Genomic DNA, 115,343 nt, shown 5'->3' on the forward strand with positions numbered 1-115,343 from the left:
ATGAGTGGAAGGTCGCGATGAAGTTCATCGTTGACGCCGAGGATGGCGAGATCGTCGTAAGACCGGGCGAGGTTTTCAGCCTCAACTAAACCGTTGTCCAACTTTATGCATCAAAGGCCTTGGGGATGAAACTCACCAAGGCCATTTTCTAATATGAGATCGAACTTTCGCCCAATCAACAAATTTTTCATAATCGCCGCCATTACCGCATTCGCTGCGTTTGGCATCGCGGCACAAAACGCACCGACTGCTGATCAGGCCGAAAAGGCACAGGCAGTGATCGCCCAAGCGGTAAAGAATCTGGGCGGCGACCGCTATCTGAATGTCCGTTCGCAGATCGGCCGTGGGAAATTCAGCGTCATCAAGGAAAACACTCTAATTTCGTTTCAGACGTTTGTGGATGTGATAGCGTTTCCGGACAAGGAAAGAACCGAATTTAAGGGCGGCGGTAAACGGACCGTTCAGACCAATGTCGGCAACACCGGATGGGTCTTTGACGGAGAGCAAGAATTGATCAAGATCCAGACCGAAGACCAGATCGCGAATTTCAAACGCGGCGTTCGCGTAAGCCTCGACAATCTGCTTCGCGGACACTGGAAAGGCGACGGCGAGATCACATATATTGGCAAACGTGCGGCGACCCTCGGCAAACGCAACGATGTCATTAAATTGACCTACAAGGACGGCCTTATGGTCGAGTTTGAGTTTGCCGATGACGGACTGCCCGTAAAGGCGATCTATAAAAGCGGCGGCGAAGACGACACCGATGAGATCAAGGAAGAAGACCGCTACGCGCAGTTCGTTGAGATCGACGGCATCAAAACGCCATTCATAATTGACCGCTTTACCAATGGCCAGCAGTCGTCGCGGATCAATTACCTGACCGTCGAATTTAATAAGAGCATTTCCGATTCGATCTTTGCAAAACCGTCAAACGCCAAAGACGCTAAAAAGGACATTAGGCTGTAAGGGTCGCGAAATCACCCGGTCAACGCTTCGATCGCTGTAGCAAAAAAGGCCTCGTATCTCTACGAAGCCTTTTTATTTATCGGCGAGTTGATCGCCCGATCACGTTGCGATCTACACGAATGCAAAATCGAACTGCCCTTGATGGACCGATTTGTCAGAAGTCACATCGACGTGACCTAGATGAGCTTCGATCTCCTCGAGCACTTCCCTTTCGGAACTGCGCAGCGATTTTGCGACTTCCGGATGCACACGCAGGGTGGTATGACGAACGTCTTCGACGTTTTTCGCCAAGCGACGGGCTTCGGCTAGTATCTCGTAGCAGACAGTCGTCGGCGACTTGACCCAACCCGAACCTTCGCAATAGTCACAGGGTGCACACATTGTGCGTTCGAGCGACTGCTTGACGCGTTTGCGGGTCATAATGATCAGCCCGAAATCGTTAAATGACAGCACCTTGGTCGGGGAGCGATCGGTCGAGAGTGCCTCTTGCAAAGCCTGCGAAACTTTATGCCGATTTCGACGATCATCCATATCGATCAGGTCAAGCACGATAATTCCGCCGAGGTCGCGAAGGCGTATTTGCCGTGCGATCTCATCGACCGCTTCCATATTGGTGCGGGTGATCGTGTCCTCGAGGCGAGCATTGCCCTTACCGACGAATTTGCCGGTATTGACATCGATCGCTACAAGGGCTTCAGTCTGGTTGATCACGAGATAACCACCACTCTTGAGCCAAACACGCGGCTTGAGAGCCTTTTCGATCTCTTCCTGTACGCCGTAATATTCCAGGATCGGCTCGTCACGCGTGTATAGCTTGACCTTGTTGACCGAACGCGGTTGGATCAGATTAATAAATTCGACGGTGCGGAGATATTCCTCTTCGCTATCGACGCGAATCGCCGTAAAATCATCCGAAAACTGATCGCGAAGAATACGCTGAACCAGGTCAAGGTCCTGATGGACAATGGCCGGTGAGCGCTTTTTCTCGGAATTCTTTTTGGATTCTGCCCACATCCTGGCCAGATACCGAGCGTCATTTCGCAGATCTTCTTCGGATATTCCGATGCCCGCCGTACGAACAATGAATCCACCGGACGGGATCTCGGCGTCCTGGCGAATGCGTTGGATCAGCGTGCGAAGCCGAGAGCGTTCGCTCGAAGATTCGATCTTGCGTGAAACGCCGAGATGCTCGATCGTCGGCATATAGACCAGATAGCGGCCCGGCAGAGCGATATGCGAAGTGATGCGAGCACCCTTTTTCGCGATCGGCTCTTTGGCGATCTGGACGAGTATCTCTTGGCCCTCCCGAAGAAGATCAGCGATCAGCGGCTGCGGTCGACCGCCCCGATCATTGCGATCATTGCGGTCATTACGCCCACGCCCTCCGCGATCATTTCGTTCGGTTCGTTCGCCACTCGGACGATCACCGGACGGACGATCACCAGTCGGACGTTCGCTACTCGGACGATCGGTCGGCGGACGATCATTGGACGGACGATCACCCGACGGACGGTCGGTCGGCGGTCGATCACTTGCGGGTCGGTCGGACGACTGCCGTTCCCGGCCCCGCCCTCCGCGTTTATTACGAGAGTCGCGGCCTCCACGGTCGTCAGCCGGACGTTCCCGATCGTCGGCGTTTACCGCTTGCGGCTCGGTGGCATCGCCGGAGGCGATCTCAACAATGGCCTCGACCGGCTCGACTGCTTCGGAAGCCTCGAAAGTCTCATCGACGTTTCCATCGACATCGTCGTTGGTGTCAGGTATCAACTCACCGTTTTCGTCCGTTTTTGGCTTTCCACTCCGACGGCGCCCACGTCCGCCGCGGCGGACGGCCATTTCGGCGGTATCGCCGGATTCCTTAACACTGGCTTCGGCGTCCTCAAGTTCATCTCCGTCCGTTTTCTTTTTCGCCTTCGGCTTGGAGAATTTACCCTTTGCGGCCGCACCACGCTTTGCCGGAGCCTTGCGTTTTGCGGCTGGCTTTTCATCTTTGGACTCAACCACGGCCTCGTCAGCCGCGTCTTCGATGATCGCCTCTACCGTGGGCTGCACTTCGACCTCAACCTTCGCCTTCGCCCTGGACTTGGTCTTGCTGCGTCCCTTAGCCGGTACGACGGGGGTTTCGTCGTCTTCGTCGGCGATCCGCTCGAACGTACTGGTCTCTGCCGTTACTGAGTCGATCAATGAACCGACCTCTGTGACATCGACGCTTTCCATATCAAACTCAATGGTTCGCACCTTGTGCTGGATCGCCTCCTGCATATAGGCATCCTTGAAGAGTTCGCCGGTACTCTCTTCGTCATCACTGATACGCTCAAAGCCGGCATTGTCATACTCGACTTCGAAAATGGGTTCGGCAGGCCGCATTTCCTCTTGTCGCGGTTGATCGTCACGATTGTCCCGGCCGTTGCGGCCTCGTCCACGGCCACGCCCACGTCCGCGGCCCTTTTCTTGTTCCCGATCCGATTCCGGTTCGCTCTCGTTTCGAGCATCATCTGATAGTTCAACCAAAATATCAGCACCGGTCTCCGCAAGCGGTTCCGCGATCTCCTGAACCGATTCCATCTGCTTTTCGCGTTCAATGCGGCTACGGTCGATCTGCTCGTTGGCCTCGCGCTTAGCTTCCTCCGGCGAAGCTTTCTTATTCTTTTCCATTACGACGCGTTCGATCTCCTCGTCTTCGTCGAAAAAGTCGGAAACATACAAGAACGCATCGCGTTCGAGCCCAATGTCGACAAACGCCGACTGCATACCGGGCAGGACCCGCATAACGCGGCCCTTATATACGTTACCGACGACACCCGAGTTTTCCTCGCCGCGTTCGATATAAAATTCTGTTACCTTTCCGTTATCCAGAATTGCGATCTTCTTTTCGCGTCCGTTGACGCTAACGATCATTTCTTTTGACATACAAACAAATACTTTCCTTAATTTGGATTACTATTTTGCCCGCAGTTACGTAGGTTAGAGCTTTGTCAGAGTATTGGATCGGATATAGACGCCGAGCTTACAGCTCGATCGGCAGAGCATAGACGCGTACTTTGGACTGATAGCTTGAGTATGGGAGTTGGTCCCAAATGGACAAGTATTGAATTAAGTTCACGCAGGAATCTCTGTTTAGAAAGGCATCCGCGGCCTTCCTCTATCGGGGAGCACCTATTTCACGTTAAATGAGATCGTGCTCGGACCCGCTAAAATCTTGAACTCGTTAATTACGAGTCGTCTTATAAAATCCTTCTGACGTTTGCTTGTCACCGCCGTAGCCTAAAAGACCAATACGGGCAAACCGAAATTATTATAAACGAATCCCAAAAGATAGTAAATGCAATTCGATGATTACTTTTTGAAGTTTGTTAGTCAAGATCATACCTGATCCCTCCATCTCAACACTTCTTCCCGAAGCAGAGGGTTTTGTTGGAAACTGCCCGTTTGACCGTGTGCCGCAGTTGCCCTCTGAATGTGCCAGTAACTTAGTCCAAGCTTGCCGACAGCACGCAAATAATGGCTGCGAGCTCGAAACTTGCCGCCAAATAGACCACTGATCAGCCAACCCGAACTCTTGAATGCGGAAGTGACGGTTTCGCCGAGTTCAGTTGAGATCAAACCGCGGGCAATATCAATAGCAAGCATTTCCTTTAGTATCTTGTTTTGGCGGTGCATAACCCACAGAGCGAAGCCGGCGATGATCAGAAAGAACGGTATCTCCAGGATCAGATAGCCGACTAAAAAGCCCTGAAATCCACCGATAACAGCCATTCCATTCCAGATAGCGTGGAGCGTGACCGCTCCAATATACCCGACTAGCGGCATTAATATCCGAACAAATTTGTTATGTGACTCGCGAGCGATGCCGCAACCGATTCCGGTCATTGCAGTGAATGACACGTGCGCGAACGGCGACAAGATACCTCGCATAAAAAAGATCACGGCCAAAGCCCCAAAGCCGCCACCGCCCAACGCCCTGCCGTAGTAGAGAACATTTTCAACCGTGGCAAAGCCGAGGGCGATCACACCGGCAAACACGATCCCGTCAAGTATATCGTCAAAATATTTACGGAAAAAGATCAGCAATATGACGAGGCCTATTCCCTTTGACCCTTCTTCGAAGACCGGCGCCGATATGACCGCACCGACGACCTGACCTGCCTCCGGCGAGACCGCGGCACCGACCGCGACGCCGAAAAAGGTGTTTACGACAAAGGAGACAATTACGGCGACCAGTGCCCCCCACGCGAATGCCAGAGCAAGTAGCCAGATCGGTTCGGGATCGTAGCGGTCGAGCCACACCAGCGGGATGATATAGATGATCGCGGGGACAAAGGCTACGACTGACGCTATGACGGCTGGTACCACCCCGACGCTTAGAAACATAATGGCCGCGACGATCAGCATCATAAACGCGATCGCGAAGATCGTGACGCCGATACCGATGTATTTGCCGGTCTTTTTCTCGTTCGGATCAACGACCACGCGGCCCAGGCCAAGATTAGTGATGGAATTTTGTAAATTGACCGGACCGGTCGCGGCTAGTTGGCTAAACTGCTGCACCTGCAGATCACGATAGTTTTCAGCCGACGGTGCTATGTCGGCTACTCCGTCACATTCGATACGCACTACACCGGTCACGCCGTTCTTACCAAATTGAATTCGATCGCCGGATGTGAGTTTGGACGATCCGACCGGTATGCCGTTCAGGATCGTACCGTTGGTGCTCCGGTTGTCAGTGAGAAAAAAGCCGTCGACCTTGGATTCTATAAAAGCGTGTTGTTTCGACGCGATCCGCTCGCTGAGAGGATCGAATCGTACACTGCAGGTTTCACCGCGGCCAATGGTTAAAAAGCCGTTTTCCAGATCAAATACCTGTCCGGCCAAGGACCCGCTCTCAATCGCTAGGTGGAGTTTCATAGCATCATATTAAGTACAAAAAGCCCAAAGTCAAGCTAATTGCCTGACTTTGGGCTCTTAAAGATCCAAAGCGATTATTACGGCTGTACAGAGGACGGCGATGGGATATCTCCCGTCTGGCCGAAAAGTCGGGCGTAGAAACCGCCGTTTGTACTATTTAGACGATACCAAACACTCGTGCTAGGTCTGAAGACAGCAATGTCCGCTTTGGAATCACCGTCGTAGTCTGCGGGAATCGGAACATCTTCGGCGATGCCGAAGTTAAAGGCCGAAAATGTCTGAGTGGAGGGATCAAGCATATACCACGTTCCGTTCGAGGGGCGGTAAACCGTAAAGTCCGACACGCCGTTGCCGTCGAAGTCACCACTGACGGGCTTGTCGCCGTTGGTTCCGAAGGCTCGATACAGCGGGATCGATGACGAACTCTGGCTTACATACCAAACGCCGTTCGACGGCCGCCATACGGCTATATCGATCTTGCCGTCGCCTTCGAAATCGCCTACGACCGGCTTATCACCACTTACGCCCCACTGCATTGCCTTGAATCCAAGTGTGCTCTGCTGGATATACCAAATTCCGGTTGATGGCCGCCACACGGCCAAGTCCGTTTTGCCGTCGGCGTCATAGTCGCCAGCGACGGGAATATCCGTACTCAAGCCAAACTTCATCGCCAAGAAATTGCCCGGATCACTGCTGCGGCGAATCCACCAGGTGCCCGTCGAAGGACGAAATATCGCAATGTCCGTCTTGCCGTCGCCGTCATAATCGCCCGGTTCCAAAACATCAGTCCCGAAACCAAATCCAACGGCCGAGGCCGTGCTGTCAGAACTATTCTCAATACTCCAGAGGGTGCCGGAGGGCGAAAATACCGATAGGTCGGTCTTGCCGTCGCCGTCGAAATCAGAAACACGATTCTTTACCGGTGACGTGACTGCACTTGCGTCAAGCACGAGCAGGCCGTTGGCCAGATCTCCCGCCAGGATCTTATCGGAACCAAGGAACGGATAGACTGCCCAGTTACCGTCATAGCTCGTCGGCAGCAGATTCTGTCGCGAGTCCGAACCGCAGACCATATCCCAGGGCTCAGCATCCAAGAGAGCTTGTTTCTCCTCTGCCGGAGGTGCGAAGACCGCCGGGTATGTGTCGTACTGGCCGACACGGATCGGTGTGCTCGGATTTGAAAGGTCAAAAACCTGAATTCCCGCTTGATACCACGAAATATAAAGTCGATTGCCCATCACGACCGGGTTATGCGGCGTGACCGCGTTGATCGACAATGCGTTCATCCCTACCGAATTGACGAGCAATGGCGTTGCCGGGTTTTCGATATTATATGTTCTGAGATCACCGTTCCCGTTACTCGTCTCACGACAACTGTAAAGGTACTTCCCGTCCTCACTCGTCCAACTGCTATGCATACTGTTGCCCGCAGTTACCCCGGATTGATCGTCAATGAATCCAAGCAGTTGCGGCGGCGTATTTGCTACGTTGGCGATGTTGTAGATCTCGGTTCGGCCTCGTTGGCTCGAACTTCCCCATCCGGACGTAAACATTCGGTCGCCGCGAATGTGCATCGCGTGTACCCAGATCGGTTCCGTGGGATTGAGGTCCCGAATAAAAACCGGATTTGCCGGATTTGTGATGTCGATGAATTTTAAGATCTTGCTGGAAAAGCCATTGAAGTTCTCGATCAGGATCTCAGACCCCATCTGATTTATCACCATCATTTCGTGGATCGAGTTATGTCCGTTACCGGTAGCAGAATTGACGATCCCCAACAACTGCGGCGAGTATGGGTTGGTCAGATCCACGATATGCACACCGCCGCCGTTGCCACTACCAAAATAGCCTCGTGTACCGATGACGATCGCTTCTAAAAACTGTTGGTTAGATCCGGGATTATACCAACTCGCCAGTTTCGGAGCGTCGGGGTTGGAAATGTCGTATATAAAAGCTCCGCGGCAATTGTAGCTACCCTGCACGGCAATATTGCCATCGGCATAAATATCCGCAAATTTCAGATTAGACGAACTACCGCAAGTTGGCGTGATCTGCGATCGAAGCCGAACTTTCTGCGCCGAAACCGACGTGCTAAACGCTGCCGTCATTACGATGGCGCATAGCGAAAACGCAAGTCCGCTCATAATTGCTGTATATCTATCTCTCATTAACATCTCCCGATCTCAGTATGCCTTTACGAAAATTATCTATAACTTTTACTCCGAAATGTCTGTGATTGCAAACCAGATCGCCGGCCTCACATCCGCTGTTACGAATATGAGGCCGGCATAAACCGTTCAAAAGTTTTGACTACGAAGCAAAGCGTTCGGCTTCGCGCATCACCAATTCAAAGGTGCCCGGTCCGGCTTTGCTAAACCGCCGATTTCGATTGAGCGAAACCGCGATCGAGATCGTCGGATTATTGCCCTTAAAACGCATTCCACCGGCAACGAGGAGATTATACAACTCGTTAACGTGAAGCGGTTGGCCGGATTCGCGGAGCAACAGAGTACAGGCCTGTGTGATGGTCAGGTCGCTAAAACGCTGACTCAGCGGGGCCGAATTATGAACGATCGACGGGATCCCGCGATGCTGATTGATATACGATACTGATCCGCCAAAGCGGCGGCCATTGATTTCGGTCGGGTCCACACGTCCAATGTAACTATCACGCGGTTCCGGCCTTATCTCGTATTCATCGTCCATTTTGATGGTCCGCGGAGCGTGAAGCCCTCGATTGCCGGAGCGCATCGTGACCAAAAGGCTGTCTATCGCAGATTCGGTCTGCGAGGCACTATTTTCGAGTGCAGTGATCTCCTGACGCAGAAGATCGACCTCGACCTCGGCCTCGCGCAGGCGAGCCATCAGACGATTTTGGGCGTTTCGGGTTTGCCGCAGACTTTGCTCAAGTGTAGAAATTAGATTTTCGTCCAGCATATTACGCAGATCGGGCTAAAACTCGGTAGTGTATGGTTGTCGGGAGTTTGTGCTCCCAAGGTCTCTGATCCCTAGCTATTTCGGTCGATCACAAAATTCGGAATTCCTTCCAAAGCAACACGATACTCGGTTTCCGTAAAAACATCAAGGTTTTTTCTTGCGGCGTCGGCAAACTCCTTTGCACGCTCGCGAATCTGGCCGATTATTCCCCGTACGTCGAGCAATTCGCGAATGTCATCGCGTGATATCTCGTTATATGCTCCCGTCAGCATCACATCCTCCAATTTTGGCCGTAGTGACGGTTCGCTCTGCAGTAAATAGATCAGCGGCAACGTAACTTTACCTTCTAAAAGGTCGGTCCCTGCCGCCTTTCCGAGATTCTCAGCCTCCGATGTGAGGTCAAGAATATCGTCGGCGAGTTGAAACGCGATTCCCAGATTCATACCGTAATCGCGGAGTGCGTGCTGTTGCTCTAGGGTAGAACCGGCCAGTATGGCTCCGATCTCGGCACAAGCCGAAAACAGGAATGCGGTTTTTCGCTTTAGTATGTCGAAATAGTCAGATTCACTTATATCGAGGCGACCGATCATTGTCAGTTGGATTAGTTCGCCCTCGGTCATCTTGCGGGTCAATCGCGTCAGAATGTCGAGGATCTCGAGCGATCTTTCCTGCAGTGAGGTCTCAAACGCCGACATATACAGCCAATCGCCCATAAGGACGGCGGTTTGATTCCCGAATCTGGCGTTTACCGACGCACGATTGCGGCGAAGGTCGGCGTTATCAATTATGTCGTCGTGAACGAGTGTCGCCGTGTGGAGCATCTCCATAACGGTCGCCAGACTTATGACATTTTTACCCGCAGTCGCACCCCCGCACGCACCACTTGCGAGTATCAGCAAAGCGGGACGTACACGTTTGCCGCCCGACGCCCGAAGATAATCACCCAGATAATTGACCACCTGAATATTGGACTGGACCTGCCGCTCGTACTCAGCCTCGACGAGGCTCATTTCATTAGCGATCAGCCCAAAGATCTTGGAAGCCTTGGCTTGGGTAAGCAATTCTTTTTTTGCTGACGCGAATGTTTGCATCTATCAAATCCGGGTAGTTTTAACGGAAACGTTCATTTGGCCGACTTCTTATTCCTCGTCCAAATCTTCCGATCTAATCACCACTAACGTACTTCGACTGTATCAGATTTCGGTCGACAGTTCCCCAGTACCGCGAGTCGGACGAATTGTCCCTGTTGTCACCCATTACAAAATAACTTTCTGGTTCGACCGTAATGGGCGGAAATGTCTGGTCATTCTGATTAAATCTCGTATCTACATACGATTCGTCAAATGGCGTGTCGTTGATGAAAACTCTCCCGTCGCGGATACCTATCCGTTCGGAAGGCAATCCGACAACACGTTTGATATAGAATTTGCTCGGATCTTTGGGGTACTTGAACAAAATGATATCGCCCCGTTCGAGCTTTGAAATATTCGAAGAAAACCGCAATCTGTCTCCGTCTTTTATCGTCGGCGTCATCGAGACGCCCTCAAAAATAACGGGTCTCACGCAACTAACCAGCAAGAAGCCAAAAAACACTACGATCAAATAAGCCCTTGGCCCCATAGTCGGTATAAACTAATTGCTGCGGAAATTATCAAACGTCATATCGATGCCAAAGTCGTTTCCTTTCAGAGCGGCAATCGTTTCCTGCAGGGTATCGCGATCCTTGCCCGACACGCGTACGGTCTCGCCCTGGATCGACGCCTGGACCTTGAGTTTAGCGTCCTTAATATACTTAACGACCTCTTTGGCCTTTTCGATAGGGATTCCCTGCTGTACCTTCACCAATTGGCGAACAGTCCCGCCCGCCGCCGCTTCGATAGTTTGATAATCGAGGGCCTTGAGCGAGATCCCACGTTTGAGCAACTTACTCTGGAGGATGTCATTCATATTACGCAGACGCGTCTCGTCTTCGGCGGTCATGATGAGATCTTTGTCCTTTAGCTCGACAGCAGCCTTGCTACCCTTAAAATCAAATCGCTGCGAGATCTCTTTCCCGGTTTGATTTAACGCATTTGTGAGCTCGGCGTAGTCGGTCTTAGAAACGATATCAAATGAATTTTCTTTTGCCATAAACTAATCTTACACGCGAGTAACGATAATCCGCACCGCGCACCTCCGATCTATCGATCGCCCAAAACAACCTTCCTCAAGTGCATCTATTGCAAAACAAATGCGAGGATGCGGGCGGTGATAACTATCTTGTCCCAAACATTGTTAAAGTGGGACAACAAGTGGGACAACTTAACTTATGCAAATAAATAGATTATACGTTTTGTCCCACTGTCCCACGTTTTTTACAAACGCGTGCTGAGTAACACATTTGTTTTATCACGGCGAACTTATGTATAAATTATAACACGGCTTACCGTTCGTCGCGAATCGATCCATTGCCAAATTTATCCGTTTTTAAGCCGAATAGATCGATAAAATTCGCCGTAGTTCGTTCTCCAAGTTCCAAAACGCCAACTCCATACATTTCGGCCAGAAACTTTGCGGTGTGAACCACATAACTCGGTTCATTACGTTTTCCGCGGAAAGGGATCGGCGTAAGAAACGGACAATCGGTCTCGATCAGCAAGCGGTCAAGCGGTACAACGCGAGCCGAATCGCGGAGATTCTCGGCCTTCTTAAACGTCACGTTACCGGCAAACGAGATCATAAATCCGACCTTCATCAGATCCTCGGCCATCCGCGGCGTTCCGCCAAAACAGTGCATAATGCCGCGAAAACCGTCCCAAGAGCATTCCTCGGTCAGGATCTCGACTGTCTGATCATCAGCATCGCGGCTGTGAATGATTATCGGCAAAGCCAGTTCCCGTGCGGTACGAATCTGCCGTCGAAATACGTCGATCTGGACTTCACGCGGGCTGTGGTCGTAGTAATAGTCAAGTCCGATCTCGCCCCACGCAATTACCTTATCGCTCTTGGTAAGTTCGACAAGATGTTCTTCCGCCTTGTCGTCATAAAGTTTTGCATCGTGCGGGTGCACGCCGACCGCAGCGTACACATTATCGTATTTCTCAGCCACCGCAACAGCCCTTCGAAAATCATCGGAATGCGGATCACCCGTTCCGATATTCAGCATCGCCGCAACGCCCGCATCTCTGGCCCTTTGGACGACCTCATCACGGTCCGCGTCAAACGAGTCGCCGTCGATGTGACAGTGAGAATCGACAAATGTCATTTAAGCCGTGCTCCGACCTCAACGTCCTCCAGAAATGCCGCGAGTGCGGGTTTTGGGCCCGAATTATCTTCGAGGCTTGCCGCACAGATCATTCCCTGCGACTCCAGGCCGCGCATCATTCGGGGTTTTAGGTTAGCGACGACGACGACTTTACGACCGATCAGTGCTTCAGGTTCGTAGTATTCCGCGAGGCCCGCAAGTATCTGTCGAGGCTTTTCTTCGCCAAGGTCGATCTCAAAACGCAGGAGTTTGTCGGCCTTCGGGATCCGCTCGCAGACCTTTACTTCCCCGACTCGAAGATCGACCTTAAGAAAGTCGTCGATGGTGATGAAACGGTCATTTGTCATTTGTTCTTCGTCCTTTTTCACCGGGACATTGGATGGATCGGAAACTAATGACGAAGGACTACTGACTATTGACTCATTGATTTCGTTCATAACTTTATTTTTATCAATTCTCGGAAATACGCCGACGGTTTCGCCGATCTTGGTTCCGGCGGCAAGTTCGCCCCATTTGAGGTTGGCCGGATCGAGCGTGGCGATATCGTCGCTGAGACCGATCTGGCTATAAATATTCTTTGACGCCTCGGGCATCACCGGATAAAGCTCGACGCATAGCCAGCGAAGCGTTTCGCACGCCCCGTATAGCACGGCGTTAAGCGTTTCCGCTTGGTTGTCGTCCTTGATCAGGTTCCAGGGCTTTGAGTCCGAGATGAGCTTATCGACGCGGGCAATGACCGTCCAAATCGTCTCAAGCCCTAGACTGAACTCGAATTTGTCGAAACGCCGCATAAAATCGTCCCGAGCGTGTTCGACTGCCGCCGCGAGTTCGTATCCGTCAGCATCCACGCCGACGCCTTCAGCGTGCGTGCGGTTTTCATCGGCGATCGTACCGCTCGGGATCAGGCCTTCGCGATACTTGGTGATCATCGAAAATGTTCGGCTCGCGAGATTCCCGAGTCCGCTTGCGAGATCAGCATTTGCTCGTTCGATCAGGTTTTCATAGCCGAACTTGCCGTCCTGCCCGAAGACCATCTCGCGGAGCAAAAAGTAACGCAACGCGTCTACTTGAAAATGCTTGTGCAGAACATCTACTTCGATCACGTTGCCGATCGTCTTGCCCATTTTGCGGCCATCGGCATCGAGCCACATACCGTGGGCAAAAACGCTTGCCGGTAGCGAAAGTCCGGCCGCCTTAAGAAATGAAAACCAGTAAACCGTGTGGAAACGAAGAATGTCCTTTCCAACAAGGTGCGTTCCCGGCCATAACCTTTCGAAACCTGTTCTTTCTTCATTACCGTACCCGAGTGCGGTGATGTAATTCGATAGTGCGTCCAACCAAACATACATTACGTGTGCGTCGTCATCCGGAACGGGAACGCCCCACGAAACCGCTGTTTTCTGTCGGCTGATGGATAGGTCCTGAAGGCCGCTTCGTATAAACGATATCACCTCGTTCCGTCGCCCTTCGGGGCGAACACGGTTGACGTCATGCTCAATCGTTTCGATCAGCCATTCATCGTAATCCGAAAGTCGAAAAAAGTAGCTTTCCTCAGCCACTTTATCGAGCGGACGCTCGTGGATGAGGCAATTCGGGACGTCCGAGCCGTCGGGCGTCACATATTGTTCCTCGGTCTTAAATTCAGCACACGGAGCACAGAACCAGCCTTCGTAAAAGCCCTTATAGATCGTGTCATTGCCTTTAGGCGTCTTATTTTTAGCGATCTCACGCCACAGATGCTGCGCCCCTTGGTAATGAAACGCCTCGGTCGTACGCATAAATACGTCGTAACCGCCATTGTCCGTATCGAGTCGAAACTCGCGAAACATCCGCTGCAGTTCGCCGGCGATGAGGTCCACCTGTTCCTTCGGCGTTCGGCCATTTTTCTCGGCTGCCCGCTGAATATTGATCCCGTGCTCGTCGGTTCCGGTTAGAAAATACGTATCAAAACCGCGCTGTTTTTTATATCGGCGGATCGCATCGGCCACGATCGTCGTATACAGATGGCCGAGGTGCGGTAGGCTGTTCGCATAGTAAATGGGCGTTGTTATATAGAAACTTTGTGTCATCTTAAAACATAAAAGTGTAGCGTGTAAGACGAAATATATCCACACGCTACACTCTGCAATCCAGGTACGCAGTTACTTAGTGAACCGCTTCTTATCCGCCGCCGAAAACTCGTCGGTGTCGTTATATCTCGGCATTGTCGGCGAATTTGCGAGTTTCAATCCGATCGCGAGGGCAAATTCCGATTCCTGGACCATAGCGGATACGTCCCACCAATCGTGGAATTCGTCGGTCACCTGATGATAATGCGTCGAATTGTATCCGTTAAAGAAGCTTGCCGCTTCGGCTCTAAGCGGTTTTAGAAATTTATCGCCGTGCTGCAGTGAGACCGCGGGCACGCCGACCTTGGCGAAAGGAAAATGATCCGAGCGGAAGAAAAATCCCTGTTCGGGCTGCATATCGGCCTCGACCGTCAATTTACGCTCTGCCGCAGCCTCATTAATTACCGAGATCATTGACGAACGCTCGGCGCCGAGCGGCATAAAGTCAGAGACCTTGCCGAAGAAATTTACGCCGTCGATATTGACGTTGGCGGCAGTTTTATCAATCGGTACCAGCGGATGCTTTGAATAATATTCGGCCCCAAGCAAGCCTTGCTCCTCGGCCGTCGGAAAAAAGAACATAATTGACCGTTTCGGCCGTTCTTTCTTAGGCAGTTTCGCGATGACATCTGCAATGCCGAGTATAGCCGCGACTCCGGATGCGTTGTCGTAGGCTCCGTTATAGATCTTGTCGCCGCTGGCATTTGGCTCGCCGATACCGAGGTGATCCCAGTGTCCGGAATAGATAACAAATTCGCTCTTTAGTTTTGAATCTGTTCCGTCGACGATGCCGGCGACATTGGGCGAATCAAAGGTCTTCATCTGACTGTTCAACTCCAGTTTGGCCGTGACACCCGTTTTAACCGGTTTGAAGTCACGCGTGCGGGCCGCCGCACTCAACTTCGTCAGATCGAATCCTGCCGAGCCAAGTATCCGAGATGCCGCATCCTCTGTCGCCCAGCCCTTAAACTGCAAATACGGCGACTTGTCACCGGCCTTACGAGCGATCTCGTATCGCCAATTGCCGTTCGACGTGCGAACAACATTCCAACCATAACCGGCCGAACCCGTCGTGTGCACCAGTATTACGCCCGCCGCACCCCTGCGTGCGGCTTCCTCAAATTTGTATGTCCAACGGCCGAAATACGTCAGGGCCTTTCCACCAAAAAGGTCCGGCTCTCCGGCCGATGCCGGCGGGTCATTGACCAGTATCATCAATATTTTGCCCTTGTAATCGGCCTCGCCGCCCTTATAGTCGTTCCACTTGTACAACGGAGCATCTATGCCATAACCGACAAAGACTATCTCAGATTCGACCAATATTCTTTCGGCTTGGGCTCCGGTGGTAGCAACAAAATCATCGCCAAATTTGTAGTCGGTCACGCCATTTTTACCCGCAACGGCCAATTTTGTATTTGGATCAGCTTTTAGGCCTGCGAGAGTGACATTCTGAAAGTAGCTGCCCTTATTCGCCGGTTTCACGCCGCCGGCCTTGAGCTGATCCGCGATATATTGCGCCGCCCGCTTGCCGCCGTCTGTTCCGGGCCCGCGGCCTTCGAAATCGTCGGCCGAGAGACGCTTTACTCGCTGAATCATCCTTTTCGCGTCAAACGAAGCCGTGCGATCCTGTGCCAATGCGGCCGTTGCTACAAACGAAATGATCAGTAAACCTGATAAAACTTTTTTCATATTGCTATCCCTTGATCAATGACATTGCCTCGGCACGCGTCCGCGGATCCTTTCTAAATCCGCCGAGGACTGCGGACGTAATGGTGATCGCACCCGGCTTTTTCACACCGCGGAGCGTCATACACGTATGTTCAGCCTCGATCACGACCATCACGCCGATCGGGTCGAGTGCATCGTACAGTGTCTGAGCGATCTGCTGTGTGAGACGCTCTTGGACCTGCAACCGCCGGGCAAATATTTCGGCGATCCGCGCGAGCTTCGAAAGCCCTACGATCCGGCCGCCCTTCGGAATGTAAGCGATGTGGCATTTGCCTACGAAGGGGGCAAGGTGATGCTCACAGACCGACGCTATGGTTATGTCCTTAACGATGACCATTTCGTCGTGCGAATCGCCCGGCAGAGCCTGAATATGTGATTTGGCGTCCTGCCACATACCATCGGTCAACTCCGCGTAGAAATCAGCGACGCGGGCCGGCGTTTTCTGCAGGCCTTCCCGATCCGGGTCTTCGCCCATTCCTTCTAACATCAGCCGAACTCCGTCAGCGATCTTTTTTAAGTCGACCTTGCCGGTCGTTTCATTAGACATAATTTAACTTCCTAGGCAACTGCCTTTTCCGAAATGCCGTATTCGGCAAACTGCGAAACTGCTGCTTCGCGAACAGAGTGAAATGTCGTTTTATGCTCAGTTGCTGCCGCTTTGACCTGATCGTATTCCGGCATTATATTGACGACACGGCCCTTGTGTCTAGCAATCTTGATATCGATATCGCCATAAACAGTAGCGACCGTTATCGTCTTGCGCTCGAGGCACTCGCGTTCGACGCTGCGGACGCGGATACCGATGGTGGTCGTTTCATTGTAAAGAAGTTCGGTGAGTGAACGCCGATGCTCGCGATCGCAAAGGATCGACACCATCGTGGCAGGACGGTTCTTTTTCATCTGGATCGGCGTAAACCAACAGTCCAGTGCCCCGATCTCGAAAACTCGCTCCATCACATATCCGAGGATCTGGGGCGAAATATCGTCGATATTCGTTTCGATCACCAATAATTCATCGGTCGCGCCCGACTCTCCCGTCGACGCAACTTCAGAGTCGCCGACCATTATCCGCAAGGCGTTCGGAAACCCTTCGTATTGCCGCGTCCCCGCTCCATAAGCGGTGACCGCAACCGACATTTCCGGCACCCGACCGTAGGTGTCACAGACCGTCGAGATGATCGCGGCTCCGGTTGGCGTCATAAGTTCGCCTTCGATCTCGGTCGAGTAGATCGGCACTCCGGTCAGAAGTTCGGCAACTGCCGGCGGCGGGATCGGAAATTTTCCGTGGGCCATCTGTGCAAATCCGCTGCCAACGTGGACCTTCGAGCACGTAAATCGCTCGATCCCCAACATTTCAAACCCAATGCACGAGCCCACTACATCCACGATCGCGTCCATCGCCCCGACCTCGTGAAAGTGAACCTTTCCGACTTCGATGCCGTGGATCTTTGCTTCGGCCTCTGCAAGCCGTGTAAAGATCGCCCTCGAACGCGATTTGACCGAATCTGAAAGATCGGTACGGTCTATAATATCGACGATATTGTGCAAGTGACGATGAACGTGTTCGTGCGGCACCCTTACATCAACGTGCGTCGATGTTATCCCCGAACGGTCGACGGTCGAAACCTCTATATCAAATTCCGAGATCTGTAATTTACGAAGTTCCGTCTTCAGACCCTCAGCGTGCACGCCTGCGGCTATTAATGCCCCAAGGATCATATTTCCGCTTGCGCCGGCAAAACAATCAAAATATAGTGTTCGCATAAAGATACGAGTTTAGCCGTTTCGGACTAAAACAAAAAGTTAAATGAGCTGGTTATGCTACAAAACTAATTATTGCGGCCGTCCGCCAAGGAGTTGTGATTACGATGAAAATGACGCTTAGAACTTTCGCTATATTTTCAATTATCCTTACGCTATCTACGGTAGGGCTGGCCGATATTCGTATTAGGTTTGCACGCGGCCGAACATCGGCGACCGTTACGGGTTCGGTCCGAGCAGGCGGGCGCGTATGCTATGTGGCCGGCGCCCGGCGCGGACAAACCGTAAACGGCGTGTTGAGTTCACGCTCCGGAAAGGTCATTTTTTTCGAGTCCGGTGAGACGAGCTATTCATTTGTAGTTGAGCGAAACGGCGACCAATCGCTGTGCGTCGACAACCTCGGGCGTGCCACCACCTACACGATGACGGTTTCGATCCAATAGCGTCGCTTATGCGGCCTTTTGCCTTCATTCCGTTCAAATGGATATAATTACCGTTTTATCTAGTTGGGGTAATTTGAACGTAATGACAATAACCGAAATAGTTGAACTGCTCAAAGCCACGGTTCGAGACGCGGCGAAAGCCGAATTTGGCATCGATCTGGATCAGATCGTCGTGGAGTTGCCGCCAAAAACGGAATTTGGCGATTTTGCATTCCCTGCGGCGTTTGAGCTAGCAAAACAGATCAAGCAATCGACCGGCGAAAAGCAGAATCCGCGAAACATCGCTGAGTCGCTGCGTACAAAGCTCGATTCCGTCGATATTGTCTGTAATGTCCAGGTCGCCGGGGCCGGCTATCTCAATGTCTTCATCGATCGTAGCAAGTTTATCGCCGACAATCTCGGATCCGATCCGCTACCATCGACGGTCAAAGCCACGGACGAAAACTCCCCGAAGGTCTGCGTCGAACATACTTCGGTAAATCCGAATAAGGCCGCTCATATCGGCCACGTACGAAATTCGGTGATCGGCGACACGTTTCAACGCATACTGAAAGCAACCGGAAAACGTGTCGAAGTTCAGAATTACATCGACAACACAGGCGTCCAGGTGGCAGACGTGGTCGTCGGCTTTATCTACATCGAGAACCGCGATCTGGAGTCGATCAAGGCTCTTGACGCCGATCTGACTGCCGCGGGTAAGAGTTTTGATTACTATTGCTGGGACCTTTACGCCAAAGTCGGCCACGCATATCTAGCTGACGAAGACCTGAAAGCAAAACGTGCGGAAGTGCTTCACGCGGTAGAGGCGGGCGACAACGTAACCGCTGAACTCGCTGATTATGTCGCCACACGAAATGTGCGGTGCATTCTCGACACGATGGAACGACTTTCGATCCGCTACGACCTTTTGCCGCGTGAATCCGAGATATTGCACCTCCAATTTTGGGATAAGGCATTTGAGCAGATGAAAAAGCTCGGCGTGATCCACTTTGAAGCCGAGGGCAAACACGCCGGTTGTTGGGTTATGCCGTGGGAATCGCACACCGCCAGCGACGATCATGAAGCCGACAAGATCCTCGTCCGTTCAAACGGCACCGTGACCTACACCGGCAAGGACATCGCCTATCAAATGTGGAAACTCGGTATCCTCGGGCTTGATTTCAACTATCGCAAGTTTCACACCTACTCAAACGGCCAGGAAGTAGCGATCACGACCGCGGACACGGGCGATGCAAGCATCGAAACGAAATTCGGCGGCGGCGAAACGATCTATAACGTCATCGACACTCGCCAATCGTATCCGCAAGAGGTCGTCAAGAAAGGTGTTGCCGCGATCTCGCCCGAGCGTGGCGAACAGGCAAGCGTTCATCTTGCGTATGAAATGGTTGCGCTCTCGCCCGCCGCGGCACAGGAACTTGGCTTTGTACTGTCTGACGAAGATCGCAAAAGGCCTTTCATCGAAATGAGCGGCCGCAAGGGTCTCGGCGTCAAGGCCGATGACCTGATCGACCGTCTTGAAGCAAACGCCCTGGCCGAAGTCGAATCGCGTCATCCCGAACTGCCGTCAATTGAGAAAATTGAGATCGCCCATCAACTCGCGGTCGGGGCTTTGCGCTATTTTCTACTCAAATTCACTCGAAATACGGTCATCATCTTCGACTTTAAGGAAGCCCTGTCATTCGAGGGTGAAACGGGATGTTTCTGTCAATATTCGGCCGTTCGGGCCAATTCAATTTTCAGAAAGCTCGCGGATATCGGCGAGACTCTCGAAGATTGCCGCAAACGCCTAGTATCGGCCGACACGCTCGACGCAATTCTCGCGGCCGATCCGGCCAGCGATATCTGGTCGATGGCGATACTTGCCTCCCGGCTTGAGGAAACCGTAAATCAGGCGTCCGCCGCCAACGAACCAGCGATACTTGCGAAATATACGTTTTCGCTCGCAAAGGCATTTAACCTCTTCTACCACAATCACAAGATCCTGATCGAGCCCGATCCGCTCAAACGCGCCGTTCTCGTTGTCGTCGCCGATATGGCCCGAAGATCGCTGACCGCGGCGCTTGCCACGCTCGGCATCGAGGTGCCTGAGAAGATGTAGGTTGACAGCCTGTTCGGTTTTCGTTCTAATAGATTTCAATGTTTGAGACACGTATCAAAAGCAACGCGATTTCGGCCAAGTATTCTTGGTGGTGGTATAGCTCGGCGTTTTGCGGGTCTTGAGCGACAGCATTCGCTCGACATTAGACATCGTTTGCGCCGCTTGAGTTGATCGCTCAGGCGGCGTTTTTGATTGTGGAATTAACTCTTGGGACACAGAAATTGCAGCGAAAAGCAATTATTGTCCAATTATATTGATCGCCAATAGCGTCCGGCTTAGTCGAAAGTTTGATCTATCATTTCTACTAGCGAAGGCTAGTGGCAACTTATGAAAACCATCGCAAATAGAACAAAGGTCATACCGGTCGTCGCGACGATGCCCGCCGATCTGCTGACGCCTTTGGCCGTATATTTGAAACTTGCAGACGGAGCGGCAAATTCTTTTCTGCTTGAATCGGTCGAAGGCGGGCGCAACCTTGCACGATATTCCTTTATCGGTGCCGGTGCGAATCGTGTGATGACCGGCGAGGTGTTTGCCGAGCTAAGGGAGCATTTCGCGGAGTACTTCGCCGATCCCGACTCGGAACTTCCGCCATTTATCGGCGGGGCGATCGGCTATCTCGGATTCGAATGCTGCGAATGGTTCGAGCCGACGCTTACCAGCGATCGAGAGAAGGACGCGGCGATGATGATATACGACACAGTCGTCGCATTCGATCACGCAAAGCAGATCGTCAAGATCATCTCTTTGGACTTTGAGGGCGAACCGGCGACGGCTCAACAGCGGAACTCGGAGCTACGTGTCCGTCTGGAAGATCCGAGTTTGCCGAACTGGCCGCCCGTTTACGCAGGCCGTTCTGACGCTGATATTGTAACACCGACGTCCAATTGGGAACGCGAGGCGTTTGAAAACGCTGTCACCGAGATCAAAGAGCTGATCAACGCCGGCGAATGTTATCAGGCAGTGATGTCGCAATGCTTTTCGCGGCCGACATCGGCAAATGCCGTCGCGATCTATCGGGCGATCAGGTCGATCAACCCTTCGCCGTATATGTTTTTGCTCGATATGGGCCATAAACAGGTGATAGGAGCGTCGCCAGAGATGCTAGTGCGATGCGAGGATCGCAAACTCCAATATCGGCCGATCGCCGGCACTCGGCCGCGTGGCAGAACAACTGCCGAGGACGCCGTACTGGCCGACGAAATGCGTCGCGATGCGAAAGAGGTCGCCGAGCACCTTATGCTGGTCGATCTCGGCCGAAACGATCTTGGCCGCGTCGCGGAATTTGGGTCAGTGAAGGTCGATACATTGATGTCGGTCGAGAAATACTCGCACGTACAGCATCTGGTCAGTGCCCTTTCAGCGAATTTAAGAGATGGGCTTGATCGTTTTGACGCTCTCGCGGCCTGCTTCCCCGCCGGGACCGTTTCGGGTGCGCCGAAAGTACGTGCGATCGAGATCATTCGTAAACTCGAGCCGACATCTCGCGGTGTTTACGCGGGGGCGGTCGGTTACTTTGACTATGCGGGCAATATGGACACTTGCATCGCGATCCGCACTATGGTTTTAGAAAATGGCATCGCAAAGATCCAGGCCGGTGCCGGCATCGTCGCCGATTCCGTTCCATCGTCGGAGTTTGACGAGACTGTCAACAAGGCAAAAGTCCTCCAGCGTGCCATCGATATCGCCGAGAGCGGTAAATTGTAATTATGAGCGAGATATTAAAGCACTATACCAACGAATTTCGCTCCGGCCGGGACGTGTCGCCGTATGACGCCGAGGTAGTTTTTGACGAACTCGTCACAAGCATGAACGAAGACGGCCTCACCGGATTACTGGACGCGTGGTCGCGAAAGGGCACGACCGAGGATGAGCTTTTCCGCTTTGCATCGATAATGCGTGGACGAATGAAGCCGCTCGAACACCAGAGTGCCGCTGTTACGGACATAGTCGGCACGGGCGGTAGTCGATCGAAAACGCTTAATGTGTCGACCGCGGCGGCGTTCGTGATCGCGGCCACCGGGACAACGGTCGCAAAGCACGGAAATCGTGCCGCAACATCATCGAGTGGCAGTGCCGACGTTCTGTCTTTGCTCGGTGTCAACGTCGACATCGAGATCGCCGCGACTCGCCGCGATCTTGATGCATACGGTCTATGCTTTATGTTCGCCCCGAGATTTCATTCGCTGTCGCCGATACTTGCTGCCGCTCGGCGGCGCGTCGAAAGGCCGACGATATTTAACAATGTCGGCCCACTATGCAATCCCGCATCGGCATCTCATCACGTGATCGGCGTCTGGGACGCGAGTTTGGTCCGAAAGACGGCACGTGTCCTCACGAGGTTCGGCACGGAACGCTCCTGGATCGTCTTCGGCACCGATGGCCTTGATGAAATATCTCTGAACGCACCGACCAGCGTGGCTGAGGTCGACGGTAGCGGTATACGCGAATTTACCGTGACGCCTTCGGATTTCGGCATTAGTTCGGTCGCCGGTGACCTGCCGATGAACTGTACGGTCGAGCAAAGCGCAAAGATCATAGTGTCCGTTTTGTCGAACGAACTTATTGATCGTGACGCCGAAAAGCTCATACTTATTAACGCGGCGGCCGCGGTCTACGTCTCGGGAGGCTCCGATTCGCTCACTGATGCATATGAAATCGCCCGCGCGTGTATCCGCAACGGTTCGGCACTCAGCAAACTCCGTCAGATCTCTGAGGTAAGCCTATGAAGGGTACATTTCTCGATAAAGTAATAGAGGAATCGCGCAAGCGAGTTGCCGTCAGATCACGCGAGACCGATATGCGTAAGGTCAGAGGTGAAGCTGAGGTTATCCGAGGCAAGGCGGCACCACACGCATTTTATGCAGCGATCGCTCGGGCGGGCAGAATTAACATCATTGCGGAGTTCAAGCGTGCGTCGCCGTCGAAAGGAGTTATTAATGATCGGATCGGCGTTTGCGAGACCGTGCAAGCCTACGAACGCGGCGGTGCGGCAGCGATCTCGGTTTTGACCGAACCCGAGCATTTCAAGGGTTCACTCGACGACCTCGCCATCGCTCGTGCATCAGTCTCGCTACCTTTGCTCCGCAAGGATTTTTTAGTAGATGAATATCAGATCCACGAGGCAGCGATCTGTGGTGCTGATGCCGTCCTACTGATCGTCGCTGCACTTTCGGAGGTCGAACTTCAGCGTATGCTGGCTACGGCAGATGGACTCGGTATGGACGCGATCGTCGAGGTTCACACGGCAGAAGAATTAATGATGGCTAACAATGTCGGGGCGAAGATCGTGGGCGTCAATAATCGCGACCTTCAGACGCTGGCCGTATCACTCGACGTGGCGCGCAACTTGATCAAAGAACGGCCCGGCAACGCCCTGATGATCGCCGAAAGCGGTTTGTCATCGCGCTCCGAGATCGACGAACTTCGCAGTCTTGGCTACGACGGCTTTTTGATCGGCGAAACACTTATGCGATCCGGCGACCCCGCTGCCGCGTTGGAGGAGTTGGCGTGAAAAAGCCGCATTTAAGATATAAGGATCAGACGCGTCGGGAGCGTACGTGGACGATACACTTCATTTCGGTTATGAAGTTCGTAAAAGCCGCGGTACTGGTCGCGATCGGCGTAAAACTGCTCACATTAGTCAATCGAGACGTGCACGAATGGGCGACGGATTTCGTTTCGCGTCACGGTATCGACGCTGCAAATCGTTTTGTTGACGCGACTCTTGATAAACTTACCGGTTTCGGCAACAAACAGATCGCCACCTTCAGCACCGTTGCGTTCACATACTCCGGCCTTTTAATGACCGAGGGCATTGGACTTTGGTTACAGAAACGGTGGGCTGAGTACTTGACCGCATTTGCGACCGCGTTGCTAATACCGATCGAGCTATACGAACTGTACGAGCGGTTCACCTGGGTGCGGATCGCGATACTTGGATTGAATGTCTTTATTGTTTGGTATCTCGTAACCCGTTTGAAGGACGAGAAAAAGGATTATGCCGCCGAGGCAACGGAGAACATTGACGCGTCAGGCACGAGGGTCAAGATCTGCGGCATTACAGACCTTTCGGATGCACTAAACGCATTGGAATGCGGTGCAGATGCGATCGGATTCAATTTTTATAAGGGCAGCAAGCGATATATTTCGCCAAGCGACGCCGAGGCGATCGGCGAGAAGTTACCGTTGACGGCGGAAAAGATCGGCGTTTTTGTAAATGCAGATTGCGAGAAAATAGTCGAAATTCAGAAAATCGTACAACTTGACGCGATCCAGTTACACGGTGATGAGAGTCCCGAGTTTATCGCCAAGCTACGAGCATTATCGGATGCCGCAATAATCAAAGCGTATAGGATCGGGTCCGACTTCGATCCGAACGATGTACTGGAGTTCAAGGCTGACGCGATCTTGCTGGATGCGTATTCGGAAAGTGAACGCGGGGGCACCGGGAAAACGATCGATCTGGCAATAGCCAGGCGAATTGTCGAAATTGCGGATCGAGTTTACCTCGCGGGTGGCCTCACCGCCGAGAACGTCTCCGACGCGATCCGGGCAGTTCAGCCATTTGCGGTCGATGTAGCGAGCGGTGTCGAATCAGCACCCGGGAAAAAGGATCATAAAAAGGTCGCGGCGTTTATCAATGCCGCCAAGGACGCACTATGAATCACGAGATGAATTACGAGCCAAATGAAAAGGGCTATTGGGGTGAATACGGCGGCCGATTTGTCCCCGAGACGCTGGTCGCCCCGCTAGATGAATTGGTCTCGGCGTATTACGGGATTCGCGACGACGCCGAATTCCAAGCTGAATTCATCGACCTGCTGAAAAATTATGTCGGCCGGCCGAGCCCTCTGTATTACGCAAAACGTCTGAGCGAAGAGCTCGGCGGTGCCAAGATATATCTCAAACGCGAAGACCTCAATCATACCGGTGCACACAAGATCAACAACTGCATCGGCCAGATCCTACTTGCCCGCAAGATGGGCAAACGCCGGATCATCGCCGAGACCGGTGCCGGACAGCACGGCGTCGCAACCGCTACCGTATGCGCGTTATTCGGCTTGGAATGCGTTGTCTATATGGGCACCGAAGATATGCGGCGGCAGGAAGTTAATGTATTTAGAATGCGATTGCTCGGGGCTGAGGTCCGCGCAGTCGATTCCGGCTCCTGCACGCTCAAAGACGCAATAAACGAAGCGTTACGCGATTGGGTCACCAATGTTGACACGACGTATTACCTGCTCGGGTCGGCCCTTGGCCCGCACCCGTACCCGCTGATGGTACGTGATTTTCAGAGCATAATCGGACGTGAAGCACGCCACCAGATAATCGAACAGGAAGGCCGACTGCCTGATCTACTGATGGCCTGTGTCGGCGGCGGATCCAATGCGATCGGGCTCTTTCATCCGTTCCTAAAGGACGACGTGCGGATGATCGGTGTCGAGGCAGGCGGACGCGGGATATCGCTCGGTGATCACGCCGCGAGATTTATGACCGGCGGCAAGATTGGCGTTCTTCAGGGTACCAAGAGCTATTTGTTGCAAAATGACGACGGGCAGATCGCATTGACGCACTCGGTGTCGGCAGGGCTTGATTACGCGTCGATCGGACCGGAACACGCGTTCCTGCACGACGTAGGGCGAATAGAATACGTCTCTGCGTCCGATGCTGAAGCCCTTGCGGCGTTTAAGCGTTTGTCGGAAACCGAAGGCATCATCCCCGCATTGGAATCGTCGCACGCGATCGCACACGCGATCAAGATCGCCCCCGGACTGAGTCAGGATCAGACTATGATCGTCAACCTATCCGGCCGCGGCGACAAGGACATAAACACCGTGCAGGGCGAACTAAATAACGCGGAGAGTACCTCCGGCAAGGAGTGTGTTTAAGATATGAGTCGCATTACCGACAGATTGGTCGAGGCAAAGCATCGCGGCGGCGGCTTCATTCCGTTCGTCACGGCCGGTGATCCCGATTTCGCGACTTCCCTCGCAATTATTCAGAAACTCGCCGAACTCGGCGCCGACGTTATCGAACTCGGCGTTCCGTTCAGTGACCCGATGGCCGACGGTCCGACGATACAGCGGTCATCCGAACGCTCGCTTAAGGGCGGGATGACGCTGGCAAAAGTTCTTACACTGGCTGCGGAGTTTCGAAAGCAGAGCGACGTTCCGCTCGTCCTATTTAGCTATTTCAACCCGATAATGAATTACGGGCTTGAACGCTTTACGGTCGAGGCCGCCGAGTGCGGCGTCGATGGTGTTCTATTGACTGATGTCATTGAGGACGAGGCGGCGACTATCGCGACTCGATTTGACAGAGTCGGCATTGACCTTATATCACTCGTCGCTCCGACAACGACGGACGAAAGGCTCGAGGCCATCTGCGGGCGTGCTCGTGGATTTATATATGCGGTGTCGCGGGCCGGAGTGACCGGTGCCCGGCAAGATATCAGCAATAGTGCCGAAGACTTGGTCAAACGAGTTCGGGCATTTACGGATCTGCCGATCGCCGTCGGATTCGGCATTTCGACACTCGGGCAGGTCGAAGAAGTATGTCGGTTCGCCGATTCAGCGGTGGTCGGGTCGGCAATAGTTGCCGAGATCGAACGCTCCATCTCCGCGAACGACACTATCCCAATAGTCGACAGTTTCGTGCGTTCGATACTGCCGCAATTTGCAAAAACAGGTGCCGAAAACTAAAGTTGTAGTTTTGCGGCCGTAACAGGTTGGTCAATATATGCTTATCGTAATGAAGTCCGGTGCATCTGCATCGGAAATTGAAAAAGTTTTAGAGGTTATCGACGCACTGGGCTACCGGGCTCATTCGCTGCCCGGAGCTAATCGTACCGCGATCGGCGTCACCGGCAATCCGGGTGCGATCGATCCATCGCATTTCGAAAACCTTGCCGGCGTTGCTCAGGCTATCCGCGTCACGCAACCCTACAAGCTCATCTCGAAAGATCTGCGGCCTGAAAAGTCTGTGATCAAGGTCGGGACCGCGACCATCGGCGGCAGCGAACTGGCGATGATCGCCGGGCCGTGCGCTCTCGAAAATCACGAGCAGGTATTCTCCACCGCCAAGATCGTTGCCGAGAGCGGTGCCAAGTTTTTTCGCGGCGGCGCCTACAAACCGCGCACGTCGCCATACGCATTTCAGGGCCTCGGTGTAGACGGGCTCAAAATGATGACTGAGGTGCGTGAACAATATGGCCTCAATATTGTCACCGAAGCAATGGACGAGCAGGGCGTCGACGCAGTTGAGAAATACGGCGACTGCATCCAGATCGGTGCCCGTAATATGCAAAATTTCTCGCTGCTCAAATATGTCGGTCAAACGAGAAAGCCCGTTTTGCTCAAACGCGGGCTATCGGCAACGCTCGAGGAATTTCTGCTTGCTGCCGAGTATATTATGGCCGAGGGCAACTACGAAGTGATCCTTTGCGAACGCGGCATCCGAACATTTGCTACGCACGCCAGAAACACCTTGGATCTGTCGGTGGTGCCGGCGGTACATCGCATCTCGCACCTTCCGATCATTGTCGATCCGTCGCACGGCACAGGCCGTAATTATATGGTTGAGCCGCTCGCTCGAGCGTCGGTTGCGGTCGGCGCGGACGGACTGATCATCGAGGTGCATCCGTGTCCCGAGGATGCCCTTTGCGACGGAGCACAGGCATTGACGCCCGGTCAGTACCTCCACCTGGTGGAACAAGTGCGGCGGATCTATGAGGTGACGGCTGATAACTCGGTCGCTCAGACATCTAGTTAACAATAATTTTATCGGTCACCTATTTCGGTGGGCAGACACCGTCCGGACAAAAAAAGGTCAGCATATACTCCCGCAGTATATGCTGACTCTTTTTAATAACTCGCGCCCGAAGCCTTTTGCCTATTTGGCCGGGCGGAGTTTCAACAGACCATAAAACTGTATATAACCGCTGGCCATCGCTGAGACGATGAGCAACGTCAACGGCACGTACCTCAGCACATCGGGTAACAGCACGCCGATACTCTGGCGAAACGCAAGACCTGCGGTCAGGCCGATGGCCATAATGCCGATCCTGCCAATGATCCATTTCGAAAACGACGGCGGTTCCGCCTCGGTTGGCAGAAAATATGGCAAGACCAAGACCATCAGCATTGTGATCGACATCAAAAGTGTATCGAATGCAAATATCCGGGCACTCTGGCCAAACTCCAGTGCTAGAAAAAACAACACAAATGTCGTGTCGATCGAGAATGTCGTTCCTGCGGGGATGCCGTTGTTTCGTGTCATATTAGTTGGTCTCGCGTGATTGTTTTTATAGTTTGGTAAAAGGCTGCTTTTCCGAATTATTTAACCTTGCTGAACTGCTGATATGCGACTCTGAAAAGTTCCGACAGCGCCTCAGCAGTCTCAGGCGACAGTTTCCGGTCAGCCCGCAGGTGAGCCTCAACGATCTCAGGCGTCGCCTCGTGCGGATAATAGATCACAGGCTCGACAGACTCGTCAGCGTGTCTCATCAGACGATCGACCGGCATATCCAGCCATTGTGTCAGCCGGGCAATATTATCGGCATCGGGGCGACCGGTTCCGTTCTCGATACGTGAGAGAGTCGAGGCCGAAACTTCCGTAAGATCAGCAACATCACGCAAGCTGAGCTTGAGCTCTTCGCGATGACGTTTGATCGCACGTCCGAGTTCGACGGTGTTGATTAAGCTTTCATTTTTGAATCCCATAGTTTTATTTTTCCTCCATGATTTTGACGTTCCATCACTGGACTTGTCATTTCATAGATAAAACATAACACATCATATTTTTGAATGCAACACCTCGTTTCACACTTGCAACATTTTTATTTTACGTCTATACTGTTTCATAGATGGCACGTCACCCAGAGTTACGTTTCATCACCTTGATACTAATACTGAGTCGCGACGGCCTGTTTGCGGCGAACAGAGGTGGGATCGGAAATGCGTATGTGGCTGAAAGCAGGCAGCAGCCATTGCAGGATTATCGCTGATCCGATCGAACCTGAAAGCACACTAGGAGAAATTTTAATGAAACCGAACAAACTTCAAGACACCATAACCACCACAGTCGAGGAATCGACCATAGCCCCGGCCACCGCCTCGAGTAATGTCGTCGATTTTGCATCGACCCTGCGCGAGTTGCGTCAGAGTGTGGATCCGATGATGATCCGCCAGCGTGCGGCCCATCGGGATAACCGCGGCAATACGCAGATGGTCGACTATGTCGAATGGCATACCGTAGCCGACATCCTCGACGAGCACGCCGCTAACTGGGAACACACTGTAAAGGACATCAGACAGTTGGGCGAGATAGTCGCGGTCACGGTAGCCATTACGATCGACGGCGTCACACGCGAGGGGATCGGCACTGGCCGCACGGGCAGTGAGACCGGGATCAAAAAGGCAGAGCACGACGCACTTAAACGCGCGGCGGTAAAGTTCGGCGTTGCACGCGAACTGTACAAACGCGAGTTTGACGCTTTCGAACCCGTTGACACGACCGCCTTGGCCGAAATGAGCGAGGCACGTCCGATCAGCGATCCGATCGCAAGAACCCTCGGTGATATGGTCACGGCGAAACAATTGGGTATGATCCGGGCGATCTCCCGCGAAGGTGGACTGGATGCATCGGCCGAATGTATGTCGAAATTCGGATGTAGGGTCGATGAACTCTCGAAACGGGCGGCATCCGAGATGATCGACCACCTCCAGTCGCTCCAGCGTGGCGAGCAGGCGGCGGCGATGCCGATGCGGCGTGCAGGATAACAACACTCGTGTTTTAGGTTGTTTTGGATCGTGAATTGACCCGTCCCGCTTTTCTCCATGAAGCCGGAATATCTCTCACCTCGATCCAAAACTCACTCGGAGCGGCGGCAGATGCTATGTGCAACTGCCGCCGCTTTTGGATTACTTCGCCGAGCATCGACGGAAAAAGGCACGAAAGCCGGAAATGCTAATTCCCTATCCTTCGTGCCTTTAATCTATCGTTCGCCGACGAGACTAGGCCCTTGTGCCGATGAACGTCAGCGGTTCAGGGACGATCGGAGCCGATAAAGTCCCGGTCATTGAGTCGCCATCCACCTTGCCGGCAATTGTAAATTCGAGCGGTTGGCCCTGCATTTCAGCGATCGCGGTTGCCCACAGCTTATTGCCGGTCATCTTACCGTTGCTGATAGTGCCGTCGCCAAACATTGTTTCCAGGACTCCGGTGAGCAGATCACCGCTTTGCTCTACGGTCAACGAGACCGGCAATTTCTGGCCCTGAAAATCTATCGAAAGATCCCAGTCGCCGGCTGCGTTTGCCGGTTCGTCGAGGGCGTCATTATTGTATTTACCGATATCCTGAGCGTTGCCGTCGGTGTCAAAGACTTCGACCGAAGTTGCGAATCCGGAGGCTTGCGGCAGGACCTCTTCGGCATCGCCGACGATCACGATCGCCACTTCGTCCGGGCGAATATGTTCCTTTGCCACGCGTAAGACGTCATCGACCGTTACAGCGTCGATATGGTCACGGTAGGTTTGCAGATAATCTTCCGGCAAGTTGTAAAGGTGCTGATTGACGATCAGGTTTGTCAGTCCTTCCTGTGTTTCGGCCCGGATCGGGAATACTCCGGTCAGGAAATTCTTGGCGTCGGCGAGTTCGTCATCGCTCACCTTGTCCACACGGATCCGGTCAAGTTCGTAGAAAAACTCCTTGAGCGATTCGCCGGTTACGGCAGTTCGAACCTCGGCGGTCGCCTCTGCCTCACCGGCCAGCTTTTTATATTCCATCCGCGTATAGGCACCGTAGGTATAGCCCTTTTCCTCACGCAGATTCATAAATACACGCGAGGACGCACCGGCACCGAGCACCTGATTCATCACGATCAGCGGAAAATAGTCCGGATGATCGCGCGACACGCCGAGATTTGCGATCACGATATTCGACTGCGCCGACCCCGGACGGTCAACGACCGTTAAAGTTCGGTCAGTCCGCATCGGTGGTGCCGGAAAGTCATTTGTACACGGCGTTCCGGGTTGCCAGTCACCGAATAATTCCGTGATCTCAGCGATCAGTTCGTCACGCTTGACGTCGCCGACCACGATGAACATTGCGTTGTTCGGGATAAACTGCTTGGCATGGAATTCGGTCAACATCTCGCGTGTCAGCTTTTCGACATCCGCTGCCTTTGGCGAGATCTTCGAATACGGGTGATCGCCATAGACAAGGCGGCCGACCTGTTCCCCGGCGAGAAATCCGGGCTGTGAACGCTGGAATTTGAGATTTTCGATCGTATTTCGGCGATAGAGGTCGAGTTCCGTTTCGGGAAACACGGGCCGCAGAGCCACCTCGGCCATCAGATGCAGAATGTCTGAGCTATACAGTGACAAACTCGATGCCGCTAAGACCGTAAAGTCGTCCGACGAACTCGCTGAAATGCTTGCTCCCAATCTCTCCGTCTTTTCGGCTAACTGAAGACTCGTGTATTCGGCGGTTCCCTCGGTCAAAAGCGATGTCATTGCGGACGTGAGACCTGTCGAATCCTCCGGATCATTTACGTCACCGCTATGAAACGCAAGGCGGTAGCTCACCAGCGGCAGTCGCTCGTGTTCGAATATTACCAGTCGTAAACCGTTATCAAGGGTCGTCTGAAACGGCCTCGGTATCTCAAATGAGATCGGCTCGAGCGGTGCTGGCGGTGAATTTCTGAAGTCGTTGGTCATATATTCTCTTAGGCTTCTATGCCTTTACGGCGGGGACTACATCAAGCAATGCTCGATTGTCGGTGTTCAAATAGTGGGCTGCGGCCATCCGTATCTGTTCGGCCGTCACGGAAAGGAGTTCGTCCAGTTCGGTGTTGATAAGTGTCGGATCGCCGTCATACAGGGCATATTCAGCTAGTTGCTGTGCCCGCGACATTGATGACTGGCGATGTCGAACCGAGTCGTTCAAGAGCTGATTCTCGATCTTTTCCATCTCCTCGGCCGACGGGCCGTGGGTAGCAAGGCTTTGGATCTCTTCCATTATATTCTCGCGGATCCGGCTCAGGTCTTCCTCGGGCTTCGGGATCGCACCGATAAAGATGCTGGACGGTCCACGTCGTTCGTCCGTAAATCCAAACAGCTGAATGACGGATTCCGAGCCTTTCACCAATTTTTGATATAGCCGTGAGCTTTCGCCGTCGTAGAGCACCTTTCCGGCGAGATAGAGTGCGTTGAATTCGGGGGTTCGCCGCTCAGGTATCTTCCATCCGATCAGAAATGCCGGAAACGGAGCAAGCTTGTCTTCCCATTCACGATAGGTGGACGCGACCTCGGCCGGTTCACTCACGTCCAGAGCAGGCGGCAGCGGTTGCGATGCGATATCGCCGAAATATGTCTCGATCAAACCTTTTGCGATTTCGGGGTCAAACGCACCCGAAAGTGCGATCACTGCGTTATTTGGAGCGTAATATACCCGAAAGAAATCCTGCACGTCCTCGACCGTCGCATCATCCAGATGTTCCATCGAGCCGATCGTCGAGTGCGAATTGGCAAAATTTTGAAAGATCATTTCATTGATCAGGTCAAATATCTGCCCGTAAGGCTGGTTATCATACCTCAGCCGCTTCTCTTCCTTTACCGCTTCGCGTTGGTTGTCGAGGTTTTCTTGGGTAACCGCAAGCGAGCGCATTCTGTCCGATTCCAGCCACAGAGCGAGCGGCAATTGGCTTGCCGGCAGCGTCTCGTAATAATTCGTACGCTCGCTCGAAGTCGTGCCGTTCATCGTGCCGCCGGCCTTCATCACGTACTGGAAATGTCCCGCCTTGGGCACATTTGCCGAGCCCTGGAACATCATATGTTCGAACAGGTGAGCAAAGCCCGTGCGGCCATCGCGTTCGTTCCGCGAACCAACATTGTAATAGACGGCAACTGAAACGACCGGGATCGCATTATCAGGATTTAAGACGACCCGCAGGCCGTTCTGCAGCGTATAATCCTCGATCTCGAGCGAAGTTAATTTGAAAGTCTCTGTCATAAGATTCACTGTTTTTATGAGAACACTTTGACGTCCAAAAATCAACGAACGAAAATTTTCGAAAACACCTCAGTATCCGCACTCCGGGGTGCCGTTCGCATCAGACTCCACTTCGCCGGCGATACTTTAGTACAACTTTTCCTGCCGATCTGAATCTAATAACTATAACCACACGAAATATAAACTTGACCGGCACGATAGTGAGTTGCTTAAGGCATTTTACGTTGGATGAACTCTAAAACTATGATCTCGGAAATTATACAATCACCTCCACCTAATCGTTTTATCGGACTTATCCCTTCGGTAGTAAAGGCGGCCGACGCCAAGCTACCTACGAAATACGGCGAATTTCGCATCGCCGGTTATCGCTCATTGACGAGTGACGAAGAATTCGTCGTTGTTTACAAGGGCGAGCTTCGTACAGAGGATGCTCTTCCCGTTCGTATCCACTCGCAGTGTATGACGGGAGATGTCTTTAACTCGGCGAAATGCGATTGCGGCGAACAACTTGATCTGGCAATGGAACGCATCGCCCGCGAAGGCCGCGGTGTGATCGTCTATCAGCAGCAGGAAGGCCGCGGCATCGGAATCATAAACAAGATCCGGGCGTATGCTCTTCAGGACCAAGGCGCCGACACGATCGAGGCCAATGTTCAACTCGGACTCGATATCGATGCCCGGCGCTACGAGCAATGTGTCGAGATCTTACGCGATCTAGGGCTTCGACGGGTCAAGGCAATGACAAATAACCCCGAAAAGATCCAAGCTATGCGCCAGGGCGGCATCGAAGTCGCGGAACGCGTGGCGACAGAGATCGAACCTTCGAAAGACACACAAAAATATCTTAGCGTTAAGAAGTTTCAGATGGGTCACTTGCTCAGTCTCGTGACGTCGTAAGCACGTAACCGCAAGGGTAAGCATTCCAGGCCGCAGTCGAACACAGCGTTCGGCTGCGGCATTCTCGTTTGATGGTAGTTTTCGCTCTGACACCAACCGGCGAATATGACCTTGATTATGCAGAGCTCTATAATTGCGAGGGTGAGAGAGTCACAGTTGCCGGGCCGTCGTATTAGGATATAATTGATAAAAACGCTTAACGCTCACCAAATATATGAATAATCAACATCCAACTGACGCTGAACTTGATCAACAAGTTAAAGAGGAATTTGCCGAAGAAGGCCGTGTCAACGAAGGCTCTCAGGAGCAGCTTTTAGAAAAACTCGCAGATTATACGGATCGCTCGCCCAAACTATCCGGCGGCGACATTGACGCTGCCTGGGAAGACTCCGACGTCGGCGAAGAGTCGGTCGGCGGCGGCAACCCGACACCCGACCAGAGCGTCGTAGAAGAGTTGGGTGAAGCTATGGGCATCACCTATCAAGACAACGAACCGCTCGGCACCGAAAAAAAACTCGAACGCCGCGACGAAGACCGCTGGGAACTAAACCCCGCCTCCGCCGAAGACTTCGGGGATAACGAATAGCGGTTGTCTGTCAGAACCGGGAGCCATAGCGACCGGGTTCTTTTCATCCGCTCCGTTCCGGCAAACGCGAACGCCAAACCCCTGTCAGAACCGGGAGCCATAGCGACTGGGTTCTTTCCCTTTCCGCCACGCCCTCGCCGCATCTTCACGCACCGACCACACGCTCGTTAACACACGATGCATGATCCGCCCGATATCGTCCGTGAGGCGCTCGATCAGCAGATGAATGTGATCGGTCATCAGGCAGTATGCGTAAAGATAGAATGGCAGCTTTGTCTTCTGTGCAGCGAACAGCGCAACGGACTTCCGATAGTCCTCCGGCGAATGACAAGATGTCCCTCCGATCCACCCCTCTCGTCGTCACATGATAAAGCCCGCCCTCGACCCCGATCCTCGCTTTCCTCGCAATTTGCTCGATGATACTATCCCAACCAAATGAGAACCTCAATCGAGAATCGACAAATTAGCAGGCGTGACCCCGATTGCTCTTGTTGCCCTTTGATGCGGATCTGCTGCTGAACGTGATCGAACAGGTATTCGAAATGGAGAGAGAGAATTTCTTCGGATCCGGAAAGAATAAGCGTATCATTACCGCAAAGGAGGTGTTCATACTGATCGGCAAGGAATCAGGTGCGACCATCACCGAGATGTCCGGGATCGTCGGCCTCGACCAGTCAAACGCCGGCCGCCGATTCGACGCCGCGAGACAGAAATGCAAGACCGATCCGGAGTTCGAAAGCACATGGAAGAAAGTTCAGGAGAAGTACAAACAGAGAATCGCACTATCGCATGTCTGATGCTATGAAGTGTTGACCTCGCGGGAGTCGAGTTTTTGTGTAAACTCGAATTCTGACAAAAGAATAACAACCCGCGAGATCAACAATGGCAGTATACATTGGGGTTGACTTTCATCCATATGAGCAGACGCTTGCTTTTGTGGATGAAGCGGATGGAGAGATCAGATATAAGCGGTTTCTTCATAGCGATAAGGCGGGGATAAAGGCGTTTTACCGCAAGTGCGGAAAGGACGCGGTTATTGGAACGGAGGCCACGGGATCGCTGTGGTGGTTTGAGAAGTTGCTCTTTGACAATGGAATGACGCTCAAGATCGGAGACCCTAGGATGATCCGTCGAGCAGCATTATCGAGACACAAGAACGACCACAGGGATGCGGAGACGATCCTGGATCTATTGATGCAGGACATTTCCGGCGATCACGCCGAGGAACGAGCAGAGCCGGGAGATGCTCGATCTGCTGAACTATCGTCACTCTTTGGTGAGCAAGCGGACATCGGTGGTGAATCAGCTGCAGGCGTTCGCACGATCGAAGGGCTTGCCACGGTTCCGTTTGCCGGCGGTAAAGGCGAGAAAGAAGATCGAGGAGGTTGAGACGACACAGGTCGAGCGGCTTCTGGTCAGCTCTCGATTTGTTCTTTGCGACGAGCTGACACGCCAGATCAAGGCCGTGGAGGCGAGGCTCGAGGAAGAGGCGAATAAGGAAGAGCGTGCTCAATTGCTAATGACATCCCGGGATCGGGCTGATCAACGCCATGGCACTTATTCACACGCTCGGCGATGTTCGACGCTTTCGCCGTAAGGAAGAGGTCGTGGCATTTGTAGGACTCGACCCGCTCGAGAAAAGCTCGGGCGAGACGAGGCGGATCGGTTCGATCAGCAAGCGAGGTTCGCGGCTCGCAAGGTACCTGCTCGGGCAGGCAGCCCAGGCAAGTCGCGATAAGAAGATACGGAAGTTCTATTCCGAGGTTAGCCGTCGTAGAGGCCGCCCGAAAGCAAAAGTTGCAGCGGCCCGTAAGCTTCTGATTAACTGTTATGTCATGCTTCGTGATGGCATCAGCTACGAGGAGTTTACACGGCGGGGCGAAGTTGGTTTGTACGAGGGGTCAGGAGAGGTGACGGGGAAACCCGCTCAGTCTCTGAAGGTCTGATGGTACGGCCAGCCATCTCGATATAGTTCGAGATGAGCCGATCAGGTTTCATGTAGCCAGCCGCTCGAACGAAGCTGTGCACGAATAGATGATGGCATTCGCTAATTACAGCGGTGCGTATCTGAAAGAATCTAACTAATAATGGAGGCGCCGGTTGTTCTCTTTTGTCACCCAATCAAACGCACCAACCGCATCCAAAAGATGCCACAATACCCGTGCGCTTGACTTGAGTACTTACTTCATAGATGACCCCGATCGCTTAGGGATCGGGCTGATCAACGCCATGGCACTTATTCACACGCTCGGCGATGTTCGACGCTTTCGCCGTAAGGAAGAGGTCGTGGCATTTGTAGGACTCGACCCGCTCGAGAAAAGCTCGGGCGAGACGAGACGGATGGGTTCGATCAGCAAGCACGGTTCACGGCTTGTGCGGCATTTGCTAGGACAAGCCGCTCAAGCGTGCCGTGATAGACGGATCAGACAGTTCTATCTTGAGGTTAGCCGCCGGAGAGGCCGCCCGAAAGCAAAAGTTGCAGCGGCCCGTAAGCTTCTCATTAACTGTTATGTCATGCTTCGTGACAATATCAGCTACGAGGAGTTTACACGGCGGGGCGAAGTTGGTTTGTACGAGGGGTCAGGAGAGGTGACGGGGAAACCCGCTCAGTCTCTGAAAGTCTGATGGTACGGCCAGCCATTTTCGAGTAGTCGGAAATGAGCCGATTCGGTTTCATGTAGCCAGCCGCTCGAACGAAGCTGTGCACGAATAGATGATGGCATTCGCTAATTACAGCGGTGCGAGTTTGAAAAGAATCTAACTAATAATGGAGGCGCCGGTTGTTCTCTTTTGTCACCCAATCAAACGCACCAACAGCATCCCAAAGATGCCACAATACCCGTGCGCTTGACTTCAAGGGTTACTTCAAAGATGACCCCCGATCGACTTTTTTAGATTGGGAGCGTTCCGGGGCATTTCACAGAAAAAGGGAAATACGTTGAATGCACTTGACATAATGTCAGGGGGGGGATAGAGTGTCGGTGTCTAAACGAGACACACATATCCCCGGCGCCGCTTAACCACATAAGGAGTGCTGTATGTCCAGATCCTCACGGCCCGAAGAAGCGAAACAGGCTTCAAACTCTGAAATAAATGCGTCCGCAGATACGGGTATCGTCAAGAGACCGTTTGGTCAATGGTGGAAGATCGGCATTATCGCCTTTCTGGCGATCGGCGTTTCGGGTGCTGTTCTGAAATACCTTGACGAGGATGCAAGCAGGCAAAAGCTTATTCCGGCAAAGGATCGCTCGGCCCTCTCGAGCATCAATCCGTTCATACCGGCACCGACGGCGACACCGACGCCGCAATTGTCGAAAGAGTACATCTACGCGGGCAGTCGAATGCTTGCGGTGGCCGATGCCAATGCCAACGAGACGCCGCCGGCTGATCTGGCCGTATGGCGGCCTTCGAGCGGTGTCTGGTATGTGTACAATCTGGTGACGACGGCGTGGACATCCTACACTTGGGGCAACAGTTCGGACATTCCTGTCCAAGGCGACTTTGACGGCGACGGCAAGACGGACTTTGCGATCTATCGCCCGTCGGACAACAACTGGTGGATCACTACTTCGAGTAACAGTAGTTACTATTCGACAACGTTTGGAGCAAGCGGCGATGTTCCCGTTCCGGCGGACTATGACGGCGACGGCAAGACCGACATTGCGGTATTTCGCCCCGGATCGTCGAATGCCAATTGGTACGTCTATCAGTCTTCGACAAGCTCGACCGTGCAGACGCAATACGGCCTTTCGACCGACAAGCCCGCTCCGGCTGATCTGGACGGCGACGGCAAGGCCGACCTGACGGTCTGGCGTCTGAGCAACACGACCTTTTACACACTACGGAGCAGCGACACTACCACCCAATCGGCAGTAATGTCATTCTCAGGTTACACGCTCACCTCGGGCGACAAGGTCGTCTCAGCCGACTTCGACGGTGACGGCAAGGCCAATTACGCAATCCGCAGCGGATCAAGCTGGCTGATGCTGGATTCGGCGTTCGCCAATATGACGGTCGTCACACCGAGCGGCGACCAATCCTCAGACATCCCTGTCCAAAACGACTTCGACGGCGATGGCAAGGTCGATATCGCTGTCTGGCGGGACTGGTACATACGCAAATCGGGATCGTCCAACGCCCTCCGCGAAGAAGCCTGGGGCACCTCCGGCGATACACCCGTCCCATCACTCTGGAGAAGATAAAGGAGGCTCTCAATGAAAAAACTCACACTCTCAATCATCATCCCAATAATTGCGATCCTTCTTCTTGTCTCTACCGGTTTGCCACAAGAGAAGACTGCGATAAGTGTCGATCAATCTCTTAAAAGCAACGGTCGGGTCAATCCGGTCTCGCTCGCTCTAGAAATGCAGATTCCGCTGGCCGCCTATCCAGGCAGGGGAATGGGCCTCCCTGTCGGTTTAAGCTATTCGTCTAAGCTCTGGAGGATGTCAAGTCGGATTAGCTATCCGAATTCTCCTAATCCTTCGGGTTGTCATTCTGTTAGCGCGGCGGAATATAGTGAAACTTCGGCATCTGGGTGGACTTCGACTCTTAGTGTTCCGTACATGGAATATACCGGAGTAGATAATCTATACAATTTTAATGGAGATCCCGCGGGCGATTCAGGTGGATGTGGTGGATCCGGTGTTGATGCGACTAAAATGGTCAGACGCATTACGATAAATATGCCCGATGGTTCCTCTCATGAACTGAGACCAGATGACACGGTTGTGAATATTACCACCTCGCTCGGAGCGGCAGCCTTGGCCTCACTTTACGGAGACACTCATTTTTATTCGACAGACGGCTCAAATCTGATTTATTTCGAAGACACCACGCATGGCAAATATATCCTTCTAATGCCGGACGGAAGTAAGATGGAGTTCCAAACAGGCCTTTCCGTATTAGGCTCGGGCACTTCACCTGATAGAACTGTCAGATACGCAACGACCTTAACGGATAAGACTGAATTGAATGTCATTACTTATCACTTAGGAACGGGATCAGGTACGTACCCGAACGGGTCTATTACGGACACATTAGGACGCACGATCCCGATTCCGTTGGCGCGCAAAGCTCCAGCTTCTCCTACCACCGATGAAGCGCCGCAGTCCTATGTAGTACCTGGTTTCGGTGAAGATACGCTTACCTACAAGCTTCATTGGAAGAAATTACAGGATACAACTGCCGAAGAGAGCGGGCTGACAAACTATTCCGATCAGCTTTGTTATCGTTCGCCGGGCGACCACTATTCTGGTGCTCCACAGGTTCCGACGGGAGGATGCACGCTTTTTAACAATGGCGACATTGTTCCAAGCTCTTACGTTGTTACTGATATCGCCAATGGCGTATTCAATCCGATCGTGTTAACAAAGGTGGAATTGCCCGACGGTCGTTTCTATAAATTTTCGTATGACAAATATGGGCAGATGGACAAGATCATCTATCCCACAGGTGGAATTGAGACGGTTACTTATGGCACGGTACCGTCACTTGCACCACCAGACGCTTCGTCGCCGTATGACATCACCGCACAGGCGAACTTGGGCGTTACTACTCGCAGCGTTTACGAATCGAGCGGCGCGACTGCAATTAATTGGACCTATTCCGCTACCGGAGGTTATACAACGCCTATTTCGTCGTTAACCGGCCTACGGGTTAGGACGATAAATCCCGACAGTACAAAGCACGATCGATTCGTATTTCGGACATTCGGTAATTGCTCGGGATGCAATGATCCCGCTAACAACACCTATGCTCTCGGTACTTTTGGATATGACACCGGATTGGCGGGAATGACATACGAAGAGTCGGACTACACATCCGCAACGACCGACACGTTAATTTCTACCACGAAAACTACATGGGAACTTACAGGTTTTACTATTTCAAACGGGACAGCGGCACATGACGCCGACTGGCATCCAAGAGTAAGTAAGGTCGAGGGAATTGTATATGACGTCGGAACATCATCTGCACTGTCCTCAGCGGTCACAACCGACTATGACGGTTCAAGTGCAAGATCGAGCGCACTTAATCCTACGATTACGAAGCAATACGGGTTTAGCACGACGATCGGTTCGCTTGGCAGTCTTGAGAAGTCAGTTGAGACGCAGTACGTTGTCGGCACGACCTATGACGCAAAGAACCTTAGGAGTTTGCCGTCCCTAGTGTTGACGCTCGATGCGTCCAATAACATAAAGTCCAAATCGATCATGAACTACGATGAGTCGGGCTACGGAGTCTCGGGCAAGATCGGATTTCCGACACGCACGCTCAACTATTACGACATAGCGAGCAATCTGTATGTCGATTCCTGGATAACCTACGATGTGTACGGCAACGTAACTGCGATTAAGGATGGCCGGGGTAACGTCTCGACTGTGACCTTTGACAGCACTTATCATACGTATCCGGTTTCGACGACAAGTCCTGTTCCCGATTCGACTGGCACACACGGTTCGAGTACCGCATTTACTACATCGACGACCTACGATACATCGACCGGTTTACCGACCTCGACGACTGATGTAAACGGGCAGACAACGACTATGTCGTATGCTGATCCGACCACGTCGATCATCGATCCGTTGCTGCGGCTTCGAAAAGTAACAGAGCCGAACGGCCGACAGACGATAACGGAATATGGAGCAGGCACCAGTGCGTCCACGAACTGGGTCAAGGCCAAGTCGCAGATCGATGACACCAAATGGAAGGAAGGGTATAGTTGGTTTGACGGGCTTGGACGAACGATTCGGAGCCAATCGGTCGATACCGCGGGCGATGTGTTCGTGATAACCTGCTACGACAATATGGGTAGAGCCGCGAAAGCAACCAATCCGTTCCGAGGGTTTACCACTCAGGACTGCTCGACGACAACGGGACTCGATTGGACGACGAATACATTTGACACAGCGGGCCGCCCTTGGAAGGTGACGACGCCGGATGGTGCGGTTGTCCAGACAGACTACTCGCTCGCCACATCCGGCAGCGAGATCGGTACGGCAGTTACCGTCACGGATCAAGCCGGAAAGCTTCGGCGTTCGATAACAAATGGATTGGGCCAGCTTATAAGAGTTGACGAACCGGACGACAGCAGTTCGACGGGAGATTTAGGTGCGATTTCGAGTCCTAATCAAAAGACGACCTACGCATACGACACGCTCAACAATCTGACCACGGTCAATCAGGGAGCTCAGACGCGGACATTCGCTTACGACGCAACATCGCGTCTAACTTCCGCCGCTAATCCAGAGTCCGGTACGATCGGCTACACGTATGATGCGAACGGCGGTCTAGCAACCAAGACCGATGCCAGAGGCGTCAAGACGACCTACACCTACGATGCACTCAACCGCGTAACCAATCGAGCGTATTCGCTGACTGGTTCAACGCCGTCGAACTATCAGGCAACGCCCGATGTCGATTACTACTACGACAGCGTGACAAATGCGAAAGGGAAATTGACAAAAGTATCTTCGTCCACCTCGACAACCGAATACACGTCATTCGACATCTTAGGAAGAGTGACGGCTAGCAAGCAGACAACCGATGGTGTCGAATATGGGGGAAGTGGCTCTCCGGCCGCTATGACCTACACATACAATCTTAGCGGTGCGTTGATGGAAGAAACTTATCCTTCTGGTCGTGTTGTGAAGAACGAATTGGACGTAAGCGGTGACCTGAGTCAAGTATCTAGCAAAGAAAACTCATCAGCAATATTCAAGACTTACGCCAATGATTTCACCTACAGCGCTGCTGGAGCGGTGACTTCGTTGAAACTCGGTAACGGCAGATTCGAGTCAACGCAGTTCAATTCACGCCTCCAACCAACGCAGATCGCTCTTGGAGCCTCGGTTGGTGATACGGGTTTGTTGAAGTTGGCTTATGGATACGGAACAACTGCAAATAATGGGAACGTTTTGACGCAGGACATTACGGTGAAGCGTCCGGGGACGAGTGATCTTGTTTTCAATCAGACCTATACGTACGACGAACTGAATCGGCTGAGAGTGGCTGAGGAAAAGACTGGTTCGACGACCAATTGGAAGCAGACTTTCACGTTCGACCGATACGGTAATCGGCGTTTTGATGAAGCCAATACTACAATGCCCACGTCATTCGCAAACCAGGCGTTGACGAATCCGACGATCTCGACGAGTAACAATCGTCTGACTTCGACAGGCTGGACGTACGATGCCGCAGGCAACACAATCGGCGATCCTGATGGCCGCAGTTTCACCTACGACGGCGAGAACAAACAGGCTGAGGTCAAAAACTCGTCAAACGTAAGCCTCGGCCAATACTCGTATGACGGCGATGGGAAGCGGGTTAAGAAGGTCGCGGGTGATGAGGTGACGATCTTTGTGTACGACGCGAGCGGAAAATCTATTGCGGAATATTCGACAATCGTGGCTTCGGTCGAAGATGCAAAAGTCGCGTATCTAACCGCCGACCACCTCGGCTCCCCACGCATCAACACCGACCGCGACGGCAATGTCACCGCTCGCCACGACTACCACCCGTTCGGCGAAGAAATTCTCACGACTCAACGCACAACCGCCCTAAATTACGCCGCTGATACGGTAAGAAAACAATTCACCGGCTATGAACGGGACCGGGAGACGGAGCTCGATTTCGCTCAAGCGAGATATTTTGCATCAGGATTTGGAAGATTTTCAAGTCCAGATGACTTCCTAAATGATACGGACCCACCAGATCCGCAGGGTTGGAATCTCTATGTCTATGTAAGAAACAATCCGCTTCGGCTTGTTGATCCAGATGGTCAGATTAAAAAAGATAAGAATGGAAAGGTGATCTTTGACAAGACTGACGAGGTCCAGTCTGAGTTTTATAATCAACCGGTACTCGATAGCTCCGGGAAGCAAATCGGAACGATTAAGATCACATGGAAGGCCGATCGTGGGCACATCTACGCGGACGATGGGACCAAGATTGAGGCATTTAAGAACGGAAAAATGGAAGTTACCGTTACAGACGCTAGTGGAAACGTTCTCTCTGCCGAGTCTCAGGCATTAGAAAAGGACTTACAGGCAAAGGGATTCAACAACACCACGGATTGTCACGGTAATACCTTCGCTAACGGTGAGGTATGGATAAACGACAACCAAGTGGAAAAATTAATGAAGGGGGATGGCTACGACATAAAGAATCCTACCTCAAATCCGCAACCGGGTGACGTCGGCATATACTCCACCGACGGATCACTCAAGAATACGCGGCACAGTGTCTTAGTGAATGTGACAGGAACGGATGCGGCAGGAAGCACCGATGTTTTCAGTGTAATAAGCAAAGGTGGAATTACACCAAAGGTTGTCACTACTCCAGGGCCGGGGCGAGGCACCGCGTGGAACGATCCAAACGCCAAACTTCAGTATTACTCTAAGCGAACGAATGCGGCGGGGAAAAAACCATGAATACAATCAAGACAAACCGGACCCATGCGATAATGAAGATGGTGGGCTTTTATGTCCTGTTATTCGTATTGGTCTACAGCAACACTATGATGGCTGAAGCGCAGATGAAATCGAACTGCTGCAATTATTGGAAATCGAAGGTTTCTGAGGCAATTCCGACTCCCGAGCGATCGAGCGAAAAACATAATTCAGAGTCCGAGAGCATACTTGCTGCAATAGAGTGTTTGCTTACGATGGAAGGCGACAAGAGTAGAGCGAGATTTAGTGGAGCCACCCGCTTTGATACGTCTCAGACATTTGAACCGGCGACATCGGACGTTGGGGCACTTTACTACATATCCTTCCTATACCTAAAAAAGTGGGATCATTCCAATGCCGTAGCTCTTGTCGATAAAGATAACCGCTTGAACCATCCCGAGTCAATTTCCATCGCCTACCGGGCTTATCGTAAGTGGTTCAAAAAAATTAAAGACGAAGGGATCACTAAGGCACGGGAACAGAAATTGGATCCGCTGGAAGGTACTGGAATACGATGGTACTAAATTATTCTCTACGGAATACACTGCGTTTGACATCTTAGGACGTGTGACGGCTCACAAACAAACAACCGACGGAGCGGCTTACACAACCGGCTACGCCTATAACCTTTCGGGTGCGTTGATCGAAGAAACCTACCCAAGCGGGCGGGTTGTGAAGAATACGTTGGATGCGGATGGCAGTTTGGCACAGGTGCAGAGCAAGAAGAATTCGTCTGACTTCTACCGTCCTTACGCGTCGAATTTTGCATACAACGCTGCCGGTGCGGTGACGAGCATGAAGCTTGGGAACGGCCGTTGGGAGAACACGGCGTTCAACTCTCGGCTCCAGCCGACGATGATCGGTCTTGGCAACGGCCCGACGGGTCAGGGCCTTCTAAAGCTTGAGTACGAGTATGGTTCGACCGCTGCGGTGAACAACGGCAACATCACAAAGCAGACGATCACTGTTCCCGGTTTTGCTCATCCGTTTGTTCAGACGTACACCTACGACGAACTGAACCGTATCTCGAACGCCGAAGAAGCGAGCAACTCAACTCAGACGTGGGAGCAGACTTTCACATACGACCGTTACGGCAACCGCAACTTTGACGAGGCGAACACGACTACACTGCCAAAGAACTGCGGGACATCGCCGAACTTCACGGTCTGCACGGCTGACAAGAAGATGGTGGATCCGGCTGTGAACACCGCAAATAATCGTCTGAGTACGTCCGACGACTATGCTTTCGACACTGCGGGCAATACGACCGACGACGCCGAAGGCCGGACGTTCGTTTACGATGCCGAGAACAAGCAGATCGCTGTTGCTGACGGCAACGGCACGATCGGCGAATATTTCTACGACGGCGACGGCAAGCGTGTGAAGAAGGTCGTTCCCTCGACCGGTGAAGAAACGATCTTTGCCTACGATGCCGCGGGCAAACTGATCGGCGAATACTCGACGATCCTCCAAACCGGCTCGAACGCAAAGACGGTTTACACAACAAACGACCACCTGGGCAGCCCCCGCATCAACACCGACGCCACCGGCCAAGTCACCTCCCGCCACGACTACCATCCCTTCGGCGAAGAAATTTATACGGCCCAAAGAACAACCGGATTAAACTATTCTGCGGATTCTGTCAGGAACCAATTCACCGGCTATGAACGTGACGGAGAGACGGGTCTCGATTTTGCCAAAGCTCGAATGTATTCGAACAAACTTGGACGGTTTATGACGACCGATCCATCAAGGAAAAGTATTGATATGGTAAGCCCTCAGACATGGAATCGTTACTCATATTGCTACAACAATCCATTAACCTTAATTGATGAAAATGGTAAATGGCCGACAGGCACTCATAATAGAATTCTTGCCAAAGCTCTTGACGGAATGAGAGATGATGCACCTAAACTGCTCGCAGCGGTACAGAGCGGTAGCAGGAAAGTCGACCGTGATGGCACGGACGTAAAAACCATGAAAGAGTCAAATGCGCCTCAACATGCCATGACACCGGCAAGTTACATTACGGCTTCTTGTAACTTGGATTGTGCAAAAGGAATGGCTCGTCAAGCAGCGTACGATTTTGTCGCAGGAAATCTTAAGAGTGCCAAAGCCGAATTCGATAAAGTAAAAAACATGGCTGATGGAGACGCAAAGTTTGAAGGAATTAAAAAATCCTTGGAATTTTTTGGAGCAGCTACACATGCGATAATGGACAACCGCTCCCCAGCTCATAGTAATTTCCAAGTTTTCGATGGCAGTGAAACTACTAAAATTGTTGCGGGAACAGTTATAGGCGGTGTATTGGGTGGGCCAATTGGAGCGGCCGCCGGAGCGGCAGTTGGAGGACGAAATACCTTGGCCCATATTAATACCGAATCTAGAGACCCGACGGACGATGAGCAAAACGCTATGGAAGATGAAATTAGAACGGCTTTCCAGCAAGTGTACGGACAAGACTCGTACAATAATTCCGTATCCGAATCACAACGAAGAGAAACTGCAGGAAGGCAAAAATCGAAAGATATGCTGATACCATGAAAAGATTATTAGCGACAATTTTGTTGATTCTGAGTCTGGTTATGATTGGCCTCATCCATTTTGAAACGGTTACCGTTCCAAAATGGAGAGTCAAAGTAGTTGATTCAAATGAAGTTCCAATGCCAAAAATAGAGCTTGTTGAATCCTGCGAAAACTATACGCTATCTGTGGATCCGTGTCTTGATGCTCCAGACCGGCTTTTAACGACAGATAAAAATGGAATTGTAGCATTTTCGGAGAGACGCGTTCGAATGAATTTATGGTTAAGGGTATTCAATTCCGTGATCAACTTTTTATTGATTCTTACTCATGGTAGTTACGGAACTGATGCGTATGTATTGGCATCGGGTTCTAATGCTGAGTTACGGTTTGATCCGAATAAACCGCAACCCCAAATTTTAAAGTTACCTGCTGTCGGTAGCCCGAAAGAATGAGCTAAGGCAATGCGATAATGCAATTCTGTTCCATAAAAACCGACGCCCGTTATGGAAATCGCAACTCTAACGAATCGCTAACGACAATGCCCGCATCGTTCGCAAATCCTGCGGTTACGAATCCGACGATAAGCACCACAACGAACCGGATCACGGCAAGCGGCTGGACATACGATGCCGCAGGCAACACCCTAACCGACGCCAACAGCCAAGGCTACATCTAGGGGAACGGGGTCAGACATGCGATCGTGCGATTCGTGAAGTTGTGGTAGAGTGCTTGTCAAATGGCAAGGAGACCTAGGGTTGAGATCGAGGGCGGGCTTTATCACGGAAAGAATAAGCGTATCATTACAGCAAAGGAGGTGTTCATACTGTTCGGCAAGGAATCAGGTGCGACCATCACCGAGATGTCCGGGATCGTCGGCCTCGACCAGTCAAACGCCGGCCGCCGATTCGACGCCGCGAGACAGAAATGCAAGACCGATCCGGAGTTCGAAAGCACATCGAAGAAAGTTCAGGAGAAGTACAAACAAAGAATCGCACAATCGCATGTCTGATGCTATGAAGTGTTGACCTCGCGGGAGTCGAGTTTTTGTGTAAACTCGAATTCTGACAAAAGAATAACAACCCGCGAGATCAACAATGGCAGTATACATTGGGGTTGACTTTCATCCATATGAGCAGACGCTTGCTTTTGTGGATGAAGCGGATGGAGAGATCAGATATAAGCGGTTTCTTCATAGCGATAAGGCGGGGATAAAGGCGTTTTACCGCAAGTGCGGAAAGGACGCGGTTATTGGAACGGAGGCCACGGGATCGCTGTGGTGGTTTGAGAAGTTGCTCTTTGACAATGGAATGACGCTCAAGATCGGAGACCCTAGGATGATCCGTCGAGCAGCATTATCGAGACACAAGAACGACCACAGGGATGCGGAGACGATCCTGGATCTATTGATGCGCGGGACATTTCCGGCGATCACGCCGAGGGAAGATTGGGGGTCATCTATGAAGTAAGTACTCAAGTCAAGCGCACGGGTATTATGGCATCTTTGGGATGCGATTGGTGCGTTTGATTGGGTGACAAAAGAGAACAACCGGCGCCTCCATTATTAGTTAGATTCTTTCAGATACGCACCGCTGTAATTAGCGAATGCCATCATCTATTCGTGCACAGCTTCGTTCGAGCGGCTGGCTACATGAAACCTGATCGGCTCATCTCGAACTATATCGAGATGGCTGGCCGTACCATCAGACCTTCAGAGACTGAGCGGGTTTCCCCGTCACCTCTCCTGACCCCTCGTACAAACCAACTTCGCCCCGCCGTGTAAACTCCTCGTAGCTGATATTGTCACGAAGCATGACATAACAGTTAATGAGAAGCTTACGGGCCGCTGCAACTTTTGCTTTCGGGCGGCCTCTACGACGGCTAACCTCGGAATAGAACTTCCGTATCTTCTTATCGCGACTTGCCTGGGCTGCCTGCCCGAGCAGGTACCTTGCGAGCCGCGAACCTCGCTTGCTGATCGAACCGATCCGCCTCGTCTCGCCTGAGCTTTTCTCCAACGGGTCGAGTCCTACAAATGCCACGACCTCTTCCTTACGGCGAAAGCGTCGAACATCGCCGAGCGTGTGAACAAGTGCCATGGCGTTGATCAGCCCGATGCCGGGATGCGTCATTAGCAATTGAGCACGCTCTTCCTTATTCGCCTCTTCCTCGAGCCTCGCCTCCACGGCCTTGATCTGGCGTGTCAGCTCGTCGCAAAGAACAAATCGAGAGCTGACCAGAAGCCGCTCGACCTGTGTCGTCTCAACCTCCTCGATCTTCTTTCTCGCCTTTACCGCCGGCAAACGGAACCGTGGCAAGCCCTTCGATCGTGCGAACGCCTGCAGCTGATTCACCACCGATGTCCGCTTGCTCACCAATGAGTGACGATAGTTCAGCAGATCGAGCATCTCTCGGCTCTGCTCGTTCCTCGGCGTGATCGCCGGAAATGTCCCGCGCATCAATAGATCCAGGATCGTCTCCGCATCCCGTGGTCGTTCTTGTGTCTCGATAATGCTGCTCGACGGATCATCCTAGGGTCTCCGATCTTGAGCGTCATTCCATTGTCAAAGAGCAACTTCTCAAACCACCACAGCGATCCCGTGGCCTCCGTTCCAATAACCGCGTCCTTTCCGCACTTGCGGTAAAACGCCTTTATCCCCGCCTTATCGCTATGAAGAAACCGCTTATATCTGATCTCTCCATCCGCTTCATCCACAAAAGCAAGCGTCTGCTCATATGGATGAAAGTCAACCCCAATGTATACTGCCATTGTTGATCTCGCGGGTTGTTATTCTTTTGTCAGAATTCGAGTTTACACAAAAACTCGACTCCCGCGAGGTCAACACTTCATAGCATCAGACATGCGATAGTGCGATTCTCTTTCAAACCCATACTGCTCGACCGTTTGACCGATCCGGGTCGGCGTGTCGATGCAGCGATGCGGGTCACGACTTCGGTACTGTGATCATTCATTAAACTTCTCCGGACATTGACCTTCTACTTCGATGCGATGAATTGAAAGCGTGATGTCTTTTGGCCCGTTCGCCGTCCGTGGGGTTTCGCTCAAAATTATCAGATTCCCCTCCTTACCAAGGAGGGGTGGCAGTGGCCGTCTTTTGGCCGCTGACGGGGTGGTTCTCTCACGCATTTCACGCTCCACACTCAAAGGACTCGACAGACTCCATAGGGCGTCAACCAAGCTGAATTCCTGATCGACGCTTGAGAACCACTCCGTCATCCCGATAGAAAGCATCGGGATGCCACCTCTCCTTTGTAAGGAGAGGAGTTTTTCAGACCATAGCTGATCTTTCGTGACGGGCGTTGCATCTATGCGACATTACTGTATCCCTGCAATTTATGATATAATTTAAATATTCAACAGATCTTTGAAAACCCAAGACGGAGGCAACGCCCGTTCGGGCACCAGCACCACGTGAGTACTCGGGAGAAATGGCGAATAACGAATGTCGAATACGGAATAGCAACAGTCGCTGTTTGTAACCGAAAGAAAAAGGGCAGGTTTAGCGGAAAACAGCCGTGCCATTTTTGAAGCGGTGTTACTTGCACAACGTAAAAATGGCACGATTTGTCGCTGCAAATGCTTTGGTAACAATCGGTTACAAGCGTCCCGCGTGTGCAAAAATGGCACGATTTATGGCACGAATTTTGGCACGGTCGAGGCCATACGGCACTACGTAATTCTACTCACCCGAATTTTCGCGGGCTATCGCGTAAAGAGCGGACTTGACTTGAAACGGAGTGAGATTGGGATACCCTTCGACAAATCGTGCAACTACGCCGCTGATATGCGGGCAGGCAAAGCTGTTGCCGGTCAGGTTTCGATGTCCGCCGCCAAGCCACGACGTGCGTACGTTTACCCCCGGCGCCGTGAGTTCGATGATCTGACCATAATGAAATCCGAATTTGAGCGGATCAGTTTCCTCGCTCTTTATCACCGAGATCAGCGATGACGAGAATACGGACGGAAAGCTCGGTTGCGGCAGATTGTTGGCCGCAGCAACGACGATACATCCTGCTTGGTACGCCCGATCGAGCATATCGTGCAATGGGGCAAAAAATTGCGGCTTGGTCGTACCCAAACTTAGATTTATGACCTTGTAACGTTGCTTGATCGCATATTCGAGACCTGCGATAAAAACCTGGCCATCACCGAGTCCACCGGCACCGAGGACCTTGATACTGGCAAATTTTGCATCGGGTGCGATCTTAGCGACTATACCCGCACACGCAGTACCGTGCCCTGCCGAATCACCCTCGGCCGACGGATCGAAAAAGACCCGATTCCCTTCCACACGGGCGTCGACCGACTCGATCACTTTGCCCTTTAATTCGGGGTGATCAGCATCGATGCCGCTATCCACGATCGCCACGGTCACGCCCCTGCCGGTCGCATCGCGCCAGTCGTGCCGCGGCTTAAAGTACCCCGACATTGTGGACATAAATTGTGATTCATCGACCGGCATATGATCGTTTGGACGACACGCTAAGTAAATTTCAATAGTTCATAAAGCTCGTCGAAGCTTTTGTGTCCGAGTACCGAAGTATCGTCTCCAGCAATTCGCGGCAAAGTTTGCGTTCGGCGTCGCCAAGCGATGCGACCTCGCGGACCAGGACCGAAAGGTCAAGACGCTCGCGGCTTTCGCCGGCATCCCGCAACTCCGCGACCCATTTGCGCACCGACGAAAAATCCATAACGCCGTCATTGCTCAGAACCTTATCGCTCAGGTCGCTGAACAAACGAGCCGAGTGGTAGGCATTGACCATAGCCGCGATCGCATCTGCGTAGATCGCTGCCCGGTCCATCTCATCCGGAGTAAAAGGGTTAAATGGCGGGTCGCCCTTGCGATTGATATATTCGAGCACCCCGATCACTTCGCCGCCATACCTCAACGGTGTGGCGAGTATCGTCTGGGTCGAAAAGCCGGTCGCCCGATCGACCTCGGCGTAAAAGGTATTGTCGTCGCCGACATCCGTGATGGCCATCGGTTGCCCCGATGAAAGCACAAAGCCGGCGATGCCCTTTCCGGACGGCACGGTCATTCCGATCAGACGATCGGCCACACGCCCGATCGCGGCCAGGAATCGAAGATCGCCGCCACTGCCCTCTCGTACCAGCACGGACGCTTCGTCCGAGTTCATACTCGCCGCCGAGGACACCAGCAGTTCGTTGATCGAACTCGTGAACGGTTCGGACATCAACCTTGCAATATCGATCGTCTCGATCAATTGCTGAAGTTTGGCGGATAGCCCGCGATCGTCGAGTTCGGACATAGGTGCATTTTGAATCAAATCGTAGGCATTATCAAACGTTCAGTGGGTTAATAAATTTACTGGAATCTACGCCCCTTTCGTTCTTTTAGCTATGCAACTTGTAACGAGACGGAGATTGTCAGCACGTCGTCCTGCCACCGACCGGCGGACCGTGTTAGTGCGGTGTATTAAGTATGAGGCGATCCATTTGGATTCTTTGCGTTTTGGCTATCGCGTTGCCCACCGCGCTGACCGCCCAACGGACACTTTTATCGGCTCCGGGCAAAGGCTCCGATCCCGATCCTTTTCGGATAGCTGCAGGTTCTACATTTTCAGCCTCCGCCCCGTCCGGACACCGTGCCGAAATTGCACTTGCTGCCACTACCGAGCGACGGCAGATCGTCGAGGAACTAGACGAGGCACAGCGACTGATACAGGGCAACTATGCCGGTGGCCCAAAGCCGCGCACCGAAGAACTGACGCGATCGGCACTGACCTCTCTGCTACATCAACTCGATCCGCATTCAAACTTTTACGATCGATCGGAGTGGAAAGCTCTGCTCGATGAACAGCGGAGCGGTTATGCCGGCATAGGTGCGTCACTATCGACTTTTGCACGCAATTCGAGCGTCGATACCTATATCGTTTCAACATTTGAACGAACCCCCGCACGACTTGCCGGGCTGCATTTTGGCGATCGGATCGTTGCAATAAACGGCACCAACGTCGAAGGCCGATCGACGGAAGAGACGCGGGACAAGATCCGTGGGCCGATCGGTACAATTGTCCGGATCACTGTCGAACGCCCGGACACAGGTCAGCGGGAGACCGTCACCGTCAAGCGTGCGATCGTAGAACAGCCATCGGTACCGGATGCCTATATCATCAAGCCGGGCGTAGGTTACATAGACCTTTCCGAGGGCTTCAGCTACACCACGGACACGGAATTCGGAAACGCTCTATTAAAGCTGAAACGAGCGGGAATGACGTCGGCGATCGTAGATCTACGCGGCAACGGCGGCGGACTAGTGGACCAGGCGGTAAAGGTCGCCGAACGCTTTCTGCCAAAAGGCACGCTGATAGTGTCCCAACACGGGCGGACGTCGGCGGACGACCTGGAATGGGTTTCTAGCAATACGGCGGCCGAAACTATGCCGCTTGTCCTATTGGTTGACGAAAATACGGCATCAGCATCCGAGATCGTCGCCGGTGCATTTCAGGACCGCGACCGGGCTATCATCGTCGGCGAGAGGACGTTTGGCAAAGGACTTGTCCAAAACGTCATCGACCTACCGTTTAAGACAGGGCTCACATTGACTGCCGCCCGATATTACACGCCATCGGGCCGTTCGATACAGCGCGATTATGAACAGATCAGCCGTTATCAATATTTTAGTCACCTGACCCCGTCAGCCGATATCGGCCTGCCGTATTATGAGGCAAAAACCCTTACGGATCGCCGCGTCTATGGCGGCAACGGGATCTCGCCTGACGTTTCCTCTGAGCCGGTTCTGATGAATGCGCAGCAACTCGCTCTGCTCGATCCGATATTCGCCTATGCAAATGACCTTATAAACGGCCGAGTGCCCGGATTTGAATCATACGCACAATACCGGACGCGTCAGTCGTCAAACACACTCGATCTATCGGCAATGGATTTGTCCGACGAGTTGATCAGCAAACTGGGCATTTACAAGACCGCTGACGGTGCTGCAATATCGCCGAAAACCATTACTCGCGAGATGGATTTCATACGTTCCAGACTCCGTCATCATCTTGCAACATCCTCGGTCGGATCCACCTTAGCAAAACGCGTTTTGAACGACAGCGACCCGCAAATAAAGGCGGCGATAAGGGGTCTTCCCGCCGCCGCCGAACTCGAGCGTGCAGCCGAAAAAGCGATACGCTCCGGCCGCAAATAAAAAAGGCTCTTTCGCCGAAACGAAAGAGCCTTGATCCAACATCGAACGAACTAGAAGCTCAACTTACCGGAGATCTGAATACGCCTTGCGCTATTCGTAACCGAATCATTGATACGTCCAAAGATCGAAGATGTGATAACCGCTGTCGGATTATCAAATGACGGGTTGTTTGTGATATTTCGAGCATCGACACGAACCAAAAACTTGACCCTCTCGGTGATACCGAAGGATTTCGAAAGCGATGCGTCTGTCTGGAAATAACGCGGAGCCAGGAAGAAGTTACGTCCCGTGTTTCCGATGGTACCGGGTGCCGGTGCGGAAAACATTCCCCTGTCAGCGGAATCAAACCAGAAATTACGTCCTGATTCGAGTACCAAACTACCCATATTACGCGTACAACCGCTACAGTTGGCGGTCGACTGCACGACGTTGCTCAGGGAGTTTACGCCCGAGTACACCGTGAACGGTCGTCCGCTCTGCCAGATGACCGTACCTGACAACTGCCAGCCGCCGACAATATAATCGACGACGCGATTACCGCTCGAGAGCCATTTGCCCTTGCCGAACGGCATCTCGTAAACGTAGGTTCCCTGAAATACGTGACGGCGATCAAAGTCAGACCACGCATAGTTCAGATTGCGGTCGCGAAGGTCAAACGGCGTGCTCGATGCCGACTGATTGGAACCCGTCGATACCGTGCTGAGTGAAGGATCCCAAGAGCGGTTATCCATCGACTTTGACCACGTGTAAGCCAATTGGAAGCCCAGACCATTTGTGATACGGCGTTTGAAGATAAACTCGAACGCTTTGTAATTGGAATAGTCGTTACTGTCAAACACGTTCAAACCGCCAGTGAACTGCGTGTAGGGCTGAAAGACGAACGGGTTATTTGCCGTTCGGCTTATCAGTTGAACGCCAGTTGCGGTACAGATACCGTTGGTCACGTCAGCGGTCTGACACAATCTCTGTGACAGTCCGAGGGCGGCCGACGCAGCACTTCCGTTCGCGATCGAAGAGCTGTTAAGTCCCCGGAAAGTCGTCGTTCCGGCATTGTTGGCCGCATTTCCCGTAAAGAGGAAATTGATCAGCGGACTATTGTAAGTGCTGTTTGCACGGATCGCATTGAATGCTTCAAGGAAGCTCTCATTAATGCCCGGCACCTTAGCAAAAACATTTACCTGGTTAACGTTGTAACCGCCGAGCAAATGGACGCCGTGCTTGCCGATGTAGTTAAACTCAAACACATTGTTCTTGGTTATCTCACGCTGGAAGCTGAGTGACCAAGAATGGATCTGCGGAAACTGCAGGTCGGGGTCGATGACATTGATCGAGCCGGTGCCGAATGCGGCCGGCTGTCTCAACGCCGTCGTCGTAGCTGTCGGGTACAAGGTTCCGTAAACGGGACCGAGATTGCGATAAAGACCGCCCGACTGGCCGTATGCCGAGTTGGTCGCCGAGGTGTTATTTCCGGGAGTGCCCTGGAATATCGACGAACCGAACAGGAATGACGCGATCCTATCAGACGAGATGCGATAGTTTGCTCTGATCGAGGTTTTACCCGATTTGAACGGATCCCACGCGAAACCTACAGATGGCAGGAATTTGCTGTAATCATTCTTGAAGAGATCTCCTTCGGTCCATTTCAGGGTGTTAGACGGAGCGGCTCCAAGTTTGACGTCTTGGTCAGGACGCAAGATCGGACGATTGTCGACCTTTGGATTCAGCTTTGCTTCCCAGCGAAGCCCAATGTCAAAGACAAGGTTGCGTCGTGCACGCCAGTTATCCTGGACGTAAAAATCATACTCATTGTAAAAAGCACGATTCTTCCAACGAGTTCCCGCCGGCTCCCAATTTCCGCCATTCGAAACGAATGCCTGCGAAATAGAACCAACGCGGCCGATCAGATCATTGATCGTGTTCTGAAGACGTGTCAGATCGGTTGCATTTATGCCCGTAGAACCCGCGGCCGGTAAACCGTATCCTGTGTATCCACCGGAACCGCCGAACGAGACGATCGGCTCGATCGCACTGCCCGAGACCGACGAGCGGTCATCGGTGTGACGTCCAAAGCGAAAATTCAGACCGGCTTTGATCGTGTGAGGCGAAAAGTCGAAGGTCATATTGTCGACCAACTGCCAGGTCCGCAAGAATCTCGCATTATACGAGAAATTCGTATTCGGGGTCGCCGCGTTTATAAACGCGAACGGCAAGAGCGGATCCGGCGTCGGAGTTGCAAAGTCAAAGCCGAATCGGCTGTATCCAAAAACGGCCTCATTTGTAAATCGAGCCGTCGGTGACCAACGCCAGTTAATTGCTAGATTCTTCGGCGTACGTGCGGTGTCTACAAAATTAGGTGAGTTCGGAAATACCGGACGGCCGCCGTTGCCCGAGTCACCCAAGCTGGTTTGGCTGCCCTGTGCCCAGCGGACGTAGAACGCATTTTGATCATCAAGTTTGAAATCAAACTTCGTTGTCAGATCGTATTGATCTTCGTGTTGCGGCGACGCAAAATTAAAGCCTGCGGTATTGAGGCCATCGCCCGTCGTAAAGTTGTTTGGCAACGGCATTGCATTGAGGTATGCCGCCAGCACCGGATCGATCGAAACCGGAGCGGTTGTCGCAATGTTGTAGCTCGAGATACACGGGCTATTGGTCGGCGGCGTACCGGTACACGCCGGCAATATCGCGTTTCCTGTTCCGTCGACAGATGCGGTGGCTGACCCGGATGGGGCATTTGCACGGCCAACAACGTATCGGAACAATCCGGCACGTGCCGAGGGGGTGTATACCGCTCTCGTTACCAACGCGGTGTCATATGCTTTTAGCTTCTGCAGGTTTACAAAGAAGAAGAATCAATCCTTGAGCAGGCTCTTTAATGATGTTTCTTCGCCAAATCCAAATGTCGGCACCGGGCCGCCGAAGCTGCCGCCGAAAATGTGTTGAACAAATTGTTCCTTTGGAAGGCCGGCGATCGTGATCGGATATGATTTTGCATTAAACCGAGGTGTTTGATAATACTCAAACAGATTGCCGTGGAATTCATTCGTACCGGAACGGGTCACGAGCGTCACCTGAGCTCCGCTGCTGCGGCCGAGTTCGGCCGTAAAGTTACTTGTTACGATCTGAAATTCTTGTACTGAATCCGGATTTGGCCGAAGCGGTGTGAAATTGGAACCGCCGGCACTCGATTCGTTAATGTCGATGCCGTCAAGCGTAAAGTTAAACGCACGGTCACGCGAGCCGTGAACGTTAACCGCTCCGCCCGTATTGCCGCCAAACACCACTCCGGGTTGGAAATTGAGAAGGTCCAGCGGATTGCGTCCGCGGGTACCGACGATCGGCAAACTCTCAAGCGTCCGTTGCTCAACGGTGCTGCCGATATTACCCGACGTACTCGTTTGAACAACTTCGGCCGTGCCGGTAACGGTCACGGTTGCCGATACGTCACCGACCTCAAGCGCCACATTGATGGTCGATGGCTGATTGATCAAGGCCGTGTTTCCGGTAGAAACAAACTTTTTGAAGCCTGCTTTTTCAACCGTTAAGTCATATGCTCCGGGTTGGATAAGGTCAAATACATACGCACCGTTGCTGTTGGTCTGCGTCGTAAATGTATTCCCTGCACCTTGCCGTTTTATGGTAACCGATGCTCCGGCCACGGCGGCCCCGGATGTGTCAGCAACCACGCCTGTGATACGCGACGTTGTGCCCTGTGAAAAGGCCGTCAACGAAAATAACGCAAATGACGCTATTATTGCGACATTGCGAAAAAGCCGATTTGCTCTCATTATTTATCCTCCAAAAGGTAGCGAATTGAAATGGATCGACCCGAAGACAACCGGATCATCTTGCTGAAATTTAGAGGTAACATACCACAGGTTTTACAAACTGTTAACCTGTTAGAGACATTCGGTGATTTTTTTTTTATGACTATCGAAGATATTCAATTATCGTGCCGTCCGCACCGACCGCAAATCCGTATTTTTTGGTCATAAAAAGGCCGTAAAGATGTGAGCGAGTATTACTCTCCTGGCGAATCCAGGTCCGACCTTTGTCAGACGACCTGAGTAGCGTGCCGCCATATCCGACGATCCAACCATTCTTGTCATCCGCAAAATCGACGCGCAACAGGGTGTCCTTAAAGTTGGTCACGACTTTTTGCCACGTTGCCCCGCCATTCTCCGTTCGAAGGATCGTACCTGTCTTGCCAACGATATAACCCTCGTTATCGTCGCGAAAGTCTACATTGTAAAGCGGCATCGAGGTTCCCGAGGACTGTTCACGCCAGTTCGCACCGCCGTCGGTCGTTGCGAAGATCACTCCGTCATCGCCGACGATCCAGCCGTGCGAACTGCCGTTGAAATCGAGATGAATAAGCTCTTTTTTAGATGGTACGCGAATACGCTGCCACGTATCGCCGGCGTCTTCGGTCTTCATCGCCAGCGAGTCGATCACATCGCCTTTAGCATTCAATATCGACCCGACCACGACACCGCGCTTTTTATCCGCAAACTTGATGCTCAAAAACTCGGGCGTACCGCTCGGAAAATCGCCTGAACGAAAAATCCGTGTTTCCTGCCAGGTGCGGCCTGCATCTTTAGTGACATACATCTTGCGGCCCGCGACCAGGTACCCATTGTTGTCATTTCGAAAATAGATCTCGTTGATGTCGTCGGGAGTGTTTAGCGGATATTTGTCCCACGTTTTGCCGCCGTCCGACGTTGATGCGAGGTATCCGGCGTCGCCCGCGACATATCCGCGGCTTGACGACGTAAAGTAAACGGTGACGAGATCCACCTTTTCGGTGGCCGCCCGAGACGTCCAACCGCCTTGAGCCAGCGATGTCAGCCCACAAATACAAATGACCGCTAATGTAACCAGAGTCTTTAACAAAATATTTCCCTCCAAATGCGCCAAAGTGGATATGCTCACTGTCGTCGGCAAGCTAAACGCTCACCACTTAAATACGAAAAGGTGATCAGAATGTATAGAATAACCTTTCTACACTTCAAAATCACCTTTTCGGATGCGGGATCAACTTCCTGAGTTTACTCAGTTCGTCATTTAGTCACGCGGTAAACCTTGCCTTTCCAGACAACGATCACCCTATCGCCGAGCGACAGATACGGTGCGAGCCCCGTTTCGACCGACACGAGACGGAAATACTCATCACTCGCAAACTTGACGGAAATCTCCGGCAACCTTGCCGACTCTGAATAGTCAGCGTCGATCCAAACGCTATCCTGACTCGTAAAGTTCTTGTTAGCGACAAATTGGTTGGTGACAGTATTTCGGATCAATATCTGCTCGCTGGCTTCCTTTTTCTCATCAGCGACAACGCTCATATTTGACTGCATATTATTTTGCTGAACGCTAAGTTGAACGGCACGTGCACCGCTCCTGTCTTGCATCGCCTTGGCCGCCGGCATTGCACGGGCAGAGTCCATCGTCATTCCGGCACGAATATTTGACAACGAACCGTCGGTCGCCAGATAAGACGTGTATGGCGTCACAAGACCATAGCGCGTGCCGAGGTCGACAACTTCGTCCTTGGTCTCTTTTGTCTCGCCGATAGCTCTGATCTGCTCCAAAAGCCAGCCCACTCGACGGCTTGCCCACAATCGCGGCAAAAAATTGTTTTCGTCAGCTCGATTTGGAAAATCGAGGTTTGTGTAGCTAAACGTCTTGGTTTCCTTGCCGGCCTTACCGGTCAACTTCAGCGTAATATTCCTTAGGTCATTGGAGTTCTTATAACGCCCAACGATCGTCATCTGGCCGCCGCGAAACAAATCGGTGAGTTTCCGCGGATAGGTGTATTCGGTGAGTAGCGGCCCAAAATCCATTTCAAGATTCGACAAAACCGGCGAACTCACACGCGAAAAGAAATTAGACACTTTGACCTCAAGATCCTCTTTGGGCTGCACATAATCGGAAATGCCTGAATTTTCGGAGCCAAGCCGATCCAGAAGTGTCGTATTAACGTCATAGCCAAAGCCGAATGGGAAGATTCGCACATCGACATTCTTCGAGCTCTTTAAGTTGGAGATTATCTTGTCGACATTGGTCTCGCCTACAGTTGGCAGCCCATCGGTCATAAATACGAGCATCTTCGGCCGGTCGCTATTATCAAATAGTTTGAGCGAGGCGATCAGCGAATCATTGATGTTTGTGCCGCCGCTCGGGTTCAACTTCCCGATAAAATCCTCGCCACGCTTTCTGCCTTGAGCATTTGCGTCGATCAAGCCCCGTTCCATCAAATGTTCTTCGCCGGCAAAATTTACGATATTAAATCGATCACCGTCGCGTAGCGTCCTGATCCCGAACAATAACGCCTTGCGGGCCTTTTCCATTTTGCCTTCCTCGGCCATTGACCCCGAAGTGTCGAGTACAAAGACGATATCTTTGTTGACCAATTCCCTGTCAGAAAGTCCGTCCTTTGGTGAAAGCATCAAGAGAAAATAGCCGTCCTTACCCGGTTCGCGATAGGTAACGAGCGACATTCCAAAATCATTGTTCGAGAGCCCAAAAAAAAGTTGGAAATCAGTATCATTCCCCTTGGACTCGAACGAGACTGACGCCGATGTCTCCCCTTTTCGCTTAATATCGATCTGATGCGACGGTGAATAAATATTACGAATCTCGTCTTTGCCGACAATTTCGATCTTGCCGGAAACGGTTCCGAAACGCTGTGCGGGTGCGCCCAACGGCTGCCTGGAGATAACATCCTCCATCGGCAACGGCGTGCGATTTGCCCAGACATTGCGGCCCGTGCCCAGCGGATATCGATATGAGACAGTCCCGGACTCGGCTTTCAGTATTTCAGAATAAGTCAGCTCAAGCTTTTTGTCGGAGTATGGCGGAATGGGGAATATCGACGCCTGAAATAGGTTCTTGCCGGCATATTCGAGCAGTCCGGGATCGCGTTGGCGGCGAACGATCTCGTCGTAAATGCGTCTAGCCTCTTCCCGTGAACGAACTTCGCCGACGAGCTTTTTCCCGTTTTCCCAAATTGCAAATTCGATTACAGACGCAGTTTCGGGTATTGGGAAAAAGTATGTGCCCTCGAGCGTGTACTGCGTGTCATTGCGAAATATCTGCACTACGTGCGTCGTTGCAACCTGGCCGTTGATCTTAGTATCAAGCTCGATAGATTTGACCGGTAATGCGTTTGGCAAAGGCTGCGGCATCGGCCGAGGTATCGGGCGGCACGGGCGAATATCGCAAACTATGGGAATAATAACGCCCTGAGCGGACGCGGCGGCAACTGAAAACAAACCAACAAATGCAGCGATCAAGACAGCGACAAAGCTTCTGATTTTCATAAATATTCTCCGGAGATCGAATTGCAGATTTTCCGGGGCGCAATTCGCTCGATACAAATTGAACGATGCGCGGCCTGATCCTTGCAGATATTGAAGAGATTTTTCGAGTTGTGCAGTATTTCCGCTAGCGTTTAGTTGTCTTTCGGGTCTTCGAGTGCGTCATCGATCTCTTTTTCTAATTTGAATCGGAGCTTCTCGACCATTGCGTCAGCCCGTTGGACCGTCGCGGTCAAATTTGCGTGCGATGACTGGACCTCGTTGAGCAGTGATTGCAGGTTTTGCTTTTCGGCATCGAGAGACCGCTTGCGCATTTCGCGGATCTCTTCGGGTTTCATCGATCCGGAAAATGTGGCCGAACGATTAATTGACTCCGGACGACTCTCGGTCTCGATCTGATCGATGCGCGATTTAAGCGTGTTTTCTTTTTCGATCATTTCAAACAACTGCTTGCGAAGTCCGTCCGCCCTTTGCTCGGCCCGCGTAAGAATATCAAGATTTAGCAACAGACGCTTTTGCTTCTCATCGTATTCGTTGGTTCGTGCAGCTTCGAGCTTTTTGATGCGGGCAGTAAGGTCTTTGACCTTTTGGGACTGATCGTCGATCGGTTGATTATTTTGCTTTACCGCCGCCGGGTCGAGAAATACCAATGGAGGATTCTGATCATCGGCCGTGCTGATGATCTCGGCACCCGTCGTCGCCGTAGGGGTAGGCGTCGGCCCCGGAGACGGTTTTTTACGCTTTGTCTGTGCAAATGCGGACATCGTAATAATCGCAATTATCCCGCTAGCCAGCAAGATACTAATTAGAAACCTTCGACCGCTATTTTCTTTCATTTTACTTTCGTTCCCTTACTTTTCGGCTTGTCCGCCAAAAAATCCCCACGCACCATCTCAACCGCGTTCTTAGCAAGACCGACAAACGGTATCGCGTCGATACTCGAGTTGATCACACCTTTGACCAAGCCCTTACTGCGAATATCGCTGCCCACTAAAACAATGGCTACGACCGTCCCGCCAAAAGGAATAGTCTTAGCCACGCGCTTTGCGACCTGCCAACCACCGGCGTGAACTAACTTTCGTTTGATGCTCTGTTTCTTTTCTGTCATTCAAGAGATATTTTATACTTGCGTAATTTTGATGACAAAAGCATACTTTCCTTTGCACGGCAAAGCCCAGGTAAAGTTCCAAATTCAAATAAAGCAATGCCCCTTCGAATCAACCAACTCTCGAAACGATACGGAAACAATTGGGCCCTTCGCGACATCGACCTCGATGTCGATGACGGCCGGATCTTTGGGATATTTGGCGGCACCGCGTCCGGAAAAACATCGCTTTTACGATGCATCGCGGGAAACGAGTCGTTAAATGGCGGCACCGTCACCACCGGTGGGGCGTCGGTCTATCTTGCACCGGAAAAAAAGGACGGCGGGATCGCATCCATATTTGGAAAGCGTTCGAGCGGATCGTCTTCAGGACAGGCGAAGGTAAGCGAATTTGAACGCACACTAGATAGTGATTCTCAGATATTGCTTTTGGACGATCCGTTCGTAGGAATTGACGAAGACCTACGCGGGAAGTTGATCGAGCGACTCCGACAAAAGGCGGCCTCAGGCAAGACGATCATTTTCGCTTCAACCGATTTTCAGCAGGTCGCAGAGCTTTGCGAAAAGATGCTTGTATTGGTCGGCGGCAATTGCGGACAGACGGGCTTCACTCAAGATATCTACGAGAATCCGGAAACCAGCGGTGTTGCCGCGATCGTAGGGCGAAACAACCTTTTCAAAGCGAGACGCCTGTCATCGACCAACGCAGAGGCTCCTGAATTCTATTCGATCGAAGGTGAGCATCGCATTTTTGCCCAACCGACCGAAAAGCGTCGAATCGGCGCAATTAATCAAACTGTTACACTTGCGATACGGCCCGAGCACATCTCAATAACATTTGGAGCATCGTTTCCCGAGGACAATCTCTTAAAGGCAGTTGTCACCGGCATTCGATTTCTTGGCGATACCACATTGATCGACCTTGATGCCAACGGCCTGCGGCTTTCGGCACGAGTCTTTAGGGTCGTTGGACTCAATATCGGCGAAGAATGTATGATCGGTATGCCCCCGCATCGAATACTCGTCCTAAAAGACTGACACCCCTAGCATCAAACTGTTATTCAGTTGGTAGCGTCAGAATGATGTGCATTCTGCGATTCTTAGCTTTATTGACCGCGGTAATATTGGGCACAAGCGGGATCGCTGCGGCAAAACCGCGTGCCCGGACGCGGGTCTGATCGACGCCGATCGACGTTATCTTGTCGGAGACGATCTTCGCCCGTGAGTCGGTGAGCGTTTGAAGAGCAGTCGGATCGCCCGCGCTATCCGTGTGAGATTCGATGGCGATGAAATAGTCCGGATTATTTGCAAGTATCTCGGCGATCGATGTCAATTTTCCATCTGCTTGCATTGCCAGGGAACTCGACCTTGCACCTGCCCACAGATTCTCAGGCAGAACCAGAACGATCGAGTCATCGACGCGAGCCACCTGTCCAAATCTCTTTAACGAATTGATCAATTCGCCCTCGGCGGCGCGGATCCTGGCGAGCTTAGCTTCGCGATCCACTTTGGACTGGGCGGCGACCTTTTCATTTTCGGCGGCCGCGAGTTTGGCTCTGGCATTTTCGGCATCGAGGCGTACTCGGCCCAGTTCTTCGCGGAGTTTGCCGTTCTCATCGCGAGCTTCCTTTAGCTGAGTGAGATAGTTAGCCGAATCGCGTTCTGCAAGTTCGCGGCTGCGCGTCTCACGAGCCAATTCCGCCCGCAGGTCGTCGATCTGATTTTGTGAGTCGACAAACTTCTCCTCCGCACGCCGAGCCTCGGCGTCGGACCGTGATTTTTCATTACGCTTTTCGCGTGCATCCTTTCGCACCTGTGCCGTTGTCTCGGCTTTGACTGACGCACTTATCGATTTGCGGGCGGCGATGTCGACCGACTCTGCGTCACGACCGGCTTTCCAGGCAGCGTCGGCGTTTTGATAAAGAGTCTCCGCCTCGCGCAGTTCCTCGGCCGCATCACGTTCGGCTCCCGCAAACTTTGCCAATGCGATCGCCTGCTTGGCCTGCAACACCGTCGACGGTGTCTTTGCGTAATCCATCTCCGCGATCTCGGGTGTTCGGGAATCGCGAAAATAATCACTCGAGTTGCCGAAATACTGGACCGCCGGTGTAGTGCCGATCACCTTGCCGGTAGTCGTGTACGGACTGAGATTTTCCATCATTATCTCCTGGCTCGGACGCCGCACGAGGAAATGTGGTTCAGCCGTGATGATCAAGGCAAATGTCTGTAGCGGTGTCGTTACACTTATCTTCGAATCAAATTCGAAAAAGCCACGACGCTTGATCTCACCTAGATTATCGATCGAACCATCCGGCGATATAGCCCATACAACGTAGGTCGCATATCCTGCTCCAAGCTCAAACGGTCGGGGCATTTTAGACACTGAGAGTTCGACCTGTGTACCGTTTCGGCTTGTTCTCTTGACCTTGGCCTCGCCCTTCATTCTCGGAAATCTCGTCGTACCGCGAAACTGGACCATCACCGGTTCGTCCAGCGGATAGGTTACGGCAGTTGTTCGCCGCGGTACATCGACCTGGCCATATACAAATGCCGACGTACAAAGGATGAGCAAGGAAATTAATGCAAATGTCGCGATCGAGTATTTATTCATATTGCGGTTGAGTAGATTACGGATAGTACTTTAGAAAAGATGCCATAATTCAAATGCGGGTTGCAACCTTAAGAACTTGGACATCTGAGGCTCAACTAAAGTATATTCAAGTATTTGCGATTGGCAATGGAAGACCTGAAACGACTACTCCGATACGTCCGCCCGCACTGGTTCATCTTCGTGATGGCTCTGATTGCGATGGTATTGGTCGCCGTGTTTGAGACCGCGACCGGTGCGTTACTGGTGCCGATCTTTGACCAATTTTTACCGAGCCAGGGCAAAGGAGCTGACACGATCTTTGACCTGAATAGCCTAATACCAAAAGACGACTGGCTGCGGGCTTGGATCGTAATTTCGAGTCTTCTATTCAGTTTCACTATCTGCAAGGGTATCGCTGAATATTTTTCGTCGTACCTGATGGCAAAGATCGGGCAAACCGCGATACTCAGTTTGCGTCAGGAACTCTATGATCACCTATTGAACCAATCTGCATCATTTTTTGAAAAGCATAGAACCAATTTTTTGGTTTCGCGATTGATCGTAAATTGTGCCGCTATCGAACTTGCTGTATCCGCGAATCTCCGCGACGTGCTTCGCGAGTCATTTATGCTGATCTGTTTCATTTCGGCCGCGTTTTACTTCAATTGGCGCCTGATGCTCGGGGCGATGTTGCTCGGGCCGGTGATCGGGCTTTTGACCTCGCAGTTCAGTCGGAGACTCAGGGCACTTTCACACGAGGCCGTCGAGGGCAACAAATCGCTAACTGACACCGCTCAGGAGGCGATCGCCAATCAACAGATCGTCAAGGCTTACGTTGCTGAGGATCGGGAAAACCGCCGCTTTACTAAAATGGCCCGCGTTATCTCGAGTGCCAATCTTCGTGGATTTAGGATCGCGGCTATTTCGCCGCCGACCATAGACATTATAGGTGTCATCGCTCTTGTCGTCCTGTTCTATTTCGGCTTGCGTGAGATCAATGCAAACCGTATGGAATCGGCTCAGTTCTTTGGGTTCCTCTTTTTCTTATTTCGAAGCTACGACCCGATGCGCAAGATCTCAAGGCAGCACAATGAGATATCAAAGGCGTTCGCATCGGCTCGCGACGTCTGGAACATACTCGATGAGCAGGATCGGATGCCCGAAAAGCCGAATGCTGCCGATCTGCCGATACTTTCGGATGCCATCCGATTGAACGGCGTTTCGTTTAAGTATCGCAATAGCGATAGACAGATACTTGAGAACATCGTTCTCGAGATCCCAAAGGGTTCGATGATCGCCCTGGTCGGCGAGAGCGGCGGCGGCAAATCGAGTTTGATCAAGCTGATCCAGCGACTTTACGACCCGACAAGCGGCTCGATCACCTGGGACGGAATCGACTTGCGGGACGCTCGGATCGTCAGTCTCAAGCGTATGATCGCTCTCGTAACGCAGGAGACTGTTTTGTTTAACGATACGGTCGCCTACAATATTTCCTACGGTAAACCGGACGCAACCCAGCAGGAGATCGAAAATGCCGCCCGCGTTGCGTTCGCACACGAGTTTATCGAACAGATGCCGGACGGTTACGACACGCAGGTCGGCGAACGCGGGACGATGCTGTCCGGTGGTCAACGACAGCGCATCGCCATCGCACGAGCAGTGTTGGTAAACGCCCCGGTTTTGATCCTTGACGAAGCGACCTCAGCACTCGACACCGAGAGCGAGCGACTGGTCCAACGGGCACTAGGCAATCTGACGCACGATAAAACGTCGATCGTTATTGCTCATCGCCTCTCAACCATCCAGCGGGCTGACCGGATCGTCGTGATGGAACGAGGGCGGGTCGTCGAAAGCGGGACGCACAGCGAACTGCTTGCGGCGAGCGGACGATATAAGACCCTATACGAAATACAGTTTGCTTCCGAGGTGCAGCTTGACCCGGAAACCGAGATAAATTTATGAGATCAATGACAGGTTTTGGCCGTGCTACCGCAGCCGGCGATAATTTCTCGATCACCGTCGAACTCAAAACCGTAAACAACCGGTTTTTGGACGTGAATTTACGGCTTTCGAGCGAAGTGCAATCGCTCGAAACGGCGATCAAACGGACGATCGGCAACCGACTGTCGCGAGGACGTGTTGACGTAAATCTTCAATACGAACGCAACAACGAGGTCAGCTATGAGATCAATCGACCAATGATCACGGGCTATCTAGCGGCGATGAGGTCGATGAAGGACGAATTTGACCTGGCCGGCGAACCCGACCTGAACGTAATCGCTCGCCTCCCCAATGTGGTTGTCCCGAGCAAGGAAGAAGCCGGGCCGGAGTTTTTCACAGCTATCGAAACAGTCCTGGCCGACGCTCTCGACGATCTGGAAAAAATGCGTGAGGCGGAGGGTGCGTCCCTCGCTGACGAACTTAGCTCAAGACTCACCGGTATCGAATCGCGCTTGCCGGCCATCGAGGCGGAGTCCGCCAAGGTCGGAGCTGAGTACCACGAGCGGCTGCTCAAGCGAATGAACGATATGCTGTCCAAAACGGCGTCGCAGTTCGATATCGATCAGGGACGTCTCGCTCAGGAAGTAGCATATCTTGCGGACCGTGCAGATATCTCGGAGGAGATCACACGACTTCGGACGCACATTGAGCATTTTCGAACGATAATGTCCGACGATAAGGATGTCGGCAAAAGGCTCGATTTCCTGACGCAGGAACTCAACCGCGAAGCAAATACCATCACTTCAAAGACCAATAATATGGTCGTCAAAGAAAATGCACTTGCCATCAAAAGCGAAATTGAGAAAATTCGTGAACAGGTGCAAAATATTGAGTAGAAAATGCTAGGCCGATTTATCATCATCAGTTCACCATCCGGAGGCGGCAAGGGCACGCTCATCAAAGAGGTGCGTGGCATTATGCCCGAACTCGGATATTCAGTTTCTTACACGACCCGCTCGCAGCGTTTTGGCGAGGAAGACGGCCGTGAATACCACTTTGTCTCGCGGGATGAATTCCGGGACCTGATTGAAAAAGGCGAGTTTCTGGAGTATGCGGAGGTTCACGGTAATCTTTACGGAACTTCGATGCGAGCGAGCGAAAAGGTCTTCCAGACCGGAAAAGATCTGATCGTTGAGGTGGACGTGCAAGGTGCCGTCCAGATAATGGAAAAACTCGGCGGCGAGAGCATCAGCATCTTTATCTTGCCGCCATCATTTGAAGTATTAAAGGCACGCTTGACGTCCCGTGCAACCGAAGATCAGGCCGAACTCCAGACACGTCTGCGAAACTCATTTGACGAGGTCTTGCAATATTCACGCTTTAAGTATGTGGTCGTGAATGAAGAACTGCCGGCTGCAACACGGCAGATCGCTTCGATCATTATGGCCGAACGACATTTGCGTGATAGACAAAGCGTATCGATTCAGGTTATCCTTGATAGTTTCGATGCCTCTAGGCGTCAATTTCGTTGAAAGAGTATATCTATGGCTGAAGAAACCTTGATCGAAACCGAAGAAAGCGAAGATGTTGTCGAGACAATTGACCCGCCTGTGATCGATTCGAAATATCGAATGATCATACTGGCGGCTCAGCGTAGCAAACAGCTACAGCGTGGTGCAAATTCGCGCACTGATGTCGACATACGCAAGACTAAACCGACCAGAGTCGCATTGAAAGAGATCAGCGAACGCCGCATCAATTTCACATTCACCGACCAGAATGACGCCCCGACACAGGGCGATTCGTAATTTTCAATAGACATAATACAGAAAAAGGCCATCCGATCGGATGGCCTTTTTCTGTATTTTTCACTTCCTACATACCCTTATAATCGGGCCCGCCGCCGCCCTCGGGCGTCACCCAATTGATGATCTGGTATGGGTCTGCGATGTCACAGGTCTTACAGTGGACGCAATTCGAAAAGTTGACCTTCAATTCCCGTCGCCCCGTGGCGGCGTTAGCTTCCATTTCGTAAACCGCGGCAGGGCAGAATTTTACGCAAGGATTGCCATACTCTTCGACACATCGCGTCGCACAGATTTCGGTGTCGAGTACGTGCAAATGCGCGGGTTGATCTTCGTCGTGTGAAACGCCTGCATAGAAAACGTCGGTCGGCTTGTCGAAGGTCAGCACCTTGTCAAAGGCGACGTTTTCATACCGCGATGTATCGCCGGGATTCTGCCAGAGTTTTTGCATACGCTCGTGGCCGGGCACGTGATGCTCCTTAGGCATAAATCCCCACGCAAGCCCACCGGTAAAGTACTGCAATCCGGTATTGATCAGAGCGGACCAGCGGCCTTTCTGAAATGCAGCGTGGAAATTGCGCACGGGATGCAGTTCGTCGTAGATCCAACTGAGATTAACCTTTTCCTCAAAATGCTTGAGCGTTTTTGATGAAAAATCGCCGTGTTCGAGTGCAGTGACGATGGTTTCCGCAGCCAGCATTCCCGATTTCATCGCGGTATGGATGCCTTTGATCCGTTGTCCGTTAAGAAACGACGCGCAATCCCCGACCAGCAGAACGCCGTCGGAATACAATCGCGGCATTGTAAAATATCCGCCCGCGTTGATCGTCTTGGCTCCGTACTTTATCATCTTGCCGCCCTCGAGCACTTTGGCGACCATCGGATGAGTTTTGAATTTTTGAAATTCGGCGTGCGGATCGATAGTCGGATCCTCGTAATCGAGGCCTGTAACGTAGCCGATACTGACCGCATTTCCCTTTAATCCATAGATCCAACCGCCGCCGTAAGTCCTGTTGTCAGATGGAAATCCGAGCGTATGCACGACCTTTCCCTCAGGGAAATTGCCTTCGGGCAGTTCCCATACTTCTTTGACTCCAAGCGAAAAAACCTGTTCATCCTTACCCTCATTTAATCCAAGCCGGGCGGTCAATTGTTTGGCAAGCGAACCGCGTGAACCCTCGCCAAGCACGGTCACCTTGGCCAAAAGATCCACGCCGGGTTCGAAATTGGGCTTTTTCTTGCCGTCTTTATCAATGCCCTTGTCGCCCGTACGGATCCCGATCACAGCGTCATTGTCATCGTAGAGAACCTCGGCCGCCGGAAACTCCGGAAAGATGTTGATGCCCTCCTCTTCGCACTTTTCGCCGAGCCACTCGCACATTTTACTGAGGCTAATGATGTACTTGCCCTTGTTTTTGAGCGGTGGCGGGATGATCGGGGCGTTGATCCCGCGCTTCTCCATCAAGTACCAAAAGGCGTCTTCGGTCACAACCGAATCGATCGGGCAGCCTTGATCGAGAAAGTCAGGCATTAGTTCGCGGATCGCCTGAGGGTCCATAACGGCACCGGACAGGATATGCGCTCCGACAAAAGGGCCTTTTTCGACAATGGCGATCTCTATCTCGCCGATCGCCGGGCCGGGCTTGATACCTTTCTCGACAAATTCGTCGTGCCTTTGGATCTCACTTTTAAGGTGAAGTGCCGCCGCAAGATTTGCCGGGCCGGCCCCGACAAAAACCACGTCCATCTCGATCTGTTCACGTTCTATCATAATTATCCCGGTCAGTACCGCCTGTCTTATCAGGTCGATCATTAAAATGAATGGCGATTCAGTCGTTTCAAATTATATCAAACCAATGGCAGAAATACGACCGGTAGGGAGTGTGTGTATTGTCTGATAAAATCGTCTCGTGGCCAACCTTAAGAGATACACACTCGCTACCGCGCGTATTTCCGCCTTCGTCATCTCTACGCTATTATTTGGCTGTACCCCAACAAATACAGTCGATCCGCGTCTCTCCGAAAATATGCCGAACAAGATAATCTGGGCGTGGGAGCGTCCCGAGGATCTTCGGGCGTTCGAGGCGAAAGAATTTGCCGTCGCTTTCCTTGCTCAGACGATATTTCTGAAAAATAATGACGTCACGCCTAAATTGCGGCGGCAACCGCTCGAGGTTGCTCCGGGTGCGTACCTGATCGCGGTGACGCGTATCGAAACCGATAAAGACGGAGCAAATCGACCGACATTTGATAAAGATATGATCGAGCGGATCGCATCGCTGGTCCGCGGCACACTCGACCTGCCCAATGTTCGGGCCATCCAGATCGATTTTGACGCCGTCGTGTCCGAACGCCAGGGCTATCGCAAACTGATGCTCGAACTCCGCAGAGTCTTGTCCGAGCCGCGTGCGTCCGGCGACGGTACGAAAACTTCGCAGGAATACATTCCGCTAACGATGACATCGCTCGCCTCGTGGTGCACCGGGGACGCGTGGTTCAACGACTTCCCCGTCGACGAAGCCGTACCGATGGTTTTCCAAATGGGCGCCGACAGCGACAAGATCAAAACGTATTTACGCAACGGTAACGACTGGATGGAACCTCTCTGCCGCGGCAGCTACGGCATCTCGCTCGATGAAGGCAAAATCGAAGGGATGAAAGACGGACGCAGGATGTATTACTTCAAAAACACACCGTGGAACGCTACTGATCTTACGGTACTGAACACGCAATAAATTGCCACTAGCTTTAGCTAGTGGAAAAGGCAACTATTCGTTACTGGGCTTAAGCCCAACTCTTCGTACACAAACGTGAGCCGATGCTAGATGTCGCAACTTATATCGTCGTAATACTGTGGGGAGCCTTTCTCGTCGGGCTTGGGGTGACGTCATTTATCAAGCCTGACGCTACCAAAGCGTTTCTGCTTGCGTTTGCTCAGACGCGTGCTAAACACTTTATCGAAATGGCTCTTCGCCTGATCGTCGGGGCGTCGATGCTCGTCCAATCATCGCGTATCGAGTTTCCGGTGGTCTTCGCAATATTCGGCTGGATGCTCGTCGGCACGACCGCCGTTCTCATACTCGTACCATGGCGTTGGCACAAAGCCTTCGCCGACAAAACCGTCCCAAACGCCGTCCGTTACATCTCCCTAATGGGAATCTTCGCCCTAGCCCTCGGCGTGTTTATGATCTCGCTGATGATCTTGCGACCGTGATCGGACAAAATACCAAAACGGAGTACAATAGCCAAAAAGGAGCCTAAAATATGAAACGATCCATTCTGCTGACATTGGTTTCCGCCATCGTATTCACGATGATCGCAAACGCCCAACCGAATCGTAACGGCAAGCTAGACGATGGTTTTACGTGGTTTGAGACGGTGCCGACATACGGTCTCGATGCAACACAATCGCGTGTCAATACGGGATGGTCTTTGAAGTCGGCAGTGAGGCTGATAGGTGATACGCCGGACGGCAGCATCATTAAGCTCGTTGTCGAAAAGGGCGGCAAATCTGTAATGACTAATTCGTGCAAGGGCGGTTCTTTTCACAACACGCCCGGTGCGGTCGGTGACAGTTTTATGTGGACGTATAGCTGCTGGGACAAGACGCAGTTCACGCTCGAGACCGGTACGTTCGACGTCAAGGTTTTCACGATCATCGGCGGTGCAGAGAAGTTGCAACGTACGTATAAGATCGACGTACGCAAGGTTGACCGCATAAAGGGCAGCGTCCAAAAGCCCGAGCCCGATTTCCCCGAATACTACATCAACCGCCACGCCGAGACGCCCTTCGCCTTTATCTTTCTGCGCCCGGCGACCAGCTATGGCTATTCGCAAACGCTTGCGGCGTCCGAATCCAGTCAGTCAAAAGTCGAAGTTCATTTCAGCTATTCGCCAATGGTCTCGAACGGATTCGGTATCAGGAAAGCGACATGTTCAGTCGACGGCAAGACCGTCACGCCGGACAATTCAAACATAACCGGACTCACGAACATTCTCACCCAAAGTCATCGCAACTACACCGCGATGCACACGGACCGCCTTGCTGCTAAATATAAGGTCGGGCCCGTTTACAAGGACCAGATCGCCTTTGACTCGCTCGAAGTAAATCTGCCGATAGCGTGGGGTAGCAACAGCAACGAAAACCTACCCGCAATGAATAAGCTCAAAGGTAATTGGGAATGCAGGATAATGGAAGGCAGCGAGGTGATACGCACTTTTCGCTGGAAAGTCGGAGCCGACGGCCGCCCCGTGCTTCACCCCGAACAAGCCAACGGCAACATCAATCTCTTTTACAATTCCTATCTCGTCGATATGGAGATCCCGGCAGGCGGCAGCTCGCTCGATAACCGCCTCGTCCCAATGAGCGCCGACAGCGGAATATTTTACGGCATCCCGCTCTCCACCGCCGAAGGCAGAGCCATGACCACTAAGGTCCCCAAAAAAGGAAACCCGTTCCCGATCACGTCCGACAAAGTAAAATGATCGAAATGCGTGACATCAATCCGCACCGCCAATCCCCATCTTAAAGAGGCCGCATCAGCGGCCTCTCATACTGTAAACCTCCCCTGATTGTTACCCGTCTAAATTGGAGTTTTCGGGTTAAGGAGAACGTGTCCGCATGATGCTCTGGGAGGCATGCCTCCCAGAGCATCTGGGCCGGCGGCGGTTGTAGAAATCGATCCACTTGGCCGTTAGTTCTCGTACCTGGTCCAAACTTTCAAAGATATACATATCGAGGATCGCCTGACGATATGTCCTGTTAAAACGCTCGACGTAGCCGTTTTGCATTGGGCGTCCGGGTTTGATGAACGCGAGCTCGACCTGGTTCTGCTCGGCCCAGTCCGCGACTGCTACGCTCGTGAACTCCGGTCCGTTATCGAATCGGATCCGCTGCGGCAGGCCTCTCGTTTCGGCGAGCCGGTCAAGCACTCTGATGACCCTTCTGCTTCCGAGATTGAGATCGATCTCGATTGCCAGCACCTCGCGTCGGTGGTCGTCGATCACGTTAAAGGTGCGAAACCGACGTCCGTCACCCAATGCATCGCTCATGAAATCCGCCGACCAGCTTTGGTTCGCACTGACGGGAACCGTCAATGGCTCAGGATGCCTCGTCGGAACACGCCGCTTATACTTTCGACGCTTGTTCAGCTTCATCTCGCAGTAAACACGGTGCACACGCTTGTGGTTCCAACCGTGCCCGTCGGCTTTGAGCAGATCGTAGAACTTCCCAAATCCGAGATCGGGATGGTCTCTGGCGAGATTGCCCAGAGCTTCGATCAACGCCGCGTCGTCCCTTTGTTGCGGCGAGTACCGATACACCCGTCTCGATATCAACACCGCTTCACACGCACGCCTCTCACTAAGCTCATGTTCCGTTTTCAAATACCCGACCGCCTCTCGCCTCAACGGCGTCACCAGCCTTTTTTTCGATCAGTCCTTTCAACGCTCGGTTCTCTAAACTCATCTCCGCGTACATCGCTTTCAGCTTTGCGTTCTCTTCCTCAAGCTCCCGCAGCCTCTTGATCTCGCTCGCTGTCATCCCGCCATACTTCGCCTTCCAGTTGAAATACGTCGAATCCGAGATCGAATGCTCGCGGCATACCTCAGCCACCTTCCGACCGTTCTCCACCGCTTTCAATATCCCCAATACCTGCCCTTCACTAAACTTACTCCTCTTCATCTTCAGCCTCCTTCTCTATCCTATCTCAAAGGCCGAAATCTCCACTTACCAGTGGTTACATTCTAAGGGATCCTTACAGTAGAATGCGGATAATCTTAAAGAAAAACTAACTGTTTCCCGTGCAGTCACTAATACTTCAAATGCTCCTTGGGGAAGGTTTACTTCAATTGAATCGCCAGATATAAATCCGTTTGATGAATAGTAACCACCCTTAATCTGAACGCTCACGTTACCTCTCGCACTAAAGTTACCTTGTATACGAGCGGGAGACTTTAGTCGAAAGCGATAGACGCGCGAATCTTCTGGTCTCGAATAACCTGCGCTAAGAACATCGGTCGCACTCACGATGATTTCACTCATAATAGGGCGTTTTGGTGTCGAAGTAGCTAGTTGCGGTAATTGTATCGGTGAATATGATGGCAACGGGGTTACCTCCGGTAATCCCTCGACGTCTAGTTCGTTCGACGTCGTATTCGATTCGGAGTTTGAATTTGGCTTTGGAACAGATGACTTAGTTGTAACTGTTGGGCTGACGGTCGGAGAAGCAGTAGGAGTGGCTGGAGGTGTATTATTTTCTAATGTGTTTTGATTTGTCGCCAAGTCCGGTGATGGGGTTTGTCCAAGATATCCAACACTTACAACAACGATTCCTACGATTAGGAAAAGGCTAGTTGTCATAAATAGATACGTAAAAGTAGCATAGCGCGGCAATGCCGAGTTTCGTGCTTCTTTGTCCGTCAAGGACGCTCCGCAATCCGAGCAAAATGAATACTCGCATTCTCTCGAAAACGAACAACATTCCTTTTCATACAAATCTAACTCGTTCATTTCCTTTTTTGCAATGTGAAATACAAATGCCGAACCTATTCCAAACCAACCGATAACCCCCGCACCTAAAAACACAAGAAGTGACGAAATCCTATCTAACCAATTCGAAGCTGCAATCTGACGAAGCGTGGCTCCCCAATGTCTAACGCCGCCGTGATGTGAGCAAGTCCCACTTCCAGTACTCCGACTAAACCAACTATCACTACAAACAGCTCCAACACTTTGTGGAACAGTTTGCGCAAATTGTTTAAGCGAATGAAACTCAGCGTAATCCCACTTTAGGTAAAAGTAAGTCGGAATCGCGAAAAGTACGACGACCGATACCTGAAATAGAAATACTAAAGCAAGATTCTTCATTTAATTATCAGCATATCGAACGGTTGAGGTTCGAGGTAGGTGCAAGAGCTACACTCTGAGTAGATTAAGTTATGCTCGCGTTCGCACAATATAGAAACGCCATGTCCATCGATACCCACTTGTAAATTCCTTGACTCCACTCGTCGGGGTTGCCCTTGGCACTGAGGCATAGTATTCATAGCGACCACCGCCGGTCTCAATTTCAACTTCCTTATCGGCCGGGACGGTATATGTTACTCCGCCGAATTTAAGAGTCAATATTCTGTCTGTGTCGTTTACCGCCCGAATTACCGTCTCGGTGCCACCAACATACTCTCGTTGAAATGGAGTTTCGCCTGCGGAGAGCGGTTTTGTCGTCGTCTTGGGCCGTTTGTCGTTTCTCGAATCTGTAATGACGGGATCAGGAGAGGACTCATCTTCGTCGGTAATTCTAATAGCATTCCCATGAATCCAGCCGACATATTTTGGAGATTGAATCAGATACCATGGTGATTCTACTTTGTATATCTGGAACGTCTCATCTTTTACAAGTTTCGTCACAATGACGCCGGCGTTCGAGGGTGTTCCACGCAAATTTGCCTGTATCGAGATAACTACCCCACTCTCCTGCGCAAAAAGAGGCAGCGAAAGAAATATTAACATCAGGAAAGTCAGTATTTTACACTTCATTTGAATTAATTCCTCCTTTAGGGCGTTGGAGGCGTTGGGGGGGGCTTTTTCTTTGGGGGATTTTCTACGTGGCTGGCGGATTTCCACGAAGCCAAAGCTGCTACGTCGCCGTCGAAGACTAGTTCGATCAGGTAGCCGCAGGTGCGTTTCCGTTGCATTAGGGCGTCGACCTTTGCGAGTATTGACGCGCGTTTGCCGACTTTGCCGCCTTGGGCGGATGATCGGGCGGCGGATAGGGCTTCAGAACGGTCGAGAGTCTTAATACGTCTGCGGGTTACGTCGTCCATGAGGTAAATCTCCCTGAGGTTGAAGTTTTACACTCTTATTGTGAGTGTGCCGTCTATCTTACACCTGAATAGTGAAGTGTCAATGCCGCGGACGGACTTCGAACAAGCGTTGAAGCGTATGAAAGTGGCGTGGAAATCGTTGTGAGTGATGTTGCGACGATTCTATGTAGCGTTTTCGGAGCCCAGTCGCTATCGCACCCGGTTCTGACAAAACTGACCGCCCGCTGATGCAGGCGGTTATGACTGAGACACATCAGAAGGGCAGGCGTGAATACCCGCACTTTAGATCGCATTTCATTAATTCACGGACAGTGCCGTACCGATATTCGTACGGTTTAGACTACCTGAAAATTGATCGCATATTCCGCTAGCTTTTCGGTACCGTTTGTTTCGACAACGATCTTGTAATTACCGGTTTCAGGAAGCGTGAGGCTAAAGTCGTTTCTTTGGACGTAGATCGTGTAACCGTTCGGTCCAATGAGGGAAATTTCAGCACCTTTGTTGCGAAGGAACGAGACGTCCATAGTTTGTCCTTTTTTCGCACCCAGAATGTAGGTATGGACATCAGGCCTCACGATACTTAACACCCCAGAATAATCCGCTGATGACCTGCCAGCGTTAAATTTAACTGTTTTGGTAAATGTACCGGTTCCCATCCCCGGGATAGTTTGAGCGACGTTGCCGGCGCCAGTAACAGAGAACGTAATATCATAATCCGAATTTGCATTCCCGGCCTTTACGATAATTTTGTAGTTTCCGGTCTTATTTACGGTGTCATCGAAATCGACAATATCAACTGCCTTTACGAATGAGTTTCCCGACGGTTCTATTACAGTAAAGAGAGCATCTGACGTTTTGCCCTGTTTCATATTCACGACCAATTTCTGACCGGCTGATATTTTCAGAGTGTAGGTGTATGTCGTGCCCGGGGTGATCGACCGACTATAGGATTTCGACGTACTGCCTTGAGCAAAAGTCACGACTTCGCCACTACCGCTTCCGCTTGTTGAGTTGGCGGGAGCGGTATTCGCCGGTGCTGAATTTGATCCGGAATCTGCAACTACCGGACTTGTCTCTGCACTTGCCGGTTCAGATCTCCGGATCTCTTTGGAGCTCAAAGAATCGCCGCATCCGGCAGTAACTCCGAACGCTGAAACAATAAATAAAACGATGTAAAGTTTGTTAGAAATGGACATAATGGATTCTTCTTTAAGGAAGACTTTAAGCGAAGTGATCTCGCATATGCAAATTTGGACCAAGCCAAAGTCCCTGAATAAATGACCAGATCTGCCTCAGAAAATACGATCGGCACTAATTAGTGAGCGAAAGTTATGTTAAGGTATGTAAATCCTCGAAAGATCAAAATGCTATTTGGACTCGTAATTATGTGCGGATTCTCAATTACAAGTTTAGGAATTTCAACGAAACTTTAACGAAATAGATCACTGTGAAACAGACAAATAAGCGGAGACTGCTGGCAATCTGACTCGTTTTACTGATTCCCATCATATCGATAATTTCCATAATTGGCTAAATATACATACCGGGACTGATCGCTTAAAGCTATGCCGATCCCTGGTGGAAAAAGGACGGAAATACGAAACGCGAGACGAAGAATGCAGGCTCTGTGTTTGCGGAATACACTATTGCTTCGGGTAACAAAATGACTCAAAAAGTTTTGATCGGCAATGCATACAATAACGCTGGCGATCTTAATGTCTATAGTTATCAGTTCGCACATAATGGAAAGGAATTGACTCTGACTAGAAATGGTCAGACGTTTATTCCTTGGCTACGCAAATAATTTTTGTACTTGACCCGACTGTAATAAAAGGAATCTCAAAAAGAATAAATATGAAAATACTGAAGTCGCTCCAGCTTAAGACATTATCGTCAAAGCTTTTTGTTAAACTGACGATCGTTATCGCGATCACGATAGTGGCCAGCCAGTGTTCGTGGTTCGATAAGTCCAAAACCTACCGGCTAACGAACAAACTCGATGGCAAAGACAGATCGATGGCCTTTAACAAAGGTAGCGGAAGCGAAATAGTAATTAAGGACTCGGCGGACGATGAAGCTCAGTACTGGAAAATTACGCCGGAGGGAGAAAATTACTACATTCGAAATGTCCTCTTTGGAAGCAAGGAATCGCTAGAGGTCAAGGACGACAAGAGCGACATTTTCGTCGGAATGGCTTTGACAGCAAAAGACGACGGCCAAATGTGGGCGATCTCGCCGGTCGGTGATGACTACTTCCGGATCACTAACAAATGGATCGGAAATAAGAAGGCTCTGTCACACCAAAAGATCGAGACTGTAGATATTAAACTCAAAGATTCAAACGCCAGCGACGGACAACTTTGGAAAAAGGTGGCGGGTCAAAACGGATATGTCCGTTTCGTCAACAAAAAACTGGGTGACGGAATGTTTTTGACTGTGCCGAATGACGGCACGATGGCCAATTTGGGCATTGAAAAGGGCGATTATGCGGGAGCCAATTGGAAGTTATCACCTGCCGGAAATGGCTGCGATAATTTTGCCAATGAATATGCTCAGGGGAAGTCTTTAGACGTGGTCAACGACGATAAAAAGGACAGTGTCCAAGTGGTTAAGACAGAAAACGTTAGCGGACAATGTTGGAAAATGACGCCGGTGGGAAATGATTACTTTCGTTTAACCAACTCGTTTCTTGGAGAAACAAAATCGCTTGAGGCCGCGGTCCTTGTTACATTCTCTCTGGAAATGGCCCCCAAGTCGGACACCGATCCCGGTCAACTCTGGAAAATGACAAATATCTCGTCAGGTAAATAACCTGAATCGATTTGTTAACCAATCGCTGGCACTAAGAGCAGTTCATTGGATGGGTTTGCCTAAGATCCAAACTGCTTTTTCAAACTCTCCGTGTAAGGTGCACGAGCGACGCCTTTTTCCGTGATGATCGCGGTGACAAGGTCGTTGGGCGTGACGTCGAAGGCGTAGTTTGTAATGCCGACGCCTTCGGGGGCGAGCTGGTGGCCTTTGACGTGGGTGACTTCTTCCGGCCCTCGTTCCTCGATCGGTATCTCGTCGCCATTGGGGCAATTCATATCGACGGTTGAGAGCGGTGCCGCGACGTAGAACGGTATGCCGTGGCGTTTTGCCAAAACGGCGACCATATAGGTGCCGATCTTATTGGCGACATCGCCGTTGGCCGCGATCCGGTCGCTGCCCACCACCACGGCCTGAATATCACCACGCTTCATAATGTGGCCGCTCATATTGTCGGTGATCAGCGTCACGGGAATGTCGTCTTCCATCAATTCCCAAGCGGTGAGCCGAGCTCCTTGCAGGTATGGCCGCGTTTCGTCGGCGATGACCGCGATATTCTTGCCCTGATCGACCGCACCGCGAATCACTCCAAGCGCAGTACCCCAAACGCCGCCCGTCGCCAAAGCTCCCGCGTTGCAGTGCGTTAGAACCGTATCATTATCCGCGAGCAATTCGCCGCCGAACTGAGCGATCAAACGCTGAGCTTCGATGTCTTCGTCGTGGATCGCAAGCGCGTCGGTTTTGAGTATCTCTTTGATCTCGCTGACCGACTTCCCTGCTGATTTGGCCTGTTGGAACGTGCGATTCATACGGTCGATCGCCCAAAAGAGATTGACCGCAGTCGGACGCGTCCTAGCTAGAACGTCTCCGGCGAATTCGAGTTCGTCTTCGAGATCAACGACCGTCGTGCCGACGAAATTCTTAGCCGCGATGGCCATTCCATAAGCCGCTGAAACGCCGATCGCCGGAGCACCGCGCACAACCATATCTTTGATACCGGCGGCGACTTCGTCGTAAGTCTTAAGCGTCAGCCAGACTTCCTCGGTCGGCAGCAATCGCTGATCGAGCATCAAAACGCCTTCGTCGGACCACTTTACGGGAATAATATCGAGTTTCATAAAGTCCTCGATTATAGCGGAACAGTCGGCAATTGTGAAATTCATCTCCTCTCTCGGCGTTTCGCGTGGCTTTGAGTAAAACCATCTCTCGCAAAGCCGCAAAGTACGCAAAGAAGACCCACAAAGGAAGAGAAGAACTTTTGTGGCACGACTCTCGTTACTAATGCCATGACACTCGAACACATCCTCGACGACCTGCACGTCGCCGTCACTCGGCGTTGGTGGACACAGGGCTTTACCGCATTTACACGAGTGCTGCTCGCCATCGGATTCATCCCGCCGAGCTATACCAAGATTATCCACCAGCCATTCACATCGCTCCCGGACTCGACGCCGGTCGGCCATTATTTCAACGCACTTTATCAGACAGGATTTTATTACGAATTTATCGGCTGGGGACAAATGATCGCCGCCGTTTTGCTTCTGATCCCACGAACTTCGCATCTCGGAGCGATGTTGTTTCTACCGATAATCGCGAATATCGCCGTCTTGACTGTCTCAGTCGGATTCAAAGGCACTTGGGTGATAACGATCCTGATGTGTCTTGCGGCGACATATCTCGTCGCCTGGGAATATGATCGCCTAAAGCCGCTCGTCTTTTATTCCCGGCGGCAACGAACCCGCAAATTCAGCTATCAGTTTTTCAAGATACCCGCTATTTTTGCTGCCGGTGCAATACCACTCGGACTGTTATTTTGGGCTCTGGGGCTCGGAAATATCAGCAATTATCTGAAAGTGACCGGGTTTCTGATAATCGCCGGTTTCTGCTTCGGAGTCGTTGTTGCCCTTCATTACCGGTCGATGCAGGTCGGTGAACTAGTTGACCCGGGCTCGGATAAAGCTATTACCCTCAGCTAGATATTTGATACGGCGGTCCGCATAGTTTATAGTTTTTGGATACTTCGATCACTTTGAAAGCAAGGTTATCTGACGATTTAGCAATGGAGATCGCCGAAACAAACCAGAGTAATATGCAACCTGCCGCGGGCCTCGATCTGAAAACGACGAGCGAAAATAATTTTGATTACACACGACAACTTCCGGAAAATCTCGTACAACTAAACGAGATCTCGATGAATTTTTACTGGTGCTGGAGGCCGGAGGGTATCGCACTTTTTCGCGACCTCGACCCTGCCCTGTGGGACAAATGTGAACAGAATCCGCGATTGATGCTCAAAAAGATCAGCGGCCTTCGTTTGTGGCAGAGATCTGCCGACAACGACTATGTGGCCCGCGTCGAGAGTTTTTACTCGGAGTTTCGCAACTACATCGCATCGGCGAGTGATGCGGCAAAGTCACCCGATATCGCGTATTTTTGTGCGGAATACGGCGTTCATAATTCCCTGCCCAATTACTCCGGCGGACTCGGCATACTTGCCGGTGATCATCTTAAATCCGCAAGTGACCTTAATGTCCCGCTGATGGCGATCGGCCTGCTTTATCGTTACGGCTACTTTCGTCAACAGATCAGTCACGAAGGCTGGCAGGAAGAATCGTACAATGACATCTTTGCCTCGGAATTGGCCCTGACGCCCGTCAATGACGCGTCGGGCGAACGCTTAATGGTTTCGGTCAAGATCCGCGGCCGCGACGTTTTCGCCCAGGTCTGGATCGCCCGGATCGGCCGAATTTCGCTCTACTTGCTTGATACCAATCTTGGACGCAATAGCGACGTCGATCGCCTAATCACGGGCCATCTCTATGGCGGCGACACTGAGACGCGAATTGTGCAGGAGAAAGTGCTCGGAATGGGCGGTGTCCGTCTGCTGCGTAAGCTCGGGGTCGATCCTAAGGTCTATCACCTGAATGAGGGCCACGCAGCATTTTCCACACTCGAGCTTTCAAAAGAGTTTCTCGAGGCTAATCCGGACGTAACATTTCCGGATGCTGTCGAGGCGATCCGCGAAAAGTGCGTTTTTACAACGCATACTCCGGTCGCCGCGGGCAATGATGTCTTTGCAACTCAGGCGTTGGACGAGTGTTTTGATCAAGAATTTAAGGACTCGCTGAAATTGACCCAGAATGAGTTTTTGGCTCTCGGCCGAGCTGATCTTTCTGACGACAGCGAGGGTTTTGGAATGTCGCCGCTCGCGATCCGGATGTGTCGTTCGTCGAACGGCGTCAGCGAAAAGCACGGCGAGGTTTCGCGCAAATTGTGGCTTAAAATGTTCCCCGACCTTTCGGACCCCGGTGCGGTGCCGATCACATCGATCACCAACGGCGTTCACGTACCGACTTGGGTCGCACCTATATTTCAGAACATATACGAAAGCCGCATCGGCTCAGATTGGAACGAGATGGTGCGGAACCCGGAGGCGTGGACCGCGGCTGTCCAAAAGCTTTCAGACAGCGAGATCTGGAATGCTCATAGGACGCTAAAGAGCCTATTGATCGCGTTTATGCGCGAAAGAACAAAGTCAGTTGATACCGGGTCCAAGGACACCATTCACGAACACGAAGACACACGAAAGCTGTTTTCACCGGACGTTTTGACCATCGGTTTTGCACGCCGCGTTGCGGCATATAAACGCTGGGACCTTTTGTTTACCGACCTTGAGCGTTTATTGAAAATGGTCGATGACGCCGATCGCCCGGTACAGTTTGTTTTCGCCGGCAAAGCTCACCCGCAGGACAATACAGCCAAAACGATTTTGCAAAAGCTGATGAGTATCAATCACGATTCAAATTGGCAGCGTCGTGCCGTATTTATTGAGGACTATGATCAAGAGATCGCCCGATATCTCGTCCACGGCGTCGATGTCTGGATGAATGTGCCGCGTCGGCCAATGGAGGCAAGCGGTACAAGCGGTATGAAGGCAGCTATGAATGGTGCTCTCAACTTCTCCGTTTTGGACGGATGGTGGATCGAGGGCTATAACGAGGTCAACGGATTTGCAATCGGCGGACTGGACGCCGACGAAAATGACGATATCACGGATGCCGCCGATGCCGAGGCACTATACCAGACTCTTGAGAAAGAAATAATACCGACATATTACGGCGTTGGCGAAAACGGGTTGCCGTCCGATTGGATCGCTCGAATGCGTAACTCGATAGCGACGCTGACACCGCAATTCTCTAGCGATCGAATGGTATCAGATTATCTGGCAAATATTTACCGCTTCGCCGATGACTAATTTATAGATCTTCATTTGTCTTATGCAAAATACGGAATTCCAAACCGGCACGATCAGTCCTGTCGAAATTTACAAGGAAGCTTGGGCTCTGATCAAAGACCGCTATTGGCTCGTTTTCGCCATTGTGATCGTCGGGATGCTGCTCGGTGGGGCGATTCCCGTAGTCCTGATCGGGCCGATGATGTGCGGTATGTTCATTTGCCTGTTCGACCTGATCGATGGACGCGAATTAAAATTTGAAACGCTTTTTAAGGGATTTGACTATATCTGGAAGAGTTTGCTCGTTTCGGTTCTCATCGTGGCTCCGATCCTTGTAATGTTGTTCACCATTTACATCCCGATCATCGGAATGGCATTGGCCGGGCCTAGAATGAGCGAATCCGAATTAATACCGTTTCTGATCGGAACCTTTATATTTGAGGTCGTAGTGGTGTTAATAATGGTGTGCTTTCACACATTGATAATGTTTGCTTACCCATTGATCGTCGAACGCGGCCTTACGGGCGGTCAGGCAATTAAGGTGAGTGCCAAAGCCGTCTGGAATAATCTGGCCGGAATGGCGGGGCTTTTGGGCGTTGGGTTTCTGGTAGGGATCGTCGGCTATATGATGCTTTGCGTCGGATTGTACCTGGTTTTGCCGTTGATAATGATGGCTCAGGCTGTCGCGTTTCGAAAAATATTTCCAAAGTTGGAATCAAAGACAGTTTAATCACAGCGATGACTCCACAAATAGTTGATCTTGACTCGATCGAAAAATTGAATGCGCTCGTCGAACGCTCGTTCGAGAAATCGGTCTTTGTGCTAAAGCACAGCCGTACTTGCGGGATCAGTGCCGATATTTTCGAGCAACTCGGTTCGCTCGAAGGCGAGATAAACTTGATCGTCGTCCAAGATCATCGGACTGTGTCTAACGCAGTTGCCGACCGTTTGGCTGTACGGCACGCTTCGCCGCAGGCATTTGTGATCAAGAACGGCGAGGTCACGTATCACGCAACCCATTACGGCATCGACCCGCGGGCGATCCAGATCGCTCTTGACAGTTAAATATATGATCGAACCACTGCAAATAATTGAAGAATCAGATAACACTATCTCGATCAAATGGTCGGATGATACCCAGACCGAGTACACCGCACCGCAGCTTCGGCGGTCGTGTCCGTGTGCTACTTGTGTCAATGAGTGGACCGGCGAGAAAATGCTCCGCGATGAGAGCGTTGCCGATGACCTCAAGTTCGGCCATATCTCGATCGTCGGAAGGTACGCGTTAAATTTCCATTTCAGTGACGGTCACGATACCGGGATCTTTAGTTTTGTATTTCTGCGGAAATTGCCGACGATGGCGCTATAATCGAGTTATGCACGAACGCGATATATTTGACGAGCGGCAAGAAGTAAAAAGGGCAAATTTCTCGTGTCCGACTTGCCGTGAACGAAACGATTACGACGTCCGCTGGATCAAGCGAACCAAAAAGAAGCAAGCTCCGCGTAATATAAATGAGCACGAACGGGCTCAATATGCGAAATCACGCGATTATATGGTGCGCGTGGACGATATGCTGATGTGCAAAAATATTCGATGCAGGCGTCGATTTGAGATACCGTCATCACAGTCGGTCGTTTTTATTTGATCGATCCAAAAATACAAAAAAGGCGGCCGGAAAATCTTAGGGCCGCCTTTTTCTATTCAAATTTGATCGTATTAGTAGATCGAGAACGTGTATTCCACCTGTTTAGTTACCGTTTGGCCGACACCATTAGATTTAGCCGGCTCAAACCTTATCGAGCGTGCCGCAGCGATCGCCTGTTCCGTCAATCCGTTGGGCAGTCCCTTGACCGGCGATATACTGCCGATCGCACCCGACGCTAGAAAGGTTACACGGAGAATAACCGTTCCCTGAACCTGATTCTGACGAGCAGCGTCAGTGTACGACGGTTTCGGCTTGGCCAAGATTTTCATCGGAGCCGTTACACCGACCGGACGCGGAGGCGGAGGCGGACCGCCGTCTCCGTCACCGGAGCCATCGCCGTTGCCATTACCGTTTCCATTTCCCCAGCCCGAACCATTTCCGTTTCCGGCACCGGTACCATTGCCGTTACCTTGACCGGTTCCGCGGCCGCTGCCGATACCGCCGCCCGTTCCGGGGCCATTAGACAATCCGGGTGCACCATTGGGATCACCCCATTTTCCGTAGATCTTTGGGAACTTCATCGTTCCTTCGGTCGTCGGAGTTTCGAGCATCGGCGTGTCCGATTTCGGTGTGTTCACATTCGGTGGACGCGTTGGCGTTTTCGACTGATCAGCCAGATCGCCTTGCGATGCCGGATCCTTTTCGTCTCGGCCACCACCGCCACCGCCGCCGCCGTCATCCTTGTTTTTCTTCTGGATCTGCTCTTCTTCGACGGTCATCGGTACGTCGTCAACCAAAACAGCAGAAAAGATATCGTCGTTGATCGCCCCGATATCCAGATCCTTACTAAAAATACTAAAGATTAGCCCCGAGAGCAGGGCCAGAATCATAAAACCAAAAGTGCCGACTATCAGAGAATTTCGCTGGCCGACGTTTTTTTCCTCAATGACCGTCACATAAAATCCACCGTCGCGGGCAAATCGGCTGTGTTCGTCTTCAAGGTTAACCGTCGTGCGGTCGGCATCGAGGGGCGTTGTCGAAGTAAATACGGGCGGAGTCACCGGAACTTCTACGGACTTCGCTTTAACCGGAGCGGGCGTTTCTACGACTTCCTCGACTACGGGTTCTTCGACTGTAGGGACGATCGGAGTCACCGCCGCGGCCTCGATCGGGGCCGGAGTTTCCATAACGACCGGTTCCACCACCGCGATCGGTTCGGGAGCAGCAATTATGACCGGAATCGGCGGTTCCGGAGTCGGAGTCGGTGCCACGGCCGGGGCTTTATCGACGGCCGTTTTCATAACCGGACTCATCTCAAAAGCCTGCAGAGCCGCACCGCAATTCGGGCAAAACCCAAATTTTTCGGCAAAGCTTTCGTCGCAAGAATTGCAATACTTAACAATTTTTCCCATCTTATAGGCCTCACTTAGCGAACGACCGCTTCCGGCAAATTCGATAATGCTCAATTATACCCCGTTTCCGGTGGATGTTAAGCGGTTTGTCAAGAAATTTCCGTCTGCGTCAAACGAACTACCGCTTTACAATTCTGATAGATGCTGCATTCGTTTGACGCGATGCCTACACCGATCTAAAATTTCAGTTTGGTCTTATAGTCGATTATTTGCCTTTGACAACATAATCGTCTCGCCGTGCAACTAAGCATCTTGTACGGTTTGTAAAACGTGTCAGTTCCACAGTTGCAGAATTGTCGAGATTATTATGACCTATTTTAAGAAAAAGTTTTTTGCTACAGCATTCGTTGCCGGATCGGCACTCTTGCTTGCCGGATCGGCATTTGCCCAGGGCACGCTGCCGCAGCCTAAACAGGAAAAGCTACTAAATGGCCTGAAGATCCTGATGTGGCCAAATGCCAAGGCTGACTCGGTAACCGTAACCGTCCGCGTCCACAGCGGAACGAGCTTTGACCCTCAGGGCAAAGAGGGTGTGATGCGTCTGCTCAGCGAAAACATTTTTCCGGAACGCTCGGCACGTGAATTTTTCACCGAAGATCTCGGTGGCGGACTATCGGTCGAGGCCAATTACGACTTCATCGAGATCATCGCGAGTTCGAAGCCTGAGAATTTCTTGACAATGATCGAGACTCTCTCGGCCGCGATCGCCAACCCGACGATCGACAAACCGACCACCGCAAAACTGCGCTCTGCACTGATCGATGAACTTAAAAAGCAGGAAAGCGATCCCGCCTACGTTGCGGACAATGCCGTTGCGGCACGAATGTTTGGGACATTTCCGTACGGACGCCCGCAATACGGCAGTTCGGCGAGCGTTGCAAAAATAGATTTTGCTGACCTTCTGGATGCCAAACAGCGCTTTTTAACTGCTGATAATGCGACTGTTACGGTCGTCGGCAACTTTGACCGCCCACTCGGATTTCGGGCGATGCGTCGATATTTCGGGGCTTGGCTCAAATCCGACAAACGTGTTCCTTCGACATTTCGACAGCCTGATCCGCCGCCTGCGGCAGTAATTTCCGTACCTTCGCCACAGCCTGACGCATTTGCGATCCGCTTTGCGATTCGCGGATCCGCACGAGGCGACCGATCATTCGCGGCGTCCGAGGTCTATGCTCAGATACTCGAAACGCGTCTGAAAGCACGTGCCCCCAATGCAAATCGGGACGACGTATTCGTCCGGTCGGAGAGCCATATTTTGCCGGGCATCATCATCGTCGGATTTGACGGGAAAAAAAGCTCGACTGCAAATGCCAACGGTAAGATCGAGGCGTTCGAACTTGTTGCTAACATACTCGCCGAACCCATCACCGATGCCGAATTTCAAGCGGCCCGGAAATTGTTTAAGGAAACGTGGATGAAGCAGACCGTCACTGAACTTTTCCTCGATTTCGACACGTTTAAGACGGCGAGTGCTGACGCCGACGCGTTGGCCGCGGATAAGGTCACCGTCGACGAAGTACGAACTTTTGCGGCATCTGCTGTAAAACAGACGCCGGCCGCGATCTTGCTCAATTCGCCGGCGACCAACAACTAAAACGTGCAAAGAGAGTTGAACGAGAAAGAAGCGGCTCACGCCAACGCTGTCCGCGAAATGTTTTCGGGGATAGCTAGGCGCTATGACCTGCTCAATCATCTGTTATCGCTGAATATCGATAAGGGATGGCGTCGTAAAGTATCAGGCGAACTTCGCGATGTGCTGGACCGTAAAGATGCGGTCGTGTTGGACGTCGCGTGCGGAACCGGCGACCTTTCGATCGAACTCAGGCGAAATTCGTCAGCTCGCATTATCGGAACTGATTTTTGTCGGCCGATGTTGACGGTTGCTCAGTCCAAACCGTCCGGCGGCACCACGCCGATCCCGTACGTTGAGGGCGATGCTCTCAGGCTTCCCTTTGCCGACAACAGTTTTGACGCCGTGACGATCGCTTTCGGATTGAGAAATCTAGCGAGCGTGGCGGACGGCCTGGCCGAACTATTTCGGATCATCAAACCGGGCGGACGACTGGCCGTACTCGAATTTTCTGCTCCCGTCGTACCGGGATTTGGTAAGCTATTCAACTTCTACTTTTCGCACATTTTGCCTCGTATCGGCGGTGCCGTCAGCGGTTCACGCGGTGCGTACGAATACCTTCCCGATTCGGTCTCGAAATTTCCGGATCAGAAGCGGCTTGTCGCAATGATGGAGTCGACCGGTTTCGGGGCGGTCAAGTTCCGCAATTTGACGGGCGGAATTGCTGCCCTGCACATCGGCACAAAACCCTAAAGGGTTGTCATCGCGGCTTTTAAGTTATAAAATCTGTCTGCTCGCCAGCGATCCAAATGAAATATCGCATCCTAAATATCCTGCGCCAGCTCGCCCTGATGCTGCTTGTGATCTGGACGGTCGTATCACTCGTCACATTGTTGATCGAGCTTGTGCCCGGTACGCCGGCGGCTGTGATATTAGGCGAAACTGCAACGACTGAACAGATCGAGAACTTCAATAAAAAGCACGGCCTTGACCGCCCGGCATTTTTTTTCTCATACACGGACGACAGCGGTTTTAGCTGGAACGGAATTGATAACCGTTACGTGGATTACTGGAAAGGCCTTGTTCAAGGCGACCTCGGAATGTCTTTCCGAACCGAACGGCCCGTCCGCGATATGATCTTCGAACGCTACCCGGCGACGATCAAACTCGCACTCGCCGCGATGCTCGTAGCCATCGGTATCGCGATTCCGCTAGGCGTCGTCGCGGGTTCGAACAAAAACAAGTTTATCGACAATGCCGCATCATTCGTGGCACTTTTGGGAATATCGCTCCCGACATTCGTTGTCGGGCCTTTTCTGGTCTATCTTTTCGCGGTCAATCTCAGGATATTTTCGCCGACGGGTAGTGCCCACCCGGAGGATATAATTCTCCCTGCCGTTACGCTCGGCGGCGCTTTGTCGGCGATCCTGACGCGTATGGTGCGTTCTAGCGTAATTGAGGAACTGGGTGAGGACTACGTCCGCACAGCGCGTGCAAAGGGCCTCAGCGAGCGAATGGTCGTGTACAAACACGTGCTCAAGAATGGATTGATACCTGTAGTGACGATACTCGGGCTCCAACTCGGCGTATTGCTGGCTGGTTCGATAATCACCGAAAAGATATTTAACTGGCAAGGACTGGGGCTACTGTTGCTCGACGACGGTATCGGCAAACGAGATTATCGTCTCGTTCAGGGTTGTGTGTTGGTCATCAGTGTGACGTTCATTATTGCCAATTCTCTTACGGATTTTGTATACCGGCGGCTCGATCCGCGCATTCGACTAAGTTAGATGAACCGGCTTACTTACATCGGCATCGCGATCGCGATGGTCGTCGTCCTGGCGGCCATATTCGCATCTGTTTTGTCGACACACGACTTTAACGCTCAAAATCTGATGTTGCGGTATGCGGCTCCGAGTGGCGAACACTGGTTTGGCACAGACGCACTCGGTCGCGACATTTTTTCGCGAGTTCTATATGGTGCTCGGATCTCATTGGAGGTCGGAATCACGGTCGTTACCGTTTCGGCGGTCGTCGGCACAATACTGGGTGCGATCGCAGGCTTTTACGGCGGAATTGTCGATAAATTTCTTTCGGGTTACGTATTCAACGTCTTTCTGGCGTTCCCAGGGCTGTTGCTCGCCATCGCTCTCGTCGCCTTTCTCGGAGCCGGCCTTGGCAAACTCATTCTAGCCCTTTGCGTGATCGGTTGGGTCGGATATGCCCGCGTAATGCGTGGACAGGTGTTGAAAGTCCGCGAATATGACTATGTTCAAGCGGCAAGAGCACTCGGAGCAAGCAATATGCGTATTTTGTTCACGCATATTCTGCCAAACGCCATTCAACCGCTGATCGTACAGGCGTCGCTCGGAATGGCCGGTGCGGTCTTGTCGGAAGCGTCGCTTTCATTCCTCGGGCTCGGAGTGCCCTCGGTTCCAAGTTGGGGCACGATGATCGACGAAGCACGAGGCTTTGACCTTCTGATCAACGCTCCGCACGTCTTATTTTTCCCCAGCGTCGCGATTGCCCTGACCGTTTTGGCATTCAATTTTATCGGCGACGGACTTCGCGAATTCCTTGATCCAAAACAGCGAGCGAGGTAGCTATGTCTGATTTTCCGATCAGGTACTTCCCACTCGGTGACGCGGCCTTGACGGTTGAATTTGGCAATGCGATCTCCGAGCACTTGAATGACAAAGCCATTGCGCTTGCTAACGCCGTCGCATCCGAGCGGTTTCCGTGGCTGATCGAATCGGTCCCGGCCTACGCTTCAACAACCTTCTTCTACGACCCTTTGATCGTGAAAAGTATGTTTCCCGATGGCGAAACGGCATTTGCCGCCGTTCGTGAAGTGATATCCGGAATGGTATCGCGTATGCCACAGCGGGTAGGCGATATTGTGGCCGAGGCGATCGACATCACTGTTGATTTCGGACCCGATGCGGCACTCGATCTCGACTATATTGCGGACATCTCCGGCTTAGACCAGCGTGAGACGATAGAGATATTTACGTCGCGCGAATATCGTGTGTATATGCTCGGGTTTCTTCCCGGTTTTGCGTATTTGGGAGAGGTTGATGAGCGGATCGCCGTCCCGCGGCGCAGTTCACCGCGAACGTCTGTGCCGAAGGGGAGCGTTGGCATCGCCGGGCGCCAGACCGGCATTTATCCGCTCCGTTCGCCCGGCGGTTGGCAGATAATCGGCCGTACCGACCTGGAACTATTCACGCCGTACGGCGACACGCTGACGCAACTTCGACCGGGCGATCGGGTACGCTTTGTCCCAAAATGACCAGCATAACGATAATAAAAGCCGGATTCCTGACTACGATCCAGGACCTCGGACGGACAGGATATCGCAGGTTCGGGATCAACCCCGGCGGTGCGATGGATCAGAGGGCCGCGCGGATCGTCAACGGCCTCGCAGGCAACGACGAAAATACCCCGGTACTCGAGATGCACTTTCCTGCCGCCGAGATCGGATTTGGCGGCGATCTGATGTTCGCTCTCGGCGGAGCGGACTTTCAGGCAACTCTCGACGGCGTGCCGATCGACAATTGGCGGTGCCACATCGCCCGTAGCGGAAGCATTTTACGATTTGAAGGTAAAGCATCAGGTGAGCGAGCGTATATCGCTGTAAACGCGGGCTTTATCGCCGATACCTGGCTCGGTAGTTCATCGACCAATCTTGTGGCCGGCATTGGCGGCGTTGCCGGACGACCACTTCGAAATGGCGACGTACTCCGATCGCCGGAATCAGACGGAAGTCTTGACCAAAACGCTCTCCGGCAAATAGCGGCTACATCGCTCATCCCATTTTACAGTCGCTTTCCGACGCTCCGGATCATCAAGGGTGCCGAATATGGAATTCTGAGCCAAGCCGGTAAAGCGGCGTTGACCGAGCAGACCTTTGAGCTTTCACACGCATCGGACCGAATGGGATTTCGATTAAAAGCTGAGCCACTCGCCACCACGCGACCGCTAGAGATGGTTTCGTCCTCTGTCACATACGGAACGATACAATTACTGCCGGACGGCCAACTCGTCATCTTGATGGCGGATCATCAGACCGCCGGCGGATACCCGCGGATCGCACATATCATCGCTCACGACCTGCCCGTTGCGGCCCAACTCGGCGGTGGTGCTAAGTTATGTTTTCATCTTGTCGGCATTGAAGAAGCGGAAAGCCTCCGGCAACAGATCGAACACGAACTCAGTCTGTTTCGTATCGGATGCCGTCTCAGACGCCGAGTCTAAATCCACGGTTTTAATGTATGCTAACCTGACAATAACCAATGAGATCGATCGATCTAAATTGTGATATGGGCGAGGGTTGCCCCTTCGATGCCGAGCTGATGAAGTACGTCTCATCAGTTAATATTGCATGCGGTTATCACGCGGGTGACGAACAGACAATGCGGCGTACCGTCGATCTTGCAGTTGCCAATGGCGTAGCGATCGGTGCCCATCCGGGATATCCCGACCGCGATAATTTTGGGCGAATTGATATGTCATTTGTGGAAAGCGATCTGATCCATATCCTGACCGATCAGATACTCACACTGCGGAATATCTGTGAATCGGCGGGTGCGGCACTTTCTCACGTGAAACCTCACGGTGCCCTGTATAATCGATCTGCTCGCGATCCGATAGTCGCAAGTGCGATCGCTCACACAGTCAAAGCTATCGATCCCGATCTGATGCTATTTGGTTTAGCAGGCAGTTGCTCCGTCTCCGAGGCTAAGATCGCCGGACTCACAACGGCATCGGAGGTTTTCGCCGACCGAACATATCGATCCGACGGCAGTTTGACGCCGCGAGATCGGCCAAATGCTCTTATTATCGATCCACAGATCGCCGCTAAACAGGCGTTGTCGATGGCGTTGAATGGGGACGTCTTTCTGGCTGATGGGTCAAAAGTCGTAGTGCAATGTGACACTATCTGCATCCACGGCGACGGTGAGGATCCTGTAAATGCGGTCGTGGCGATACGTGAACTTTTATTAAACAGTAACATAAGTATTCGGTCGCTATATGACTGTAGGAAAACCACTTAGAACTTCACGGCCGGCCATCTACGGAGCGGCCTTTCTGATGGCAACGTCGGCCGTAGGCCCCGGATTTTTAACGCAGACCACTGTGTTCACACAGCAGTTACTGGCAAGTTTTGGCTTCGTGATATTGCTGTCCGTGGTACTCGACATATTTGCACAGCTAAATATCTGGCGGATCTTGACCGTCACCGGCAAACGCGGACAGGATCTTGCGAATGAAACGATTCCCGGCAGCGGCTATGTACTTGCGGCGTTTGTCGCATTCGGAGGGCTTGTCTTTAATATAGGCAATATCGCCGGTTGCGGCCTCGGACTCAACGCACTTTTCGACCTGCCCGTCGAGATCGGTGCCGCCATCAGTGCGGGAGCAGCGATCGTGCTCTTTTTATTTAAGGACGCCGGCCGGGCAATGGATATTTTCGTCAAGATCCTAGGCGTCCTGATGCTTTTGTTGATTGTCTATGTCGTTTACGCTTCGAGCCCACCTTTGGGCGATGCCGTGTATCACAGCTTTGTCCCGGAGCGAATAGATCCAAAAGCGATCGTTACGCTCGTAGGTGGAACGGTCGGCGGATACATAACCTTTGCCGGCGCCCATCGCCTGATTGACGCCGGAGTGATAGGGATCGATAACCTGGCCAAAGTCAATCGCGGGGCGGTTTCCGGGATCGCTCTAACGGCCGTGATCCGCGTACTCCTATTTTTGGCGGTTCTCGGCGTTATCTCGATGGGAGCGTCGATCGATATTAAAAATCCGCCGGCATCTGTGTTTCAAAATGCGGCCGGGACATTCGGGCTAAGGCTCTTTGGCGTGGTTATGTGGGCGGCAGCGATCACTTCGGTCGTTGGGGCGGCATTTACGTCTATGTCCTTCCTTAAGACACTTCACACTAAAATTGAGCAGAAAAACAGGTATTTTGTCATCGGGTTTATTCTGATCTCGCTAGCGATCTACCTTTCGGTTGGCCAACCTGTAAGACTTCTGGTCTGGGCCGGGACGATCAACGGGTTTATCCTACCGATCGGCCTTGCCATCGTATTGATCGCTACCCATCGATCGACTGTGATCGACGATTATGATCATCCGTTCTGGCTAAAAGCGACCGGTTGGGGCGTGGTGCTGATAATGTTGGGTTTCAGCGTTTCGACCATATGGACTATGATTTTCGGATAAGGACGATCTTTTTTGATGTGTCGAGCATCAAACCACTGGTTTACCACGTCTATTGAGTTGGGGAATATGAAAATGGTTCGTTCATTATTGTTCGTTGCGTTCACTTTGATCTTCATTCCGGCGATGTATGGCCAATCCGGGCGCCGCGTGGCACCGGCACCCATTTCGACGCCGCCTGCCGTCAGCAATGCTAAATCCGACGCAGCACCTCGTTATTCTGAATCAAAGCCACAGGCACCACGACGAAACCGGCCATCCGTCGGCTTTCCCAAATTGGGACAAAGCGGTACCGCCAACCCGAAAGCCGGTAGCAACGACACGCCGGTCGAGGTCGGCGACGACGAGGTCCTCAAGGTCGAAACCAATTTGATCACGATCCCGGTTTCAGTATTTGACCGAAATGGTCTATATATACCGGGGCTCGAACAAGAAGATTTTGCGATCTTTGAGAATGGCAAAGAGCAGGAGATCGCGTATTTCGGCACTATAGATAAGCCGTTTACCGTTATTTTGCTGATCGACACCAGTCCGTCCACGGCATACAAGATCGAGGAGATCCAAGCGGCGGCCACCGCTTTTGTCGATCAATTAAAGCCACAGGATAGCGTGATGGTCATTGAATTTGCCAGTAACGTTAACGTCCTGACCGAGGTGACGAACGACCGTCAGAAGATCTACAAAGCGATCCGCCGGGCGAATTGGGGCGACGGCACATCGCTTTACGACGCTGTAGATTTTTCGCTGCGCAAACGCCTCAGCAAGATCCCCGGACGCAAGGCGATCGTACTATTTACCGATGGCGTAGATACGACATCGAGCCGCTCCGGATACGACAGCACGATCGATATGGCGGAAGAATCGGACGCGATGATCTTCCCCATTTATTACAATACGTACGCTTCCAACAATGGCGGCACAGGCTCACCATTGCCCAATATCAATGGCGGCGTTTTGGGTAGCCGCGGCGGCATTTTTAATCCCCGAGGCCAGAGTGCTGCCGACTATCAGCGTGGGCGTCAGTATCTGAATGACCTTGCCGCTTACACCGGCGGCCGTGTTTTCCGCCCCGGAGACACACCGGGAGGCTTAAGGGCGGCTTTCGAGGGTATCGCTGAAGAACTTCGGCGTCAGTACAATATCGGTTACGTTCCGATCGCCGAGGGCAAACCCGGTCAGCGAAAAGATATAAAGGTAAGGGTCGATCGCCCGAATCTCGTCGTTCGTGCCCGTGACAGCTATATCGTCGGAGCGACCGCGGAACCCGCACGATCTAACTAGATAAGTACCAGGCAAAATATTTCGGTTCCGCGATTGCCTTATGTTACGATTCAAATGTGGTTCTAGAAGCGCGCCTGACCGATGACCAAGACCGACGACGTCACAGTTTTACTAGAACAAATGAGCTCCGGCAGCCAGACGGCGCCTGACGAGTTGTTGCCGCTTGTCTACGACGACCTTCGCCGCCTCGCACACGCATATTTCAATCGGGAAAGTTCTGATCATACGCTTCAGGCGACGGCACTCGTGCACGAAGCGTATCTTCGTTTAGTAAAGTGGGAAAACGTCTCGTGGCAGAATCGGGCTCATTTTTTTGCGGTCGCGGCCGAGGTGATGCGCAAGATCCTGATCGATCACGCCCGCAAGCGCAATGCACAAAAGCGATCAGGCGGGCAGCGGGTTATCCTGGATGACGCGATCAGCTTTCCGGACAAAAAGGATTTTGACGTTCTCAAGCTCGACGATGCTCTGGTTGCACTGGAGGCTACCGATGCCCGCCAAGCAAAGATCGTCGAACTCAGATTTTTTGGCGGCCTCTCGATCGAAGAAACCGCCTATATTCTCGACATTTCCGAAACCACGGTCCGCCGCGAATGGACATTTGCCAAAGCCTGGTTCCAGCGCGAACTCACCCGTTCGTGAGCAGTCTCATTCCTGAGCCACAAAATCCGCATTCCCTATTGCATCTGTAACCGTGATCACATAGCTCGCGTTTGCGAAGTGGAATGTCTTGTGCTTGGCTCCGATCACGTACGAACGGCCCGCTTCGACATCATCGAATCTATATTGTCCGAACGGATTAGTGATCGCACGCCGTTTGACGCCGAGATCGTCAGCGAGAAATATCACTGTATTTCCGATCGGCCGTCCGCCTGCTGTTTTCACAGTTCCCGCGACCGATACGCCCGCCGCAGTTGGCCCAAGCATCGTGATCGTGGCGTCACTAAAGGTCGAGGCGAGAGCAAACGCCCCGCCATTTACGATCTCGCCTGCAACCGGATCGTCGCCAAAACTGATCATCGTCGTGGCATTAGCAGAGATCACGTCAAACTCGATCTTCGCAATGTATTTTCCGCCTGCAGAAAATGGCTGGCTCGGCAGTTTGTCAATTATCAACCCTACCTTGCCGGCCTGTCCGGTATTTGCGGTCAAGACGGCACCCGCCGCATCTTCACCAAGTGAGATATTCTGCGGGTTGGCCAGATCGCTCGTATTATAGTTGAGTGTGAAGCCGACTCCCGTCTCATCACCTTGTGCCTCAAGCGAAATGGCAACGGTCAACTTGTTACCGATCCGACTGACGGTATAGGGAGTGATCCCCCGCGGCAGCAATCCGTTTGAACTGCCCGTTATAGGCTTTCCGGTCAATGTGCCCGAAGATATCGGACCCTGATAGTCTTGTAGCGGATCCAGGCCCAAAGCGAATCGCCTCGACTGCATCACGTCGCCGACGCTCAAACTTCCGTTGCCGCCATCCGCACTCGGTGATGAATCAGCTGCCTGAAAATCATTGAACGTGTTCGCCTGATCCAATTTTGCTGCAAACCGCCGAACTTGGCTGACGTCGCTATCGTTGACGAGACCGTCATTGTCACCGGTCGGATAGCCCGCGACGTCGCTCTCAACGGCACTGCCTAAGATCCGTATCGTCGCGTCCGGAGTTACCGGTGCCGATTCATAGTTGCCGGCATTGTCACTTGCAACCGAATAGAATTGGTAAGTTCGGCCATATCGCCCGTTGAATACACCGCTTGTCGAAGTGCTGTCAGAGATAAACGGTAAAAACGCGCCGCCGCTTTCTGACGCAAATACGTCAAAACCCTTGAGTCCTGAGCCATTTCCATCATCACTTCCCGACCAATTTATTGGGAAACTTGGATCGCCACCGGTCGCCGGTAATGCGGCAAACTGACTGACGGGAATATCGGCATCGATCAGATTTGTAGTGGTATTGGTGACCAAAGGCTCATTATCATCAAAATAGATGGTCGCCGTATTGGCAATATCGGTCCGCGTCAGTTGGTTTGCCGTCGGTATGACCGTAAACGCGAGGTAGCCCTGGCCATCGTTGGTAGCGTTGTTGGGCGGCAAGAGACCGCGGCCCGGATCTATCGGTTCCTCTCCGGTGGCCGGATCGATCGCTATCATTGTCAAGGTGACGGCACCCGTCGCCACATTCACTCCGGCAGTGATGTCAGCCTGCAAATTATCGAGGTCCGGGCCGAGCTGCATTCGCGTTTGATAGAACGAACGGTTTGGCGGAATTACTATGCGATATTGCTTAAATCCGATCTCTGTCAACCTTACGGTCCGTGGGTCGAGCGTCGCGGGCAACTGATCGACCGTCCGTATTCGATGGGCAGGCGCGGTCGCACTCGATTTGTTCTCAAAATTAATTCTGTAGGGCAGAGGCTTCCCTATGGGCACGAATTTCTCCGGTCCGTAGCCATATGGCCCGACCTTGTCATTCGGATCATTCGGCAAATTAGTATGGACTGGTAACACGTATTCAGCGGTCAGCTTAAGACATTCGGCCCCAAGTGCCAACAGCTGATAAATATCAAATATTATCGATGCTATTTTCGCAAGCGGAAAATATTTCAGCCCCTCGAATGCACATTCCTCCGCTGCCCTCATGGCCTTTGCGGCCAAGCCCCAAAGCGTTGACCATGACACAAAGTCTCCGGTCCTTGCACCACCGGCTGCAGACGTGATCGCATCACCCAGAAACGCCGCTCCGATCACTTTAGCGATGCCCGCCGCACATTTGATCGGAAATATCTCGCTGAGAGCAGCAAGGAGCGTATTAAACGCAAGGTTGGTCCAGCATTTCAAAACATCTCGACCGGACGCTGACGCAATGAGTTGATCGAGAGGCACCGAGGCGAGTGCCGGATCAAAGACTCCGCCGAGTGCCTCGGCCGTGATCGTACCGCGATTGGCGAATGAGACGTCGATCCCAATATTTACGGTCTCGCCTGCTCGAACGATCGGAGCAAATAGGGCAAGTATTCTTTCGCCGTTTCTATCGGCGTGAACGGTATTCGGATCTACGGTGTCGTCGGCCGGGGCAAACTCATAATAGTTTGCCGTCGAAAGCCGATAATTCATCGCTGCCGCCGAAAGGCGAACAATGATCGGCACAGTGATCGCGTCGTTTTTGCCCTCATTTGAAACCGAGATCGTATAACGTGTATAGAAATTACCGCGCACTTCGCCGGGGCCCGTTATCTCGGTCCTGAGGCTCTCGCCTCCGCCCTTCGTGATAACAAAGTTTTGTGACCACGTCGAGGTTTGGCTATTTGGATTAGTCAGTACAACATTATAGTTACCGGGCTCGGCACCATTGAGGTTAAATAGGCCGGCGGTATTTATTGAACTGATATCAAACGTCTGCATCGGGACTATCACGGTCGAATCCGCGATATTTACCAGTTTGATCGACGCTCCGGGCTGGAATTTTGCTCCCTCGACCGAGATCATCGAGTAGCCATTGTTCCCCGCAGTTCCGGGCGATACACGCCGTATTCCAAATGGCAGCAGTTCCGCCTTTAAGGCGACCTGTTGAGCAAGTTGGTCTGCTTTGGCCTTTCGTGTATCCGCGACTTTCAACTGTTCAGCGAACGAATTTGGAACATAGTCTCCGCGGATCATCGTGTTGTATTTGCCGGGAAACGTGTTTCCGACCAGATTTTCCTGATCCGGTTCACCTTGTCGTGTGCCTTGAATCTCGTAATTGGCACGCGAGACCATATTGTTAAATCGCGTATAGAGCTCGTTGCTTGAACCGGCCTCGCCGGTTAACGTTACCAGCATAGTTTCGTCTGCGGGCACGTTAAAGATGCTGTAGAATCGCTCCTGTCCCGTCGCAAGCGATGTATTAAGGACATTACCCAATGTCAATGTCGGTATGGTGACCGCTGTTTGCGACACCGAACTCGAAACGTTGTTACCCTCATTAGATTCGCGGATGGTGTTGCGAGCATCGGTTCGCACGATCACATAATACGATCCGGTCTCGATAGGCGGAATTACGCTTTCCAAAGTTTCAGTATAGGTTCCGAAGGGTGCAACGCTCACGTTGTGTTGGCGGGCACCGATAAACGTATCACTGCTGTCCCAAGTTGCGTCGGCAGAGAAATAAACCGAATCCTGCCATACACCGCTCGCGGCGTTGGCACTGGAATTTTGAACTGTCCATTCAAATATCGCACTCTCACCCAGCCCGACCGAAACAGGTGGTGCAATGTGCGTAATATTTAATTCCGCCGGCGGCGGCAACTGTAGATCAACGGTCGCGGGCGGACTGATGTTGTTATTTTCGTTCGACTCGACTACATAGTTATTTCGATCGGCAATGACCAGGATCTTATATTCACCTGTCAACCCTTCCGGGATCCGGACAGATCGCGTGACTGAATAGCCCGCGCCGCCAGCCAATGATCCGCTGTGCAAGACCCGATCAAGGATCCGGTCGTTCTGATCGATAATCAGGTCGCGCGAGAGCACAATATGGTCATACCATTGGGTCGAAACGGTTGCGTTAGCCCCCACATTGTTGACGGTCCAAGAAACATCAGCAAATTGTCCCGAATAGAGGACCGGTGCCACCGTTGGCGTGGTCGGAAGCAGATCGATATTCGGCAGTGTCAGAGTTATCGGGAGAGCCAGTGAATTGTTATTTTCGCGTGTTCCCTCTTCGATATTGTTGCCGGCATCGGCTTGGAAGATCAGATAGTAGCCCCCGGCCGGCAGATTCGGTATCGTGATCTGGCTCGATCCGTTGTAGATCCCATTTGCCCCTAACTGCGTATTAAAGACTTGACTGCCAACCGATGTATCCCCTGGCCCAAGCGTTTGATCGCTCGAAATGTAGACCCGATCGGCCCAAGAAGTAGCCGATTGCATCGCGTCACCCGTGTTGATGCCGTTCCACGAAACACTCACCGTGGAACCAAGTTGGGCAGACGACGGGTTATTTGCCGAAGTGATCGAAAGATCCGGAAAATTGCCCTGTGCATCGGTCAATCGCGCGTCAGTGTTATTGTCATCCAGACTACATTCAGGCACGTTGCCATACGCATCCGTCTGAACGAATATCTGAACGCTACCCTCGATATTATGGGGCAAATACACTATCTGGTTTTGGAAATACTCACCATCCACGGCCAATGCGCCGGTATGCGGAAAGTCACCAAGCACGCGAAACTGACTGCCGTCATAGATAAAGACTCGGTCGACCCAGGATGTTTGCAAAGTTGCCGCAGTGCCGTAATTCCTTACTGTCCAATTGATCGGAGTCACGCCGTCGATCACGACGGGCGGTATAGTCATCTCTTTCACCCTCAGGTCGGGTGCAAAATTACTGATCGTGATCTGCTTTGCGGCACTGAAATTATTCAGCTCAGCATCGATGTTCGGGTCCCACTCGAAAATGCTGCCGTTCGTATCTGCCCTTGCGATCAGATAATATGTGCCGTCGAGACAATTCGGGATCGTCACTGATTGACTTACGCCGTACTGCTGACCCGCCACAAGACCATTGTGGTAAGTATTACCGAGAAATATGGCGGTCGTCACATCAAATTGCGGAGTTGGTGAGAGAAATACCGCGTCAAACCACGGTCCGACTGCGTCGAATGCACCTTGGTTTCGTACCGTGTAGTTCACATTGAACGTTCCGCCCGCGTTCGCATTCGTTGGGGCAGAAAGCGGATCAACTATGGTGAAATCGGGCGGAGCACCGACCACGTGAAGCGGCGAACCATCGCCAACGCGGTCGTAATCAGAATTGTTGCCTTCGTTGGTGAATTCAAATACTTGAGTCTGACCGTCAGCGACAACAAATACGTAGTAGTCGCCGAACACGTCCGGCGGCAGATTCAATGAAAATCCGGAAACGGTATAGCTCGCGTTAACTGCAAGGACTCCGGTGTGCGGACGAAGGCCTACGTAACGGTCGGCGCCGTCGAGAGTCTGATCTTTCGATAGATATACGACATCGTTCCAAGTAGGCGTGGCGGGCGGCGTGGCCCCGTCGCCGTTATTGGTTACGGTCCAATTCACCAGCATCGACTGTCCGCCGAACGCTTCGATCGGAGCCTGTACATTTGACGCCCGGAGGTCCGGCACAGGCGGGACGCTCACGGTAAGAGGGCGAGTGGAAATATTGTTATTTTCATTCTCTTCGTTTACTTCCTGCCCACCGTCAGAGTTTCGATCTGTTTGCACCAAGAAATAGAAAGAGCCCTGCAGACTACGTGGAATACGTACCGTAAGCGAAGTCACATAGCTTTCGCCCGGATTTAACGAGCTTACATTCTGCGCACGCGTCAGAACATTGGCTCCGTTTAGCGTTTGATTTACTGCAAGGTAAAGTTCGTCGGTCCAACCGGTCGCATTTGTCGGGCCGGAACCCGTATTTGTGACCGTAAACTGCACCTGTACCTCTTGGTCAAAGAACGCAGTGGCGGGGGCCGTAATATTGGTTACCTGCAGATCCGGCCTGAGCAAACGGCGAACACGCAACGGGCTGAATGTCGTGTTGTTGCCATCGTTTGCACCTTCGTTCACGACATTGAAAACATCCGTAACTACATAGATGAAATAGTTGCCCGTTGCTGTGATTGCATTCGTCGGGATCGACACATTTTGGCTGCGATTGACGGATTGTCCCGGTTCGAGTGTCTGCTCGAGTGTAAAAGTATCGAGCAATACGTCATTCCCACTAACGACATTGTCGGTCGAAAAATATACCCTTTCGGCCATTGACTGGGCCGTTTTTGAGCCGGTATTTTGGGTGGTCCAATTTAACGCAAACACGGTGTCACTCTCAACCTCGGCCGGCGGTGTCACCGATACTACCTGCAAGTCAGCTACGCGATATTCGTATCGTACAGGTATCCAAGTGGTGTTATTCAATTCGGCCGGACCGGTTGGAAAATCTTCGTAGATCTCGTTTGCGGTATCCACCTTTACGTAAAACTTGCCGTCGCCCGACGATCTGGCCGGAACCGTTGGCAAAATGAACTGTTGCGAAAATGATTGCGTCTCATTTATCCCGATCGCTCCGAGCCTGCGATATGTGAGCGGCACATCGTCAGCGTTGCCGATCACGTCATCATAAGAAAAATAAGGCGTGTGATTTGATCCCGAGTTTATTGCGACACTGCCCGCATTCTTAACGTCCCAACTTATGGTGTATAAAACATTCGGCTCGATCTCGGTCGGTGCGACAATATTTTGAGCGACCAGATCGGGGAGATTTCGATTTACCGTGATCGGTACGGAGGAGTAGTTATCATTGCCATTTCCGTTTCGCTCCCGTACAGTTCCGGCGTCGCCGACAAGCACAAACAAATAATATGTCCCGTCCGTCGGTATCGCTGCGGCAGGGATATTTGCCTGTTCGAATGTCACATCACGAAACGCACCCGGAGCGATCACGGCACCGTTCTCGTACTTACGGCCAACGACCACATCGTTCGGGCTATTGAACAATACGTTGTCTGTCGAAATGTAAAGCGTGTCTGTCCGATAATCGTCCGTCGCAATCTGGCCGTTGTTTGTCACTCGCCAGGAAGCCGTGAAATTTTGCAGAATGGCAACCGTGGGCGGTGCGACAAAGTTTGACACCGCGACGTCGGGGGCCGCGGGCTCAACAGTAACCGTGACGCGGGCAGTTTCGGTGCCTAGTGTCGCAATGACATCTCCTACTCGATACTCCGAAGACATCGTTGTAGTAACGTCAAAATTGACTTGATCGTGGCCTTGCAGGATCGTAACGCTCGGTGGGCCGTCAACGATCCCGCTGTTTGGATAAGCGAGGGCCACGGTCGTCCCGCCTGCGGAAGCATCGTCCTTTAAGTGAATATTGATGCTGGCCGTCCTGCCGGCCGCAACAGGATGCGGCCAATTGACCCTGAGCTCTACTGCCGGATCGGCCGGAGCCTGGCAAGCCGGCCCCCCTGCGATGGGCATAACGCCTCCGACACTCTTCGCCCCGAATACGCGCGGCGCAAATCCGGAATCGTTGTATATCGCGATCATTTCCGTACCGTCGAGTCCGCGGTTATATAAACGCACGTCGTCGATCAGGCCGTTCGTATCCGGTTGAGGCGATGTGGTATATACCGGCGAACCGATCGTGAAATCGGTCGAAATGGCAGGCAGCGTGTCAGTGAAATCTGTACTTGAGCGCTCGGTGCCGTCGACAAAAACTCTGATCTGGCCATTTGAGCGTACCCCCGCAACATGGTGCCATACGTTTTGTGTGACGTCGGCGCCCGTATTGATGCACGATCCGCCGCCGTTATTGAAAAGGCAAAAGTTTAACTGCTGGCCAATTACCTTGAGCGAATATGACCCGTCGCCCGAGTCCTTTCCAGCGATGAAGTGCTCACCGCTTGACCGGATATAGACCCATGCCGCAACTGTGAAATCGCCGGTTTGGACGTCCAACACGTCTGACCCGCCGTCAAGGACACGGACTCGGTCCCCATTGCCGTCAAAGTCGAACGCCTGCCCTTCGTGTCCGGTTGCGTATGCCGTGTTACCTTCGAGCGAGCCGTTGTTGCCCCCTGACGAATCATTTGCGTTGCCATTGGCACGCCAGAACCCCACCAGACCACCATTGGTAGGCGTCGGCGTCGGCGTCGGCCCGGCGGGAGGATAATAGCCGTTGTAGATCGCGTCGAGTTCTGTCGCGTTCAACGCTCTGCCAAACAACAGGACTTCGTCCACGCCGCCTTTCGTCGTCAATTGAGGAGCGATGCAACCGATTCCCTTTCCGATGGTAAACGGCTGATCGTTTACGCCCATAGTTCCCGTTTCGGTGTGGTTTAATGCTAAGACCCCGTCGACATAGAGCTTGAACGACGTGCCTTCCTTTATGAGTATCAAATTGTGCCAGACGTTCTGCGAGAGCGTGAACGCGTCGTTGCTTGCACGCGAACCACCGTTTTCGTGGCTTATATCGATGAACGGAACGAAACTCGAGTCGACCCCGATGTAGAAATTTGATCCGCTTCCATTACAAGCTCCTTTTCCGGCGACGTAGTGCTCGGCGGCCTGGTTCGATTCAAACCACGTCGAGAGCGTATAATCGCCGGTCTGGACATCCAGCGAAATGCTGTCAGGAATCTCTATATATCCGCCATCTGTGTCACTGCCATCGTCATAAAAATAAAATCCAAGTCCGCGTTTTCCCGGGTCGATCAACGCGGCGTTGTGTACGAACTGGCCGTTGTTCAGTCCTTGCGAGTCGTTGGCATTAAGGCCGTTTGCATTCCACTCAGAAATAAGGCCCGGTATCGGCGTCCCACTTGGGGTTGGTGTAGGGGTTGGCGTCGGAACAGTACCGGGACATTCGGGCTGCCATACGAGATAGTTCAACTGTGATCCCGGGCCTTCGCCGTAGATTCTCGCCGGTTGTCCGCCGATCGTTGCCACATACACACCGGAGGTATTGTCGGCGCTATCACGAGCAATAAATGCGATCTCTGAGCTGTCAGGACTCCACGCGGGGTTAGCCCTATCAAGAACGGATCCGCCGAGCGCAGCAAAATTTTGGCCGTCACTGTCCGCCGTGCAGATATTGGCTTCTCCATTGCTGCATTGCATCAGGATCTTAGTGCCGTCAGGTGAATATTTAGGATCTTGAAGACTATAACTTACTTCTACGTGATCGATGATCATTTGCTCGCCGGTGCCATTTGCATTCATCGTATAAATGTCCGAATCCGAAGAGGAATAAATGATCTTTGTGCCGTCAGGCGAAAAGCGGGCGTGGTAGATATAGTTCTGGCTCACAATCTGGGACGCATTCAAACCATCAGGATCGACCCGCCAGAGATGATTATCGTAGATAAAAATGATTGTGTTGCCATCCGGCGAATACTGGGGATCCGAGATAGTGTTATCTTTGTCGAGGATCGTCGCCGCACCGCTACCGTCTGCATTCATCGACCACAGATCTGCGTCGTTGATAAAGGCGATCTTTGATGAATCCGGCGAGTAAATCATAGATTCCTTGTAGCCCGCCATGTTGGTCAAACGCGTTTGATCCATCCCGTTTGGGTTCATCGAATAGATCTGATGGATTCCGGAACCGCCCTCGCCATCCCGATAGCTGAAGAACGCAACCTTGTTTCCATCGGGCGAAAATACGGGATCACGTTCGTGGGTATAGGTTAGAAGCGTCACATCATTTTGTGTACCAACATTCGTGATCGATAAAAGTGCCACCGTGTCCGAGCCCGAACCAAACACGATCGTGGACCTGTCGGCGAGTGGAGCAAGCTGTTGTGAGCCTCTTTGGCCATTGATCGTCGGGCGCGGCGATAGCGGTTTCGTGGTGTCTGACGAACCTGAACGTGCCGATGCGGCGAATGCTCCGCCACTCGCCATCTCGGAACGCGACGCGGCAATTCCCAGGATGCAAAACAGTGCAACGGCAAATATGATCGTCAGATTTGAACGAAAACGGCTAACTGAATTTCTGGCCATAACGGGTTTTTCCTCAGCGAAATACAAAAATGGTTCGGTTTCTACTTAATAAGGCGTTTATTTTTAGCAAAAGCGCCCACTTCCAACGTATTTTTTTCATCGGTTTGAAATTTGACTGTATAATCGCGTGGATACGTTGATCTTAGACTCGCAATGCAGATTGTCGATCACGAAAAGTTAAAATCAGTCTTCGCAGACGCCATCGAACTGCGGCCTGCCGAGCGGGCAAGCTTCATCGACGAGGCGTGCGGTGATGATGATGTGTTGCGTTCGGAGGTCATCTCGCTTCTCAACGCGGCAGACTCCGATCACAATTTGATCGAGGACAACATTTTCGAACTGAGTAAACAGATCTCCGATAGCCCCGCGGAAATGACCGGCATCCAATTCGGCAATTACCGAATTGTCCGAGAGATCGGTCACGGCGGGATGGGAACCGTCTTTTTGGCACGGCGGGACGATGGTGAGTTCGACCAGGATGTCGCATTAAAGATCGTCCGCCAATCAGTCGCCGACTCCCGTATAATCGAGCATTTTCGACGCGAACGTCAGATTCTCGCAGGCCTTAACCATCCCAACATCGCCGCATTGCACGACGGCGGCATTTCCGATCGCGGTGAGCCGTTCATCGCAATGGAATATGTCGATGGTCTGACGCTGACCGAATACGCGTCGGCCCGAGCGCTGTCCATCCACGATCGTCTGCTGCTCTTTTTGAAGGTTTGTGCCGCCGTGGCGTACGCACATCGGAATCTCGTAGTGCATCGCGATATCAAACCGTCGAACATCGTAATCAACTCGGATGGCGAGCCGAAATTACTTGATTTTGGGCTTGCCAAGGCGTTCGAGATCGATAATACCAACACTCAAACCGCCGTACTCGCATTTACGCCGGCCTACGCATCGCCGGAACAGATCGGCGGGCGGGCGATCACCACCTCAAGTGATATTTACTCGCTCGGAGTAGTTCTGTATGAATTGTTGACCGGGTCAAAACCGCTGGACCTTGAAAATAAGAGTTTCGACGAGGTTTTGCAGACGATCAATGCAAGTCAGCCCGTCCCTCCAAGTTCGGTCGTCCGCCTGGCTCCGAATATTCCCGGGAGACGGTCATTGGCCGGCGACCTCGACAATATTGTTTTAATGGCTCTTCGGAAGGAACCCGAGAGGCGCTACACATCAGTTGAGGACCTCGCCGAGGATGTCCGGCGCCACCTTAGCGGAAGGCCGGTGATAGCTCGGCCGAATACCGCCGTCTATCTAATTGGTAAATTTTTCAACCGACATAGATTGGGTGTCGGTGCCGCGGCACTGATCGTGATTTCACTCGTTACCGGGATGATCTTTGCTCTGTGGCAGGCCAGTGTCGCACGTCACGAACGTGACCGTGCGGAACACCGCTTTCGCGACATTCGACAACTTTCAAATTCACTTCTATTTGAGATCACGCCGAAGATCGAGCGTCTGAACGGTGCGACTGAAGCTCGTGAAACGGTCGTAACACGGGCACTCGAGTACCTCGATTCTCTGGCGGAGGAATCGGCGGATGACGCAGGACTTCAGGCTGAGCTTGCGGCAGCGTACGAAAAGGTCGGCGATCTGCAGGGCAACCCAAATCGCCCTAATCTAAACAATCTATCGGGGGCGGTCACCAGTTTCGAAAAGGCACTTTTGATCAGGCAGCGGTTACCGCAAAGTGCCGACAACCGGCGACTCATCGCCCGGAACTTGCAATCGACGAGCCTTATTCGCACGCGACAAAGTGATATCTCGGGCGCGATCCGCGACAGTGAATTGGGCCTTACCATCTACGGCGAACTCATTGCAGCGGATCCGGGGTCCGCTGAACTGAAGATGTCGGCTATTGAGGCTCAGATCGAGCACGCGCAGATCTATTCCAATAATAACCAATACTCGGTGGCGGTGCCGCTCTTTCGAAAGACGATCGACCAACTTGCCGGGCTGGATCAAAATTCAGACGTCGTTCAAAAATTGCAGACTCGGGCGATCTTCTATCTCAGCAACGCTCTTTCGTGGGACGGTGCACAGAGTGAGGCCGAGATCGAGATGGACAAGGCGATCGAGTTGGCCGACGGGCTCGCTGCCCGTTCACCAAATGACTCCGGCGTCCTGGCTCTCGTATGGCTCGCGTACGGCCTTGCCAGCAGCATTTACGAAGAGGCCTCGCCGACCCGTTCGCTGCATTTTGCCGAGCGGCAGTTTGCGGTCGCCGAGCAGGCCGTAAATGCAGATAAGGCGGACGCTCAGGCTCGCTATAATCTCGCTCGCACCGGATCACGATTGGGATTTGTTCTTACGCTTGTCGGTAAGCCTCGGGAAGCGTATATGCGGCTCACAAAGACCGAAGAAATGTTTAAGACATTGGTCTCGGATGATCCTAAAAACGCGATGTTTCAGCGTGATCTCGCTACGCTATATGTGAGAATGGGCGATACCAGCGAGAAAGCGAACAATCTACAGGACGCGATGGTCAAATATCAGAGATCTGCCGAGATATATAAGCAGATCGCCGATCTGGATGTCCGCAATACACTTGCCCGCCGCGACCTCGCCCAGTCACTTAAAAGCGTCGGTATGACGGCGATCAAACTTGGCCGCAAAGAGATCGCCCGGCGCGAACTCGAACGCTCCCTAGCTCTGCTCAATGAACTGCGATCTCAAAACGCGATCGGCAAATGGGATGAGAAACTCCTGGACGAGGTCCAACTTTCACTCACAAAACTCTGATCCGAAGCCCGCAAAATAAAAAAGCACCCCCGAAAGAGTGCTTCTATTAATTTTTGGTGATCCGAGCAGGACTCGAACCTGCGACCCAGTGGTTAAAAGCCACTTCCTGCTAATTCTAGTTAACGTAATACGATATACTTTCCCGTGTTTGTGGGCATTTCAGCTTGATGCTCACACCAGATGAAGCAAATTATTCATATCAAATAGTCCCTAAAATAGTCCCTAAGTTTTACCCTTTACAAATGTAGAATTTTGGATAAATGATATGTCGAAACGAGCTAGGTACGGAAACTACGCTTTTAAGGATGCAAACGGAAAACTCTATGCTCGAGTTCAACTCCGCCAAGCGGACGGACGCCTTAAAACATATAAGAAGCGGGCGATGAACCTGACCCATGTTCAACAGCTTGCTGAGGAAATTCTCGCACAATATAAACAACGTGGCCAAGCCTATATCGACGGACATGGCATGACCCTAGAGAGATTAGCGGATTGGTATAAGACCGAATATGTTATCCAGCCTGTATATCTGGACGGCGTGAAGATCGAAGGAATGCGAACCTGGAAGTCAGAACGCCTCAAGATCGATCGAATTGTAAAAATAATCGGTGGCTCTAGTCTGATACACGAGCTTGATGAATCGTCATTTCGCAACTTTAGAAAGGTCCGTATCGGCCAAGGAGTGACCATCACAACCATAAACCGTGACTTTGAATCGATTCGTGCGATGATGCGAAAAGCAAAGAAAAAAAAGTGGCTCAACGAGGTCCCTGATTTTGATGGATTTATTCAAGAAGGGGTTGGAAAATCGAAGAACTGTGACGGTAACGGAAGAGCAGGAGAAATGCATCCTTGCTGCGGCTCGGAAAATACTAAATTCGGCACCGCGTTTATACCCCCTAATTATATCGCTTTAGGGATTCTGGAGCTCGACCAAATGAACTCTATCCAGTTAATGACAACGATACGGACTATTCTAAGGATACAAATACCTTCTATGAACCTATTCGTTGGCGCGATGTGATGGACAATGAGGGCGGCTTTAAGGATTTGACGGCACTTGTATCCTTCAAGGGGAATAGACGCGAAGTGCGGCTGGCAATTATTTCTGACCGGATGAAGGGTGCATTGGTGGAGTTACAAAATCGATTGCAACAGGGCAAGATAATTCCAGAACACACCGCTCACCCAAACAATCTAATTTTTCCATATTCAACCTTCAAGAAATCCTGGAGTGCGGTGCGCGAGGCTGCGGGTGTGCCTGGGCTCCGTTTGCGTGATCTGCGTCGCGACTGGGTGACTCGTCTGGGCCGCCTTGGATACTCCGACAAACTTGCCCAACGTGGAGCGGGACATAAAAATGCAAACTAGTTTTGAATACACCGAATTTGACGAGGCAGCCGCCCTTCAGGCGAAGATGCTGATTGATAGGGATAATGGGTGATTATTCGGAAATGCAACTCGCTGTCATAACAATCTGAAACGCTGTCAAAAATCCTTGATATGGTCAGGCTTTAACCCCTAGTGGGTAGTATTTTAGGCACTAAATGTTTTAAGGTCGTATATTATATACATTATGAAAACCTCTATTGCATTCCTCTTTAATGTGTATTATCTTAGACGCTACAGCCGTTAACGGGGTTTCTTATAGTCGTTAACTAGAAAAGGCGATGAAACAAAGTATTCCAATCCCAGTTCGAAAGGCCCTGCGGAAGTTGGGTCAAGACATAAGCGACGGCAGACGTCGGCGGCGCATCCCTCTAGAACTGATGGCCGAGAGATCCGACGTTTCCAGATCGACTCTCGGCAAAATAGAAAAAGGGGATCCCTCAGTATCGCTCGGAGGGTACGCGGCAGTCCTGTTTGTGCTTGGACTAACTGAACGGCTTAGCAGCTTAGCGGATGCAAACTTCGACCCGGTCGGCAGGATGTTGGAAGAAGAAAACCTTCCTAAGCGAATTCGCTTACCTTCCGGAGGCGGACGAAATGGTAGTCGAAAGATCTACGTCTCGATAGCTCTGGGGACGAGATTTATCTTGTCGGGCGATTGTGGTGTCACTATCGAAAAGGGCGCGAAAGCGCTTCTTTCGAATATGACCAAAGCTGGCTTGCACACAAGGAGCGTTTTGCGCTCGAGCCCGCATTAGCATTAACAGCAGGCTCATTTCATACCGACCTGAATGTATTCGGTTCGATAGGAGATTCGGCGCCTGATCGATGGGGTCGAGTGTTGATGCGGCGGGCGGAATCTCAGCGAGCCCGGACGGACCGTGAAACTCCGAGAACGTTGGGCGAAGCCGATTTTCTGCTTGGCGTAAGTGACGAAGCACGCCAAGGAGCCTTGCGTTTTTCCGATGAGAAGGATGGACCTTTCCTTGCTCCAGGATGGGCGTCGCGCAATTCCTCCGCTTGTCGATTTGCCCAGACTGCTTTCGGCTACGGAACGTTTTCTGGATGAAGAGGAAGACGCGGAAGATCTTCGCATTTTGCTCGCACCCGGCTCGTCCTTGGGTGGAGCCCGACCGAAAGCGTCGGTCAGGGATAACGACGGTCAATTGGCGATTGCCAAATTCCCGCGGAACGATGATGAAAGTAACGTTGTTGTCTGGGAAGCGATAACTCTAATGCTTGCCGAGAGCTCCGGGCTTGAATGCTCTTCTGGAAGGCTACTGGATATCGCCGGTAAATCGGTCCTGCTTGTCCGGCGTTTTGACCGCCAAGGGACAACCCGCGTCCCGTTCTTATCGGCAATGAGCATGCTTCAGGCAAGGGACAGCGATACGCACAGCTATCTCGAAATCGCCGACGCTCTCGGTCAGTACGGGGCAGAACCCACGGCGGATCTGGCTCAGATGTGGCCGAATCGTCTTCAGTATCCTTGTTTCAAACACGGACGACCATCTTCGAAATCACGGTTTCGTTTACGAACGTTTTAAGGGATGGCGCCTATCCCCAGCTTACGATCTCAACCCCGTGCCGACGGACGTAAAACCCTAGGATTTTGACGACCAACATTGACCTTGATAATGGTTCCGCTTCGCTCGATTTGGCTTTGTCGGTGGCGGAGAACTTTAGACTGACACTAGCGGACGGCAAGACGATCATTAAGGAGGTGGGCGGTGCAGTGTCGGAGTGGCGCAAGCTTGCGTTCGCCAACGACTTGAGTGAACGCGAAATCGAAAGGATGGCGTCCGCATTTGTTCACGAAGATTCCGAGTTCGCAGCGAGTCTCTAGAGTGAAGCCGAGACGATCCACGGAATTCAATCCGCACAGGTCATGAACCGTATACAAGAACGGTTAGGACGCGACCGCACGAAATTCCGCAAAATTTGGGAAGCGTTACAAGGAGCTGGCGTCATAAGGTTCGGTTGGATCGAACTATATGTTCAGAGACCTAGATCCCCCCTTTGACTTGCGATCTCTCGCACCCCAAGCGATTTGGGTAGGTTTGTATAACTTGTCAAAACTGCTCAAAACATCTTAGAATCAACAACTTACGGGCTTTACCAGTTTCAATCTGAATAGCCTTGATCAGGAACGCTGCAACCAACGTGCAACCAACTTTAGCCATTAGGATCAAATCTCAATTTCAATAAACAGACCTTGATTGCACTCAAAATCATACTCTAAGAAGTTGATTTCATCAATGCAATTCACATTTGTTTTCTTCGCTGTTTTTGTAGCGGAAATCGTAATGAACGATTCTTTTACGACGAGCCAGCCTGACCATGGAAGCGTTGGTTCGACGAACCTCGATATTCTCCCGCCCCCGAGGTGAGAGATTTTTCGAAAGGGCCGTCGATCAACAGGTCAATGTGAGCAAGTATATAGTCAACACAAGGATCGTGTCTTGCGATCAGATCCTCAAGCGTTTTCCCGCTGTAAATGGCTAAGTTCAGATCGAATCGCTTCAGCCTTGACACAAGCTCGGCGACGGGACCGGCTTGGTCAAACGGTTCGCCGCCAAGGATCGTAACGCCATCGTGCTCAGCTCGTTTTGATTGAATTTCCCTGTTAACGGAAGCGACCGAAACCAACATTCCATTGTGGCGATCGTGAGTTTCCGGCACATAGCAGGCAGTTATCTACAGTGTGGAATGAAGGAAGTATTCGGCCTGATCTTGTTTCCAAGGAAATACTAGCTTTTTTCGTTTAATAATTGTAATCCCGTTCGAGTTTGAGGAAGCCGAGCCGTAGGCGAGGCTTCCCTCAAACTCGGCGGGCGTCCGATAGTTTTCCACCACCTTGACTCGCTGTTTTCAAGCGATAGATGCTAACCCTTGCTTGACGAGCGTGAGCAATTTGAGCGACGGTCCTGCCGGGTGTTTTTCCCCTCGCTCCCACTGACTGACCGATTCTTTCGAGATATTCAGATGGTGAGCGAAAACGCTCCTGGCTGACCCGCTCGCTTCCGCAAAGCCCGAATCTGCTCCGGGGTGAATTCCTGAATCGGCGTAAGGCAGGTTTCATCGAACCCGCGCATGGTCTGTTTGTCGATGATGCCGGACTCATAGAGGCGCTGGCGGTTTCATGGATGGCCGCAGCCGCCTTGCTCCTGTAAACCTTCGTTTTTTCATGACTCCACCTCTTCGATCTCTTTGTTTTTCAGAAGGGTTTTCAACTCCTCGTCCGTGAGATCCAGCATGACTTTAGCCAATTGCTTAAAACCCCTTTACATCGGCTTTGTCTATGTTCTCCATGACGCTCTTTGCGAACCCGTAGACGAAGAAGGCCTTATCTTCCCCGCGGTAGAGGATGATCGACCGGTAGCCGCCAGATTTTCCTTCCTTTGGCCTGGCTATACGCTGCTTTATAACGCCTCCGCCATAATCGGCGTCGATGTTCCCGGCCTCCGCGTCCTCAACCGCTTTGATCAGCTTTTCATCGCTGATCCCCTCTTTGTTGGCGAATTTGGCAAACCATTTGTTTTTGAAGATTCTCACTGTGGCTTGCCCTCGTACGCCTATCTCACTTAGCACTATAGCACTTAGTTCTATAGTTTGTCAAAGTATGTAGACGATGCTGAGGTTTCAATACAAAACTGTCCGACCGGTGCGACGGGTCTCGCCGAGATCGATCACTCTTTGATTTCCGCTTCCCGTCCATGCCCCGGCACTATCTGCTAAGGCAACGACGTAAGGACCATCAATCAGCATATCGATATCTGCCAGAACTTCGCCTATCGCCGGCTGCTTTTTCGCCTGCTGAACGAGCGCCTCTAACGTAAAGCCGCTGTAACAAAGAATATGCTGGCAGCCGCGTCGACGAAGTTCCTTGACAAGTGCCAACAGGCTTTCCGGTTGTGCAAACGGTTCTCCACCCTAGAATGCTGACCCCGTCAAGCTCGAAGGGCGGGTCAAGCAACTTTTCAGCAAGTGTTTTTACTGCGACCAATTCTCCGCCATCCGGGTTATGTAGATGCGGGACCCAGCATCCTTTGCAGGACAACGGGCAGAACTGGAAGAGCACCGAGCTGCGTCGGCCGGGCCCCTTCGACAAGCGAGTTGTGATAATAACCTGCGATCCGTACTTGAGCCTCTCCTGTTTGAAGATCCAGCATAGTCGGCGGCGGGATTACATCGAGCGGGCGAGCACATCCGCATTCCTTACCTTCGCCTGCAATGGCCGTAACTTTATCCAGTACATCGGCAGACAGGTGAATGCTCCAGGAGCATAGCTCCGCTTGTTGTATCGATCAGCATCGTCCAGTTCGCTCATCGTTTCTCCTCACAAACTTCCTTATTCAGCTAGCTTCCCGCCGCTCATTTTCGTTCAGGTACGCGATATTGCGGTCCATGCCATCGATCGCTGTAGTCAACTCTCTATATACTTCTTCTTTTCGCGATGAAGGCAGCTTTTCAGTCGCCAGCCCTCGCAATTCGACCAGATTCGCTCTTTGCCTTTCGAGCAGCGGGAGACTCTGTTTATCGGGAATGAGGTTCGGACAGCTCTGACACGATAAACGTGTTTCGCACGGATGATACGCAGTAAGCCCGCACCAGCCCAAGCCGAGATCAACAAACAGCGATTCGCGCCATTCAACCTGCGCCGCGATGTGAGCTTCAGGGGAAAGCAGCACCCTGATTTGAGCCGTCGCACGGTGTTCCTCATCTATTAGAGCAAACGCCGTCTCAAACTCCTGACGGAGCAAAGGAGGCATCACCGCGGCATACCGCATCGTCATTGTCAGGTTTTTGTGGCCGAGCATCCGGCTGATCGACTCGATCCGCATTCCGCCGGCGCCACAACGTGGCGAGCGTGTGGCGAAACCAGTGGCTCGTATAACGCTGCTTGTTTTTGCGAGTCCGCATAGTTTAGTGATGCATGCATTCAGCATATGAGTGGTGAATGGCAGCCCACGCCATGCAAACAGATAGTCGGTAGGCTTGTTGGTGCTGGTCGAGAAAGAGGGTTGTTGGCCGCGCACTTTCATCCAGTTGTCGATCGCCGTGACCATTTGC

The 115,343-nt window shown here is 52.0% G+C and carries 96 protein-coding genes and 3 pseudogenes (1 of these 99 running past the window's edge); 58 read left to right on the forward strand and 41 right to left on the reverse strand.

The genetic code is table 11. The features are described 5' to 3' along the window. Positions 1–153 precede the first annotated feature (153 nt). Entirely contained in the window at positions 154–969 is an 816-nt protein-coding gene (locus IPQ00_02345) for a hypothetical protein (GenBank protein ID MBL0239405.1), read from the forward strand. A 111-nt stretch (positions 970–1,080) separates the two neighbouring features. On the opposite strand, the gene IPQ00_02350 is transcribed toward IPQ00_02345, so the two are convergent. The 12 genes from IPQ00_02350 to larC all read right to left on the reverse strand — a co-directional run bounded on the left by IPQ00_02350 (position 1,081) and on the right by larC (position 17,655). Beyond that, positions 1,081–2,805 (reverse strand): Rne/Rng family ribonuclease, encoded by a 1,725-nt coding sequence (locus IPQ00_02350; GenBank protein MBL0239406.1) that lies wholly within the window; start codon positions 2,803–2,805, stop codon positions 1,081–1,083. A gap of 1,527 nt (positions 2,806–4,332) precedes the next feature. After that, complete coding sequence (locus IPQ00_02355) at positions 4,333–5,874, reverse strand: PrsW family intramembrane metalloprotease (GenBank protein MBL0239407.1); 1,542 nt, start codon at positions 5,872–5,874, stop codon at positions 4,333–4,335. Positions 5,875–5,951: 77 nt separating this feature from the next. After that, positions 5,952–8,042, reverse strand: a complete 2,091-nt coding sequence (locus tag IPQ00_02360; protein MBL0239408.1) for a VCBS repeat-containing protein — start codon at positions 8,040–8,042, stop codon at positions 5,952–5,954. A 142-nt stretch (positions 8,043–8,184) separates the two neighbouring features. Then, positions 8,185–8,811 (reverse strand): hypothetical protein, encoded by a 627-nt coding sequence (locus IPQ00_02365; GenBank protein MBL0239409.1) that lies wholly within the window; start codon positions 8,809–8,811, stop codon positions 8,185–8,187. Between the two features lie 71 nt (positions 8,812–8,882). Further along, positions 8,883–9,902 carry a polyprenyl synthetase family protein gene (locus IPQ00_02370; GenBank protein MBL0239410.1) on the reverse strand — a complete coding sequence of 340 codons (1,020 nt, stop codon included), beginning with the start codon at positions 9,900–9,902 and terminating at the stop codon, positions 8,883–8,885. Positions 9,903–9,975: 73 nt separating this feature from the next. Further along, a complete protein-coding gene (gene lepB / locus IPQ00_02375) occupies positions 9,976–10,374 on the reverse strand; it encodes a signal peptidase I (protein MBL0239411.1) in 399 nt (132 codons plus the stop codon). 69 nt (positions 10,375–10,443) lie between these two features. Beyond that, positions 10,444–10,941 carry a YajQ family cyclic di-GMP-binding protein gene (locus tag IPQ00_02380; protein ID MBL0239412.1) on the reverse strand — a complete coding sequence of 166 codons (498 nt, stop codon included), beginning with the start codon at positions 10,939–10,941 and terminating at the stop codon, positions 10,444–10,446. Between the two features lie 292 nt (positions 10,942–11,233). Continuing rightward, the gene (locus IPQ00_02385) at positions 11,234–12,055 is read right to left on the reverse strand and encodes a TatD family hydrolase (protein MBL0239413.1); all 822 of its coding nucleotides are present in this window, start codon (positions 12,053–12,055) and stop codon (positions 11,234–11,236) included. Further along, on the reverse strand, positions 12,052–14,124 hold the full coding sequence (metG, locus tag IPQ00_02390) for a methionine--tRNA ligase (protein ID MBL0239414.1): 2,073 nt from the start codon (positions 14,122–14,124) through the stop codon (positions 12,052–12,054). Before metG ends, IPQ00_02385 begins: the two co-directional genes overlap by 4 nt. Positions 14,125–14,196: 72 nt before the next feature. Next, positions 14,197–15,852, reverse strand: coding sequence for a M28 family peptidase (locus IPQ00_02395; GenBank protein ID MBL0239415.1), 1,656 nt, complete (start codon positions 15,850–15,852; stop codon positions 14,197–14,199). A 4-nt stretch (positions 15,853–15,856) separates the two neighbouring features. Then, the gene (folE, locus tag IPQ00_02400; protein MBL0239416.1) at positions 15,857–16,438 is read right to left on the reverse strand and encodes a GTP cyclohydrolase I FolE; all 582 of its coding nucleotides are present in this window, start codon (positions 16,436–16,438) and stop codon (positions 15,857–15,859) included. An 11-nt stretch (positions 16,439–16,449) separates the two neighbouring features. Next, on the reverse strand, positions 16,450–17,655 hold the full coding sequence (gene larC, locus IPQ00_02405) for a nickel pincer cofactor biosynthesis protein LarC (GenBank protein ID MBL0239417.1): 1,206 nt from the start codon (positions 17,653–17,655) through the stop codon (positions 16,450–16,452). A gap of 110 nt (positions 17,656–17,765) precedes the next feature. On the opposite strand from larC, the gene IPQ00_02410 reads away from it, so the two are divergent. From IPQ00_02410 to aroF, 9 genes are all read left to right on the forward strand, one after another. After that, positions 17,766–18,095, forward strand: a complete 330-nt coding sequence (locus IPQ00_02410) for a hypothetical protein (GenBank protein MBL0239418.1) — start codon at positions 17,766–17,768, stop codon at positions 18,093–18,095. Between the two features lie 82 nt (positions 18,096–18,177). Further along, on the forward strand, positions 18,178–20,193 hold the full coding sequence (gene argS / locus IPQ00_02415; GenBank protein MBL0239419.1) for an arginine--tRNA ligase: 2,016 nt from the start codon (positions 18,178–18,180) through the stop codon (positions 20,191–20,193). Positions 20,194–20,520: 327 nt separating this feature from the next. Then, entirely contained in the window at positions 20,521–21,900 is a 1,380-nt protein-coding gene (locus tag IPQ00_02420; protein ID MBL0239420.1) for an anthranilate synthase component I family protein, read from the forward strand. Positions 21,901–21,902: 2 nt separating this feature from the next. Further along, complete coding sequence (trpD, locus tag IPQ00_02425) at positions 21,903–22,922, forward strand: anthranilate phosphoribosyltransferase (protein ID MBL0239421.1); 1,020 nt, start codon at positions 21,903–21,905, stop codon at positions 22,920–22,922. Beyond that, positions 22,919–23,707, forward strand: coding sequence for an indole-3-glycerol phosphate synthase TrpC (gene trpC, locus IPQ00_02430; protein MBL0239422.1), 789 nt, complete (start codon positions 22,919–22,921; stop codon positions 23,705–23,707). Before trpD ends, trpC begins: the two co-directional genes overlap by 4 nt. A 71-nt stretch (positions 23,708–23,778) precedes the next feature. Further along, positions 23,779–24,858, forward strand: a complete 1,080-nt coding sequence (locus IPQ00_02435) for a phosphoribosylanthranilate isomerase (protein MBL0239423.1) — start codon at positions 23,779–23,781, stop codon at positions 24,856–24,858. 8 nt (positions 24,859–24,866) lie between these two features. Next, entirely contained in the window at positions 24,867–26,084 is a 1,218-nt protein-coding gene (gene trpB, locus IPQ00_02440; GenBank protein ID MBL0239424.1) for a tryptophan synthase subunit beta, read from the forward strand. A 3-nt stretch (positions 26,085–26,087) separates the two neighbouring features. Further along, positions 26,088–26,897, forward strand: coding sequence for a tryptophan synthase subunit alpha (locus IPQ00_02445; protein ID MBL0239425.1), 810 nt, complete (start codon positions 26,088–26,090; stop codon positions 26,895–26,897). A gap of 37 nt (positions 26,898–26,934) precedes the next feature. Further along, complete coding sequence (gene aroF / locus IPQ00_02450) at positions 26,935–27,966, forward strand: 3-deoxy-7-phosphoheptulonate synthase (protein ID MBL0239426.1); 1,032 nt, start codon at positions 26,935–26,937, stop codon at positions 27,964–27,966. A 120-nt stretch (positions 27,967–28,086) separates the two neighbouring features. Here aroF and IPQ00_02455 read toward each other — a convergent pair whose 3' ends face one another. Both IPQ00_02455 and IPQ00_02460 read right to left on the reverse strand, forming a co-directional pair. Continuing rightward, complete coding sequence (locus IPQ00_02455) at positions 28,087–28,473, reverse strand: hypothetical protein (protein ID MBL0239427.1); 387 nt, start codon at positions 28,471–28,473, stop codon at positions 28,087–28,089. Positions 28,474–28,529: 56 nt separating this feature from the next. Beyond that, a complete protein-coding gene (locus tag IPQ00_02460; protein ID MBL0239428.1) occupies positions 28,530–28,916 on the reverse strand; it encodes a helix-turn-helix transcriptional regulator in 387 nt (128 codons plus the stop codon). A 321-nt stretch (positions 28,917–29,237) separates the two neighbouring features. Here IPQ00_02460 and IPQ00_02465 point away from each other — a divergent pair, with 321 nt between their 5' ends. After that, positions 29,238–29,975 carry a hypothetical protein gene (locus tag IPQ00_02465; GenBank protein MBL0239429.1) on the forward strand — a complete coding sequence of 246 codons (738 nt, stop codon included), beginning with the start codon at positions 29,238–29,240 and terminating at the stop codon, positions 29,973–29,975. Between the two features lie 234 nt (positions 29,976–30,209). On the opposite strand, the gene IPQ00_02470 is transcribed toward IPQ00_02465, so the two are convergent. Then, on the reverse strand, positions 30,210–31,913 hold the full coding sequence (locus IPQ00_02470; protein MBL0239430.1) for an insulinase family protein: 1,704 nt from the start codon (positions 31,911–31,913) through the stop codon (positions 30,210–30,212). A gap of 16 nt (positions 31,914–31,929) precedes the next feature. Then, positions 31,930–33,207: an insulinase family protein gene (locus tag IPQ00_02475; protein MBL0239431.1), complete on the reverse strand. Its 1,278-nt coding sequence runs from the start codon at positions 33,205–33,207 to the stop codon at positions 31,930–31,932. Positions 33,208–33,450: 243 nt separating this feature from the next. Here IPQ00_02475 and ribA point away from each other — a divergent pair, with 243 nt between their 5' ends. The 15 genes from ribA (at position 33,451) to IPQ00_02550 (ending at position 48,137) form a co-directional block, all read left to right on the forward strand. After that, a complete protein-coding gene (gene ribA / locus IPQ00_02480) occupies positions 33,451–34,104 on the forward strand; it encodes a GTP cyclohydrolase II (protein MBL0239432.1) in 654 nt (217 codons plus the stop codon). 214 nt (positions 34,105–34,318) lie between these two features. After that, the gene (locus tag IPQ00_02485; GenBank protein ID MBL0239433.1) at positions 34,319–34,690 is read left to right on the forward strand and encodes a hypothetical protein; all 372 of its coding nucleotides are present in this window, start codon (positions 34,319–34,321) and stop codon (positions 34,688–34,690) included. A gap of 482 nt (positions 34,691–35,172) precedes the next feature. Continuing rightward, positions 35,173–35,487 (forward strand): hypothetical protein, encoded by a 315-nt coding sequence (locus IPQ00_02490; protein MBL0239434.1) that lies wholly within the window; start codon positions 35,173–35,175, stop codon positions 35,485–35,487. An 85-nt stretch (positions 35,488–35,572) separates the two neighbouring features. Continuing rightward, entirely contained in the window at positions 35,573–36,079 is a 507-nt protein-coding gene (locus IPQ00_02495; protein ID MBL0239435.1) for a transposase, read from the forward strand. Beyond that, positions 36,039–36,287 (forward strand): hypothetical protein, encoded by a 249-nt coding sequence (locus IPQ00_02500; GenBank protein MBL0239436.1) that lies wholly within the window; start codon positions 36,039–36,041, stop codon positions 36,285–36,287. Before IPQ00_02495 ends, IPQ00_02500 begins: the two co-directional genes overlap by 41 nt. Continuing rightward, positions 36,241–36,636, forward strand: coding sequence for an IS110 family transposase (locus IPQ00_02505; protein MBL0239437.1), 396 nt, complete (start codon positions 36,241–36,243; stop codon positions 36,634–36,636). Before IPQ00_02500 ends, IPQ00_02505 begins: the two co-directional genes overlap by 47 nt. A gap of 283 nt (positions 36,637–36,919) precedes the next feature. Continuing rightward, the gene (locus IPQ00_02510; GenBank protein ID MBL0239438.1) at positions 36,920–37,315 is read left to right on the forward strand and encodes an IS110 family transposase; all 396 of its coding nucleotides are present in this window, start codon (positions 36,920–36,922) and stop codon (positions 37,313–37,315) included. 413 nt (positions 37,316–37,728) lie between these two features. Further along, positions 37,729–38,892, forward strand: a complete 1,164-nt coding sequence (locus IPQ00_02515) for a VCBS repeat-containing protein (GenBank protein MBL0239439.1) — start codon at positions 37,729–37,731, stop codon at positions 38,890–38,892. 675 nt (positions 38,893–39,567) lie between these two features. After that, positions 39,568–44,127 (forward strand): RHS repeat protein, encoded by a 4,560-nt coding sequence (locus IPQ00_02520; protein MBL0239440.1) that lies wholly within the window; start codon positions 39,568–39,570, stop codon positions 44,125–44,127. Next, positions 44,124–44,669 (forward strand): hypothetical protein, encoded by a 546-nt coding sequence (locus tag IPQ00_02525; GenBank protein MBL0239441.1) that lies wholly within the window; start codon positions 44,124–44,126, stop codon positions 44,667–44,669. Before IPQ00_02520 ends, IPQ00_02525 begins: the two co-directional genes overlap by 4 nt. A 43-nt stretch (positions 44,670–44,712) precedes the next feature. Further along, positions 44,713–46,689 carry a hypothetical protein gene (locus tag IPQ00_02530; protein MBL0239442.1) on the forward strand — a complete coding sequence of 659 codons (1,977 nt, stop codon included), beginning with the start codon at positions 44,713–44,715 and terminating at the stop codon, positions 46,687–46,689. Continuing rightward, the gene (locus IPQ00_02535; protein MBL0239443.1) at positions 46,686–47,123 is read left to right on the forward strand and encodes a hypothetical protein; all 438 of its coding nucleotides are present in this window, start codon (positions 46,686–46,688) and stop codon (positions 47,121–47,123) included. The genes IPQ00_02530 and IPQ00_02535 overlap by 4 nt, the downstream gene beginning before the upstream one ends. A 17-nt stretch (positions 47,124–47,140) precedes the next feature. After that, entirely contained in the window at positions 47,141–47,347 is a 207-nt protein-coding gene (locus IPQ00_02540; GenBank protein MBL0239444.1) for a hypothetical protein, read from the forward strand. A gap of 60 nt (positions 47,348–47,407) precedes the next feature. Beyond that, on the forward strand, positions 47,408–47,680 hold the full coding sequence (locus IPQ00_02545; protein ID MBL0239445.1) for a hypothetical protein: 273 nt from the start codon (positions 47,408–47,410) through the stop codon (positions 47,678–47,680). An 85-nt stretch (positions 47,681–47,765) separates the two neighbouring features. Then, positions 47,766–48,137: a transposase gene (locus IPQ00_02550; GenBank protein MBL0239446.1), complete on the forward strand. Its 372-nt coding sequence runs from the start codon at positions 47,766–47,768 to the stop codon at positions 48,135–48,137. Between the two features lie 234 nt (positions 48,138–48,371). Here IPQ00_02550 and IPQ00_02555 read toward each other — a convergent pair whose 3' ends face one another. The 4 genes from IPQ00_02555 to IPQ00_02570 all read right to left on the reverse strand — a co-directional run bounded on the left by IPQ00_02555 (position 48,372) and on the right by IPQ00_02570 (position 51,960). Next, entirely contained in the window at positions 48,372–49,127 is a 756-nt protein-coding gene (locus tag IPQ00_02555; GenBank protein MBL0239447.1) for an IS110 family transposase, read from the reverse strand. After that, on the reverse strand, positions 49,127–49,438 hold the full coding sequence (locus tag IPQ00_02560; protein MBL0239448.1) for a hypothetical protein: 312 nt from the start codon (positions 49,436–49,438) through the stop codon (positions 49,127–49,129). The genes IPQ00_02555 and IPQ00_02560 overlap by 1 nt, the downstream gene beginning before the upstream one ends. Before the next feature lie 931 nt (positions 49,439–50,369). Further along, positions 50,370–51,152, reverse strand: coding sequence for a S8 family serine peptidase (locus IPQ00_02565; GenBank protein ID MBL0239449.1), 783 nt, complete (start codon positions 51,150–51,152; stop codon positions 50,370–50,372). Between the two features lie 31 nt (positions 51,153–51,183). Continuing rightward, positions 51,184–51,960, reverse strand: coding sequence for a GAF domain-containing protein (locus IPQ00_02570; GenBank protein ID MBL0239450.1), 777 nt, complete (start codon positions 51,958–51,960; stop codon positions 51,184–51,186). Between the two features lie 173 nt (positions 51,961–52,133). Between IPQ00_02570 and IPQ00_02575 the strand changes: the two genes are divergently transcribed. Continuing rightward, complete coding sequence (locus IPQ00_02575) at positions 52,134–53,861, forward strand: S41 family peptidase (protein MBL0239451.1); 1,728 nt, start codon at positions 52,134–52,136, stop codon at positions 53,859–53,861. 50 nt (positions 53,862–53,911) lie between these two features. Here the strand turns inward: IPQ00_02575 and IPQ00_02580 are convergent, their stop codons facing one another. The 6 genes from IPQ00_02580 to IPQ00_02605 all read right to left on the reverse strand — a co-directional run bounded on the left by IPQ00_02580 (position 53,912) and on the right by IPQ00_02605 (position 62,288). After that, positions 53,912–56,623 carry a hypothetical protein gene (locus tag IPQ00_02580; GenBank protein MBL0239452.1) on the reverse strand — a complete coding sequence of 904 codons (2,712 nt, stop codon included), beginning with the start codon at positions 56,621–56,623 and terminating at the stop codon, positions 53,912–53,914. A gap of 90 nt (positions 56,624–56,713) precedes the next feature. Beyond that, the gene (locus IPQ00_02585) at positions 56,714–57,649 is read right to left on the reverse strand and encodes a carboxypeptidase regulatory-like domain-containing protein (protein MBL0239453.1); all 936 of its coding nucleotides are present in this window, start codon (positions 57,647–57,649) and stop codon (positions 56,714–56,716) included. A gap of 142 nt (positions 57,650–57,791) precedes the next feature. Further along, positions 57,792–58,754: a hypothetical protein gene (locus IPQ00_02590; GenBank protein MBL0239454.1), complete on the reverse strand. Its 963-nt coding sequence runs from the start codon at positions 58,752–58,754 to the stop codon at positions 57,792–57,794. 167 nt (positions 58,755–58,921) lie between these two features. Continuing rightward, positions 58,922–61,183, reverse strand: a complete 2,262-nt coding sequence (locus IPQ00_02595; protein MBL0239455.1) for a VWA domain-containing protein — start codon at positions 61,181–61,183, stop codon at positions 58,922–58,924. Between the two features lie 131 nt (positions 61,184–61,314). Continuing rightward, positions 61,315–62,016: a hypothetical protein gene (locus IPQ00_02600; GenBank protein MBL0239456.1), complete on the reverse strand. Its 702-nt coding sequence runs from the start codon at positions 62,014–62,016 to the stop codon at positions 61,315–61,317. Continuing rightward, positions 62,013–62,288, reverse strand: a complete 276-nt coding sequence (locus tag IPQ00_02605; GenBank protein MBL0239457.1) for a hypothetical protein — start codon at positions 62,286–62,288, stop codon at positions 62,013–62,015. The genes IPQ00_02600 and IPQ00_02605 overlap by 4 nt, the downstream gene beginning before the upstream one ends. A gap of 96 nt (positions 62,289–62,384) precedes the next feature. Between IPQ00_02605 and IPQ00_02610 the strand changes: the two genes are divergently transcribed. After that, a complete protein-coding gene (locus IPQ00_02610) occupies positions 62,385–63,323 on the forward strand; it encodes an ATP-binding cassette domain-containing protein (protein ID MBL0239458.1) in 939 nt (312 codons plus the stop codon). Positions 63,324–63,342: 19 nt separating this feature from the next. On the opposite strand, the gene IPQ00_02615 is transcribed toward IPQ00_02610, so the two are convergent. Then, the gene (locus IPQ00_02615; GenBank protein ID MBL0239459.1) at positions 63,343–64,896 is read right to left on the reverse strand and encodes an OmpA family protein; all 1,554 of its coding nucleotides are present in this window, start codon (positions 64,894–64,896) and stop codon (positions 63,343–63,345) included. Between the two features lie 126 nt (positions 64,897–65,022). Here IPQ00_02615 and IPQ00_02620 point away from each other — a divergent pair, with 126 nt between their 5' ends. From IPQ00_02620 to rpoZ, 4 genes are read left to right on the forward strand one after another with little or no spacing between them, the layout of a single operon-like run. Beyond that, positions 65,023–66,837, forward strand: a complete 1,815-nt coding sequence (locus IPQ00_02620) for an ATP-binding cassette domain-containing protein (protein ID MBL0239460.1) — start codon at positions 65,023–65,025, stop codon at positions 66,835–66,837. Further along, positions 66,834–67,712, forward strand: a complete 879-nt coding sequence (locus IPQ00_02625; protein MBL0239461.1) for a YicC family protein — start codon at positions 66,834–66,836, stop codon at positions 67,710–67,712. Before IPQ00_02620 ends, IPQ00_02625 begins: the two co-directional genes overlap by 4 nt. A 3-nt stretch (positions 67,713–67,715) precedes the next feature. Further along, entirely contained in the window at positions 67,716–68,348 is a 633-nt protein-coding gene (gmk, locus tag IPQ00_02630; GenBank protein MBL0239462.1) for a guanylate kinase, read from the forward strand. A gap of 12 nt (positions 68,349–68,360) precedes the next feature. Further along, entirely contained in the window at positions 68,361–68,624 is a 264-nt protein-coding gene (gene rpoZ, locus IPQ00_02635; protein MBL0239463.1) for a DNA-directed RNA polymerase subunit omega, read from the forward strand. A gap of 67 nt (positions 68,625–68,691) precedes the next feature. On the opposite strand, the gene IPQ00_02640 is transcribed toward rpoZ, so the two are convergent. Continuing rightward, complete coding sequence (locus IPQ00_02640) at positions 68,692–70,392, reverse strand: electron transfer flavoprotein-ubiquinone oxidoreductase (GenBank protein ID MBL0239464.1); 1,701 nt, start codon at positions 70,390–70,392, stop codon at positions 68,692–68,694. A gap of 256 nt (positions 70,393–70,648) precedes the next feature. On the opposite strand from IPQ00_02640, the gene IPQ00_02645 reads away from it, so the two are divergent. The 3 genes from IPQ00_02645 (at position 70,649) to IPQ00_02655 (ending at position 73,106) form a co-directional block, all read left to right on the forward strand. Continuing rightward, the gene (locus IPQ00_02645) at positions 70,649–71,356 is read left to right on the forward strand and encodes a hypothetical protein (GenBank protein ID MBL0239465.1); all 708 of its coding nucleotides are present in this window, start codon (positions 70,649–70,651) and stop codon (positions 71,354–71,356) included. Positions 71,357–71,439: 83 nt separating this feature from the next. Further along, positions 71,440–71,835: a hypothetical protein gene (locus IPQ00_02650; GenBank protein ID MBL0239466.1), complete on the forward strand. Its 396-nt coding sequence runs from the start codon at positions 71,440–71,442 to the stop codon at positions 71,833–71,835. A gap of 50 nt (positions 71,836–71,885) precedes the next feature. Beyond that, the gene (locus IPQ00_02655) at positions 71,886–73,106 is read left to right on the forward strand and encodes a hypothetical protein (GenBank protein MBL0239467.1); all 1,221 of its coding nucleotides are present in this window, start codon (positions 71,886–71,888) and stop codon (positions 73,104–73,106) included. A 98-nt stretch (positions 73,107–73,204) separates the two neighbouring features. On the opposite strand, the pseudogene IPQ00_02660 reads toward IPQ00_02655, so the two are convergent. The 5 genes and pseudogenes from IPQ00_02660 to IPQ00_02680 form a co-directional block, all read right to left on the reverse strand. Continuing rightward, positions 73,205–74,304 (reverse strand): annotated as a pseudogene (locus IPQ00_02660) (IS3 family transposase). A gap of 45 nt (positions 74,305–74,349) precedes the next feature. Continuing rightward, on the reverse strand, positions 74,350–75,489 hold the full coding sequence (locus tag IPQ00_02665; protein MBL0239468.1) for a hypothetical protein: 1,140 nt from the start codon (positions 75,487–75,489) through the stop codon (positions 74,350–74,352). A 69-nt stretch (positions 75,490–75,558) separates the two neighbouring features. Further along, positions 75,559–76,158, reverse strand: coding sequence for a hypothetical protein (locus tag IPQ00_02670; GenBank protein MBL0239469.1), 600 nt, complete (start codon positions 76,156–76,158; stop codon positions 75,559–75,561). A gap of 17 nt (positions 76,159–76,175) precedes the next feature. Then, positions 76,176–76,445: a hypothetical protein gene (locus IPQ00_02675; protein ID MBL0239470.1), complete on the reverse strand. Its 270-nt coding sequence runs from the start codon at positions 76,443–76,445 to the stop codon at positions 76,176–76,178. Between the two features lie 335 nt (positions 76,446–76,780). Next, a complete protein-coding gene (locus tag IPQ00_02680; GenBank protein ID MBL0239471.1) occupies positions 76,781–77,641 on the reverse strand; it encodes a hypothetical protein in 861 nt (286 codons plus the stop codon). A gap of 658 nt (positions 77,642–78,299) precedes the next feature. On the opposite strand from IPQ00_02680, the gene IPQ00_02685 reads away from it, so the two are divergent. Continuing rightward, the gene (locus IPQ00_02685) at positions 78,300–79,256 is read left to right on the forward strand and encodes an RICIN domain-containing protein (GenBank protein MBL0239472.1); all 957 of its coding nucleotides are present in this window, start codon (positions 78,300–78,302) and stop codon (positions 79,254–79,256) included. Between the two features lie 59 nt (positions 79,257–79,315). Here the strand turns inward: IPQ00_02685 and mtnA are convergent, their stop codons facing one another. After that, positions 79,316–80,371: an S-methyl-5-thioribose-1-phosphate isomerase gene (mtnA, locus tag IPQ00_02690; protein MBL0239473.1), complete on the reverse strand. Its 1,056-nt coding sequence runs from the start codon at positions 80,369–80,371 to the stop codon at positions 79,316–79,318. Between the two features lie 168 nt (positions 80,372–80,539). Here mtnA and IPQ00_02695 point away from each other — a divergent pair, with 168 nt between their 5' ends. The 6 genes from IPQ00_02695 (at position 80,540) to IPQ00_02720 (ending at position 85,136) form a co-directional block, all read left to right on the forward strand. After that, complete coding sequence (locus IPQ00_02695) at positions 80,540–81,229, forward strand: hypothetical protein (protein MBL0239474.1); 690 nt, start codon at positions 80,540–80,542, stop codon at positions 81,227–81,229. An 83-nt stretch (positions 81,230–81,312) separates the two neighbouring features. After that, the gene (gene glgP / locus IPQ00_02700) at positions 81,313–83,508 is read left to right on the forward strand and encodes an alpha-glucan family phosphorylase (GenBank protein ID MBL0239475.1); all 2,196 of its coding nucleotides are present in this window, start codon (positions 81,313–81,315) and stop codon (positions 83,506–83,508) included. 22 nt (positions 83,509–83,530) lie between these two features. Continuing rightward, on the forward strand, positions 83,531–84,217 hold the full coding sequence (locus IPQ00_02705) for a hypothetical protein (protein ID MBL0239476.1): 687 nt from the start codon (positions 83,531–83,533) through the stop codon (positions 84,215–84,217). An 8-nt stretch (positions 84,218–84,225) separates the two neighbouring features. Next, positions 84,226–84,552 carry a bacillithiol system redox-active protein YtxJ gene (gene ytxJ / locus IPQ00_02710; GenBank protein ID MBL0239477.1) on the forward strand — a complete coding sequence of 109 codons (327 nt, stop codon included), beginning with the start codon at positions 84,226–84,228 and terminating at the stop codon, positions 84,550–84,552. Positions 84,553–84,556: 4 nt separating this feature from the next. Continuing rightward, the gene (locus IPQ00_02715; protein ID MBL0239478.1) at positions 84,557–84,856 is read left to right on the forward strand and encodes a DUF971 domain-containing protein; all 300 of its coding nucleotides are present in this window, start codon (positions 84,557–84,559) and stop codon (positions 84,854–84,856) included. 7 nt (positions 84,857–84,863) lie between these two features. Then, positions 84,864–85,136, forward strand: coding sequence for a hypothetical protein (locus tag IPQ00_02720; protein ID MBL0239479.1), 273 nt, complete (start codon positions 84,864–84,866; stop codon positions 85,134–85,136). 71 nt (positions 85,137–85,207) lie between these two features. Here IPQ00_02720 and IPQ00_02725 read toward each other — a convergent pair whose 3' ends face one another. Further along, complete coding sequence (locus tag IPQ00_02725) at positions 85,208–86,602, reverse strand: energy transducer TonB (GenBank protein MBL0239480.1); 1,395 nt, start codon at positions 86,600–86,602, stop codon at positions 85,208–85,210. 253 nt (positions 86,603–86,855) lie between these two features. Between IPQ00_02725 and IPQ00_02730 the strand changes: the two genes are divergently transcribed. The 10 genes from IPQ00_02730 (at position 86,856) to IPQ00_02775 (ending at position 96,269) form a co-directional block, all read left to right on the forward strand. After that, positions 86,856–88,145, forward strand: a complete 1,290-nt coding sequence (locus IPQ00_02730) for an insulinase family protein (GenBank protein ID MBL0239481.1) — start codon at positions 86,856–86,858, stop codon at positions 88,143–88,145. 3 nt (positions 88,146–88,148) lie between these two features. Then, on the forward strand, positions 88,149–88,874 hold the full coding sequence (gene ubiE / locus IPQ00_02735; protein MBL0239482.1) for a bifunctional demethylmenaquinone methyltransferase/2-methoxy-6-polyprenyl-1,4-benzoquinol methylase UbiE: 726 nt from the start codon (positions 88,149–88,151) through the stop codon (positions 88,872–88,874). Positions 88,875–88,930: 56 nt separating this feature from the next. After that, the gene (locus IPQ00_02740; protein ID MBL0239483.1) at positions 88,931–89,911 is read left to right on the forward strand and encodes an ABC transporter permease; all 981 of its coding nucleotides are present in this window, start codon (positions 88,931–88,933) and stop codon (positions 89,909–89,911) included. After that, positions 89,912–90,724, forward strand: a complete 813-nt coding sequence (locus tag IPQ00_02745) for an ABC transporter permease (GenBank protein MBL0239484.1) — start codon at positions 89,912–89,914, stop codon at positions 90,722–90,724. Between the two features lie 17 nt (positions 90,725–90,741). After that, positions 90,742–91,413 (forward strand): 5-oxoprolinase subunit PxpB, encoded by a 672-nt coding sequence (gene pxpB, locus IPQ00_02750; protein ID MBL0239485.1) that lies wholly within the window; start codon positions 90,742–90,744, stop codon positions 91,411–91,413. Further along, positions 91,410–92,378 (forward strand): biotin-dependent carboxyltransferase family protein, encoded by a 969-nt coding sequence (locus tag IPQ00_02755; GenBank protein MBL0239486.1) that lies wholly within the window; start codon positions 91,410–91,412, stop codon positions 92,376–92,378. The genes pxpB and IPQ00_02755 overlap by 4 nt, the downstream gene beginning before the upstream one ends. Positions 92,379–92,416: 38 nt before the next feature. Then, on the forward strand, positions 92,417–93,178 hold the full coding sequence (locus IPQ00_02760; protein ID MBL0239487.1) for a LamB/YcsF family protein: 762 nt from the start codon (positions 92,417–92,419) through the stop codon (positions 93,176–93,178). Beyond that, positions 93,156–94,349, forward strand: a complete 1,194-nt coding sequence (locus IPQ00_02765) for a divalent metal cation transporter (protein MBL0239488.1) — start codon at positions 93,156–93,158, stop codon at positions 94,347–94,349. The genes IPQ00_02760 and IPQ00_02765 overlap by 23 nt, the downstream gene beginning before the upstream one ends. A gap of 66 nt (positions 94,350–94,415) precedes the next feature. Further along, entirely contained in the window at positions 94,416–95,627 is a 1,212-nt protein-coding gene (locus IPQ00_02770) for a VWA domain-containing protein (protein ID MBL0239489.1), read from the forward strand. A gap of 81 nt (positions 95,628–95,708) precedes the next feature. Continuing rightward, complete coding sequence (locus IPQ00_02775) at positions 95,709–96,269, forward strand: sigma-70 family RNA polymerase sigma factor (protein MBL0239490.1); 561 nt, start codon at positions 95,709–95,711, stop codon at positions 96,267–96,269. A gap of 6 nt (positions 96,270–96,275) precedes the next feature. On the opposite strand, the gene IPQ00_02780 is transcribed toward IPQ00_02775, so the two are convergent. Then, a complete protein-coding gene (locus tag IPQ00_02780; GenBank protein MBL0239491.1) occupies positions 96,276–106,133 on the reverse strand; it encodes a PD40 domain-containing protein in 9,858 nt (3,285 codons plus the stop codon). 153 nt (positions 106,134–106,286) lie between these two features. Here IPQ00_02780 and IPQ00_02785 point away from each other — a divergent pair, with 153 nt between their 5' ends. The 6 genes and pseudogenes from IPQ00_02785 (at position 106,287) to IPQ00_02810 (ending at position 112,116) form a co-directional block, all read left to right on the forward strand. Continuing rightward, positions 106,287–108,881 carry a protein kinase gene (locus IPQ00_02785; protein MBL0239492.1) on the forward strand — a complete coding sequence of 865 codons (2,595 nt, stop codon included), beginning with the start codon at positions 106,287–106,289 and terminating at the stop codon, positions 108,879–108,881. Between the two features lie 265 nt (positions 108,882–109,146). Then, positions 109,147–109,905, forward strand: a complete 759-nt coding sequence (locus IPQ00_02790) for a hypothetical protein (GenBank protein MBL0239493.1) — start codon at positions 109,147–109,149, stop codon at positions 109,903–109,905. Continuing rightward, positions 109,905–110,252, forward strand: coding sequence for a hypothetical protein (locus IPQ00_02795; protein MBL0239494.1), 348 nt, complete (start codon positions 109,905–109,907; stop codon positions 110,250–110,252). Before IPQ00_02790 ends, IPQ00_02795 begins: the two co-directional genes overlap by 1 nt. Positions 110,253–110,551: 299 nt before the next feature. Further along, positions 110,552–110,854: pseudogene (locus IPQ00_02800) on the forward strand (hypothetical protein). 381 nt (positions 110,855–111,235) lie between these two features. Continuing rightward, positions 111,236–111,817 carry a HipA domain-containing protein gene (locus IPQ00_02805; protein ID MBL0239495.1) on the forward strand — a complete coding sequence of 194 codons (582 nt, stop codon included), beginning with the start codon at positions 111,236–111,238 and terminating at the stop codon, positions 111,815–111,817. A 65-nt stretch (positions 111,818–111,882) separates the two neighbouring features. Next, complete coding sequence (locus IPQ00_02810) at positions 111,883–112,116, forward strand: hypothetical protein (protein ID MBL0239496.1); 234 nt, start codon at positions 111,883–111,885, stop codon at positions 112,114–112,116. A 473-nt stretch (positions 112,117–112,589) separates the two neighbouring features. On the opposite strand, the gene IPQ00_02815 is transcribed toward IPQ00_02810, so the two are convergent. The 5 genes and pseudogenes from IPQ00_02815 to IPQ00_02835 form a co-directional block, all read right to left on the reverse strand. Then, a complete protein-coding gene (locus IPQ00_02815) occupies positions 112,590–112,952 on the reverse strand; it encodes a 4Fe-4S cluster-binding domain-containing protein (GenBank protein ID MBL0239497.1) in 363 nt (120 codons plus the stop codon). A gap of 503 nt (positions 112,953–113,455) precedes the next feature. Then, positions 113,456–113,825 (reverse strand): annotated as a pseudogene (locus IPQ00_02820) (type II toxin-antitoxin system RelE/ParE family toxin). Between the two features lie 202 nt (positions 113,826–114,027). Beyond that, on the reverse strand, positions 114,028–114,351 hold the full coding sequence (locus IPQ00_02825; protein MBL0239498.1) for a hypothetical protein: 324 nt from the start codon (positions 114,349–114,351) through the stop codon (positions 114,028–114,030). A gap of 105 nt (positions 114,352–114,456) precedes the next feature. Then, positions 114,457–114,600: a hypothetical protein gene (locus IPQ00_02830; GenBank protein MBL0239499.1), complete on the reverse strand. Its 144-nt coding sequence runs from the start codon at positions 114,598–114,600 to the stop codon at positions 114,457–114,459. A gap of 25 nt (positions 114,601–114,625) precedes the next feature. Beyond that, positions 114,626–115,343: the 3' portion of a tyrosine-type recombinase/integrase gene (locus IPQ00_02835; GenBank protein MBL0239500.1), read on the reverse strand. 554 nt of this gene lie beyond the right edge of the window; the window shows 718 of its 1,272 coding nt (coding positions 555–1,272); its start codon lies off the right edge, out of view; the stop codon is at positions 114,626–114,628.

Source organism: Chloracidobacterium sp. (assembly GCA_016720705.1).
In the GTDB taxonomy this organism is placed as follows: domain Bacteria; phylum Acidobacteriota; class Blastocatellia; order Pyrinomonadales; family Pyrinomonadaceae; genus OLB17.

What these genes read in the sequence shown, in the direction of transcription:
- IPQ00_02720 (MBL0239479.1), top strand. Translation starts at nt 84,864, where the DNA reads ATGCACGAACGCGATATATTTGACGAGCGGCAAGAAGTAAAAAGGGCA.
- IPQ00_02510 (MBL0239438.1), top strand. Translation starts at nt 36,920, where the DNA reads ATGGCACTTATTCACACGCTCGGCGATGTTCGACGCTTTCGCCGTAAG.
- IPQ00_02675 (MBL0239470.1), bottom strand. Translation starts at nt 76,445, where the DNA reads ATGGACGACGTAACCCGCAGACGTATTAAGACTCTCGACCGTTCTGAA.
- IPQ00_02555 (MBL0239447.1), bottom strand. Translation starts at nt 49,127, where the DNA reads ATGCGCGGGACATTTCCGGCGATCACGCCGAGGAACGAGCAGAGCCGA.
- IPQ00_02545 (MBL0239445.1), top strand. Translation starts at nt 47,408, where the DNA reads ATGGCAAGGAGACCTAGGGTTGAGATCGAGGGCGGGCTTTATCACGGA.
- IPQ00_02535 (MBL0239443.1), top strand. Translation starts at nt 46,686, where the DNA reads ATGAAAAGATTATTAGCGACAATTTTGTTGATTCTGAGTCTGGTTATG.
- IPQ00_02705 (MBL0239476.1), top strand. Translation starts at nt 83,531, where the DNA reads ATGCAAAATACGGAATTCCAAACCGGCACGATCAGTCCTGTCGAAATT.
- IPQ00_02360 (MBL0239408.1), bottom strand. Translation starts at nt 8,042, where the DNA reads ATGAGAGATAGATATACAGCAATTATGAGCGGACTTGCGTTTTCGCTA.
- IPQ00_02615 (MBL0239459.1), bottom strand. Translation starts at nt 64,896, where the DNA reads ATGAATAAATACTCGATCGCGACATTTGCATTAATTTCCTTGCTCATC.
- IPQ00_02740 (MBL0239483.1), top strand. Translation starts at nt 88,931, where the DNA reads ATGAAATATCGCATCCTAAATATCCTGCGCCAGCTCGCCCTGATGCTG.
- IPQ00_02765 (MBL0239488.1), top strand. Translation starts at nt 93,156, where the DNA reads ATGACTGTAGGAAAACCACTTAGAACTTCACGGCCGGCCATCTACGGA.
- IPQ00_02755 (MBL0239486.1), top strand. Translation starts at nt 91,410, where the DNA reads ATGACCAGCATAACGATAATAAAAGCCGGATTCCTGACTACGATCCAG.
- IPQ00_02715 (MBL0239478.1), top strand. Translation starts at nt 84,557, where the DNA reads ATGATCGAACCACTGCAAATAATTGAAGAATCAGATAACACTATCTCG.
- IPQ00_02695 (MBL0239474.1), top strand. Translation starts at nt 80,540, where the DNA reads ATGACACTCGAACACATCCTCGACGACCTGCACGTCGCCGTCACTCGG.
- IPQ00_02595 (MBL0239455.1), bottom strand. Translation starts at nt 61,183, where the DNA reads ATGAAAATCAGAAGCTTTGTCGCTGTCTTGATCGCTGCATTTGTTGGT.
- IPQ00_02645 (MBL0239465.1), top strand. Translation starts at nt 70,649, where the DNA reads ATGCCGAACAAGATAATCTGGGCGTGGGAGCGTCCCGAGGATCTTCGG.
- ytxJ (MBL0239477.1), top strand. Translation starts at nt 84,226, where the DNA reads ATGACTCCACAAATAGTTGATCTTGACTCGATCGAAAAATTGAATGCG.
- IPQ00_02775 (MBL0239490.1), top strand. Translation starts at nt 95,709, where the DNA reads ATGACCAAGACCGACGACGTCACAGTTTTACTAGAACAAATGAGCTCC.
- IPQ00_02470 (MBL0239430.1), bottom strand. Translation starts at nt 31,913, where the DNA reads ATGACCAACGACTTCAGAAATTCACCGCCAGCACCGCTCGAGCCGATC.
- IPQ00_02420 (MBL0239420.1), top strand. Translation starts at nt 20,521, where the DNA reads ATGAAAACCATCGCAAATAGAACAAAGGTCATACCGGTCGTCGCGACG.
- IPQ00_02780 (MBL0239491.1), bottom strand. Translation starts at nt 106,133, where the DNA reads ATGGCCAGAAATTCAGTTAGCCGTTTTCGTTCAAATCTGACGATCATA.
- IPQ00_02760 (MBL0239487.1), top strand. Translation starts at nt 92,417, where the DNA reads ATGAGATCGATCGATCTAAATTGTGATATGGGCGAGGGTTGCCCCTTC.
- rpoZ (MBL0239463.1), top strand. Translation starts at nt 68,361, where the DNA reads ATGGCTGAAGAAACCTTGATCGAAACCGAAGAAAGCGAAGATGTTGTC.
- IPQ00_02770 (MBL0239489.1), top strand. Translation starts at nt 94,416, where the DNA reads ATGAAAATGGTTCGTTCATTATTGTTCGTTGCGTTCACTTTGATCTTC.
- IPQ00_02365 (MBL0239409.1), bottom strand. Translation starts at nt 8,811, where the DNA reads ATGCTGGACGAAAATCTAATTTCTACACTTGAGCAAAGTCTGCGGCAA.
- IPQ00_02385 (MBL0239413.1), bottom strand. Translation starts at nt 12,055, where the DNA reads ATGACATTTGTCGATTCTCACTGTCACATCGACGGCGACTCGTTTGAC.
- IPQ00_02585 (MBL0239453.1), bottom strand. Translation starts at nt 57,649, where the DNA reads ATGAGAGCAAATCGGCTTTTTCGCAATGTCGCAATAATAGCGTCATTT.
- IPQ00_02680 (MBL0239471.1), bottom strand. Translation starts at nt 77,641, where the DNA reads ATGTCCATTTCTAACAAACTTTACATCGTTTTATTTATTGTTTCAGCG.
- trpB (MBL0239424.1), top strand. Translation starts at nt 24,867, where the DNA reads ATGAATTACGAGCCAAATGAAAAGGGCTATTGGGGTGAATACGGCGGC.
- trpD (MBL0239421.1), top strand. Translation starts at nt 21,903, where the DNA reads ATGAGCGAGATATTAAAGCACTATACCAACGAATTTCGCTCCGGCCGG.
- IPQ00_02730 (MBL0239481.1), top strand. Translation starts at nt 86,856, where the DNA reads ATGACCTATTTTAAGAAAAAGTTTTTTGCTACAGCATTCGTTGCCGGA.
- IPQ00_02485 (MBL0239433.1), top strand. Translation starts at nt 34,319, where the DNA reads ATGAATAATCAACATCCAACTGACGCTGAACTTGATCAACAAGTTAAA.
- IPQ00_02670 (MBL0239469.1), bottom strand. Translation starts at nt 76,158, where the DNA reads ATGAAGTGTAAAATACTGACTTTCCTGATGTTAATATTTCTTTCGCTG.
- IPQ00_02640 (MBL0239464.1), bottom strand. Translation starts at nt 70,392, where the DNA reads ATGATAGAACGTGAACAGATCGAGATGGACGTGGTTTTTGTCGGGGCC.
- ribA (MBL0239432.1), top strand. Translation starts at nt 33,451, where the DNA reads ATGATCTCGGAAATTATACAATCACCTCCACCTAATCGTTTTATCGGA.
- IPQ00_02805 (MBL0239495.1), top strand. Translation starts at nt 111,236, where the DNA reads ATGAGAAGGATGGACCTTTCCTTGCTCCAGGATGGGCGTCGCGCAATT.
- argS (MBL0239419.1), top strand. Translation starts at nt 18,178, where the DNA reads ATGACAATAACCGAAATAGTTGAACTGCTCAAAGCCACGGTTCGAGAC.
- IPQ00_02345 (MBL0239405.1), top strand. Translation starts at nt 154, where the DNA reads ATGAGATCGAACTTTCGCCCAATCAACAAATTTTTCATAATCGCCGCC.
- IPQ00_02455 (MBL0239427.1), bottom strand. Translation starts at nt 28,473, where the DNA reads ATGACACGAAACAACGGCATCCCCGCAGGAACGACATTCTCGATCGAC.
- IPQ00_02445 (MBL0239425.1), top strand. Translation starts at nt 26,088, where the DNA reads ATGAGTCGCATTACCGACAGATTGGTCGAGGCAAAGCATCGCGGCGGC.
- IPQ00_02525 (MBL0239441.1), top strand. Translation starts at nt 44,124, where the DNA reads ATGAATACAATCAAGACAAACCGGACCCATGCGATAATGAAGATGGTG.
- metG (MBL0239414.1), bottom strand. Translation starts at nt 14,124, where the DNA reads ATGACACAAAGTTTCTATATAACAACGCCCATTTACTATGCGAACAGC.
- IPQ00_02495 (MBL0239435.1), top strand. Translation starts at nt 35,573, where the DNA reads ATGGCAGTATACATTGGGGTTGACTTTCATCCATATGAGCAGACGCTT.
- IPQ00_02475 (MBL0239431.1), bottom strand. Translation starts at nt 33,207, where the DNA reads ATGACAGAGACTTTCAAATTAACTTCGCTCGAGATCGAGGATTATACG.
- IPQ00_02655 (MBL0239467.1), top strand. Translation starts at nt 71,886, where the DNA reads ATGAAACGATCCATTCTGCTGACATTGGTTTCCGCCATCGTATTCACG.
- IPQ00_02435 (MBL0239423.1), top strand. Translation starts at nt 23,779, where the DNA reads ATGAAGTTCGTAAAAGCCGCGGTACTGGTCGCGATCGGCGTAAAACTG.
- IPQ00_02665 (MBL0239468.1), bottom strand. Translation starts at nt 75,489, where the DNA reads ATGAAGAATCTTGCTTTAGTATTTCTATTTCAGGTATCGGTCGTCGTA.
- IPQ00_02465 (MBL0239429.1), top strand. Translation starts at nt 29,238, where the DNA reads ATGAAACCGAACAAACTTCAAGACACCATAACCACCACAGTCGAGGAA.
- IPQ00_02685 (MBL0239472.1), top strand. Translation starts at nt 78,300, where the DNA reads ATGAAAATACTGAAGTCGCTCCAGCTTAAGACATTATCGTCAAAGCTT.
- IPQ00_02370 (MBL0239410.1), bottom strand. Translation starts at nt 9,902, where the DNA reads ATGCAAACATTCGCGTCAGCAAAAAAAGAATTGCTTACCCAAGCCAAG.
- IPQ00_02600 (MBL0239456.1), bottom strand. Translation starts at nt 62,016, where the DNA reads ATGAAAGAAAATAGCGGTCGAAGGTTTCTAATTAGTATCTTGCTGGCT.
- IPQ00_02620 (MBL0239460.1), top strand. Translation starts at nt 65,023, where the DNA reads ATGGAAGACCTGAAACGACTACTCCGATACGTCCGCCCGCACTGGTTC.
- IPQ00_02350 (MBL0239406.1), bottom strand. Translation starts at nt 2,805, where the DNA reads ATGGCCGTCCGCCGCGGCGGACGTGGGCGCCGTCGGAGTGGAAAGCCA.
- IPQ00_02790 (MBL0239493.1), top strand. Translation starts at nt 109,147, where the DNA reads ATGTCGAAACGAGCTAGGTACGGAAACTACGCTTTTAAGGATGCAAAC.
- IPQ00_02830 (MBL0239499.1), bottom strand. Translation starts at nt 114,600, where the DNA reads ATGAGCGAACTGGACGATGCTGATCGATACAACAAGCGGAGCTATGCT.
- IPQ00_02610 (MBL0239458.1), top strand. Translation starts at nt 62,385, where the DNA reads ATGCCCCTTCGAATCAACCAACTCTCGAAACGATACGGAAACAATTGG.
- IPQ00_02515 (MBL0239439.1), top strand. Translation starts at nt 37,729, where the DNA reads ATGTCCAGATCCTCACGGCCCGAAGAAGCGAAACAGGCTTCAAACTCT.
- IPQ00_02625 (MBL0239461.1), top strand. Translation starts at nt 66,834, where the DNA reads ATGAGATCAATGACAGGTTTTGGCCGTGCTACCGCAGCCGGCGATAAT.
- IPQ00_02650 (MBL0239466.1), top strand. Translation starts at nt 71,440, where the DNA reads ATGCTAGATGTCGCAACTTATATCGTCGTAATACTGTGGGGAGCCTTT.
- IPQ00_02520 (MBL0239440.1), top strand. Translation starts at nt 39,568, where the DNA reads ATGGAGTTCCAAACAGGCCTTTCCGTATTAGGCTCGGGCACTTCACCT.
- IPQ00_02605 (MBL0239457.1), bottom strand. Translation starts at nt 62,288, where the DNA reads ATGACAGAAAAGAAACAGAGCATCAAACGAAAGTTAGTTCACGCCGGT.
- IPQ00_02570 (MBL0239450.1), bottom strand. Translation starts at nt 51,960, where the DNA reads ATGTCCGAACTCGACGATCGCGGGCTATCCGCCAAACTTCAGCAATTG.
- IPQ00_02560 (MBL0239448.1), bottom strand. Translation starts at nt 49,438, where the DNA reads ATGGCAGTATACATTGGGGTTGACTTTCATCCATATGAGCAGACGCTT.
- IPQ00_02745 (MBL0239484.1), top strand. Translation starts at nt 89,912, where the DNA reads ATGAACCGGCTTACTTACATCGGCATCGCGATCGCGATGGTCGTCGTC.
- IPQ00_02355 (MBL0239407.1), bottom strand. Translation starts at nt 5,874, where the DNA reads ATGAAACTCCACCTAGCGATTGAGAGCGGGTCCTTGGCCGGACAGGTA.
- IPQ00_02395 (MBL0239415.1), bottom strand. Translation starts at nt 15,852, where the DNA reads ATGAAAAAAGTTTTATCAGGTTTACTGATCATTTCGTTTGTAGCAACG.
- IPQ00_02795 (MBL0239494.1), top strand. Translation starts at nt 109,905, where the DNA reads ATGGACAATGAGGGCGGCTTTAAGGATTTGACGGCACTTGTATCCTTC.
- IPQ00_02410 (MBL0239418.1), top strand. Translation starts at nt 17,766, where the DNA reads ATGACGCTTAGAACTTTCGCTATATTTTCAATTATCCTTACGCTATCT.
- IPQ00_02505 (MBL0239437.1), top strand. Translation starts at nt 36,241, where the DNA reads ATGGCACTTATTCACACGCTCGGCGATGTTCGACGCTTTCGCCGTAAG.
- folE (MBL0239416.1), bottom strand. Translation starts at nt 16,438, where the DNA reads ATGTCTAATGAAACGACCGGCAAGGTCGACTTAAAAAAGATCGCTGAC.
- IPQ00_02575 (MBL0239451.1), top strand. Translation starts at nt 52,134, where the DNA reads ATGAGGCGATCCATTTGGATTCTTTGCGTTTTGGCTATCGCGTTGCCC.
- mtnA (MBL0239473.1), bottom strand. Translation starts at nt 80,371, where the DNA reads ATGAAACTCGATATTATTCCCGTAAAGTGGTCCGACGAAGGCGTTTTG.
- aroF (MBL0239426.1), top strand. Translation starts at nt 26,935, where the DNA reads ATGCTTATCGTAATGAAGTCCGGTGCATCTGCATCGGAAATTGAAAAA.
- gmk (MBL0239462.1), top strand. Translation starts at nt 67,716, where the DNA reads ATGCTAGGCCGATTTATCATCATCAGTTCACCATCCGGAGGCGGCAAG.
- IPQ00_02540 (MBL0239444.1), top strand. Translation starts at nt 47,141, where the DNA reads ATGCAATTCTGTTCCATAAAAACCGACGCCCGTTATGGAAATCGCAAC.
- IPQ00_02565 (MBL0239449.1), bottom strand. Translation starts at nt 51,152, where the DNA reads ATGCCGGTCGATGAATCACAATTTATGTCCACAATGTCGGGGTACTTT.
- glgP (MBL0239475.1), top strand. Translation starts at nt 81,313, where the DNA reads ATGGAGATCGCCGAAACAAACCAGAGTAATATGCAACCTGCCGCGGGC.
- IPQ00_02550 (MBL0239446.1), top strand. Translation starts at nt 47,766, where the DNA reads ATGGCAGTATACATTGGGGTTGACTTTCATCCATATGAGCAGACGCTT.
- IPQ00_02460 (MBL0239428.1), bottom strand. Translation starts at nt 28,916, where the DNA reads ATGGGATTCAAAAATGAAAGCTTAATCAACACCGTCGAACTCGGACGT.
- larC (MBL0239417.1), bottom strand. Translation starts at nt 17,655, where the DNA reads ATGCGAACACTATATTTTGATTGTTTTGCCGGCGCAAGCGGAAATATG.
- IPQ00_02380 (MBL0239412.1), bottom strand. Translation starts at nt 10,941, where the DNA reads ATGGCAAAAGAAAATTCATTTGATATCGTTTCTAAGACCGACTACGCC.
- IPQ00_02785 (MBL0239492.1), top strand. Translation starts at nt 106,287, where the DNA reads ATGCAGATTGTCGATCACGAAAAGTTAAAATCAGTCTTCGCAGACGCC.
- trpC (MBL0239422.1), top strand. Translation starts at nt 22,919, where the DNA reads ATGAAGGGTACATTTCTCGATAAAGTAATAGAGGAATCGCGCAAGCGA.